Source organism: Glycomyces artemisiae (assembly GCF_003002955.1).
Lineage (GTDB): Bacteria > Actinomycetota > Actinomycetes > Mycobacteriales > Micromonosporaceae > Glycomyces > Glycomyces artemisiae.
In genome coordinates, this window is sequence record NZ_PVTJ01000015.1 from 1 (window position 1) to 101,527 (window position 101,527).

Here is a 101,527-nt window from a genome sequence, read left to right on the forward strand (position 1 = left end):
ACCAAGCAAGTGTCCCAAGGAAAAGACAGTCAAAAACAGTACCAACCAAGCACACCCCGAAACCCAGTTCCGAAGCGACTCAGCCAGCCCACACGCTGACCATCCAAACACCCTGTTGAGTTCTCAAACAACACGCCAACTGAAGTGATCCACTTTAGGGATTCGGCTTCAGCCGGAGCAACCTCTCAACTCTAACAGTCTCGGATCGCTCTGCAAACTTCAGGTCGATTAACCTGTGTCACACACGATCGAGCCTCTAGTGAGTCTCTGAGATGTCCCGCGATTCAGCTTCCGGACCGCGCCTGACTCTATGAGTCTGTCGCCGGTCTCCGGTGGCTTCCGGACCAGGCCTTCTCGGCTGTTCCGTTCCCCCGCGGGCAAAGACAACAATACACGGGCTTTTGAGCGCACGAAACAGGGGGGTCCCTTTCCGCTCGCGGCCTCGTTGACCTGCGGGGATATGGCTGCACCGCAATCGGAATCGCCGATCCGCGCTCGTGCGGGGGTTCCCGGTCCGAACCTATCGGAGCGGTCCGACATCTTGTTGTCGTCGGCGTTAACGGTTGGATGCGATCTGTGTTCGGCTTCTGCTCTGTATGGCGGGCACGGAAAAAGGGCCGGCCCCGTCTTTCGACGGGGCCGACCCTCTCTGTCTTCGAGCGTTGCCGCTCCGGTCTTAAGCCGCGACCTCGGTGGAGGTCGGGACGATGTTGACCAGCTTGCGTCCGCGCTTCTGCGAGAACAGCACCTCTCCCTCGGCGAGGGCGAAGAGGGTGTCGTCGCCGCCGCGGCCGACGAGCTCGCCCGGGTGGTACTTGGTGCCGCGCTGACGGATGAGGATCTCGCCGGCGCTGACGTGCTGACCGCCGAAGCGCTTGACGCCGAGTCGCTTGGAGTTGGAGTCACGCCCGTTGCGGGAGCTGGATGCGCCCTTCTTGTGTGCCATGGTTCAACCCCTACTTGGTGATGCCGGTGATGCGCACGCGGGTCAGCGGCTGGCGGTGACCCTGGCGCTTGTGGTAGCCGGTCTTGTTCTTGTACTTGTGGATCTTGATCTTCGGGCCCTTGGTGTGCTCGAGAAGTTCACCGCTCACCGTGACGCCGGAGGCGTCGGTGACCACAGTGCCTTCGTCGACGAGCAACACCGCGGGCAGCGTAAGCGTGTCGCCGGACTCGCCCTGAAGCTTCTCGACTTCGAGGACGTCGCCCTCGGCGACCTTGTACTGCTTTCCGCCAGTCTTGACGATTGCGTACATGTCGACGCTGGTCTCCTTGGGTCCTCCCCGATGCGGGGACATGATGTCAGTTCCCCGCAGGGGAACGGTGTCTGTCAATTTCGCGGTGTCACGCACCGTGCCAACTCCGGCTTCGCGAACGTCGCCTGGGCTGGCCCGCCGATCGAGCTCCGCGCTCGTCCCCGCGCGAACGGGGGCGAAAAGCTGAGGGCTCTATAGGCCGCTCACTAGGGTACGTCATGTACCCGCTGGTTCCGGCATCGGTACCAGGCGGACGCCGCGAACGTCACAGTCCGCGGCGCCGCCCGTACCTAAGCCGGTGCCGATTCGGTCCCGGGCTCGCCGCCGTTGTCCGGTTCGGCGTCCGCGGGGACCGCGTCCTCGGAGGAGGCGACGGCGTCGGTCGTCTCGGTCTCGACCACGAGCTCGTCGCCGGACCCGGTGGCCTCGGCGATCGGCTCGGAGGTCGTCTCGTCGACGATCTCGACCTCGACGTCCTCGTGACCGTGGTCGGAGGCGGCCGCGATCTTCGCGGTCGCGTCGGCGACGGACTTGGACTGCGGCTCGGACTTGTCCTGCTTCTTCGACTGCTGCTGTTGCTGCTGCTGGCCGGACTTGGACTTGTCCTTCTTCTTCTTGCCGCTCTGGCCCTGGCCCTGATTCGGCTGGGCCTGGTGCTGGCCGGAGCCGCCCCCGCCATTGCCCTTCTTGCGACCGTTGCCGAGGATCTCGTCGGTGTGGACGATGACCCCGCGGCCCTTGCAGTGGTCGCACGGCTCGGAGAACGCCTCGATGAGGCCCTGGCCGACGCGCTTGCGGGTCATCTGCACCAGGCCGAGCGAGGTCACCTCGGTGACCTGGTGCTTGGTCCGGTCGCGGCCCAGGCACTCGGTCAGGCGGCGCAGCACCAGGTCGCGGTTCGACTCCAGGACCATGTCGATGAAGTCGATCACGATGATGCCGCCGATGTCGCGCAGGCGCAGCTGGCGCACGATCTCCTCGGCCGCCTCCAGGTTGTTCCTGGTGACGGTCTCTTCGAGGTTGCCGCCCTCGCCGGTGAAGCGGCCGGTGTTGACGTCGATCACCGTCATCGCCTCGGTGCGGTCGATGACGAGCGAGCCGCCCGAAGGCAGGTAGACCTTGCGGTCCAGCGCCTTGAGCAGGCCTTCGTCGACGCGCTTCTCGGCGAAGACGTCCTTCGTGCCGGTGTGGCGCTTGAGCCGCGGCAGCAGCTCGGGCGACACCGATTCGAGGTACTTGTGGATCTCGTCGTACGCCTCGTCGCCCTCGACCAGGAGCTCCTTGAAGTCCTCGTTGAAGACGTCGCGGACCACGCGGATCAGCACGTCGGGCTCGGAGTGGAGCACCGCCGGGGCGTTGCTCTTCTTCGCCTTGGACTGGATCTCCTCCCACTCGATCTGGAGGCGGGAGATGTCGCGGGCGAGCTCCTCGGGCCCGGCGCCCTCGGCGGCGGTGCGCACGATGACGCCCGCGCTCTCGGGGACGAGCTTCTTGAGCGCCGCACGAAGGCGGGTGCGCTCGCGGTCGGGCAGCTTGCGGGAGATCCCCGAGGCGTTGCCGCCGGGGACGTAGACCAGGTGGCGGCCCGAGAGCGCGACGTGGCTGGTCAGGCGGGCGCCCTTGTGGCCGACCGGGTCCTTCGTGACCTGGACGAGCACCGAGTCGCCGGGCTTGAGGGCCTGCTCGATCGAGCGGGCCTTCCCGGCGAGGCCGGTCGCGTCCCAGTTCACCTCGCCGGCGTACAGCACGGCGTTGCGGCCGCGGCCGATGTCGACGAACGCGGCCTCCATGCTCGGCAGCACGTTCTGGACCTTGCCGAGGTAGACGTTCCCGACCAGGCCCTGGGCCCCGGACTTGGAGACGTAGTGCTCGGCGAGGATGCCGTCTTCGAGGACGGCGGCCTGGGCGCGGCCGTTGCGCACGCGCACGACCATCTGGCGCTCGACCGCCTCGCGGCGGGCCAGGAACTCGGCCTCGCTGACGACCTGGACGCGGCCGCGGCCGGACTTGCGGCCGTCGCGGCGGCGTTGGCGCTTCGCTTCGAGGCGCGTGGACCCGGAGACGCCGCGCACTTCCTCGTTGGAGGAGGTGCGGCGCTGCGGGGCGCGGACCTTGACGACGACTTCCGCGTCGTCGTCGGCGTCATCGGGACGCGAGGAGCGGTCGGAGTCCTCGGACCCGGCCCTGCGGCGGCGGCGACGCCGACGGCGGGTGACCTCGGGGCCGTCGGCGCCCGATTCCTCGTCGTCCTCGTCGGCCTGCTCGTCCTCGTCCTCGTCGTCGTCTTCGTCGTCGGAGCCCTCGGGCCCGTCGACGCCCTTGCCGCGGCCGCGGCCGCGGCGGCCCCGGCGGCCGCGCCTGCGGCGCCCGGCCTCGGAGTCGTCGTCATCGTCGTAGTCGTCGTCGAAGTCCTCGGCGACCGGCTCGTCGGCCTTCGGCTCGCGCTCTGCGGCCTTGTCCTCGGGGCCCTTGTCGGCGGGCTTGTCGCCGGAGCGCTGCTCGCCGCGGTTGCGCGTGCGCTTGCGCGAGGGCTGCTGCTCCTGCTGGTTCTGGGCGGCCTTCTTGGCCGGGGCCTTCTTCGCCTGGCGGCGGGGCTCGGCGTCCTGGCCGCGGCGCGGCTCGTCGTCCTGCTGGTCGCGGGAGTCGGAGCGGGAGCGCTCGGACCTGGGTTCGGCCGCTTTGGGGGCGGTCTTGGGCGGGGGTGCGAACATCGCGGCGGTCGAAGCGGCGGCGCGGGGCCGCTCGCTGCGCGGCGCCTCCGGCGCCGGGTCGTCGCTCTTGGGTTTTTGAGGAGCCATGAAGGTCACCGCGATCGCGGGCACCTGTTCGCGCGGCTCATTCTCGCGCATACGAATAAATCTCCATTCCAGCCGCCGCCCGGGCGCGTGACGCGGTTTGCGTCCGCTGCCGCACGGGCGCGGCATCAGCAGTGCGGTCCTCCCGACCGGGCGGGGGCCGGCTTCCGGCTCGCGTCGCCCAGCAGGCTCGCGAGCCTTGTTCCGGCGCTGTCCCCTGCCGTTCGGGCCGCTCTGAAAAGCTTCAACTCGCGCTGGGGAAACACCTCTGCCCCCAGCCGAGTCGTCAAGTCCGTCGCCGTCGTGAGGGACGCGGACAGGACATCTGCGGGTCGCACCGTCCGAAAAAATGTGCGGTACGACAAGGTCGAGTATCGCACACTCTGCGTCATTCGCCGAACAGGTGGACAAGCCGGTGCGGTGCCTCTCAGTGCGGCCGGTCACGATCGGGTGAGAAAACACGACTCCTCGTGGTTGGCACGGTTCGCCCGTGGCCCGTGTCCCATGTACTCGATAAGCTGACGGTTGGCGCGGCAGCATAGGCCCCCAGAGTAAGGAAAGAGCCATCGCACTCCAGGTGATCGACTCGGACAGGTCCGAGGAGCCCCGGGCGGACGGGAAACCCTCCACCTACCAGGGGCGCCATCGCGGTGCCGACCTCTTCCGGCAGCTCACCAGCGTCGGATGGGTCCTCGCGGTGGTCGCGGTCCTGCTGCTCGGCGGCGGCACCGTGCTGTTCTGGAGCTCCGGCATCGGCGACGAGGAGCCGCCGGTGGACGCCGACGCGATCGGCGACCTCTGCGAGCGCGCCGTGAACGCCGAGCTGCTGGGCCCGTGGGCCGACACCGAGCAGGCGCGCAACCCCGCGGAGGACGCGGACGAGAAGGTCCGCAAGTTCGACTGCACCTATTCGGCGGAGTACGCCGGGGGCGACGCGTACCGGCTCGTGACGCTGTTCGCGACCGTGCAGGTGTACGAGGACTCGGCGAAGGCGCGGGCCGCGTACGCGGGGGTGCTGGAGTTCGAGGCGTCCGAGGGCCACGCGACGGCGGACGTGCGCGACGTCGGCGAGCAGGCGGCGACCGCGGTGATCGCCGAGGGCGAGGAGACCGAGGTGCGCCTGCACGCGCAGGAGGCGAACACCACGCTGAGCCTGAACGTGTTCGTGACGGGCGCGCCGCCGGAGGGCGGCGATGTGGAGGTGTTGGCGGAGGACCTGTCGTCGGGTCTCCTCGACTCACTCCCCCGGGCGGGGAATTAGGCGGCTCCCTTTAAGCTGACCGTGACTACCGCGGCGTCAAGTCGACACGCCGCAACCATTCGCGGAGGATCATCGTGAGCGCCACACCACCCTTTGGCCCGGCATACGACGAGCAGCCCGACGACGGGCGGCGGTCGGGGTCCGGCCAGTGGCGGCCCCGGGCGGGCCGTCCGCAGGGGTCGGGCGAGCCGTACTCCGCGCAGCAAGGCGACCAGGGCCAGTACCAGGGCGGGCAGCCGTCCCCGGGGCGCGGCCGGCAGGGCGGCTACGGGCAGCAGCAGGGGTGGCCCCAGGCGGGGCGCCCTTCGCCGCAGGCCGGGCGGCCGTCGCCGCAGGCGGGCGCGCCGCGGGCGGGCGGTCCTTCGGCGGGCCGCGGGCCGCAGGCCGGGCAGTACCAGTCCCCGCAGCAGCAGTTCTCGCCGCAGCACGGCGGGTACGAGGCGCAGCCGGGCGGGTATGAGGCGCAACCCGGAGGGTATGAAGCACAGCCGGGCGGCTACGAGTCGCGCCGTTCGGGCGGGCCGGTGACGGGGTCGACGCCGCGCACGGACCCGCGGAGCACGGTGCAGGGCGGCCGGGAGTACCGGCCGCGGCCGGGGGCTCCGGAGGGTTCGCCGCGGCCGCGTCAGGACCAGCCGTTCGAGGAGGCCGCGTTCGGCGACGAGCGGGGCGGGGACGACTGGGGCGGCGGCGGGGAGACCACCGCGATCAAGGGCCTCGGTTCCAAGGAGCCGCGGCGGCGCTCGGACTTCCAGAAGGTCCGCAGTCGCGCGCGCAAGTCGAGCCCGTGGCCGAAGGTCATCGCCGCCGTGGTGGCGCTGGGCCTGGTCGGCGGCGGCGTGTGGTGGTTCATGAACCGCGACTCGGGCGAGGAGCAGGGCGGCGCGGCCGATGCGGGCCTGACCTACGCGGGCTCCGAGGAGCCGTGCTCGCTGGTCGACGCGGCGGCGCTGGAGCCGGCGACGGGCGGCGCCGAGCCGGCGGAGTCGGCGGTGGCCGAGCAGAAGACCGGCAGCTGGCACCAGAAGTGCGACCTGACGTACGGCGAGCCTGACCAGGCGGCGGCGATGCTGACGATCGAGGGGTCCGTGTACGAATCCGACGCCATGGCAAGCGTCAACTTCGATCTGGGCACCGGCGACATGAGCGAGATGCCCGAGCTGTGGACGATCGTGGACCCGGCCCCGTCGGTCGGCGACGAGGCCGCGGCGATCTCACGCGTGGTGACCGACGGGACGTCGAACTACCAGCTCCACGTCCAGGACGACAACGCCTACCTGGTGGTGCGGCTCGCGGTGTCGAAGGACGCCGGGGTCGACGAGGCGGCGCTGACTGACATGACGACGCAGCTCGCCGAGGCGTACTTGGCGAACTGGCGCGACGCCAGCTGACGTGAATCGCATTTCATAACAAAACGGACCCAAAAGGGACCCCTGGTTCGAAAGTACCGCAAGGGTCCGACAAGCCAAGAGGGCCGATCCCGCGGAACGGGATCGGCCCTCTCACTCGTTCGGGTGAAAGCGCTGCGGCGCTAGTAGGTCCGCATCGGGGCGCCGAACATCTGCGACTCTATGGAGGTCGGCGCGCACCACAGGTAACGCTCCTTCTGGCCCTTGCGGAGCATCGCGATCATGTCGTCGTGCAGCATCTGGAGCCACTGAAGCACCTCCTGGTTGACCCGGATCGCCGAGCGCGCGATCTGGGCCTCCTCGGCGGTGAGCCGCTGGAGGACCGTCATGTGGGCCTCGCCGGTGAGGGCGTCCGCGAAGTTCGTCAGGCGCGGGAGCACCGTGAGCTGCGTGCGCCACGGGCCGAGGACCGGCTTGGTCTGGGAGCCGCGCTCGCCGACGTCGTAGACGTACAGGGCCGGGGAGTGCTGGCTCGCCTCGACGGTGACCGGCTGGTCGCCGTGCAGGACCGCGAGGCGGTCGTTGCGGCCGGTCGCGGTCTCCCCCAGGCCGTTCCACTCCTGCGGGCGGGTCGTGCACACCGCGACGCGGGTGCCGATCGCCAAGGCGCGGAAGACGAGCAGGCGGGCGAGGTACACGCCGCCGATGAGGTTGATGCGGGTCTCCTCGGGCCGGAAGAACGGCGCGACGACCGGGACCTGCTCGGCGTCGCGGCCGATCACGAGCCCGGCGGGCGGGCTCGCCGACGTCATGAGCTCCAGGGCCCGGGCGGTCGGGATCTGCGGCGCGGACTTGACCGGTTCGATCGGCTTGCCCGCGTCGCGGGCGGTCTCGACCGCGCGGTCGGTGATCGGCAGGCCGTAGACGGTGCCCTCGGTGGGGCCCGCCGAGACCTGCGAGACGCCGAACAGGCCCGCGGAGGTCGGCATGGAGCTGACCGGGCCGCCGGTGATCGGGGCGCCCGCGCCCGAGTAGGGCACGCCGGAGTACGGCTGGGCGCTCGCGGGCTGCGCCGAGTACGGCTGGCCGGAAACCGGGCCGCCGGAGATCGGGCTGCCGGACACGGGCTGGCCGGAGACCGGCTGGGCCGAGACCGGGGCCGCGGACACCGGTGCGGCCGCGGGCGGCTGCGACGGGCGCTGCTGCTGGGACGTCGGCAGCTGGTACTGCGGCTGGGACGTCGGCGGTGCGGCCGGCTGGGCCGGGCGCTGCGGCTGCGAGGCCGGTGCTGGCGGCGGGCCGGCGGGACGCTGCGGCTGCTGGTACTGCGGCGGCGAGGACTGCTGCTGCGGCTGTCGGCCCTGCGGGGGCTGCGGCGGGCGCATCTCCGGGGGCCGCGGCGTCTGGTACTGCGGCTGCTGGGGCTGCTGCTGCGGCGACTGGGGCGGGCGCGCGGCAGCGGCGGGCGGCTGCGGGGGCTGGGCGCCGCCGCGGGCGCTCGGCGGCGCCTGCGGGGGCTGCTGTCCTTGGCGCGCACCGTAAACCGCGCCCTGCTGACCGGTCTGCCCGGGCTGGCCGTAGACGGCGCCGCCCTGGGGCGGGCGGGCCGCGGGCTGCTGGGGCGACTGCGGGGAGCCCGCCTGCTGCTGGCCGGGGCGGGGCACGTTGAGGGTGCCGCCCTGGTCGTCGTCGACGGGGCGCTGCTCGTCCTCGTCGCCGGAGTGGCGGCCGCCGGGGCGCTGGTTCCCGCTCTGGTACGAGCCCCCCTGGTAGGTGCCGCCGCCGTAGACGTTGCCGCGGTCGCTCATCGGGGTCCTCCTCCGGTCGGGGCGGATGCGTAGGCGGCGGGGCCGTGCTCGCCGTCGAGGCGCTGCAACCGCACGCCGAGCTGGTCGGCGACGTTGAGCAGCTGGTTCTGCGCGGACTCCCACGAGGCCTGGTCGAGCGCGAGGCGCACGATCCCGTCCACGGCGAGCTGGCGCCCGGTGATGCGGCCGTCCGGGTTGACCTTGCCGTTCGCGCCCGCGGTGACCACGGTCGACACGGTCACGAACGCGGCGGGGACGCCGGAGAGGGCGTCGGTCGTGCGGTGCAGCGACACGGCGTCGGTGGGCCACTTGACGACCCGGTAGGCGACGTGGCGCAGGCCGTCCGCGTACCAGTGGTTCCACTCCTCCGCGGTGCGCTCGCCCGGGACCGGCGCGAACGCGACGCCGAGCGACTGCTGGACCGCTTCGCGCACGCCCTCGGCGTCGAGGATCCGGTTGGGGACGCCGACGTTGCCGAGGAGCTTGCTGACGCGCTGCGCGGTCGAGGCCAGCGCCTTGTAGACGCCGTCGACCTCGCCGCCGCGCTCGGCGGTGGCCTCGCGGGCGTCGCGCGCGCCGAGGCGCACGGCGAGCCAGGCCTTGTGGTGGACGACGGCGGGGTAGTCGCCGAGGAGTTCGCGGTAGGAGCGGGAGGCGGGGCTGTTGTCGTAGGCGGCGAGGCCGACGGGGGTGGTGTGGCCGACGAGCTGCACGGCGGTGACGGGGACGGAGGTCTCGTCGAAGAGCCGTTCGAGGCGTTCGAGCGGGACGGCCTTGGTGCCCTCGTCGGTGGTGCCGATCTCGATGACGGTGAACCATCCGCCGTTGTCGTGGCCGATGCCGACGTTCTCGTCGCGGTCCTCGACGCCGGTGATGCCCAGGTCGGGGGCGATCCGGTGGAGGACCTCGGTGAGCTGCTGCGGGTCGAGGGCGCGGATGCGCCGGCGCATGCGGGACTTGAGCGGCCAGGTCTGGTACCACCAGTAGTCGCCCTTGCGCCAGAACACGACGACCAGCACGATGAGCGCGACGGCGCCTCCGGCGGCCAGCGCGATCATCCCCAGCGCCAGGCTCGCGAGCGCGATCGTGAGCGCGAGCTCGACCGCGATGAGCTGGGCGACGGTGAGCGGGCCGAGCCGTCCCGAGGAGCGGGTCGTGAACACGACCGACTCGCCGGCGACCGGGCCGCCTTGCTGCTGGGCCTGCACGGACGCGGTACCGCGTGCTTGCTGCTGCCCCTGAAGCATCGTCATTGGCGACGTCTCCATCATGAAGGTGAGTGGTCGTACCTATCGTAAGCGGACGAGACCACCTCTTGGTCCCCCGCCCTTGCGGTGTTTCGGCCCGGTATACGGCGGACCGGCCCTTTGGCGCTGCGGCGTTAGACTGTGCGGGTGCGAATCCTCCCGCGTATACCTCTCTATTCCGCGGCGGTCGCGATGGCGACGGCCGGGTCGATCCTGCTGACGGGCGCCCCTGCGCTCGCGGAGCCTCCTGTGGCGTCGGGGGACGACATCTCCCCGTGCGAGACGGGCGAGGGCAATTCACAGGCGCTGACGGCGCGGGACTGGGCGGGCGACTTCATCGGGCTCGATGAGGCGCACCGGTTCAACAAGGGCAAGACCGCCGAGGGCGACCCGGTGACGATCGCGGTGATCGACTCCGGTGTCTCGGCGGATCGCGAGGACTTGTTCGGGACCCGGATCAAGTCGGGTTGGGACGCTTGGGATCCCGACAGCGACGGGTCGTGCGATGCGTACTTCCACGGTACGGCGGTCGCGGGGATCGCCGCGGGGGCGCCCCAGGGCGAGCAGTTCGTGGGCGTGGCGCCGGATGCGGACATCCTGCCGCTGCGGGCGTTCAAGGGCGACGAGGGGGCGGACGAGAGTTCGTCGGACCTGGTCGCGGAGCTGATCGACTACGCGGTCGAGCAGGGCGCGGACGTCATCAACGTGTCGATCGCGCTGCCTGACACCGAGGCCCTGAAGACGGCGGTGGCGAACGCGGTCGCGGCCAACGTGGTGATCGTCGCCGCGACGGGGAACGAGAACCTGTACATGGACGACCCCGCGGTAGTGGAGGACCCGGAGAAGGCGAAGTTCTATCCGGCGAACTACCCCGAGGTGATCGCGGTGGGGGCGCACAACCAGGACGGGAACTTCTACCTCCAGACGAATTACGGCGAGAACCTCGACCTGATCGCGCCGGGCCAGAACGTGGTCGTGCCGCTGCCCGGCGGCGGCTGGCTCGTCCAGGAGGGCACCAGTTTCGCGACGCCGTACGTGGCGGGCGCGGCGGCGCTGCTGAAGGCGGAGTTCGGCGACGAGGCGTCGCCCGCGTGGATCGAGCACCGGTTGACGACGACCGCACTCCACCCGCCGAACGACTTCAACATCTACCAGGGCTACGGCGTGCTGAACGTGGGCAAGGCCGTGTCGACGCCGCTGGCCCAGGGCGAGGACGTGACGGCGACGTCGTTCGCGGACGACCCGGCTGACGATGGCTCGTCGGCGGAACCTGAGGCCGAGCCGTCCTCGATCGGGGCGATCGACGTGGACTACGACCCGCTGGCGTTCGAGAAGGCGGTGGCCTGGTCGAGTGTCGGCGGCGCGATCGTGCTCATCACGCTGGTGCTGGTCCTGCGGACGATCATCCCCAAGGGCCGCAAGCGCGGCTGGCGTCCGGGCTCGCGGAAGCCGGAGAAGACGGTGCCGTCGAAGGAGCTCGAAGGCGCCGCTTAGCGGGTCTTCTCATAGATCTTGGGAACGGGGTGCCGGCTCGGCCGGCGCCCCGTTCTTCTGTGCGCGGAGTGTTGCCCGGGGACACGCGAAGACCCAGGCGATCGAGGATCTGCCTGGGTCTTCGTTCAGCTTGATACCGCTGGAGAAGCGTGGTCCTACCGGAAGCGGGCCGCGTTCGCGGCCTCGGTGTCGGCGTAGCGCTGACGAGCGTTGTCGACAGCGTTGCCGACGGCCTCCAGGATCTCGTTCAGCTTGGCCATCGACTGCTCCCACTCCTCGCGCTGGGCCATGTAGGCCTCGCGGTCGGCACCGTCCCACTCAAGGGCGTCGAGCTTGGCGCCAAGGTCGGCGAGAGAGTCGTTGATGGACTGCGAGTCGTTGATGATCCTGGAGTAGGACTCCTCCATGGTCGCGTAATCAAGCGAAATCGCTCCGGCCATGTCAAGTCACCTCTTTCCTTAAGTCTGTTGGGGGGCTAACGGCCTGTTAGAGCAGGCCACCGAAGTCGCTGGCGCTCTCGCTGTCCTGGTCGTCCGTGGCGACGGCGCTGGCGTCCAGCATGTTCGCGATGTTCTCGAGCGCGTCGAGCAGATCCTGGGCTTCCTTGTCCCAGTCCGCCATCACGGCCTGGAACGCCGTGGCGCCGGAACCCGTCCACGCGGACGCGAGCATGTCGCACAGCGACTTGAGACCGGAAAGGGTCCCGTCGACATCCTGACGCGTGTTCAGCGTGTCGATCGCGGCCTGCTGAACTGTCTCAGTTGTCATTGCGACCATCGAAAACACCTCCTGATCGTTGAACCGGGGGCTGCGGCACGGAGGCCGTCAGGGGTATCCCAGTGAGTTTTTTCATCGATTCCGCAGTCACCATAACCCGTCCGTGCAAACTCACCGGGCTGGCGGTGCGCTTCCGAGTTTACTAGTAGTGACCGAGCCCGTGTATCCCCACTTAGTGCCACGTCGGGCGTACGGGGCAACCCGGGCGGACCCTCGGGTAGTCGGGTCGAAAGGGACGAGTCCTCGCCACTGATGCGGGAGTGGCTCCCGAGCGCGTCGGCATAGGATCGCGGCTTCCGTCCCAGGTCGGGCCAGCAGGGGCGCTCCCTTGTGTCCCGATCTCCCCCGTTCGTGCCATGTCGCGCCGCCGCGGCGTCCGGATTGCGCCGCATCGGTATGCTGGACCTAGCACAGATCGGAGCGGCCGCGTGCCCATCGCAGCGCGTCGAGGTTCGCGAGCGCCCGACCATACCCCCTGACGAATCTCATACCCGAGGTGATGACGTTGCTTCCTGAGGACATGGGCGGCGGTGCAGTCCAGAACCGCGACGGCTCCTACACCGTTACCGACTCCAGCGGCACCAGGTTCCAGATGACCGAGGAGTCCTTCGACGAGTTCATCTCGAAGATGGGCATCACCCTCGACGACCTTGAGCTGTACCGCAGCCAGGTCATGGGCGGATCGGTCGTCCGCCTCCGCGAGGGCGCCAACCCCGAGTACCTCAGCGCAGGCAGCTTCCAGCCGGTCGACACGGTGAACGTGCCGTTCGGCGGCTTCGACGACGCGCTCGAACTCGCCGAGTCGTACAAGACGGTCTTCTACCCCGGCCGCGCCGAGCAGATCGACCGCGTCTTCCACGGCCTGGACACGGGTCGCGCGATCAGCGAGGACATCAAGGTGAGCTATCTGGAGTCCGATGGCAACGTCACGGCGAGCGTCGTCAGCATCCAGAGCGAATTCGACTCCCGTGGCGGCGGCATCTCCGAAAATGATGTGAGCGACGTTCGCGGCGATAACGAGCGCGCCAATGACACCACCGGTTCCGATGGGACGCCGGAGACCGACGACGATCCCGAGATCCTGTAGCCCTGCGGCAGCAGACGACCTGAACCCCGAGGAAGGAGCCCGCCATGGTTGCCAAGGGCAAAGGCAAGGACTACTACAAGAGCACCTATACCCACGAGCAGCTTTGGGAAATGCTTCAAGTGGGTGACGACTGGAGGGTCGAGCAGGCCGGTTCGGTCTGGACCTCTGCTGCGAGCGGTATGAAGGCCGCCCGCGAGGAAATGGCGGTTCACGTCTCGACGCTTCGCACGCAGTGGACCGGCGCGGCCTCCGACGAGTTCGAGAGCCGCATGTCCGTCGTCGAGGAATACAGCATCGAGTCCGAGAACGGCATGAAGCGTGCCGGCGAGATCACGATGCCAGACCTGGCGGGTTACCTCCGGACCGCCCAGAGCGATGCCCAAGGCGCGGACCTGTACCCCAGCTCCACCGAGACCTACGACGAATGGCTCGAAAGCCAGGACATCGACAAGACCAAGCCCGAGTACGAGACCAAGAAGGTCCAGTACCAGCAGCAGTACGAGCAGTACCTCGATCAGCGTCATGAAGCCATGGCTCAGATCGTGGCAGACCTCGGCGACCGGTACGCCCGGGCGAAGGAAGAGGACTTCAGCGAGCCCCCGCCTCCGCCCCCGAGCGACATGCCTGGCAATTCGACGTACCAGGCGCCAACTGGCGGCGTCTTCGCCGACAGCGGGCTCTCCAACTCCAATGACGTTCCGGATGCCCCTGGCGGCAACGACTCCTTGGGCGCGGACACTTCTGGTGCCGATGGCATCGTGGGCACCGGTGACGACCTCGACCCTGTGGACAGCAACTGGACGCCCGGCTCGTATGACGACATCGACAACGGCGGCCTTGCCAACGGCGGTCTCATGACCGGCGGCGGTGGTGGCGGCGGGACCGGGTACATGGGCGGAGGTGGCGGCGGGACCGGCCTCGGTGCCAGCAGCCTCACCGGTGCGGGCGCAGGCCTGTTCGGTCCCGCACGCGGCACAACGCCTGTCGGCGGCGCCGGAAACGCTCCGGGGCGCGGCGCGGGCAGCACGAGCCCCGCCCGCGCGGGTGCCTCCTCTGGGAACCGCACAGGTTCGGGCACCGGCGGACGCGGTGCGGGAAGCGGCAGCGGCGGCCGGGGCACCGGCTCGGGCAGCCGTCCCGGCAGCAGCAGCGGACGCGGCGGCACGCGTTCGGGCTACTACGACGATGACGACGAAGAGACCTACACCAGGGAGACCTGGCTGCGGGAAGACGACGTCGACTGGGGCCGCAACCGGGTCAGCGACGACGAACTCGACGAGGACTAGCCTGTCCTGAGCTGTCGATGAGGGGCGAGCGGAACTGACCGCCGCCCCTCTTGCGTTTCCCGGAAACAGTAAGGGCCGCAACCGATGTGCATCGGTTGCGGCCCTTACTCGTCGATCAGCGCTGGTTGGGTTCGCTCGGCCGCCAGGGCGGGCTGGGCTCTCCGGGGTTGCCAGGCTGGCTGAACCCCTGCGGCGGGCTGCTGTAGACCTGGCCGGGAGGCGGACCGCCGTAGTTCTGCCCGCCGCCGGTCGGCGGGACGTACTGCTGCTGCGCCGCTTGCTGGTACGGCGCCTGGCCCGGTCCGTTCCCGGGGTTGAACTGGCCCTGCTGCTGCGCGGCGGCCTTGCGGCTGCGACCGCGGAGCACCAGCCAGACCGCGACTGCCGCGCCGATGAGGATCACGGCCGCGGCGACGACGATGATCGCGTTGAGGTTCGACTCCTTGTTCCCTTCGGCCGCAGCCGAAGGGCCGCCGGTGGCCGCGCCGGGCTCCTGCGCGGACTCGGACGGCGCGGGGTCGTCGGGGGTGGCCCCGCTCGCGCCTGGCTCGCCCATCGGGTATCCGAGCGGGTTCTCCTGGACCGGTTCGATGCCTTCGGCGTTGACGGCCTGGTCGGCGTTCACGAGACCGAATCCGACGTCGTCACTGCGCTCACCGCTTGCATCTCCAGCAGTCTGAATGAGGCGCTGGATGACGTTGCTCGCATCGAGGTCCGGGTGTGCTGCCCAGGTCAACGCCGCAACGCCTCCGGCGAAACCCGAGCCCATCGAGGTACCGCCGACGACCGTCCCGTACAGCTCATCATCTCCGAGTGATCCCACTTGCGGCTTGGGAACTGTCATCTCATCTGCTGGGGCCGAGACTACGACCTCAGGCCCGGTGGTGCTGGTCTCAGCGAGCAGGCTTCCGCTCGTGTCAGTGCCAGTGACCGCCACGACTCCCGGAGTGGATGCTGGGTACAGCACCGGATCACTGGGATTATTACCGGCAGAGGCGATCACAATAAGGCCCTTGTCGATGGCGTATTGCAGGACCTCGATCGGCTCGCCGGTCACGACACCGTCAATGTGCCAGGGCATCACGAGAACATCGGCGCCGTTGTCAATCGCCCACTTGACTGACTCGACATCCGTCTCCCCCATGGCTCCGCCGAGATCGTTCTCGGCGCCGGTGTCCATGCGTACGGGAAGGATTGTGGCCTCGGGTGCGGCGAGCAGCACCGCTGCCGCGACTGCGCTGCCGTGTCCGTCGGTGTCGTTCCAGGCGTCGGTCTCGTCCGCGAAGGCCGTATACCCCGGCAAGATGTCCTTGTCTTCGAAGAATGGATGCTCGGCAATGCCAGTGTCCAGCACTGCGACCGTGACCCCCTCACCCTTCGTCGTACTCCATGCAGCGGGAGCCTGAATCAGGTCGGTCACCCAAGCATTGTCGTCATTGAGAGTCGTGTCCTGAGCCAGCGCGACACCCGGTGCGGCCGTGACCGCAGCGGTCGCGGCCAGGGCCGTGAGGCCCGAGGCCAGGGCGGTGCGGAGGCCGCGGGGCCGGGTCCGGGCGGGGGGTGGGGGGAGAGGTGTGGACATAGGGTTGGACCCCTTCCGTGTGCCGGTCGTTACAGCGCTGTCCGCTCTGCCCCACAACATACCGGACCTGTTTCAGCCCCGCGAGCCACGGAGGATCGCCAAAGGAACATAACGATATGGTCACAGAGAGGACGTTCCAGGTGCCGCCACTATCGGCCGTTTGCCTGGGATTTGTACGCTGTGTGTTGATCGGCACACGAGAGATTGGACCCCCCGTGAGCGCCCCACCGGTCTCGACCCGCCCTGCACGCACCGCTTCCCTTGGGACCCAACATGGTTGATCTGTCGTTGGATCCGGAGGAGATCAAGCGGGGCGGCGTCTCGATGTTCGCGGCCTCGGACGGGCTGTACGAGGACTTCAAGCAGGTCGCCAGTGAAGGCGGCGCGCTGAAGGAGTCGGTGGACACCGGGGTGTTCACCGGCGTGAACGAGGTGGCGCAGGCGGTCGAGCGGTGGGAGGGCGCGATCGTGCCCGGGCTGCGGGGCCGGGTGGAGGAGCTGGGGGCGTTCCTGGCGGTGTACTCGGTGCAGCACGTGGAGCTGGACGGGATGACCGCGGAGCTGTTCGCGCAGTACGCGGACCCCGAGGTGTTCCCGGTCGATCCGGGCTCGCGCACGACGCCGGCGCCGGAGTAGGCCGTGGGGATCACGTACGGCGCGCTGCGGGACGCCGACTTCGGGCCGCTCGCGGCCGTCGGGGAGCAGTGGCGGGCGCAGGCCGGGCGCATGGAGGAGCGGGAGTCCGAGCTGGACGACCTGCGGCGCAGGCAGATCGGCGAGTCCCAGTGGACCGGGACGGTGGCCGAGGAGGTGCGGTCGCGGGTGAAGCTCATCGGCGACGACACCGTGGAGCGGGCGGGCGAGTGCCGCCGGATCGCGGCGGCGATCGAGGACGCGGTGGCGGTGTTCAATGACCGGCAGGAGGAGCTCCTGGAGCTGCTCGCGTCGGTGCCGGAGGGCCTGTCGGTGGACGCCGACGGGGTCGCGACCGGGAAGGCCGCCGACGTCGCGGCGTTCGAGCAGCGCATGGAGGCGATCCTCGACGCGGTCGCCGAGGCCGACGAGACCCTGCACGCGGCGGTGGCCGCAATCGCCGGGACCACCGATGCGGGCGAGCGCTCGGAGCTCGCGGCGGGGGTGGCGCTGGCCGACGACTTCCAGGACATGCTCGACCGGGACGCGAGCCCGGCCGAGGTGAACGCATGGTGGGACGGCCTGTCGCCGTTCGAGCAGCAGGGCCTGCTGGAGGCGCGGCCTGAACTCCTCGCGCAGGTCGACGGCATCCCTTCGGGGATCAGGGACGACGCCAACCGGACCCTCCTGGAGGGCGAGATCAACCGGCGCGAGAACGAGATCGAGGCGGTCGAGGACCGGCTCGCGGCCGACCCCGGGAACGAGGACCTCCAGAAGCGGCTCGCGGACCTGCAGGGGACGCAGGAGCGATTGACGGGCCTCCAGTCGAGGATCGAGGAGCCGTACCGGATCGGCGCGGGCGGGCCCGCGCTCGACCACTACCTGCTCGGGTACTCCTCGGCCGAGGACGGGCGCGCGATCGTCGCGATCGGGAACCCCGACGAGGCCGACAACGTGTCGGTGCTGGTGCCGGGCACCGGGGCCGACCTGGGGAACGTCGGCGGGAGCGTCGACCGGGCCGGGCTCATGGCCGCGGACGCGTACTGGGCGGACCCGGACGCGAAAACGGCGTCGGTGCTGTGGCTGGGCTACGACGCGCCCGACGAGGTCGTGCCGCACGCGATGGACAAGCGGTACGCGGAGGACGCCGCGAAGGACCTGTCGTCGTTCGCCGCGGGGATGCGCGCGGTCGACGAGGACGGGAGCTCGCACGTGACGATGACGGGCCACTCCTACGGGTCGACGACGGTGGGGATCGCCGCGCGCGACGCCGGGCTGGACGTGGACGACATGGTGTTCGTCGGCTCCCCCGGGGTGGGCGTGGACTCGGCCGCGGACCTGGGGATTCCTCCGGACCGGGTGTGGGCCACCAGGAACGAGGAGGACATCATCGGCTGGGCCCGCGAGGACACGATCGGCACCGTCCTCGGCGGGGGCGGCGGCGGGCTGCTCGGCGGGCCGGTCGGGGGGCTCATCGGCGGCGCGGTCGGGTACTTCACCTCGGATCACGACGATCTCATCCACGGCACCGATCCGGTCTCGGACGCGTTCGGCGGCAGGACGTTCCGCAGCGACGCGACCCGGGACGCCGACGGGATCGAGGAGCTGTGGAAGGACAACGTGGAGAACCACTCCTCCTACTGGGACGGCGACAACGGCCATCCCCGCAACGCCGCCCGCGACAACATGGCGTATATCGTCACCGGTCAGACCAGCGGCGTCAGGTGAGGTCCCTTGCCTTCGCACTCCTACTACCGCTCGCAGGATGCTCGATGACCGCACCCGAACCGCCCGAGGCCCGCTACACGCAGGCCGAGGCGTACGCCCCCATGGAGGCCGCCGTCGCCGATGCGGTCGCGGCGCTGCCCGACTTCCCCGGGTTCGCCTCCCGCACCTGGCACGAGCTGCCCTGCACGCATGAAGGCGCCGAGGACCCCTCGCATGTGGGCGTTGAGATCTCGTACATGTTCGCCCAGGAGCTGTGGTCGGATCCGCTGGTGCGCGAGACGTACGCGGACGCGCTGCGCGGGCGGTGGGCCGAGGACGGGCTGGACGTGCACCGGGACGATGCGGTGACGCTCGCGTCCGGCCGCACCGACCGGAACGTGGAGGCGCTCCGCGAGGACGGCGTCAACCTCTGGTACCGCGTCTCGGGCGTCGTGGGCCTGGTCGTGCAGTCCGGGTGCGTGCCGCGCAGCGACCGCGGGGAGATCGAGTACGTGCCCCCCGCGGGCGGGATCGCCCCGGGCGGCCCGGGCGACCTCGTCGGCGAGTACTTCCCGGAGGGGATTCCGAAGGGCGCCGCGGACGGCGAGGCGGACTACTCGTCGCTCTGAGTCAGTCCCGGCATGCGATGCCGCGGACCATGTCGGTGGTCGGGTCCCCTTGGGGCGGCACGCATGCGGGCTCGGGGTCGACGCGTTCGACGCAGCCGCTGGCGGCGGTCAGCACGGGCGCGTCGCCGCCGGTGTAGCCGAGGGCGATCTCGTCGGAGCGCTCGGCGGTGATGCGGCGGACCCCGTCGAGGGTCGCGCCGTCGTACGTGATCGCGTAGTCCCCTTCGGCCCAGAAGTCGCGCACGGCCGCCTCGTAGGCGGGGAAGTCCGCGGTGCGCAGCTCATAGGTGAGGCTGTACCGGAACGTCTCCAGGCCCGCGGGGGTGCGGTAGCCGCAGGAGGCGACCTCGACGGTGCGGGCCGCGAACCCGGAGAACGCGGGGAGCGCGTCCGTCGTCTCGCCGACCGCGTCTTCGAGCCGTTGCCAAGTGCCCGTTTCGGTGTGGACGCCGCGGGGGTCGCCGGGCTCGGCGGCCGCGAGCGCCCACTGGCGCACCTCGGCCCCGGCGGCGACGGCCAGGAGCAGCGCGAGGGACCACACGGCGGTCTCGATCCCGGCGATGCGCCCCCGCGGGCGGTCGGGTTCGGCGCCGAGCCAGCCGCGGGCCTTCGCGGTGACGGCGAGGACCGCGCCGAGGAACACGATCGGGGCCGTCGCGGCGAGGAACACGCCCGCGACCTCGGCGGCGCCGTCGCTCATGGCCTGCCGCACCGGCATCGCCGAGGGCGTCAGGAGCAGCACGACCTGAACGAGCGCGAGGGAGCCGGCGGCGGCGAGGTAGAGGCGGGCGCGGCGCCCGCCGCGGCCGAGCCAGATCGCGGCGAGGACGTTGACGGGCACCGAAGGGGCGAGGACGAGCAGGTACGCGAGGCCGCGCTCGGCGAGGCCGTTGTCGACGCCGGGCCACGCGTACGCCTGGACGCCGCGCCACGACCACAGCCACACCGCGATCACCGCGGCCGCCTCGGCGAGCAGGAGCGCCTGGATCGCGAGCACCCCGAGCGGCGGCCGGGCCGGGCGGCCGGGTCGCGCGAGCGGCGCAGGGTCGAGCTCGGGGGGCGTGAGCAGTGGGTTCATTCGGGCCCTCGGTGTGCGGGAGTGCGAAGGGGGCTCGCACCGGTACGAGCGTAGTACGCTGCGGGGCCGCCCCCCGGTTGCACCGGTGGGCGGCCCCGCTCCTCTGCGTCTAGGGCGGGCCCTAAGACGAGCCGTTCGGGGGGAGCAGCGTCGTCTGGATGAGCTGCTCGCCGTCCTTGCGGCGCACCAGGGTGCCGCGGCCCGAGGGCTGCGGGCTGGGCCTGAGCTTGCCGAAGATCGCGCCCTCCTCCTTGCGGCCGCTCATGAGCAGGCCCGGGGATTCGAGCGACTTGATCTGCCCGACGATCGGGTCCATCATCGCGCGCCCGGCGCCGGAGCAGCGGCGGGCGATGATGACGTGGAACCCGATGTCGCGCCCGACCGGGATCAGCTCCTGGATGGCGATGAGCGGGTTCACGCGCTGGGCGACCATCTCGTAGTCGTCGATGAGCAGGTACAGGTCCGGACCGGTCCACCAGGAGCGGTCGCGCAGCTGCGCGGGCGTGACGTTGTCGCCCGGCAGGCGCTTCTCGATCGGGCCCTTGAGGTTCTTCACCGAGCCCTCGAAGTGCTTGCCGGACATGGCGTAGTCGAGCAGCGTCGGCTTCTGGATCTCCTCCAGCATGCCGCGCCGGTAGTCGGCCATGATGATCTTCGCCTCGTCGGCGGTGTAGTTCGCCTGGATCTCGCGCGCGATGTGCCGCAGCAGGTTCGTCTTCCCCGACTCGGAGTCGCCGAAGATGAGCATGTGCGGCTCGTTCGCGAAGTCCAGGTACACCGGCTTGAGCCCGGCCTCGTTGAGGCCGATCGGGATGCCCGGCTTCGTGCGGTCGACGGCCTTGAGGAAGTCGGCCACGTGGAGCTGCTTCGGCAGGAGGCGCACCGGCGGGCACGGCTGCCCGCGCCACGCCTGCTTGACCTTCTTGACGAAGTCCTCGACGCCGGGGAGCAGGTCGTCGCCGTCGCGGATCCCGTCGATGCGGGGGACGGCGGCGAGGATGTGGAGCTTCGCGAGCGACAGCCCGCGCCCGGGGCGGTTCTTCGGCACGTTCGCCGCCGCCTTGCGGTCGATCTCGGACTCCATGTTGTCCGTGAGCTTCAGCTCCAGCTTCAGGCCGAACATGTCCCGCATGTTCATGCGGATGTCGCCCCAGCGGGTGCAGGTGACCATGACGTGGACGCCGTACGCCAGACCCCGGTTGCCGATCGCGCGGACCTGGTCCACGAACGGCTCGAAGTCCTCGCGCAGGGTCATCCAGTTGTCGACGACGAGGAAGATGTCCCCGTACGGGTCGTCCTGGAAGCGGCCCTGCTCCTTCATGCGCCGGTAGGAGCCCATGCCGTCGATCTTGTTCGCGGTGAAGAACGCCTCGCGCTCGTCCAGGATGCTCGTGACCTCCTGGATCGTGCGCCGCACGCCCTCCTCCTCCTGCCGGCCGAAGACGCCCGCGACGTGCGGGAGGTCTTCGAGGCCGCGCAGGGTGCCGCCGCCGAAGTCGAGGCAGTAGAACTGCACTTCGCGCGGGGTGTGGGTGAGGGCGAGCGAGCCGATCATGGACCGCAGCATCGTGGACTTGCCCGACTGGGCGCCGCCCGCGATGGCGACGGTGCCCTGGGCGCCGGAGAGGTCGACGATGAACGGGCTGCGCTTCTGCTCGAACGGGCGGTCCTCCTCGCCGAGGACGGCGTGGAGCTTCCCGTTGAGGGAGAAGCCCTTCGGCGTGAGGCCCCGGACCGGGTCGACCTCCAGGGGCGGGAGCACCTGGTCGAGGGTCGGCGGCTCGGCGAGCGGCGGCAGCCACACCTGGTGGGCCGGGCGGCCCATCCCGATGCAGTTGTTGACCATGACTTCGAGTTCGGAGAGCTTCTCGTTCTCCTCGTCGTCCGCCGCCTCCTCCGGGGTGGTGAGGTCCTCCTCCGGCTCCTCCTCGACCTCGGGTTCCGGCGGGAGCTCCACGAAGCCGGGCAGGAACCGCTGCACCTTGTGCTGGACGGCCGCGATGCGCTCGGCGCGCGAGGCGACCCGCTTCGGCGGCTTGTACGACCCGCCGACGTAGGCGGCGCGGAACCGCACCAGGTCCTGGGTGCCGACCTGGAGGTAGCCGTGGCCGGGGGCCTGCGGCAGCTCGTAGGCGGCGCCCGAGCCGATGACGGTGCGCGACTCCTGCGCGGAGAACGTGCGGAGCGCGACCCGGTACGACAGGAACGTGTCCAGGCCCTTCAGCTTGCCCTCTTCGAGCCGCTGCGAGGCGAGCAGCATGTGCACGCCGATCGAGCGGCCGATGCGGCCGATCTGGAGGAACAGGTTGATGAACTCGGGCTTCGCGACGAGCATCTCGGAGAACTCGTCGGCGATGATGAGCAGCGTCGGCATGGGGTCCAACGGCTGCCCGGCCTTGCGGGCCTTCTCGTACTCCCACCGGTTGGTGAAGTTGCCCGTCGCGCGCAGCACCTCCTGGCGCCGCACCAGCTCGCCTTCGAGCGCGTCGGCCATGCGGTCGACCAGCTCGATCTCGTCGGCGAGGTTGGTGATGACCGCGGAGACGTGCGGCAGCTCGTCGAGGGCCGCGAACGTCGCGCCGCCCTTGAAGTCGACGAGGATGAAGTTGAGCTCCTCCGAGGAGTGGGTGGCGATGAGCGACCCGACGATGGTGCGCAGCACCTCCGACTTGCCGGAGCCGGTGGCGCCGATGAGCAGGCCGTGCGGGCCCATGCCGCCGACCGCGGACTCCTTGAAGTCGATGTCGACGATGGCGCCGTCCGGGCCGGGCCCGATCGGAACCTTCAGGTAGTCCTTGATCGGCTTCTCGCGCCAGTGCACGGCCGGGTCGAGCGCCGCGGCGTCGTTGAAGCCGAGCATCTCCGGCAGGCTCGACGGCGCGGCCATCGGCGAGGCGTCCTCGTCGCCGGTCTCGGTGGTCCCGGAGGCGCCCTTGAGGGTGAGCCGCCAGGGGGCGAGCGAGCGGGCGATGCCCTCGGCCTGGTTGTACGACAGCGCGTCCGGCTTGCCGAGCACGCGGCGGCGGCCGGCCTGGTCCGTGTAGATCTCCTCCGCGGTGACGTCGTAGAGCTTGATCTGCGGCCCGGGCTTGCGCGGCAGGTAGCCGGAGAAGTCGAACACGGTGACGCCGGCCATGCCGTCGGCGGCGATGATCCCGGTCGGGTCCACCTCGCCGCCGTCGAGGACGACGACCAGGTGCGCCTGGCCCTCCCCCGCGGTCGCGCCGGGCGACCACGCGCCGCGGCTCGACAGCTGGTCGCGCAGCGAGTTCTCCAGCTGCGTGGTCGTGTTGAAGAACATGCGGACCGGTCCGGCCCCGTCCTCGGCGGACGGGTGCTGGAGGTGCGGCAGCCACTTCATCCAGTGCCACTCGGGCATCCGCTCGTTGTCCGCGACGACCGCGATGATGACGTCGTCGGGCGAGTGGAGCACCGCGAGCTGGGCGAGCTGGGCGCGCAGGTTGTCCATGACGACCTGCCGCTCGCCGCGCAGCACCAGCCGCGCGGCCTCGGTGTACTTCATCGACCGGGGGATGTCGATCACGTTCGAGTGCGCGGCGACGAACCGCCGCAGCGCCATCGACGTCATCGGCTCCAGGTCCTCGACCGGCTTGGTCTCCGGCGGCACCAGCTTCATCGTCATGCGCTGCTTGCCGATGCCGACGCGCACGTCCAGCGAGTCGTCGTCCTTGCTGCGGCGCTCCCACATGCGGCGGGACCCCACCAGCGACCACAGGGCCTTCGGGTCGGGGTGGCGCCACCGGGCCGCGCGCCACTGGCGCTCGGCGCCCTTGCGGGCGCGGCGCCGCACCTGGTTGAGGTAGCGCATGTAGTCGCGCCGGTCGGCGTTGAACTCGGCCTTCTTCTGGGCCCGGTTGCCGCCCAGGTTCGTGGCCATCATGCCGACCATCGAGACGCCCATCATGGCGCCCATGGCGATGCGCATGGTGTTGTTGCCCCCGGAGCCTCCGGTGGTCGTGCGGCTCATCATCATCATGGCCATCGCCGCAGCACCGGCGAGCATCGGCAGGATCATCAGATACTGCGCGATGTTCTTCGGCTGCGGGTCGGGCATGTCCGGCGGCGACTCCAGGAGGATGTCGCCGCGGGGGGCCTGGGGCCCGCGCTTGCGCGGCGGTCTGCGGAAGAGTTTGGTCGTCACAGAGGGTCCTTGTACTCACCGGGGGATGCGCCTGCCAACGGCCGGCCCAGACGACGCCTTGCGAGCGTCGGCGAGGATGCTTGCTAGCCGCCGCCTGGGCGCTGCCGTATAAAAGATATAAGTGCGCTCTGTCGAGTATCGCACTAACAGGGTAGAACCGCATCGCCACTCGGGCGGTACACCGGCCGTGGCATGCGGGATTTATCCTTTTACAGTCCCCCCGATTCCGACCCGACCCGGAGGTTCGCGCGGTGAGCACCAAGTCGGCCACCCTCTCCAGGGTGACGATCGTCAGTCCTCGCACCAGGATCGACCTCGCATTGCCCTCTGACATCCCCCTGTCCGACCTCCTGCCCACGATCCTGCACCAGGCCGGCGAGTACTACATCGACGAGGCCGGCGACAACGGCGGCTGGATCCTCTCGCGGCTCGGCGACGACGCCCTGGACACCGGGCACTCCTGCTCGCAGCTGTCGATCAGCGACGGCGAGATGCTGTACCTGAACCCGGCCGACGCGGCCAAGCCCGAGATCGTGTTCGACGACGTCATCGACGCCGTCGCCACCGCGACCGAGCAGCGCGGCAACCGCTGGGACCACCTCGCGACCAAGCGCTTCAGCGTCGGCGTCGGCACCGCCGCCCTCGGCGTCGGCGCGATCGCGCTCCTGCTGACCGGCCACCTCGCGAGCGCGATCGTGGGCCTGTCGATCGCGCTGATCCTGGTCGGCGCCTCGGCGCTGCTCTCGCGCGCCGTCGGCGACTCGCGGGCCGCCACCTACTTCGGCGTCACCGCCGTCCTGTACTCCGGCGTCGGCGGGCTGCTCATCGTCGCGGGCGACCGCGGCCTGTTCGACCTCGAAGGCCCGCACGTGCTCATCGCGGCCTCCGCGATCCTGCTGTTCAGCGTCCTCGCGATGGTGGCCGTCGGCGACATGGCCTCGGCCCCGGTGTTCATCGTGACGATCCTCGGCTCCGTGGTCCTCGGCGTCTCGACCGCGCTCATGATGATCATCCCCGACGGGACGGCCGCGACCGCCGCGGGCATCGCCGCGCCGCTGGCCCTGGCGATCCTCCCGGCCGCGCCGCGCCTGTCGCTGACCATGGCGATGGTGCCGACCCCGACGCTCCCCACGACCACCGAGGAGCTGAAGGAGGGCGACACCGAGGCCATCGACGGCAAGCGGATCCTCAAGCTCTCCGAGCACGCCGGGAACTACCTGGAGGCCCTGTACTCCTTCGCGGCGGTGACCGGACTGGTCTCGGCGATCGCGCTGGCGTTCTCCGGCACGATGCCGGGCCTGATCCTCGCGACGATCCTGTCGCTGGTGCTCCTCAGCCGCGCCCGCACGGTCGAGGACCGGCCCGCGCGCATCGTGATGCTCACCGGCGGCATGGGCGGCCTCGCGGCCACCCTCGCGGCGGTGTTCGTCGCCAGCGGCGACAGCATCCTGGTGCGGCTGACCGTGATCCTCGGCGTGCTGACGCTGCTGACGCTCATCGCGATGGTCTACGGCCTGGCCGTGGCCGGCAAGAAGATCGCCCCCACGTGGGGCCGCAGCCTCGACATCATCGAGGCGCTGCTGATCGTGTCGATCCTGCCGCTGGTCGGCTGGGTCTGCAACCTCTACGAGATCGCGCTGTCGCTGCGGGGCTAGCCCCGACACCCCCTTCGACCTGAGAGGCGAATTCCAATGCCACAGATGCGCTCCCGCCGCGAGCAGGTGGACGCACACAAGTTCATCACCTCGCGGATGAACCAGGCGCTGGTGCTGGCGAACCCCGACTCGGTGGAGCGGCCGCTGCGGCGCATCGGCGTCTCGATCTTCGCGTCGGTCATGGTGCTGGCGCTCGTCTTCGGCGGCTTCGCGATCGCGACGCTGTTCGGCAAGGGCAACGACCTGCCCGAGTTCAACCACATCATCCAGGTCAAGGGCACGTCCGCGATCTACGTCTACACGACCGCGGACGGCCAGGACCCGTCGGAGACCAACCCCGCGAAGCTCTGGCCGGTCACGAACTTCACGTCGGCGCTGCTGCTGCTCAAGCCCTACCAGGGCGACCCGCCGGTGCAGACGCTGAAGCCCACGTCGCTCAAGGACATCCCGCGCGGGTTCATGGTCGGGATCGACAACGTCCCGGCCCAGCCCCCGGCCGTGGAGGAGCTCCTCCAGGACCAGGACTGGAACGCGTGCTCGATGCCGCGCGAGATCGGCAGCACCGAGACGCACCAGCTCACGCAGCTGGTCATCCAGGACATGGAGGCGCCCACGTCGTGGCTCGGCGACGAGCAGTGGGTGCTGGCCAAGGTCGCCGAGGACGCCGAGGAAGGCGAGGAGCGGTACTACCTGCTGTGGAACGACCGCAGCTACCCGATCAACGACATCGGAGTGCTGAACTCGCTGGGCCTGAACGCGAACCAGGCCGTGCCGGTCAACGAGAACGTGATGAACACGATCCTTCCGGGCTCGGCCCTGGAAGTCCTGCCGGAGCCGTACTTCACGCAGCCCTCCGAGGAGGGCGTCCAGTCCGAGAGCGGCGCCACGATCGCCTACGGCCAGCCGCTGGAGATCGCGGGCGCGTTCTACACGCTGCTCAAGACCAGCGACCAGGGCGACGAGTTCGCGCCGATCACCGAGGTCCAGAAGGACCTGCTCCAGGCGAAGTACAACACCCCGGTGACGGTGAGCCCGACGGTGCGCGACTCGATCGGCGCGCAGGCGACCTTCGGCGACGCGCTCTTCCCGACCACGGTCCTCAGCGACGCGGTGTGGGCCCCCGAGGGCTCCCGCCCGGCGCTGTGCGCGACGTACGACCCGACCGACCAGGAAGAGGGCCAGACCGATATCCGGATCGGCCTGTACGACTCGGCGCCGAAGACGCTGACGGACGCGGCGGAGTCGGTCGAGTTCACCGAGGACGGCGACATCCACTCCAGCGTCGAGAACCTGGCCGCGCAGACGGTCCTGGCGCCGGGGCGCGCGGTGCTCGCGGACTCGCGCACGAACGGGGGCGCGACGGTGAAGAGCAACACGTACCTGATCGACAGCCTCGGGTTCCAGTTCGGGATCGTCGACGAGGGCCAGACCGACTCGACGCAGGCCCTCCTGGGGTACGGCGACGTGGCGTCCGTGTCGGTGCCAGACGAGATGATCAAGATGATCCCGCGGGGCGCCGACCTGAGCCCGTTCGAGGCCCGCAAGCAGCTGGTGATCGACGACAGCACCGTGTCGCGCTACGAGACCGAGGAGGAGTCCCCCGCCGAGGGCGAGGGGGGCTGACGCATCGTGCACGCCTGTGCCGCCGGGGGCCTTCGGGTTCCCGGCGGCTTTGGCGTTTTCTGGGGATTCAGGGAGGGTCCGCACGTGTTAGCCTGGCGCGACACACTCCCGACAAAACGAGGAACCGTCATGTCCTACCCGCCGCAGCCGGGGTTCGACCCGAATCAGCAACCTCCGTACGGCCAGCAGCCCGGGTACGGTCAGCAGCCGGGATACGGGCAGCAGCCCCAGCAGCCCGGGTACGGCTCCCAGCCGCAGCAGCCTGGTTACGGCCAGCAGCCCGGCTATGGGCAGCAGCCGGGGTACGGCCAGCAGCCGCAGCAGCCCGGATACGGCGCTCAGCCCGGGTACGGGCAGCAACCTCCGGGATACGGCCAGCAGCCCGGCTACGGCGCGCTGCCGCCCGCGCCGAAGTCGAAGACCCCGCTGATCCTCGGGATCGGCGGCGGCGCGGTCGTGCTGATCATCGCGATCGTCCTGCTCGTGCTGAAGCCGTGGGGTGGCGGCTCGGGCGATGCGCCCTCGGCCGGGGACTCCCCCGAGGTCGTGGCCGAGAACTTCCTCCAGACCATGGAGGCGCTGTTCACCGCCGCCGCGGCCTCCGACGCGGACGCCGCGGCCGGGGTGGTCGAGGACCTGCGCGCCTTCGTGTGCGCCGATGCCCAGCCCGCGATCGACGAGCTGTCGACCACGATCGAGTCGGGCTTCGACCCGAGCCAGTACGAGTCGATGGGCGTGGAGACGCCGCCGGAGGTCGACCCGAACTTCTCGTACGAGGTCACCGGTTCGAGCGAGGAGGGCGACACCGCCACGGTCGACTTCTCGATGAGCTACACGTACGCGTTCCCCGAGTACGACGACGACTTCAACTTCACCGGCTGGTCCGAGGAGACCTACGACGGCTCCGAGTCCGTCGAGATGGCGAAGGAAGAGGGCGTCTGGAAGATCTGCGACCAGTCCATGATGGACATGGGCGGCGAGTAGCCCGAAGACGCGCGAAGGCCCCGGCTCGGTTCGAGCCGGGGCCTTCGCGCGTCGGCGCCTCAGACGAGGGCGTCCAGCAGCGGGTAGTAGCCGTCGCGCTGGCCGGCGGCGTTGGGGTGGTAGGACTCGCCGATCGGGTAGGAGATCCCGTTGAGCCACTCGGTGTCGTCGCAGACGGCGTGGCCGTCGAAGGCGTCGCGCACGTCGATGTAGTCGAAGCCGTGGCTCGCGGCGACCTGGCCGGTGGTGGTGGCGAGGAGGTCGGCGGCGGCGTTGAGCTGGGACTGCTCGCCGGGGCTGATGCGGGTGATGGCGTTGCACTCCTCGCCGTTGAACAGGCGCGGGTAGCCGAGGACGACGACCTGCGCGTTCGGCGCGGCCGACTCGATGGCGTCGTAGACGGCGTGGAGCTTGGCGGGGAGCTGGTCGCGGATGAACGCCTCCGCGTCGTCGATCTCCTCGTCGCAGGTCCACGGGTACGGGTAGGCGCACTGCTGGACCACTCCGGCCCAGCCGGTGTCGTTGCCGCCCACGGTGATCGTCACCAGGTCGGTCGAAGCGGAGAGCGAGCCGAGCTGCTTGGAGAGGACGTCGCCGGTCTTCGCGCCCGAGCAGGCGGCGAACTCCAGGTCGGCGCCCGCGGCGTCGGCGAAGAGCGACGGGTAGGCGGACTCGGAGCGGGAGCACCCGCTCCCGTCGTCGATGTACGAGCGGGTGCCCACGCCGGAGGCGTAGGAGTCCCCGAGGGCGACGTACTCGATGGTCTGGGCCTGGGCGGCGCCGCTGGTCAGCGCCAGGAGCGACACGACGGCGACAGCGCACGCTGCCGCCATTGTGGAGATTCGCCGGGGGAGGGACATTATGGGCTCCGTCTCGAATTTTGTCCGAACTGGGAGCTTTAGTTATATCGGCTGCACCGACCGCAGTCCAGCAACGGAACATGCCAAGTCGGGAAATTTACTTCGTTCGATACCCCGTGGGCGGCAGGGGTTTTCAGAGCCCTTCGGGGAGGTCGAGGCGGTCCAGCGGCTGCGGCTCGTCGGGGGTCTCGGCGAGCAGGCGGTCCGCTTCGTCCTCTTTGGCGTCCTCGGGTTCGGCGAGGAGCCGCCGGACCTCGGCTTCGAGGTGGGCGCGCATGAGGATGCCGAAGCGCTCGCCGTCGTCGGCGGCGAGAGCCTCGACGAACGCGACGTGCTCGGGGACGAGGTCGCGGTGGACCTCGAAGTGCTCGAACATCGAGAAGGTGCACAGGCGCGTCTCGATGAGGAGCGTGCCGAGCATCCGCGCGAGGCGCAGCGACCCGCCCCACCCGGCGAGGACCCGGTGGAAGTCGAGGTAGGCGTCGCCGAGGGCGCGGGCGTCGTCCTTGCGCAGGGCCCGCTGCATGCGCTTGACCTCGGCGCCGAGCTCGGCGAGGACGGTGCGGCGGTCGGCGGCGGCGAGGGTGAGGATGCGCCGGCCCAGCTCGGGCTCGATGGTGGCGCGGAGCCAGTGGATGTCGCGCACGTCCTCGGGCGTCATGGTCTTGACGGCGAGGCCGCGGCGGCGCGGGATGACGAGGAGCCCTTCGGCGGTGAGGCGCTGCATGGCCTCGCGCAGGGGCCCGCGGCTGACGCCCAGCTGGTAGGCGAGCTCGGCCTCGCCGAGGACGGTGCCGGGCGGGAGCGAGCCGTCGACGACCGCTTCGCGGAGCCGCTCGGCGATGAGGTCCACCGTCGAGGTGCGGCGCACGGGGGCGAGCCGCCCTACCTTGCGGTTGCCTTCGAGGCCGCTCAATCCGCTGCTGCGAGTCGCCACGTGTGTCCGATTCCCCTCTGTCTCTTCTGGGCAGCATCTTACTGCCGACCCGTACACCACGTTCCGCGTCGTGCCCCGGTTGCGGGTCCGGCGGGGATGTCGCGCGGGCCGCTCCGGATTGCTTGCGCTTTCGTTATCGAACGTCGATAATCAGATTGTCGACAAACTTACAATAGAACGTTAGGGTCGGCAAGACACCCGAGTCCGACTCAGGAGGCGACCAACGTGTCGAACGAATTGCATCTGAACCGCCGTCATCTGCTCCTCGGCAGCTCAGCGGGGGCGGCCGCCCTCGCGCTGGGCGCCTGCTCGCGGACGGACGGCGGCGGTGACGGAGGACTGCTCGGCGAGGCGCAGGACGGCGGCACCATCCGCGTGGCCTACGCCGACGAGGCCCCCTACGCGTACACCGGCGACGACGGCGCCGTCACCGGCCAGTCGGTGGACACCCAGGTCTACCTGCTGGACCAGCTGGGCATCAAGGCCGACCAGATCGAGTGGAAGCTCACCGAGTGGGACTCGCTCATCACCGGCCTGGGCACCAACCACGACATGGTCATCGCCGGCATGTACATCACCCCCGAGCGGTGCGAGGCCGTGGCGTTCGCGAACCCCGACTACGTGATGCCCGACGCGCTCATGACCATGGCCGGGAACCCCGGCGGGTACACCGACTTCAACACGATGGCCGAGGGCGACGGCGTCATCGGCGTCATGAACGGCACCAGCGAGCACGAGATCGCCGACAAGACCTTCGGCGAAGACCGCATCAACGTGCAGGCCAACCTCGACTCGCTCATCCTCGAACTCAAGGCCGGCCGCTGCGACGCCATCGCGCTCACCAGCGCGAACCTGCGCCTCGCCGCCGAGTCCGACCCCGAGGTCGAGGTCTCCGAGGGCTTCTGGCTCATCGACCCCGACACCGGCGAGGACATCATCGGCGCCGGCGCGGCCGTGTTCCAGCCCTCCGACTCCGACTTCCGCGACGCGGTCAACGAGGAGCTCGACAAGCTCCTCGCGGACGACGCGAAGTGGGAGGAGCTGACCAGCCCGTACGGCTTCACGCTCGACGAGAACCACCCCGAGGGCCTCACGGCCGAGGACCTCTGCCCGGACACCTACCAGTAGGAGGCGGGTCCAATGGACTTCCAAGCGGTCATCGAATCACTCCCCCGATACGGAGAACCGCTCCTGGTCACCGTCGGCGTCACCGTGGCGTCGGCGGCGCTGGCCCTCGTGCTCGCGTTCGGCCTCGGGCTCATGACGGGCTCCAGGCACCTCGCGGTGCGCACCCCGGCGCGCGTGTTCGTGGAGTTCTTCCGCGGCTCGTCAGTGGTGGTGCAGCTGTTCTGGTTCGCGTTCGCGATGCCGGTGGTGCTGGGCATCCAGTTCGACTACCTGATCGTCGCCGGGATCATCGCGCTCGGGTTCAACTACGGCGCCTACTCGTCGGAGGTGGTGCGCGGCGCCATCGCGGCGGTCCCCAAGGGCCAGCTCGAAGCTGCCACGGCCCTGAACCTCACCCCGCTCCAGAAGCTGCGGCTCGTGGTGCTCCCCCAGGCGTGGCCGGAGATGATCCCCTCGCTGTGCGCGTTCGCGATCATGCTGCTCAAGGCCTCGGCGCTGGTGTCGGTCATCGGCGTCCTCGACATCACCTGGCTGGCGGGGCTCCTCGGCAAGCAGCCGGGGCAGGACCGGCTGCTGCATTACGCGGTCGTCCTGGTCATCTACTTCGTGCTCGCCTGGCTCATCTGGACCGGGATGCGGGCGCTGGAGCGCCGCGCCAAGCGCGGGCTCGGCATCGAGGCGAAGGTGCAGAAGGGCCGCCTGGCCCCGGCCGTCGCGGCTGGAGGCGTCGACTGATGCAGACCGGTTGGAGCAACGAGACCCTCCGGGAGATCTTCCCGGCCATCTGGGACGGCTTCATCGTGGTCCTCCAGGTCACGCTCGTGGCCGGGATCATCGCGATCGTCGTGGGCCTGCTCGTCGCCATCGGCGAGCGGAACGGGCCGGCGTGGCTGCGCAGGCCGCTGTCGCTGGTCTTCCAGTTCATCCGCAACACCCCCCTGCTGGTGCAGGTGCTCATCGTCTGGACGGCGACGAGCCTCTACATCAACCCCGACTGGAGCGCCTTCGCCGTCGGCTCGACGGTGCTGGGCCTCCACTACGCGTCCTACACCTCGGAGTCCTACCGGGCGGGGATCGACGCGATCCCCAAGGGCCAGTGGGAGGCGGCGACGGCGCTGAACCTCCCGTCCCACCGGGTGTGGGGCGCGATCGTCCTCCCGCAGATGGCGCGCCGCTCGGCGGCGGCCGTCGGCAACTGGATCATCGCCATGTTCAAAGAGGTGCCGACCCTGTTCATCATCGGCGTCATGGAGATGATCGCGGAGGCACGGGCCTTCCAGGGCCAGCACTACACCGGCGCCGTCGAGGGCTACACCCTCGCCGGGCTGCTGTTCCTCGCCGCCTCGTACCCGGTCGCGGTCGCGATGCGCAGATTGGAGAACCGTCTTGCCAAGTCCAACTTCTGAACCCATCATCGAGTTCGATCGCGTGGACAAGTCGTTCGGGGACTTGAAGGTCCTCGACGAGCTGAGCTTCCGGGTCGACCCGGGCGAGCGCGTGACGCTCATCGGGCCCTCCGGGTCCGGGAAGACCACGATCCTGCGGCTGCTGATGACGCTGGAGACGGTGACGCCGAAAGCGGATCCGGAAGCCGACGGCGGCGTCGTGTGGGTCGAGGGCCGGCCCTACTCCCACATGGAGAAGAAGGGGAGGCTCGTCCCCGCGAACGAGAAGTGGCTGCGCCAGCGCCGCTCGCGCGTCGGGATGGTCTTCCAGCAGTTCAACCTGTTCCCGAACATGAAGGTGCTGCGCAACGTCACCGAGGCGCAGGTCCACGTCGCGGGCCGCTCCAAGGAGGAGGCCGAGGCCAAGGCCCTGTCCCTGCTCGACCTGGTGGGCCTGGCCGACAAGACCGGCGAGTACCCCTCGCGCCTGTCGGGCGGCCAGCAGCAGCGCGTGGCGATCGCCCGCGCGCTCGCGATGGACCCCGACATCCTGCTGCTCGACGAGGTGACGAGCGCGCTCGACCCGGAGCTCGTCGCCGACGTGCTCGCGGTCCTGCGCGACGTCGCCGCGACCACGAGCATCACGATGCTGTGCGTGACCCACGAGATGGGCTTCGCGCGGGACGTCTCGGACCGCGTGATGATGTTCGACAGCGGCCGGATCGTCGAGCAGGGCCCGCCCGAGGCGATGTTCTCCGAGCCGCAAGAAGCGCGCACTCAGGACTTCCTCAGAGCCGTTCTCGCGGAGTAGGCTTGGGATCTCCTCCATCCTTGGAGAGTGTTAGGGGTGTTCGAGGGGGGCGGTCATGAGGGGTTATCGACCGCCCTCCTCATTCCTTTGCCCGGACCGGGCGCCCTCTCGGCGGCGCGGCGCCCGCGGGGTGCGGGCGGGTGGCAGAATCAGTCTTCGTGTCAGCACCTGATCCAGTCCGGGGGATGCGCGGATGAACCTGTTCGGCCGGGGCGAGAACAACCTCCCCGAGGAGTCCATCGCGGTGATCGGCCTGGGCCGCTTCGGGTCCGCGGTCGCCGAGTCGCTCACCCGCCTGGGCCACGAGGTCCTCGCGATCGACGAGCGGCCCGAGATCGTCCAGCGCGCCTCCGAGACCCTCACGCACGTCGTGCAGGCCGACTCCACCGAGTCGGCGGTCCTCGTGCAGCTGGGGATCGGCGAGTTCGACCATGTCGTGGTGGCGATCGGCACGGACATCGAGGCGAGCGTCCTCACCGTCCTGGCGTGCGAGGAGGCCGGGGTCCGCGAGATCTGGGCGAAGGCCATCAACGCCAAGCACGGCCAGATCCTGCACCGCACCGGCGCCCACCACGTCGTCTACCCCGAGTGGGCGATGGGCGAGCGGGTCGCGCACCTGGTGAGCGGGCGGATGCTCGACTTCATCGAGTTCGACGACGGCTTCGCGATCGTGAAGACCAAGGCGCCCACCGAGGCGGTGGGGAAGACCCTCGCCGAGTCGCGGCTGCGCTCGAAGTACGGGGTCACCGTCGTCGGCGTGAAGCAGCCCGACCGGGACTTCACGTACGCCACGCCCGAGACCGTGGTCTCCGAAGGGGACACCCTCATCGTCTCCGGCGCGACCACCAAGGTCGAGGCGTTCGCCTCCACCACATGATCCCGAAGGTCAAGGCGTTCTTCCGCCACCCGGGCCGCCTCATCCCGCTGCTGTTCATGGGCGTGATCCTGGCCGGGACGCTGCTGCTCCTGCTGCCGGTCGCGCACCTGGGCGACAACCGCACCTCGTTCGCCGACGCGCTGTTCACGTCCACGTCGGCGGTGTCGGTGACCGGCCTGGCCGTGGTGGACACGCCCGTCCACTGGTCGTGGTTCGGGCAGTTCGTCATCATGCTGCTGTTCCAGATCGGCGGCTTCGGGATCATGACGAGCGCGGTCCTCATGGCCCTGCTCGTCACCCACAAGCTGGGGCTGCGCACGAAGCTCGCGACGCGCATGGAGGTCAGCCAGGCCCTGAACCTCGGCGACTTCAAGGCGATCCTGCTGCGCACCATCGTGTTCTCGCTGATCTGCGAGGCGATCATGGCGCTGGCGCTGGCGATCCGGTTCTCCACGCTGGACTTCGGGCTCGGCGACGCGGTCTGGTACGGCGTGTTCCACTCGGTGAGCTCGTTCAACAACGCGGGCTTCGCGCTGTTCTCGGACTCGCTGATGAGCTACGCGACCGACCCGTGGATCTGCGTGCCGGTCGCGCTCGGGTCGATCCTCGGGGCGCTCGGCATGCCCGTGATCTACGAGGTGACGCGCCGCCACTGGGGGCGGCGCCAGTGGTCGGTGCACACGAAGCTCACGCTCATCGGGTCGGCGATCCTCATCGTCGGCGGCTGGGCCGCGTACCTGGTGATCGAGTGGTCGAACCCGGCGACGTTCGGGCAGTGGCCCTGGTACGACCGGATCCTGCCCGCGTTCTTCCAGTCGGCGATGGTGCGCGCCTCGGGCTTCAACTCGATCGACGTCGGCGCGATGCGCGAGGACTCGCTGCTCGCCTCGATCATCCTGGCGTTCATCGGCGGCGGCTCGGCCTCGACGGCGGGCGGTATCAAGGTCACCACGTTCTTCCTGCTGCTGCTGGTGATCTGGGCGGAGGTGCGCGGGGAGCCGGACGTGACGGTGTTCCGCCGCCGCATCGACCCGCCGGTGATCCGCGAGGCGCTGACGGTGGCGCTGGTGTACGTGGCGTGCAACGCGTTCGGCGTGTTCCTGATGCAGCGGTTCGAGCCGCACATCGACCTGACGTCGATCATGTTCGAGGTCACCAGCGCGTTCGCGACGATGGGCCAGTCGACCGGCATCACGTACGACCTGTCGGAGCCTTCGGTGTGGCTGTTGACGATCGCGATGTACACGGGCCGCGTCGGACCCGTGCTTTTCGCCGCGTCGCTGGCCCTTCGTACACGAAAACGGCTATACCGGTACCCTTCGGCGCGCCCGCTCGTGGGGTGAGCCCCGCCTCAACTGCCCCTGCGACGACAAGCGAAGATGGTGTCCAGCACGCCGCCACGCGGATCGTCGCCCCCAGAAAGGACGCCCCCCGATGTCCCGTAAAGCCCGGCAGCGCACCAGTCGTCTCCCCATCCGGATGCAGTTGATGCTCCCGATCGCCGCGGCGCTCATGGGGATGCTGGTGCTCGGGCTGTTCCAGACCGTCAGCGTGTGGGACGAGTACCAGAACGCGACGGACGCCGAGGTGCTCGCGGGGCTGTCCGCGGATCTGAACGACGCCCTGGAGGCGCACCGCATGGAGGCGGGGCCGCTGGTGGAGTCGGTGATCAACGGGGGCGGCGGCCAGTTCGACTCGGCGGTGGCCCGCCGCGAGACCGACTGGGCGTTCGACCGGCTGGAGGAGGCGGCGCCGGGGGTGACCTCGCGCTTCCCCGATCTCGAGGACGACCTGGAGTCGCTGTTCACGAAGGCCGAGGGCCTGGAGACGGCGCGCGCGGCCTTCGACCGGCTGGCCTCGGGGGAGGCCGACTTCACGGACGACGACGTCGCCGACGCGTACCTGGTGTACCGGGACGTGGCGAACAAGATCGTGTCGATCGCGGCGATCCTGCCGCGCATGGTGGACGACGCGGGCGTCGCCGCGCACCTCGACTCGCTGGCGGCGCTCATGCAGGCCAGCCGGATCGCCGCGGAGATCCAGTTCACCGTCTCCACGGACCTGGTGAGCCTCGGCGAGGCGCAGGCGGTCGTGGTGGGGCGCGCGGAGCTGTCGAACGTGGCGTACCTGTCGGGGAACTTCGACCGGCAGATCACCGAGTTCCAGGCGAACGCGTCGTCGGAGACGAGCGCGGTCTACAAGGCGGCCATGGACTCCGAGGACATCGAGACCGCGCAGGAGGCCCTCGGGGTGTACGTGCGCGGGAACGTGCCGACGATCAGCCCGCAGGACTTCTCGAACGCGCAGGGGTCGATCATCGCGGCGCTGGACACGAGCCAGGAGTCGGTGCTCGACGCGATGCAGGTCGACGTGGACGAGATCCGCGACGCCTCCTCGCGGACCCTGCTGACGACGTTCGCGCTGGTGATCGTGCTGGCCTTGACGTCGATCATCTCGGCGGCGATGCTGGCCCGCCGCATCAGCCTCCGCGTCGACGGCGTCCGCGAGGCGACGCTGACCGCGGCGTACGACACGCTGCCGAAGACGGTGGCGGCGGTGTCGCAGGCGGCCAACGCCGACGAGGTGGACCGGCTGCTCCAGACGGCGAAGCGGCAGACGGTGATGAGCACGGACTCGCGGTACGCCGACGAGCTCGACTCGCTCGCGGAGGCGTTCAGCGCCGCGCACCACCAGGCGCTGCGCCAGACCGCGAACCAGGCGCTGCTGCGCATCGACGTCGAGGCGATGATGAAGACGCTCGCGCGCCGCGGGCAGAGCCTCATCCGCCGCCAGCAGCAGGTCATGGAGTCCCTGGTGGAGCAGTCGCCGGACCACGCGGTCCCGGACGAGTGGCGCTCGGTCTACCACCTGCTGGCGCGCATGCGCCGCAACGAGGAGAACCTGCTGCTCCTGGCGGGCGGGGACCCGCAGCGCCGCTACAACCACCCGGCGAACCTGGACACGATCATCCGCGACGCGGTCGCCGAGATCGAGGACGCGGGCCGCGTCATGGTCGAGAACCAGGTGTCGGCGCGGCTGGAGACCAAGCCGGCCGGGGACCTGGTGCGCATCCTCGCGGAGCTGCTCGACAACGCGGCCGCGTACTCGCCGCCGACGCAGTCGGTGCGGGTGACGTCGCGCCGTTCGGGTTCGGAGATCGTCATCTCGATCGCCGACGACGGCATCGGCCTGGCGCCGGAGCCGATGGCGGCGATCAACCGCCGCCTGGCCGAGCCGACGCAGCTGAACTCGGAGCTGACGGCGACGATGGGCCTCCTGGTGGTGGGGCGGCTGGCCGCGGAGCACTCGGTGAGCGTGCAGCTGCACTCGACGATGGGCAAGGGCACGCTGGCGCTGGTGCGGATTCCGGCGAGCGCGCACGCGGAGGACCCGGTGGGCCTGTCGCCCGACCAGGGTTCGGCGGCGCGGCTGGCGCTGTCGGCGCGGGCGGCGAACCTGCCGGTGACCGGGACGGGCGCCGAGGCGGCCGGATCGGGCGCCGTGGAGCCGATCGTGCCGCGCCCGCGCAAGGCCGGCCCGGCCCCCGAGCCACGCCCCGTAGCTGGGGGAACACTCAACGGAAGCAAGCCGGTGGCGGCCCCTGCGGGCCCCGCTCCCGAGACGCTGGATGTTACCTTCAGGAAGGTGAACCGAGCACTCGAAAACTCCGGCAGGACCAACGGCGCCGAACTGCCCCGTCGCGCGCCGGGCTCCCGACTGCTCCCCGGCTCCGTCCCCAGTGCCCGGCAGGGCGGCGGCGCCGATCTCGACCCGGCGGAGATCCGGGACCGGCTCGCCGGTTTCGCCTCCGGCATCGCGGCGGCCGCCGCGCACGAACAACGCCAATAGAAAGCAGCGAGATGGATAGCAAGGACAAGAACGTCGGTGAACTCGACTGGCTCCTGACCTCCTTCGTGGAGAAGGTGCCGGACGTCTCCGAGGCGCTCACGGTGTCCGTCGACGGCCTCGCCATCGCCGCGTCCCGCGGCCTGTCGACGGACCGGGCCGACCAGCTCGCCGCGATCACCTCGGGCCTGGCGAGCCTGACGACGGGGGCCGCGAAGGTCCTCGACGCGGGCCGCATCCGCCAGTCGGTGATCGACATGGACGAGGGCGTGCTGCTGCTCATGGCCGTCGGCGACCGGGCCCAGCTCGCGGTCCTCGCCAACGCCGGCTGCGACCTCGGCCAGGTCGGCTACGAGACCGCGCTGCTGGTGAAGCGGGTCTACGCCGCGCTCGAACCCGATGCGCGCGGCGGGGTCTGAACCACCGCGTAGGAGATTGCTCACCCGCGCCGGGCCGCGCCCATCGACGGCCCGCGCGGGGCGTCCCACCGCTATGACGTGTCGTGTATTCGACCTGCGACAACCACTGAGCGCCCATCACATGCTCACGCTGCGCCACGCCGCTGAGGCTGCGCCCCTCCGCGTAGGCGGCGTTTCACGGGGCTATGCTGCGTTCGCTACCTGGAAATGAATCATGGAGGCCCACAGGTGACCACGGTTGAGCCGAAGCTTGAGCCAACGCCTATCGTCGCGCGTCCCTGGCCGGTGCGCCGCGAGCCCAAGGGCTCCTGGCTCGCCCGCACGCTCCGCACGACCGACGCGAAGCAGATCGGCCTGCTCTACTTCGTGACGTCGTTCGCGTTCTTCGCGATCGGCGGCGTCCTGGCCCTGCTGATCCGCGCGGAGCTGTTCCAGCCCGGACTCCAGATCGTGTCCTCTGAGCAGTTCAACCAGCTGTTCACGATGCACGGCACCATCATGCTGCTGATGTTCGCGACCCCGATCGTGTTCGCGTTCGGCAACTACCTGGTGCCGCTCCAGATCGGCGCCCCCGACGTCGCGTTCCCGCGCCTCAACGCGTTCGCGTACTGGCTGTACCTGCTCGGCTCGACCCTCGCGGTCGCCGGCTTCGTCACCCCCGGCGGCGCGGCCTCGTTCGGCTGGTTCGCGTACCAGCCGCTGTCGAACGCCGTGAACTCCCCCGGGATCGGCGCGGACATGTGGTTCGTGGGCCTGTCGATCTCCGGTGCGGGCACGATCCTCGGCGCCGTCAACATGATCACCACGATCGTGACGATGCGCGCGCCGGGCATGCTCATGTTCCGGATGCCGATCTTCACGTGGAACATCCTCATCACCAGTCTGCTGATGATCCTGGTCTTCCCGATCCTGTTCGCCGCGCTGCTCGCCGTCATGGCCGACCGCACGCTCGGCGCGCACGTGTTCGACGCCGACACCGGCGGCGCGATCCTGTGGCAGCACCTGTTCTGGTTCTTCGGCCACCCCGAGGTGTACATCGTGGCGCTGCCGTTCTTCGGCATCGTCTCGGAGATCTTCCCGGTGTTCAGCCGCAAGCCGATCTTCGGCTACAAGACGCTCGTCGCCGCGACGCTCGCCATCGCGGGCCTGTCGATGGCGGTGTGGGCGCACCACATGTACGCGACCGGCGCGGTCATGCTGCCGTTCTTCTCGCTCATGACGTTCCTCATCGCGGTCCCGACCGGTGTGAAGTTCTTCAACTGGATCGGCACGATGTGGAAGGGCCAGTTGACGTTCGAGGCCCCGATGCTGTTCAGCATCGGCTTCCTGGTGACGTTCCTCCTCGGCGGCCTCTCGGGCGTCCTGCTCGCCAGCCCGCCGGTGGACTTCCACGTCTCCGACTCGTACTTCGTGGTCGCGCACTTCCACTACGTGCTGTTCGGCACGATCGTGTTCGCGGTCTACGCCGGCGTGTACTTCTGGTTCCCGAAGGTCGCCGGGCGCATGTACGACGAGCGCCTCGCGAAGGTCCACTTCTGGCTGACGTTCATCGGCTTCCACACGACGTTCCTGGTGCAGCACTGGCTGGGCGCCGAGGGCATGCCCCGCCGGTACGCCGACTACCTGGAGTCCGACGGGTTCACGACGCTGAACATGGTCTCGACGATCGGCGCGTTCATCCTCGGCCTGTCGACGCTGCCGTTCATCTGGAACCTGTTCAAGTCCTGGAAGGCCGGGCGCGTCGTGGAGACGAACGACCCGTGGGGCTACGGCGGCTCGCTCGAATGGGCGACCAGCTGCCCGCCGCCGCTGCGCAACTTCGACCGCCTCCCGCGCATCCGCTCGGAGCGCCCCGTCTTCGACGAGAAGTGGGGCCACCTGGTCAAGGAGGTCAAGGGCCACTAGCCCGCGATCTCGCATGAAGGCCCGGGAGCTGCGGCTCCCGGGCCTTTCGCCTGCACGGATCGTATTTCCTATAGGAAATAGGATCTACGATCCGCCGCCCTCGCACTGCCCTTGAGGTGCCCCGCCGTTGGCAATAGGATCGAGGCATGAGCCGGGCACTGATCGTGGTAGACGTCCAGAACGACTTCTGTGAGGGAGGGTCGCTGCCGGTCGCGGGCGGCGCGGCCGTCGCGGCGGCCGTCACCGACCTCATCAAGGCCGCCCCGGGCCGGTGGGACCACGTGGTCGCCACCCGGGACTGGCACATCGACCCGGGCCTGCACTTCTCCGCCGAGCCGGACTTCCGCGACTCGTGGCCGCCGCACTGCGTGGTCGGCACGGCCGGGTCGGGCTTCCACCCGGATTTCGACCACACGCTCGCCGAGGCCGTGTTCGACAAGGGCGCCTACGAGGCCGCCTACTCGGGGTTCGAGGGCTCCTCGGGCGAGACCGGCCTCGCCGAGTGGCTGCGGACCCGCGACGTGGACGCGGTCGACGTCGTCGGCATCGCCACCGACCACTGCGTGCGCGCCACGGCCCTCGACGCGAAGGCCGAGGGCTTCGCGGTCACGGTGCTCCTGGAGTACACGGCCGCGGTCGCCGAGGAGACGCGGGCGAAGGCGCTCGCGGACTTCGAGCAGGCGGGCGTGGCCGTCGAGTAGACCTGCGCGGACGGGCCGGGGCTGGTGCCCCGGCCCGTCCGGCGTCCCGCCCGTCAGGACGTGGGCATGTCGTCGACGATGATCGACGTGTCGTCGTAGTCGTTCTCGCCGTCGGGGTCGAACACGAACCCGTCGACGCTGTACGCGACCGGCCGCATCCACACCGAGAAGTACAGGCCGCCGGCCTGCTCGTCGCCGTTCCAGTCGTCGAACGGCTCCGGGGTCAGCGTCCACTCCATGGTGGTCGAGTCGCCGGGGACGAGCGGTTCGAGGACCGCGACGCCCTGGATCTCGCCGTTGCACTCGGGCACCGTCTCGGGGCCGTCGGTCCCGAGGCTCTCGCTCGCGCACATCGCCAACTGGATCGCCTGCGACTCGTGGCCGCCGTCGTTGGCGACCGTGACGGCCGCGGTCCAGGTCCCGTCCCCGTTCGCTGTCTTCTCGACCGAGACCGCCAGGTCGGTGACGCCCCACAGATACGCGTCGGCGGTCACGTCGGCGAGCTCCTCCCTCGTGCGGTAACGGAAGACCTCATAGTCGAGCTCGATCTCCAGGTACCTGCCCGTGGGCTCCTGCTCGGGCACCAGGAGCAGCACGCCCGCGGTGGCCGCGGGCGCGATGTCCCACAGCGCGAAACCGGAGTCGCCGACGGCGATCTCTTCGGTGACCTCCCAGCCGCCGTCGCCGTCCCCGGCGACGACCACGGCCTGGCGGATCGTCTGCTCGCTCGGGGTGCACCCGAACAGCGCGACGGCCCGCACCGGGCCGCCGTCCTCCAGGGTCGTGTGGACGACCTTGAGGAGCCGGACCGGACCGGCGTCCACGTCAGGGAACCACTGGCCGCTCTCGGGGTCGGGCGTGCCGTCCGAGGGGCGGGCCGGGGCCGTCGGGCACGACGAGTCGTAGACGGACCCGAAGGAGGGCAGGTCGATCTCGGCGCCGACGAGGTCGCCGAAGGTCGGCAGGGCCGGGTCCTCGACGTCGGACTCCTGGCCCTGCGGGACCGCCCCGGTGCCGGTGCCGCCCTCGGCGGGCGAGGTCTCCGCGGTGGAGGTCTCGTCGGTGGTCTCCTCCGCGGGCCGCGGGTCGACCTCCTGGCCGTTGGACTCCTGGAGCCACCAGACCGCGGGCACGGCCACGATGAGCGCGGCCAGGGCGGCGGCCAAGGCGCCCTTGGTGGTCCGGCGGCGCCGCACCCGGCCGTGGATGACGGCGGAGTCGACGGGGTCGACCATGAGTTCCGCGGCGTGGGCGAACTCGGCGAACGCCTCTTCGAAGAGGGACTCGTCTGGCGTGCTCATCGCTGCTCCATCTCGTCTTGGACGGTGAGTCGGCCCGCGAGCGCGGCCTTCCCCCGAGTGAGCCAGGAGCGGACGGTGGCTTCGGCGACGCCTTCCTGCTCTGCGATCTCGGCGACGGTCAGGCCCGCCATGTACCGGAGGATCACGGCTTTGCGGTGGTGCTCGCCGATCCCGGCGAGCGCGCGCATCAGGTCGACGCGGTCGCCGTCCGGCGCCTTCTCGTGGGTCTCGCGCTGCCGGTTGAGGAACCGCTGCACGACGCCGCGGCGGCGCAGGTGGCTGGTGGCGAGGTTCCAGGCCACGCGGCGCACCCACGCGGTCGGGTTCTCGTACTCGCGCACTTTCCTCCAGCGGGCGAGCGCGCGGCAGAACGCTTCGGCGACCAGGTCCTCGGCTTCGGCCCGGTCGCCGGTGTACGCGAAGATCTGGCCGGTGATGACGCGGACGTTGGCGGCGTAGAAGTCGTCGAATTCGAGGCTGGCGCGCATCGGCAGCAGCTGCGCGGCGGCGCCTCCTCCTTCCCCTGGTGGAGCAGGGCTGTCGCGGGTGGGCGTCATAGGGGCTCCTCGGCTACGGTGCTGCGGCTTGGGGTCCGCATGAGATACACGAGCGCCGGGAGGGCGTTGACGCACTCCTGTGTGGAGTTCTAGTTCACAGTTTGGGGATTCACTTGCCGTAGCGGCGGTCGCGGGTGGCGAAGGAGCGGACGGCGCGGAGGAAGTCGACGCGGCGGAAGTCGGGCCAGTTGGAGTCGCAGAAGTAGAACTCGGAGTATGCGGACTGCCAGAGGAGGAACCCGGAGATGCGCTGCTCGCCGGAGGTGCGGATGACGAGGTCGGGGTCGGGCTGGCCGGTCATGTAGAGGTGGCGGGCGATGGAGTCGGCGTCGATCGCTTCGGCGGCCTGTTCGAGGCTGGCGCCGGCGGCGGCCTGTTCGAGCATGAAGGAGCGGACGGCGTCGGCGATCTCGCGCTGGCCGCCGTAGCAGACGGCGAGGTTGACCTGCATGCCGCGCTTGTCGGCGGTGCGCTGCTGGGCGTGCTTGAGGGCGTTCTGGTGGTCTTCGGGGAGGAGGTCGAGGGCGCCGACCATGCGCAGCTGCCAGGGCTGGTCGCCGTCGGAGAGTTCGCCGGCGAGTTCGTCGATGATGTCGAGGAGGGGGTCGAGCTGGGCTTTGGGCCGGGAGAGGTTCTCGGTGGAGAGGAGCCAGATGGTCACGTGCTCGACGCCGAGTTCGTCGCACCAGCCGAGGAAGCGCTCGATGTGCTTGGCGCCGGCGCGGTGGCCGTCGTTGGGGTCGGTGAGGCCCATGTCGCGGGCCCAGCGCCGGTTGCCGTCGACCATGACGCCGATGTGCCTGGGCAGCGGCTGTCCGGTCAGCTCGCGTGCGAGCCGACGCTCGTATATCCGGTAAAGCAGGTTCGAGATCGCCACAACCGGCAATTGTAGGCTCCTCGAATTTCACGGCTCGCGAGCTTCGCCGTGGCCGGGGCCTTCGCGGCCCCGGCCGTGCCCGTTCCGGGGGTGTGCGGCTATCCGTCGAGTCGCTGCTTGAGGGCGTCGAGTTCGGCCCACAGGACGGCGGGGAGGCGGTCGCCGAAGCGGGCGAACCAGCTTTCGACGAGCGGGACCTCCTCGGCCCATTCGGCGGGGTCGACCTTCAGGGCCGCGGCGAGGTCGTCGCGGTCGAGGTCGAGGCCGTCGGTGTCGATCGCGCCCGGGGTCGGGCAGTGCCCGATGGGGGTCTCGACGGCTTCGGCGCGGCCTTCGAGGCGTTCGACGACCCATTTGAGGACGCGGGAGTTCTCGCCGAAGCCGGGCCACAGGAAGCGCCCGTCGTCGCCGCGGCGGAACCAGTTGACGTAGAACACCTGCGGCAGGAGGGCCTCGTCGGCGGCGGCCTTGCCCATCTCGATCCAGTGCCCGAAGTAGTCGGCGGCGTTGTAGCCGATGAACGGGAGCATCGCCATGGGGTCGCGGCGGACGACCCCGACCTTGCCGGTGGCGGCGGCGGTGGTCTCGGAGGAGAGGGTCGCGCCCATGTACACGCCGTGGACCCAGTCGCGGGCCTGGGCGACGAGCGGGACGGTGGTGGCGCGGCGGCCGCCGAACAGGATCGCGTCGATGGGGACGCCGCGCGGGTCGTCGTACTGGTCGGCGAGGACCGGGCACTGCTTGATGGGCGTGCAGAACCGGCTGTTGGGGTGGCTGGACGGCTCCTCGGAGTCGGGGGTCCAGTCGCGGCCCTTCCAGTCGATGGCGTGGGCCGGGGGCTCGCCCATGCCCTCCCACCAGATGTCGCCGTCGTCGGTGAGGGCGACGTTGGTGAACAGGGTGTGGCCCTGCTCGATGGTGCGCATGGCGTTGGGGTTGGTGCGGTAGTCGGTGCCCGGGGCGACGCCGAAGAACCCGTACTCGGGGTTGGAGGCCCACAGGCGCCCGTCCTCGCCGAAGCGGAGCCAGGCGATGTCGTCGCCGAGGGTCTCCACTTTCCAGCCGGGGATGGTCGGTTCGAGCATGGCGAGGTTGGTCTTGCCGCAGGCCGAGGGGAACGCGCCGGTCACGTGGTAGACCTTGCCCTGCGGGCTGGTGAGGCGCAGGATGAGCATGTGCTCGGCGAGCCAGCCCTCGTCCCTGCCCATGGCGGAGGCGATGCGCAGCGCGTAGCACTTCTTCCCGAGGAGGGAGTTGCCGCCGTACCCGGACCCGTAGGACCAGATCTCGCGGTCGCCGGGGAAGTGGGAGATGTACTTCGTCTCGTTGCACGGCCACGGGACGTCGGCCTGGCCGGGGGCGAGCGGGGCGCCCACGGAGTGGAGGCACTTGACGAAGTCGGCGTCGGGGCCCATCTTCGCGAGGACCTCGGTGCCCATGCGGGTCATGATGTGCATCGACGCGGCGACGTACGCGGAGTCGGTGAGCTCGACGCCGAACATCGGCTTGTCGGCGTCGAGGGAGCCCATGCAGAACGGGATCACGTACATGGTGCGCCCGCGCATGGAGCCGCGGTAGAGGCCGGTCATGGTCTCGCGCATGTAGTCGGGCGCGGTCCAGTTGTTGGTGGGGCCGGCGTCCTCGGGGTCCTCGGAGCAGATGAAGGTGCGCTCTTCGACGCGGGCGACGTCCCCGGGGTCGGTGCGGGCGAGGAACGAGTCGGGTTTGGCGGGGACCGGGACGAGGGTCCCGAAGGCGACGAGCTCGCCGGTCAGGCGCTCCCATTCGGCCCGGGAGCCGTCGCACCACACGATCCGGTCGGGGTCGGTGAGCTCGGCGACCTCCCCGACCCAGGCGAGCAGCCGGTGGTGGCGGGTGGGCGGGTCGCTGAGGCCCGTGTTGGGGTCGGCGGCGGACGCCGTCGGTTCGGCGGCTGCGGTGGCGACTTCGATGCTCACGGTGGCTCCTTCGGTCGGCTTCTGGGCACGGACGCGGGCGCTCCGGCCGGGGCCGGTCCTTCGGACGCTACGGGAACGGGCGCGAACGCGCAGGAACTCGTGCGTGATTGCACGGGCGTTGAACAGGCGCTCCGCCTGCCGGAAATGATCTTGTGCGCATTCGGGCTCGCAGCAATCACAAATACCTGTTGATCCTGCGTCACCGAGCAGAACCGATCATGGAAGGCAGAATTTGACCGCTGCTCTCAACTAACGCGATCGGTTTCGATCATGGAACGAGCGCGTTAGATCGCCGCCGCGAAACGGTTACAGGCCCGCGACGGGCGGCATTTGCCGTGAACGGCCACACCGGGGGGCGTCTTGGGTGAAGATGCACAGCAGCACCGATCTACCGCAGGCACGCAGGGTCGAACCATTTGGAGACGTCGATGGCGCACCGTGAACCGGAACCGCAGCAGGGCCGCAATAAGGCCGGGGTCGTGGCGTTCGCGGTCGCGCTCGCCGCGGTCCTGGCGATCGTGCTGGTGTACTTCCTCATGCGCTGAACACGAAGAACGGGCGGGGACGCGTCGCGTCCCCGCCCGTTCCGTGCTCGAAGTCAGACCGACGGGCCCCGGCGGCGCAGGTCGTCGACGGACAGCATCGCCTCGCGCAGCTCCTTCAGCCAGTCCTCGGCGTGCTGCTCGACCAGCCGCACGCACCACGCCAGCGCGTCCTGCCGCGACGCGGCGACCCCGGAGCCCACGAGCGTGTCGAGGACGAGCCGCTCGGGCTGGCGCAGCCGCGTGGTCACCGGCAGGGACTGGTGCGTGAAGACCATCGTGGTGGACCCGCAGCGCGCCCCCCAGGACGCCTGCCGGTGGTACCGGTACTGGAGCTGCTGCGCGATCTGCACCCGCATGTCGCGGGTGGCCTCCCGGAACCGGGAGATCCGGCCCTCCTCGGTGGCGGCCCGGTCGGACTCGGTGGCGTCCGCGGGGTGGTCCGGGGTCGGCAGCGGGCAGATGATGATCATCTCGTCGCGGTCCACGGTGACCTCGGGCATCCCGGCGATCCAGCCGTCGGGGACGATCCCGTAGATCCAGGCCGGGGCGTCGTCAGTGGACGGCAGCGGGCCGTAGTGCCACGAGCCGGTGTCGTCGATGGCGGCCATTGACGGGTCTCCTCACGTTTCAGGAACGCTCCAGGTGTACCCCATCGAGTCAAGCAGAGCCGATCGAGGGCTCGCAAGCGTCGCACACCCCGCTGTCACAGGCCCCGCATGAAGAACCCCGCGAGCGCGCACACCGCGAACACGGCCGCGCCCACGCACGCGAGCGTCTGCCCCGGCCGCGGGCGCACCCGGTACTGCCACGACAGCCACACCCCGAGCACGACCGGCCCGGCCGCGATCCCCAGGAACAGCGTCAGCGCCGCGAACGCCTGCCGCACCGCCGACCCGTCCGCGCGCAGCACCCCGAGCGCCACCGCGACCGCGAGCGCCCCGGTCGCGGCCCCGATGAGCGCCGCCGTCACCTCGGTGTGGCGGGGCGCCTCGATGGGAAGTTCACCCTGCCGGGCGAGCGACAGCAGCCGCCCCGAGCGCTCCAGCCGCATCCGGACCCGCTCCGCACTGGGCTCCGGATCGGGCTCCCCGGCCGAGGGGGTCGGGCCGGTGCGGCGGTGGCCCACGAAGTCCCCGAGGGACCGCCACAGGATCGCGACGGCCTTGTCGGTCTCGGCCACGAGCGTCGCGGCCGCCACGGAGTCCCGGTTCGCCTCGTCCCGCGAGGCCCGGGCCTGGTCGACGGCGGCGGCCAGCCGCGCGGACTCGTCCCGGTAGGCGGCGTCGGCGGCGCGGATCTCGGCGTCGGCGTCGGCGCGGTCCTTGAGGTAGGCGGCGACGGCGTCCGCATAACTCGTGCCGGCGGTGTCGGTCGTCATGGAGTGCTCCTTCTCGGCACGATCCGTGCCGGCGCTAGGGAAGGTCGAGGACGGCCGACGGGTTCGGCAGGAGCGCGGTCGTCCGGTACGGGATGACGACCTGCGGGCCCCGGTGCCGGGCGCGGTCGAAGTAGAGGCCGCGGCGCACCCGCGGGTACCAGGCGGGGCCGCCGGAGGCGGGCGAGAGCGGCGCGAGCTCGGGGCCCTGCACGTCGAGCGCGAGCCACGCGTCGACGGCGTCGAACCTCGCCGAGAACCCGCCGAGGTCCTCGCGCAGCCGCGGCACCGACCGCCACCACCCGAGCGTGTGGAGGTGCCGTTCGGGGCCGTCGATGAGCATGGCGCGCAGGCGGGCCGACCCGGGCGCGTCGAGGCGCGCGGACCCGGCGTCGACGGCGTGGACCAGGTTGAGCCGCAGCGTCCCGTCGCAGCGCGACTCCCAGTCCTTGCACGCCGAGTCGAGGTCGTCGTGCCAGTCGACTTCGGCCCCTTCGGTTTCGAGCGCGGCGGCGAGCGCGAGCGCGGAGGCGGCGGCGTCGGGTTCGAGGCAGCAGATGTCGACGCCGATGCGCTGGCCGCGCTCGTGCGCGCCGCGGGCGGCGGTGAGCGCGGCGGCGGCGAGGATGTCGGCGGCCTCGCCGGTGCGGGTGCCGACGACGGCGAGGTTGCGGCCGGGCGCGCGGTGGAGGGCGAGTTCGGCGCCGCGGGCGGCGACGTCGATGGTCTGGCCCAGGAGCGCGGTCTCGGCGGCGGGGACGGCGGTGGTGAGGTCGGGGACGTGGTCGCCGTCGAAGAGCGCGGGCGGCTCGTTCCCGGGCGGGCGGGCCTCCCAGAGGCGCTGCTGGAGGGGCTCCCAGGCTTCGGCGTGCCCGGCGTTGGGGATGGCGACGATGCGGTTGGCGCCGGTGTGGCCGGACTCGTCGTTGACGACGGCGTGGAAGCGGGCGACGGTGTCGGCGGCGTGGTTGGACTCGGCGAGGACCCTGCGGGCCTTGGGGAGCGCGATGCGCAGCGTGAACTGTGCGACGAGGCTGGGCCGGCCCCAGAGCGCCTCGATCCCGGCGACGTCCTGCGAGGCGAGGACGAGGTGGATGCCCTGGCTGCGGCCGCGGCGGGCGAGGTCTTCGAGGAGCTGCACGGCCTCTTCGGTGACGGCGTCGCGGGCTTCGAGCAGCACCTGGAACTCGTCGACGACGGCGACGATGCGGGGCCAGTGCCCGCCGGGGTCGGCGGCGCGGAGCTCTTCGAGCTTGGTGGCCTCGTGGGCTTTCGCGGCTTCGGCGCGGCGGCGCAGCTCGTCCTTGAGGTGGCGCAGGAGCGCGAGGCCGAACTCGCGGTCGTCGTTGATGTTGACGCCGACGAGGCGCACGTGCGGGAGCCAGGTGGGGTCGCGGCGCCCGGAGGCGAAGCGCGCGAAGGAGACGCCTTCCTTGAAGTCGAGGAGGTAGAGCGCGAGCTCGTCGGGGCTGTACTCGGAGGCGAGTCCGGCGATCCACGCGTACAGGAGGTTGGTCTTCCCGGACCCGGAGGGGCCGCCGACGAGCGCGTGCGGCGGGTTGTCGCCGAGGCTGAGCTTCGCGACGTCCCCGGCGGCGGTCTCCCCGATGGCGGACTGGAGTCCGGCGGCCGACGAAGCGCTCCAGAGCCGCTGCGGCAGCAGGTCCACCAGCCGGGCGGGCTCCTTCCCGGCAAGGTGCTTCTCCGCCACGGCCTTCGCGGCCTCGGTGACGGTGGTGGAAGGCGGCGGCGGGTCGAGTTCGATGGGGGCGCCGGGAAGCGCGGTGGCGGCGGACGCGGTGAGGCGAGGCAGGTCGGCGGGCCCGGCGGTGTCGTCGCCGACGATGACGAGGTGCACCCCGGCGGCGACGCCGGTGCGGCGCAGCCGCGCCAGCTGCGCCTGGTCGTGTGCGGGCCACGCGGCGAGGTCGGCGTTGAGCAGCACGAGCACCCGCCACGGCTCGGGCCGCCGCCCGGTCGCGGCGGCCAGCGCGGCGAGCGAGTCGTGCTCCCCCGCGAGCACTTCGGCGTTGACGCGCCGCACGGTCTCCACAAGCGAGTCCAGCTCTTCCCGCAGCCCCGAGGGACCCACGAACGACAGCAGTCCGGCCTTCCCGAGCGCCGCGAACGCCGACAGCGACCGCCCCAGACGCTCGGGGTCGTACACGTGCAGCCGCACCAGCCCCGCCGGCACACCCCCCACCGCCCGTAGCAGCAGCCCCGGAAGCGCATGCGCCGCATCGGAATCGATCCGCAGATGCGACCGGTCGAGCAGCGGGATCAGCGCAGGCAGTGAGGTCTCGGTCACCGAGGGTCCTGGATTGTCATACCCCCCTGCCACAATGGACGAGCCGGCTGATGCAGTCGAGGCCCCCGGAGGGATCCCTCCGGCGGCAGCGAGGTCATCGCCACTCTCGACCGGAGCGCGCCCGGTCGAGGCGGTCCCCGGCAAGGTGGTGGCGGTGGTGGGTGGGGCGGGGGGAGGGGGGAGGGAGGGCCCCCCGGAAGCCCCAGCAGCAGAGGTAGAAGCAGTCGATTCGCTGTCCGCGATACGGCCCACGCGAAGCAGCGGCGCGGCTCCGCGGGCCAGCCCGGATTCGAGCCGCCATTCAGACCACCGCGCCCCGGCGGCCGCCGGGGCCGCCGCGGCCGCGGCGTCGAGTGCGGCGCGGTGGCCGCCTTCGACGGCGGCGGCCTTGCGCGCTTCAAGAGTCGCGGTCATCTTCTCGTGGATGTGCCGCAGCTGGGTCTGCTTGCGCGTGGCGTCGCCGATGACCTGCTCGGCGCGGCCTCGCTCCGACTCGGCCCGCTCGGCGGTGCGCTCGGCGAGGAGCCGGGCCTCGCCGCGGGCGCGGCCGAGCTCGTCGCCCATGGCCGCCACCAGTCGTCTGCGCCAGCTGCTCATGGTCAGGTCCTCCGGTCGGTCGTGCTGCGCTCATCGCTGGGGGCCTGCCTCGGCAGGCGGTGCATCGCCGCGACGAGCACCGGCCCGATCGCGGCGGTCCGCGCCGCGTCGTCGCCCGTGCCGACCCCGAGCGTGCACGCCGACGCGAGCGCCTCGGCCACATGCACCGGCTCGGCGTTCGGCACCAGCGCGCGGACCTTCGCGACGCACTTGTCGCGCAGGCCCGGAACGTCGCTCGCGTTCGGGTTGCGGCCCAAGTGCTCCGCGGCGAGGCTGCGCACCAGCGGCCACGCCAGGCCCGGGAGCTTCACGCCGGTCTCGGGGCCCGCGTCGCGCAGGCGCTTGCAGTACGCGTCGGCGTTCCCCTCCCCCGCGGCCTTGAGCAGGTCGTTGAACAGGCGCGTCGGCGGGACCTTCTCCGGGACGGCCTCGCCGTCGCGGTCGCACAGCTCGTTGACGCGGTCGGTCCACCACTGCCGCGGGTCCACAGGGGCCGGTGCCGCGGTCGGCCCGGGACGGGCCGGCCCGGCGGCCTGGGTGGGGACGGCGCCGCCCGCGCCGATCGCCGCGAGGTAGTCGTCGAGGGCCTCGGACGCCTCGCCGAGGCGCGTGCGGGCCGCGTCGAGGCGCTCGCGTGCGGCGCCCAGCTTGTGGAGGCCCACTTCGGCGTTCGACTCGCGCGACGCCTCGGTGAGCTCGGTCTGCGCGGCCTCGAAGCAGTGGTCGGCGGTGTCGAGCGCGGGCAGCGGGAGGTCGGCGGCGAGGGCTCTGAGGCTCCCGGCGAGGGCGGCGACGTCCACAGGGGTCTCCGTTCTAGAGGGTCGCGGCGTACGCCTCGGCCTGCTCGGCGGCGGCGAAGGTCGCGGCCAGGGACTGCTCCAGCTCCGCCGCGGCCTGCGCGAGCGCGGCCTGGGCGGTGGCGACGGAGTCGTGGCCCGACCCGGCGGTGACCGCGGTCAGGCCGCCCTGGGCCGCCTCGATGTTCTGGCTGGCGGCGGTGATGGCGGCCTGGCCGTCGCGGACCTGCTGGAGGGCGGCGGCGATGGCGGACTTGAGTTCGGCGACGCTCACGGTGGACACGACGCTTATTCTCGCGGAGATTCCGCCGACTTTCCGTGATGATGTCACAACCCGGCGTGTCTGGTTTGTCGGATTCCCGACTGTCCAGTGACAACCAGTGTTGCTTTCGATGCATTTTTGGGTGGCGCAGTGACGTACCTCCCAACTACAGTGTGAGTACCAACGGGGCCAGGTCCCCCACACATCGACACCCGGGAGGCGACCGTGCCAGTGCAACGCACTTACGTCCTCGACACTTCGGTTCTGCTGTCAGACCCAGGAGCGTTCTCACGGTTCGACGAACACCACGTGGTCATCCCGCTCGTCGTAGTCAGCGAGCTGGAAGCCAAACGCCACCATCCGGAGCTGGGCTGGTTCGCCCGGGAGTGCCTGCGGCGCCTCGACGAACTGCGCGTCAAGCACGGCCGGCTCGACGAGCCGATCGACATCGGGGACCACGGCGGTTCCATCCGGGTCGAGCTCAACCACGTCGACACCTCGGGTCTTCCCGCGGGGTTCGCCTTGGACACCAACGATTCCCGCATCATCGCCGTCACGCGGGCCCTCGGGCTCGAAGGCGCCGACGCGGTCCTGGTCACCAAGGACATGCCGCTGCGCGTGAAGGCCTCCGCGGTCGGGATCCCCACCGAGGAGTACCGGCACGGCCAGGCCGTCGACCCGACCTGGTCGGGCATGGCCGAGCTCGCGGTGTCGGACGAGGTCATCGACGCCCTGTTCGACGGCGCCGACGTGGACCTCCCGCACGACGTGGACCTGCCCTGCCACACCGGCCTGGTGCTCACCGGCGCCAGCTCGAAGGCGCTGGGCCGCGTCACCGTCGACAAGCAGATCCGCCTGGTGCGCGGCCGCGAGGCCTTCGGCGTCCACGGCCGCTCCGCGGAGCAGCGCGTCGCCATCGACCTGCTGCTGGACCCGGACATCGGGATCGTCTCGCTCGGCGGCAAGGCCGGCACGGGCAAGTCGGCGATGGCCCTGGCCGCGGGCCTGGAGCAGGTCCTGGAGCGCGAGGTCTTCAAGAAGGTCATCGTGTTCCGCCCGCTCTACGCCGTGGGCGGCCAGCAGCTCGGCTACCTGCCGGGGTCCGAGAACGAGAAGATGAGCCCGTGGGGCCAGGCGGTGTTCGACACGCTCGGGGCGGTCACGAACGACAACGTGATCTCCGAGGTCGTCGAGCGCGGTCTGCTCGAAGTGCTGCCGCTGACGCACATCCGCGGCCGCAGCCTCCACGACGCGTTCGTCATCGTCGACGAGGCGCAGTCGCTCGAACGCGGCGTGCTGCTGACGGTGCTCTCGCGCATCGGCCAGGGCTCCAAAGTGGTCCTCACCCACGACGTGGCGCAGCGCGACAACCTGCGGGTGGGCCGCTTCGACGGCGTCGCGAGCGTCATCGACGTGCTCAAGGGCCACCCACTGTTCGCGCATGTGACGCTTACGCGCAGTGAGCGTTCTGAGATCGCGGAGATGGTCACCAACCTGCTGGAAGGCTGACGGGAAAGCTCTGGCATGCTGTGTCCCGGGCGTCTGTGGACAGACGCCCGGGACACAGGAGTAGAGCGAATGATCCCACTGCTGACCCGCTACGGCGCCCGTCTGGCCGCCGTGCTCGTCCTCGCACTCGGGGCCGTCATAGCCGTCAACGCCGTGACCGACGACCCGTCCGAGCAGGACGCCCAGCACCCCAGCCAGGCCGCCGCCGAGCAGCAGGCCGAGGCCGAGGCCGCGTACGAGGAAGTCCGCTACCTGCACGTCAACTACATCGACGAGACCGCGGGCGCCGACGTCGCGGTGAAGGCCGACGCGCTCGCCGACTTCGCCGCCGACCGGGCCGAGAGCCTGAACAGCGCCCAGGAGGACGCCGACCAGGCCGAAGCGGAGGCCGAGGCCGAAGCCGAGGCGAACTCGAACCCGACGTCCGTCGACATCCCGTCGAGCTGCTCGGACTACTCCGGGAACAAGGCCACCGGCTGCGCGATGGCGCTGGACAACGGCCACGACCTGGAGCAGGTCGGCTGCCTCGTGGCCCTGTGGGACCGCGAGTCCGGCTGGAACGAGTACGCCGCCAACGGCATCGGCGCGTACGGCATCCCGCAGGCGCTGCCCGGCTCGAAGATGGAGAGCGCCGGCTCGGACTGGGAGACCAACCCCGTCACCCAGATCAAGTGGGGCCTCGGCTACATCGAAGGCCGCTACGGCGACCCGTGCGGCGCGTGGGCCCACTCCGAAGACGTCGGCTGGTACTAGCTGCACAGACGGGGCGGGCGCTCATGCGCCCGCCCCGTTCCGCACTCCCCCTTCCTTTCCTCCTCCCCCAGGAGCCCCTTGTGATCCCGAAGCTGACCCGCCACGCCGCTCGGATCGCCGCGGTCCTCGTGCTGGCCCTCGGGGCCGTCATCGCGGTCATGGCCGCGACCGACCGGCCCGCCGACGAGGACGCGAACCACCCGAGCAACGCCGCCGCCGAGAACCAGGCCGAGGCCGAGGCCGCGTTCGACGAGGCCCGCTCGCACCACATGAACTACATCGCCGCGACCGCCGGGGCCGACGTCACCGTCAAGGCCGCGGCGGTCGCGGAGTACGCGGTCGACAAGGCCGAAGGCCTGGACGACGCCCAGGAGGGCGCCGACCAGGCCGCGGAAGAGGCCGCCCGGAACACGAACCCGACGTCAGTCGAGGTCCCGTCGAGCTGCGGCGAGTACTCCGGGAACCGGGCCACCGGCTGCGCGATCACGCTCGAGCGCGGGTACGACCTGGAGCAGTTCGCGTGCCTGGAGCTCCTCTGGAGCAAGGAGTCCGGCTGGAACGAGCTCGCCGAGAACTCGATCGGCGCCTACGGCATCCCCCAGGCCTACCCCGGTTCCAAGATGGTCAGCGAGGGCGACGACTGGGCGACCAACCCCGTCACCCAGATCAAGTGGGGCCTGGGCTACGTCGAGGGGAAGTACGGGACCCCGTGCGACGCCTGGGCGTACTCCGAGGCCGAGGGCTTCTACTGACCCGGCGCAGGCCTTCAGGTAGCCGCCGATGACGACGAGCGCGACGATCCCCGAGGCGATCGTGAGCCGCTGGAGCAGGCCCGCCATCTCCAGCCAGTGCGGCCGCGGCATCGAGAACCACTCAAGGACGTACGGCAGCGACGTGAACGACAGGGCCGCCACCGAGAACCACGCGCACCCGACCACGAGGTTCGCGCGCTTGGCGCGCTCGGGCTCGGTGCGGCGCAGCCAGCGCCCGAAGGCGATGCCGAGGACGGCCATGATGCAGAAGGCGGCGAACGCCGAGTAGCGGTGCACCAGGTGGTGGGTGCTGAACTCGGTGACGCCGTCGCGGTCGGAGGGGACGACGGCGACGATGGCGATGGCGGCGGCCCACGCGAACAGGGACCAGGAGAGCCATTTCGGGGCGCCGGTGTGGCGTGCTTGAAGCGCGAATGCGGAGGCGCCGAGGGAGAACAGGCCGAGCGCGACGGGCAGGAGCCAGCCGAGCGGCGTGTACAGGTGGATGCTGATGACCTTGTAGAGCGGGTTGAGTCCCGAGGTGGCGTGGAGGACGACCATGGCGACCAGGCCGGCCGCGAGGGACGCGTTCCCGACGCCGATGAATCCACTGGGGACCGTCGCTGTCGCGGTCCGGTTCGCTGCGGGGGCAAAAGAAACCATGTGTAATAGCCTCTTTGTTTTCGGGCCCGGAATCAGTGACGCGGACACCCGAATCGCTCCCCCCGCCAGCACCCGGCCGGTGGTAGCGCCTGCCCTACCCCGGGGCCTCCTCCCCGGACCCGTGCCGCGCGGGCGGCGGTGTGCGAGGCTTGCGGGATGAACGAGTTGGCCGGAGCGCTGTCCCCGTACCTTCGCCAGCACGCCGGGAACCCGGTGGCGTGGCGCCAGTGGGGGCCCGGGGCCCTCGCGGACGCGGCGGCGCGGGACGTGCCGCTGCTGATCTCGATCGGCTATTCGACGTGCCACTGGTGCCATGTGATGGCGCACGAGTCGTTCGAGGACCGGACGGTGGCGGCGGCGATCAACGACCGGTTCGTTCCCGTGAAGGTGGACCGGGAGGAGCGGCCGGACCTGGACGCGGTGTACATGCAGGCGACGATGGCGATCACGGGGCAGGGCGGGTGGCCGATGACGGTGTTCGCGTTCCCGGACGGGACGCCGTTCTTCGCGGGCACGTACTTCCCGAAGGCGCATTTCCTGCGGCTGCTCGACGCGGTGCACGACGCGTGGTCGTCGCAGCGGGAGGAGCTGCGGCACCAGGGCGCGGCGGTGGTGGAGGCCGCGGCGGCGGGCGGTCCGGCGTTCGCCGACGTGACGGTGGCGTGCCCGCTGGACGGGCCGTGCCCGCCGGCGCCGCCGGTGCGGTCGGCGATGCTCGACGGCGCGGCGGCGGCGGTGCTGGCGTCGGCTGACGGGGTGAACGGCGGGTTCGGGTCGGCGCCGAAGTTCCCGAGCGTGCCGACGCTGCGGTTCCTGCTCGACGCGTACGTGCGCACGGGCGACGCGCGGCTGCTGGATCACGTGAAGTTGACGGCGGAGCGGATGGCCCGCGGCGGGATCTACGACCAGCTGGAGGGCGGGTTCGCGCGTTACAGCGTGGACTCGTCGTGGACGGTGCCGCATTTCGAGAAGATGCTGTACGACAACGCGGAGCTGCTGTGGCTGTACGCGCGCCTCGGCGGGGAGGGCGAGCTGTTCGCGCGGGTCGCGGACGAGACGGCGGCGTTCCTGCTGGAGCGGTTCTCGACGCCGGAGGGGGCGTTCGCGGCGGCGTTCGACGCGGACACGGACGGGGTCGAGGGCCTGACGTACGTGTGGACGGCGGCGGAGCTGGAGGCGGTCCTCGGCCGCGACGACGCGGTGTTCGCCATGGGCGCGTTCGGGGTCGATGCGGCGGTGCCGAATTTCGAGCACGGCGCGAACGTGCTGGAGCTGCCGGAGGACCCGGCGGACGGGGCGCGGTTCGCGGCGGTGCGGCACCGGCTGCTGGCGGCGCGGCGGGAGCGGCCGCAGCCGGGGCGCGACGACAAGGTCGTGGCGGCGTGGAACGGGATGGCGATCGCGGCGCTCGCGGAGTACTCGGCGCGCACGGGGCACCGGGATTCACTGGTGGCGGCCGAGCGGGCGGCGGCGTTCCTCGCGGAGCGGCACATCGGCGCGGACGGGCGCCTGGCGCGGGCGTCGCTGTCCGGGGAAGTGTCGGCGGCGCCGGGCATCCTGGAGGACTACGCGGCCGTGGCGCTGGGGTTCCTGCGTCTGGGGGGTGAGTGGACGGCGCGGGCGACGGCGCTGCTGGAGCAGGTGCGCGCGCACTTCGGCGACGGCCTCGGCGGGTTCTTCGACACCGCGTCCGACGCGGAGGCGCTGGTGACGCGGCCCGCGGACGTGCACGACGGGCCGACGGCCTCGGGCTGGGCGCTCGCGGCGTCCGCGCTGCTGGAGGCGTACGCGGCCACGGGCGACGAGTCGTACAAGGACGACGCGTGGCGGGCGGTCGCGCGGGCCGAGCCGGTGATGTCGGGCAACCCCCGGTTCACCGCGGGCCTGCACGCGGCCGCGGAGGCCCTGGTGAGGGTGCAGGGCGCTGCCGGCGAGTCCTGAATCACCGGGCGGCCCGGGGAAATCGGCTTGCCGCCCGGCAAGCGCGGCGCTTACGTTTGAATGTTGTGAAGCCGAGCCCGCTGCGTCCGCCGCCGCCGTCCGACATCCCCGCCGACCCGTGGCGGTACCTGCTGTTCGTCGCCCGGTCCCACACTGGCCTGGTCGCGCTCGGCTTCATCGGCCTGAGCGTCTCGGGCACGGCGTGGGTGCTGCTGCCGTGGGCCATCGCGAAAGTCGTCGACGAGGTCATCGCGGCGCAGAGCGCCGAGCCGCTGCTGCGGTGGAGCATCGTGCTCGTCCTCGTCGCCATCGCCTCGTCGTGGGTGTTCATCGCCGGGTACCGGGCGCTCTTCCTGGCCGAGTCGCACGCGCGCGTGCGCACCGTGCGCAACCTCACCGACCACCTGAACCTCGCCGGAACGGGCGTGCGCGGCGCGGTCTCCCCCGGCGAGATGGTCAACCTGTCCACTGAGGACGCCCACAAGACGGGGTCGTTCATCTTCCAGCTCGGGTTCGGGTGGATGGGCGTCGTCATGCTCGGCGTCGGCACCGGCATGCTGTGGAACATCGCGCCCGCGCTCGGCGGCGTCATCCTCGGCGGCGTCCTGTTCATCGGGTTCGTCGTCGGCCCCGTCCTCAGCCGCCTCCAGCACCACCAGATCGCCTACCGCGCCTCGGTCGCCACCCTCACCGGGCAGGCCTCCGACGTCGTCGGCGGCCTGCGGGTCCTGCGCGGCGTCGGCGGCGAGGACCAGTTCTCGCGCCGCTACCGCACCGCCTCCGCGGACCTGCGCGACGCCGGGTACGGCGTCGCCCGCGCCGACTCGTGGGTGCAGGGCCTGCGCACCAGCCTCCCCCTCGCCCTCATGGCCGCCATCACCTGGGTCGCCGCCCGCCTCGCCATCGCCGGGGAGATCAGCGTCGGCGAGCTGTCGGCCGCGTTCGGCATGACCGCGCTCGTCGCCCAGCACTCCGGCGCGATGATCGGCATGGCGCAGGCCGTCATCGCCGCCCAGGTCGCCTCCCGCCGCCTCACCGCGTTCTTCGGCACCCGCAGCGACATCGCCGACACCGGCACCGGCCGCGGCGCCGAAGGGGCCCTCCGCGACCCCGAGTCCGCGCTCGAACTCGAACCCGGACGCCTCACCGTGATCGTCAGCGCCGAGGCCAAGCCCGCCGAGGCCGCCGTCGAGCGCCTCGCCCGCTACCGCGAGTCCGGCGCCGAATGGGGCGGCACCAGGCTCGACGCGCTCGCCCTCGACGAGGTCCGCGAACGCGTCCTCCTCCTGCGCGACGACTACCTGTTCGCCCAGTCCCTCGGCGAGACCCTCCGCGTCGACGAAGCCAAGGCCCTCGCCGCCATCGAGGCCGCCTGCGCCGCGGACGTCCACTCCAGCCTCGGCGGGAACCTCGACGGCGAGGTCACGAATGGCGGCCGGAACCTCTCCGGCGGCCAGCGCCAGCGCCTGCGCCTCGCCCGGGCCCTCGCCGCGGACGCCGAGGTCCTCCTGGCCGTGGAGCCCACGAGCGCCGTCGACGCGCACACCGAGAACCTCATCGCCTCCCGCATCGGCGCGGCCCGCAAGGGCCGCACCACGGCCGTGGTGACGGCGTCGCCGCTGTGGCTCGCCCGCGCCGACGCGGTCGCGTGGATGGTCGACGGGAAGGTGCGGGCCGCCGGTTCGCACGCGGAGCTGTCGAAGCACGCCGAGTACCGTTCCCTCACCTCCCGGCAGGAGTCCCGATGAGCGACCAGACCGCGGGCCGCCTGCCCGTCGCCGACCGCGCCGCCATGTTCCAGGCGATCAAGCGGCTCGTCCTGGACGACAAGGCCGCGTTCGCGGGCGTCGTCGCGCTCTATGCGGCCGCGGCCGGTGCCGGCGCGGCCCTGCCGGTGATGCTCGGGAAGGTCATCGACGGCATCGGCGGGGGCTGGACGGCCTCCCGCGTGGACCTCGTGTGCGGCGTGATCGTCGCGCTGGTCCTGGTGCAGCTCGTCCTCATGCGCACGGGCCGCAGGCTCGGGTACCGGCTCGGCGAGCGGGCCGCGGCGCGGCTGCGCGAGTCGTTCATCGACCGGGTCCTGCGCCTGCCGCTGGGGACGGTGGAGCGGGCCGGGACCGGCGACCTCGCGACCCGCACGTCGGGCGATGTGGGCGCGGTCGCGGAGCTGCTGCGCAAGACCGGCCCGGAGGTCGCGGTGTCGTCGATCGAGGCGGTCGTGCTCGTCGCGGCCGCGTTCGTCGTCTCGCCGCTGCTGGGCGTGCTGTTCCTGGTGGGCGTGCCGACGCTGATCCTCACGTCCCGCCGGTACCTGCGCCTGGCGAGCCCGGTGTTCCTGTCGGAGCGGGCCGCGATGAGCGAGATCGCCGAGACTCTCACCGCGTCCGCCGCGGGCGCGCAAACTGTTGCGGCGTACCGGATGCAGACCGAGCGCGGGGACGCCGGGTACGCGCGGGCGTCGACCCACATGGAGCGGCTGCGCGGGATCGTGCGCCTCCAGACCTGGTTCTTCCCGTCGGTGGACCTGACGTTCCTGCTCCCGGCCGTGTTCGTCACCGTCGTCGGGAGCCTGTGGTACCTCGAAGGGTGGGTCACCGTCGGGCAGGTCGTCGCGGTGGCGATGCTGACGCTGCGCCTCGACGGGCCGGTGTTCCGGACCACCATGGCGCTCAGCGAGTTCCAGATGGGCGGGGCGGCGATGGCCCGCGTCGAGGGCGTGCACCTCATGCCCGACGAGGTCCGCGACGCGGTGCCCGACGGCGCGGAGGTGCGCCTCGACGACGTCACGTTCGGGTACGGCGACGGGCCCGACGTGCTGCACCGGCTCTCCCTGCACCCCAAGAAGGGCGAGCGGCTCGTCGTGGTGGGTCCTTCGGGGGCCGGGAAGTCCACGATCGCGCGCCTGGTCGCCGGGATCGACAGGCCCCGTTCGGGTTCGGTGACCCTCGGCGGCGTGCCCGTCGCCGACGTGCCGCTGGAGACGGTGCGCCGCAAGGTCATCCTGGTGACCCAGGAGCACTACGTCTTCACCGCCACCCTGCGCGAGAACCTGAACCTCGCGGCCCCCGAGGCCGGCGACGCGGCGCTGCTCGACGCGCTCGCCACCGTCGACGCCCGCTGGGTCGCGGACCTCCCGGCGGGCCTGGACACGATGCTCGGCGAGGAGCACCACGGCCTGAACCTCGCCGAAGCGCAGCAGCTCGCGCTGGCGCGCGTCATCCTCGCCGACCCGGACGTGGTGATCCTCGACGAGGCGACCGCGGGGATCGACCCGGGCAGCGCGGGGAACGTGGAGGCGTCGCTGGCGGCGGCCCTGCACGGGCGCACGGTGATCGCGATCGCGCACCAGCTCCAGGCCGCCGAGTCCGCGGACCGGATCGCGGTCGTGCAGGAGGGGCGGATCGCCGAGGAGGGCACGCATGCGGAGCTGCTCGCGGCGGGCGGGGTGTACGCGGCGCTGTGGACGGCGTGGAAGGGCGTCGCTGCGTGAACCGTGGTGCAGCGGCGCCTGATTCCCCTGATCGAAGGACATACGCGTAGCCACGCCACAAAATACCAGTAATTCGCATTTGCGACACTAAGGTGGTCTCCCGTACCCGCGGCGCTGCGGCGCCGCGCACCTCGATCCGGGAGATCCCATGCCGCGCACCACTTTGCCCCCGCACGTCCGCAAGCACCGCTGGGCCGGGTACACGTACTGGTCGCGGATGGCGTGCGCGGAGGCGCCGGTCCTCGACCCGGTGGTGCTCATCGGCGGCGCGCTGCACCGCAAGGAGGACTGGGGCCGCGTCGAGCAGGGGATGCTCGCCGCCGCGGACGTGCTGTGCCCGGACCTGCCCGGCTGGGGCGAGGCCGACCTGCTGCCGCCGTACCTCGGCCCGGACGTCCCGGTCGAGGCCCTGGTCCGGCTCCTCGACGACCTGGGGATCGAGCGCGCCAACGTCTTCGCGGGCTCCTACGGGTCCTCGGTGGGGTACCGGATGGCGCAGACCCACCCGGACCGGATCGGCCGGATGGTCCTGGCCGGGACGATGGGCGGCATCCCCGCGGAGTCGCGGCCGATGATGCGCGCCGCCGTGGCCCTCGCCGAGTCCGGGCCGCGCGAGCGGTTCGGCCCGGCCGCGATCGAGGCGCTCATGAGCCCCGAGCCGGACATCGTCGGCAAGGCCGTGGTCCGCCGGATCATGTCGATGCGCTTCGGCTCCGCCGACGACGGGGACCTCGCGAAGTTCATCGCGAACACGCACCGGCTGCTCTCGCGCGAGCTCATCGACCCGTCCGTGCCGCCCGCCGCGCCGATCCTGTTCACCACCGGCGAGCACGACAACCTGACGCCGCCCGCGCTGTGCCGCGAGCTCGCGTTCACCTGCCCTGAAAGCTGGTACGTGGAGATCGCCCGCGCCGACCACCTCATCCACCTGGAGCGGCCCGCGCAGCTCGTGGACCTCATGACCCGGTTCTTCTCCGGCGAGGAGCTCGCGGAGCTGCCGTACGCCACCGTGGTCGAGGACCTGCGCCGGGTCCCGGTGCACGCCTAGCGCACCGGGACCCGCACTCACCGGGCGAGCTTGACGCGCCGCAGCAGCTGCGCGTTCAGCGCGACCACGATCGTCGAGGCCGACATGAGCACCGCGCCGACCGCGGGGCTCAGCGTGACCCCCACGCCCGCGAGCACGCCGGCCGCGAGCGGGATCGCCACGATGTTGTAGCCCGCCGCCCACGCGAGGTTCTCGATCATCTTGCGGTAGCTGGCCTTCGAGAGGCGCCGCACGCCGCCGACCCCGCGCGGGTCCGACGACGCCAGCACCACCCCGGCCGACTCGATCGCCACATCGGTCCCCGCCCCGATCGCGATCCCCACGTCGGCCCTCGCCAGCGCGGGCGCGTCGTTCACGCCGTCGCCGACCATCGCGACGCGCAGGCCCCGCTCCTGGAGCTGCGCCACGGCCTGGTCCTTGTCCGCGGGCAGCACTTCGGCGAACACCTCGTCGGCGTCGGTGAACCCGAGGTCGGCCGCGACGGCCTCGGCGACCGCACGAGCGTCCCCGGTGATCATCGCGATCTTCTGCACCCCTTGGGAACGCAGGTCGGCGATGGCCTGCTTCGCCTCGGGCCGCACCTCGTCTTCGAGGGCGATGGCGCCCAGGACTTCGGGGTCGCCGTCGTGGTGAGCACTGCCGAGGGCGATCAGGTAGAGGACGGTGGCGCCGCGGCCCGACCAAGCGTCGACGTCCCCGGAGAGCGCCTGGGGCGCTTCGATTTCCAGCTCGCGCAGGAGCGCGGGCCCGCCGACGGCGTACCGCTTCCCGTCGACGGTGGCTTCGACGCCCCGTCCTGTGCGGGAGCGGAAGTCGGAGGCGCGGGCGCCTTCGCCGTGCTCGTGGCCGTGGTGGGCGACGATGGCGCGGGCGAGCGGGTGCTCCGAGTCGGACTCGACGGCGGCGGCGAGGTGCAGGACCGAATCCTGGTCGGCGCCTTCGGTTCCCGCGACGCCGGCGACGGTGTGCTCCCCCTTGGTGAGCGTCCCGGTCTTGTCGAACAGGACGGCGTCGACGGTGCGCATGCGCTCGATCGCGAGGCGGTCCTTCACGAGGATGCCGGCCTTCGCGGAGACGGCCGTGGTGATCGCGATGACCAGCGGGATCGCCAGGCCGAGGGCGTGGGGGCAGGCGATGACGAGGACCGTGACGGTGCGGACGACCGCGGAGTCGAGGTCGCCCAGGAGCGACCAGACCGCGAACGTCGCTATGCCGGCGACCATGGCGATGTAGAAGAGGACGGCGGCGAACCGGTCGGCGAGGACCTGCCCGCGGCCGCGGGACTCCTGGGCCTGCGAGACGAGCCGCTGGATGCCCGCGAGCGCGGTGTCGTCGCCGACGGCGTCGATGCGCACCCGGATCGCCGAGTCGGTGGCGACGGTCCCGGCGACGACCCGCGCCCCCTGGCCTCTCGCCACGGGCCTGGACTCGCCGGTGATCATCGACTCGTCCATCTCGGCCTCGCCGTCCACGACCTCCCCGTCCGCGGGGACGCGGGCGCCGGACCGCACGAGCACGACGTCGCCAACTGCAAGCTCCGAGGCGGCCACGGTCTCGACGGACCCGTCCTCCTTGACCCGTTCGGCCTCATCGGGAAGCAGCGCCGCCAGCGCGGCGAGCGCCCCCTGCGCCTGCCCGATCGCCTTCATCTCCTGCCAGTGCCCCAGCAGCATGATCGTCACCAGCGCCCCGAGCTCCCACCAGAACTCCAGGTCGAAGAAGCCGAGACTGGTTGCGAGCGAAGCGATGTACGCGACCGAGATGGCGGTGGCGATGAGCAGCATCATCCCCGGCACCCGGTCCCGGACCTCCCGCACCCCGCCCACGAGGAACGGCCACCCGCCGTACACGAACACGGCCGTACCCAGCACGGGCCCGACCAGCTCCATCCCCGGGAACTCCAGCGTGTACCCGAACCAGTCCATGATCATGTGGCTGGTCGCCACCAGCGGCACGGTCAACGCCAGGCTCAACCAGAACTTCCGCCGGAACGCCTCAGGGTCGTGCCCGGCGTGCTTGTCGTGCCCGCCGTGCCCGGCGTGCCCCTGATGCGCGTCATGGTGCTCGTGCCGGTCATGGTGCTCGTGGTCGGCGTGCGCCGCCATGTGATGCCCGTGCTGCTCATGCCCGTGCTCGTGATGGTCACTCACCGGAGGCTCCTCCCGTATCGACAGCCGATCAGCCGTGACTCTATACCCCCTGGGGGTATAAGTGCAACCCGGCTCCGGCTCCCGCGGAGAAGACCTCCGGGCCGGACCCATCCCCGACCGCCGCGGCTCCGAATACGGGTCATGGCAGCGGGTACCCGCCCGTCCCCCGCCCAACGGAAAAGGAGTCCGAAAATGACCGTTCAACAGACGCGCGGCCGCACGCCGGTGCAGGTCGTCACGATGGTCGTCGCAGTCGTATTCCTCCTGGTGGGGGTGCTCGGCTTCGTTCCGGGCATCACCACCGGCTTCGACACGATGACGTTCGCCGGGCACCACTCCGACGCCCTTCTGCTGGGCGTGTTCGAGGTGTCGGCGCTCCACAACATCGTGCACCTGCTCTTCGGCGTCGTGGGCCTCCTGATGGCCCGCACCGCCTCCGGCGCCGTCACCTATCTCGTCATCGGCGGCGCGATCTACTTCGTCCTGTGGATCTACGGCCTGCTCATCGACCTCGACTCCGCGGCGAACTTCGTCCCGCTCAACGACGCCGACAACTGGCTCCACCTGATCCTCGCCGTCGGCATGATCGGCCTCGGCGCGATCTTCGCCCGCAGCGCCAGATCCGCCCGCTGACCGCGCCCGAGTCCCGGGGAGACGGCACCCGCCGCCAGGCGGGTGCCGTTCTTCCTATGGCAGGACGGCCTCCAACACGATCTGCGCCTGGAGTTGATATCCCAGGTCGCTCGGGTGGAATCGATCGGCGGCGAACTTGCCGCTCCAGGGAGGAGTGAAGTTGCGGGACAGGTAGGCGACGGGCAATCCTCGCGCCATGGCCGCGGCGTCGATCGCTCGGTTCACCCGTGCGACACGGGGAGTGAACACTCCGCCTACCACCCAGAACTTGTTCGGCAGCGGCAGGTCGAGAACGACGGCACGGTCGGGCAGACGGGCGATCAGCGTCCGCAGCGTGTCGCACAGCCGCCTCGGCGGGTGACCAGGATGTCGTTGCTGCCGACGCCGAGGGTCACCAATGCGGCGGCGGGCAGCTCATCGAGCTGGGGCAGCTGTCGGGCGAGCACGCTCGAAGCGAGGGCGCCGGCGCGCGAGAGGTTGACCACCCGCCATGGTCGGCCCGTCTGCCGAACGAGTTCCACGTGCACCCGGCCGACATAGCCGTGCAGGGGAGCAGAGGCGCCGAGCCCCAGCGCAGTGGAGTCGCCGAGCACGACCCACAGCGGACCGGCCGCGGCTTGTGCTCTCGCCAGAAGTCGGCGAAGCTCCGCGCCTGATCCCAGACTGCGTCGACTCCGTTGCACCACCGCTGGACCGGATGGCCGGCGAGGTCCGGGACGCTGAAATCGGGACGGGCGAATCCGGCGGCGACGGCGTGCACGATGTCGATCGGGGAGCGCGGCCGACGCGGGGGGCCGAGGAGTGAACGCGCAGCTGCCGACATTTGAGCTCCGTAACTTCGGAGAACCCGGGGCTGGGCCGGGCTCCGCTTGGTCGATGGCCGAGGTGGCATCCAGACCTGAAGGACGAGGGACCCAGCACCACGGGCGTTTACATTTCTATAAGTAATGTGAACGCTCGATGCGATCCTCGCAAGGGCGCCATCGTCCGGCCACGCGAGGAAGGAACGCTCGACGCCCGGCGCGGCACCGGCCCGGATACGCTCCGGGCTATGAGCGGGGCAGTGAGAGGACGGAAGGCCACCACATGAGCGACCGGGAGCTTCGCGAGCGCATCCTCGACGCCGCTGAGGCATGCATCCTTGAAGGAGGGCCGCAGGCCCGCATCCACGGCCTGGTCGCCGCACGAGCCGGCGTCTCGCGGCCCACGGTCTACAAGTACGTCGGCGATCAGCAGGCGGTGACCGAAGCGTTGCTCAACCGCGAGGTCGACCGGTACCTCGATGCCGTCCGGCCCGTGATCGTCGATCGGCGCGCACGACGCGAGCGGTTCGTCGAGACCGTGGTGTTCACAGTCGTCTACGCCCGCCAGCACGCACTGCTCCAGGCGCTCCTGCGTGAGCAACCGGACGCGGTGCTGCCATGGCTCACCACCCGGGCCGAACCGATGCTGCGGCGGGGGATCGCCTCCATGTCCGGCTACGTGCACCAGGACCGGCAAGAGGTCGTGGCACCGGACCGGCTCGACGTCGAGATCGAGTGGGGCATCCGCCTAGTGGTCTCGCTGATCACGACACCCAGCGTCACCCAGCAGCTGGTCACTCCGGCGAACCTCCGCCGGTACCTCGCCTCACTCCTGGACATCGGAGCCGATGCCTGATTCGCAGCCTGCTGCGCTGATGCCCGCGAAGCGGTCGCGCTCCTCGAATGCCTTGAAGACCTCGCGGGTCGGCGACGCCTCGATCGCAGGTCGTCTGCGTCGGGTCCGGGGCGTGCTTGCCCACCGGCGGCATCAACGGGATGATCGAGTCCGCACCGTCATCGACGCCATCGATGGCGGTACCGCATCGATCAGAAAGGGTGACGACTTGAGACTGCTCGTCCTCGGAGGTTCGCAGTTCGTCGGACGCGCGGTGGCCGCTGAAGCACTCGCGCGGGGCTGGGACGTGACCGCCTTCAACCGGGGCCGGTCGGGTCTCGACCTGCCCGGTGTCACGGCGATCCGGGGCGACCGGTGGGACCGGTCCGACCTGGAGCGCCTGGCCGCGGCGGGGCCTTGGGACGCGGTCGTCGACTCCTCCGGGTACGTGCCGCGGAACGTCCTCGAAGTCGCGGAGATCCTCGAACCGTCGGTGCGGCGGTTCCTGTTCATCTCGACGCTGTCGGTCTACGAAGGCTGGCCGGTGCAGCCGCTGACCGAGGATTCGCCCACCCTGCCGTGCCCGCCGGATGCCGACGAGACGTTCGGGACCGACACCGAGAACGGACCCAGCCAGTACGGCTACCAGAAGTCCGGCTGCGAGGCCGCGGTCCTCCAGGTGTACGGGACGGAGCGAAGCGCGCTACTGCGGGCGGGTGTCGTGCTCGGCCCGCACGAGTACGTCGGTCGGCTCCCGTGGTGGCTCGGCCGGATCGCCCGCGGCGGACGCGTCCTCGCCCCGGGGGATCCAGCTCGGAGCATTCAGCCGATCGACGTCAGAGACATCGCGGACTTCGCAGTCGATGCGGCCGCGAGCGGCGTCGAGGGGGCGTTCAACCTGACCGGGTCGGGCGAGGCGACGTTCGGGGACTTCCTCGACGCCTGCGCCGAGGTCACCGGCGCCGCTTCCGAACTGGTCTGGACCCCCGACGAGGTGCTGCTGGAGCACGGCGTCGGGCAGTGGTCGGAGCTGCCGCTCTGGCGGACCTCCCCGGGGACCTGGGACGTCGACTCCACGAAAGCGAGGGCCGCCGGGCTCGTCAACCGGCCGATCGCCGACACCGTCCGGGACGCCTGGAAGTGGATGCGCGATGCGGCATTCGAAGTGAACGACAGGTCGGCCGAGATCGGCATCGCACCGGAAAAGGAGCAGCGCATCCTCGACCGGTGAACGCTTCACCTCCGACGCGGCTCCGGTTCGGGAAGTCCCGGGTCAGGGAGGTCGACAAGGTCGACGGCTGCAAGTCTCGCGGGGAAGGCGCCGGGCGCTGCCGGGGCCGACTCGCACAGCAGCACGATCGCCCTCGTCGCAAGCCCCGTTGCTCAGTCGGGAGGCGGCGCTGCTGCTTGTCAGACCGGGCTGTCGATGCCCAAGGCGATGCTGGACCCGTCGGGGAATTCCAGAAGATGGAAAACGCCTTCGACGGAGCCCTTGGGTTTGCGCCGGTCCCGGCTGCGGTCCCAGTACCGGTCGGCGGACAACTCGAATACCGGGACGGTCGTCACCGGGCCGAGCTGCTGGTCCTCCTGGCCGGGTGACCATCTGCCGGGCAGGTCGAGGTTCCACTTCAGCAGTTCGAGACGGTCCTCGGTCGTTTCGGGGGCCGTCGCTCGCTGGTCGTGGTCGCGCACCTCGGCGAAGGCGAACCGCCGGTCGGTGAGGATCCAGACGCCGGTCCTGCTGCGCGCGGCGTCGGCGAGCGCCGCTGCCCGGCAGTCGGATCGCGGGCCGGAGACGGTCACCGGCACGACGCGTCTGCCGCTCAGCTCGGGAAAGAAGTTCGGGCTCAGGTAGATCGCAATGAGCTTCGCGATCACCCTGATCGTGGTGACCAGCGTCGTCTTCAAGGCGGACAGGACGAACCGCTTCGGGCTGCCGTTCCGCTCCCGTCCCCGCACGTCGTAGGCGGTGTTCGCGGGCAAGACCCCGACCGCGAAGAGGACTTCCTCGCCGCGGTGCAAGAACTGCGAGTGCATCACCGGCCGTGCGTCGAGAACGGGATCGAAGCCGCGGTACTGCGTCTGCTCCATGAGGGTTCGTCCTTCAGTTCGGGCCGCGGGGCGTTGGGGAGCGGCATCCAGAACGGTAGTGACCGGCCGCGTGCCACGGGGTCCCCCCGCCTCGCGCCGACAGCGGCCCGAACGGGGCTGACCTGCGATGCCGCCGCCAGCGGCATCATCTCCTGCCGGAATCCCGCCGGTGTCCCACCTTGTATGCCGCTCATCCCGCTAGAAGGATTGCCTAATCGTCGGATCAAATCGGCATCGTCTACGGCCGCGGCAGGCCGAGGCGAGGCACCGCCGCAAGCAGAACGCTCGCCGGTCTCGCCGTTCCTCCGGGAGGCGTCGAGCACGCCAGGAGAATGCAATCCTCACCCAGCGAATGAAAGGCCCCGTTGTGCCCAGCCGAAAACTAGCGGCCCTGCCCTTTGCCCTCACCCTCCTCGGACTCGCGGCGTGCACTGCCGAAGCCGGGCCCGCGGTTTCCGGCGGGGAACTCGCCGAACTGGCCGCGGACGCCCTGGAGAAGCAGACCGGATCGCGTCCCGACCTCGACTGCGGCGACGACTCGATCATCGTCAGTGAAGGCAAGGAGGTCGACTGCGTGGCGACCTCCACCGAGACCGGCGCCGAGTACGATGCCACCATCACCTTCACCAGCGTTGAAGGCGCGGACTACGAGATCAGCGTGGACGTGGCCTCCGAGCCCGGCGACGCCCCCAGCGAGGCCCCGACCTCCGATCCCGCCGAGGCCGACACCTCGGCACCGGCCGCCGACGCGAACAGCATCGTGGTTCCCGCCCCGGACTTCGCCGCGGCGGTCGCGGACGCGGTGGCGGCCGAATGGGGGGCGGGCAACGACATCGACTGCGGCGACGCCGCCACGAGGACCCTGTATGAGGGTGCGATCCACTCCTGCGTGCTGAACGACGTCTCAACCGACGCGGACTACGCCATCACCATCACGATCACCAGCATCGACGTCGAGGCCGGCACCTTCAACTTCGAAGCCGTCGTGGATGAGACCCCGTTGAACCGCTAGGACCGTGCGCTGCCGGGCCGCCCCGCGACCCGGCAGCGCAACGGGACCTGACGCTCATCGGCCGGACCGCGGTCAGCCCTCCTCATCGGGTCCGCGGTCACGCCCGCCTGTGCGCGTTCAGATCTCGATGCGGGAGCCGACAATCACGGCGCGGTCGCGGAGCGCCCGAAGCGCTCGGCCGCGTCGGCGGTGATGCGGGAGGCGGCGATGAACAGCTGCCGATCCAATTTGATCGAGGATCCCCCAGGCCGTGTGCGACACAACGGATCAGCCGGTAGCCCGGCGCTTTGGGGTCGGCAACCACCGCAAAGTCTTCTCGCCGACCATCGCCCTTGAGGTAGCAAAAAGCGGTCATCAACTCGATGACCGCTCATGTACTCAATATCCGATTCTGTGGAGCTTAGGGGATTCGAACCCCTGACCTTCTCATTGCGAACGAGACGCGCTACCAACTGCGCCAAAGCCCCTTGCGGCGACAAGATTAGCACGGCCGCGGAAGGGGGCTGCGGGGGTGTTGTGTGGGCCCGGTCTCTCGGGGGCCTCCGGGGGTCCGGAGGCCCGTCAGATCCAGGAGTCGAGCCACATGCGGGCCTGCCATTCGTCGCGGGGCAGGGCCTCGCCGGTGTAGATGGGCCAGAAGTAGGCGAAGCAGAGGACGACGACGGCGACGAAGGCCCCTGCGATGAGGGCGCCGGTCAGGCGGCGCTCCGGAGAGGCCAGGGAGAGCTCGCCGCGGCGGTGGCGGCCGATGATGAGGCCGAGGCACCAGGTGACGGCGCCGATGAAGAAGGGGACGGCCGGGGCGGTGTAGAAGAAGAACATCGTCCGGTCGGGGTAGAGGAACCACGGGAGGATGCCCGCGCCGACGCCGGTGAGCAGGAACCAGGCCCGCCAGTCGCGGCGCGCGATCGCCCACACGAGGAGGACGAGGGTCGCGGGCACGAACGTCCACCACAGCAGCGGCGTGCCGAGGAGGAGGACCTCCGAGGCGCAGTCGGCGGCGCCGCAGTTGACGTCGGAGCTCCAGTAGAAGACCACGGGCCGCAGGTCGAACAGCCACTGCCACGGCCAGGACTGGTAGGCGTGCTCCGAGGAGAGGCCTTCGTGGAACTTGAGCACGCTCATGTGGTACTCCCACCAGTTCACGAGCGCGCCGAACACGGGCGGCTCGGAGCGCCCCTGGTCGAGGAGCCAGTGGCGGTAGGAGCCGGTGTCGTTGAGGAACCAGCCGGTCCAGGAGAGGACGTACACGCCGATCGCGAGGAGCCCGAACCACAGGTTCTGCCCGAACTCGTAGATGACGGTGTCGCGGAAGGGCTTGCGGGCGCCGACGTCGGCGCGCAGGCGCCAGTCCCAGACGATGTAGAGGACGATCGCGGCGATGATGTACCACAGCGCGGACCACTTGGTGGCCATGGAGAGCCCGAGGAGGACCGCGGAGGCGACGCGCCACCACGGGACGCCGAGGCGCGGCCGGCGGCGGCGCGGGTCGAGGCCGTCCTCGATCGCGGCGAGCCAGCGCGCGCGGCGCCAGTCGCGGTCGCGCACGACGCAGTACATGGCGGCGAGGATGAGCGTCGCGAGGAAGATGTCGAGGAGCGAGGTCCGCGAGAGCACGAAGTGCGAGCCCTCGACGGCGAGGAGGAGCCCGGCGGTGCCGCCGAGGAGCGTCGAGCCGGTGAGGCGGCGCATGAGGCGGATGAGGATCGCGACGCCGATGATCCCGGCGGCGGCCGCGGCGATGCGCCAGCCGACCTCGTCGTAGCCGAAGGCGATCTCGCCGAGGCTGATGAGCCACTTGCCGAACGGCGGGTGCGCGACGTACGCCGACCCGGTCGCGCCCGGGTCCCATTCGACGCCGTGGGAGAGCATCGTGTGCGCGTCCTGCGCGTAGTAGACCTCGTCGAAGATCAGGCCCTTGGGGTGGTTCAGGCCGATCAGGCGCAGGACCGCGGCGATCCCGGTGACCGCGAGGGTCACCCAGAGGGCGCGGCGACGGTCTGGCGGGACGGTGCCCGCGAGGCGCGCCCGGACGGCGGGGAGGGGGCCGGGGAGCGGGGTCGGCCGCCAGGCGGCTGGCGGCTGCTCGGGCCGGACTGCGGTGGCGCTCACCGGCCCGAGTTTAGGGTGTCCCCTTCACGGTCAGTGCACCAGCTCGCTCGGAGGCGTGAAGTCCCCTTCGCCGTTGATCTCCCATTGGGCCGCCAGGATGTCGGCGACGGCGTTGGCGGGTTTGCCGAGGTTCGACTTGCCCACGTAGTTCTGGGGGCTGTCGGGGTCGGCGACGAACGCGGCCGCGGCGGCGTTCGGCGTGAAGCCCACGAACCAGTTGGTGGAGTTGGAGTCGGTGGTGCCGGTCTTGCCCGCGACGGGCCCGTCGACGGCGGCGCTCACCTGCTCGGCGGTGCCCCAGGTGCAGTTGCCCTCGGCGGCGCCGTACCCGGTCGGGCAGCGGGCCGCGTCGACGGCGGCGCGCGCGACCTCGACGCTGACGGCCTGGTCGCATTCGCTCGCGAACGCGATCGTCCCGCCGGAGTTGGTGAGCGCGGACGTCACGGGCGTGGGCTTGCAGTAGACGCCGTCGGCGGGCAGCGCCGCGTAGGCGGCGGCCATGTCGAGCGGCGTGGTCTGGGTGACGCCGAGGACGAACGGCCCGAACGACTCCGGGTTGTTCTCGACGTGCCCGAGGTCCTGCTGGTTGCGGAACTTGATGCCGAGGCGCTCGGCCACGTCGATGGCCTTGTCGACGCCGACGCGCTCGGCGAGCTGCACGAAGTAGGTGTTCACCGACTCCCCGAACCCGGTCCACATGTTGTAGTTCCCGACCTCCGACTGGGACGCGTTCTTCGGGCACCAGTGGTTCCCGCACGCGGCCTCGCCGTCGCCGACGATGTACTTCGACGTGTACTGGTACGGGGAGTAGATCGTGGTGTCCAGCGGCATGCCCGCTTCGAGCGCCGCGAGCATCGTGAACATCTTGAACGAGGACCCCGCCTGGTACCCGTTGACGTCGGCGTTGCCGCTGAGCAGCGGGTTCGTGGTGTTCGGGTAGGAGCCCTTGTAGTCGCTGTTCGCGGTGTTGGGGCCGTTGTCCGACACGTCGTTCGAGTAGTTGCGGTTGACGGCCATGACCTCGATCGCGCCGGTCCCCGGCTCGACGACGACGGACCCGAGCGCGTACTCCGACCCCGTCTCCAGCTGGTTCTCGATGGCCTCCTGGGACGCGTCCTGGAGCTCCACGTTCAGCGTCGAGGTGATCTCGTAGCCGCCGCGGTACAGGCGCGCCTTGCGGACCTCCTCGGAGTCGCCGAAGTCCTCCTGCTGCTCCCACCACTTCTCGAAGTAGTCGACGAAGAACCCGTAGTCGGAGTCGATCGCGCCGCCGGAGGTGTTGTTCGCCTCCTGCGGGTTGAGGTTGAGGTCCTCGGCCTTCGCGGTCTCGCCCTCGTCGGAGGTGAGGTAGCCGACGTCGACCATGCGGTTGACGACGTGGTTCCGGCGGGCCAGCGCGGCCTCGGAGGAGCCGTTGATCGGGTCGTAGACGCTCGGGGACTGGATGAGCCCCACCAGCATCGCGGACTCGGCGACGGTGAGGTCGGCGGGGACCTTCCCGTAGTAGACCTGGGCGGCCGCGCCGATGCCGTACGCGCCGTTGCCGAAGTACACGGTGTTCAGGTAGTTCGTGAGGATGTCCTCTTTCGACATCTCCTCTTCGAGGGCGAGCGCGTACCCCATCTCCTTGACCTTGCGGTCGATGGTGACCTCGCTGGCCGCCGCGACCTCCTCGGGGGTGGTCGCGGTGTAGGAGAGCACCTGGCGCACGTACTGCATGGTGATCGTCGAGGCGCCCTCGGAGGTGCCGCCGTCGGCGATGTTCGTGACCAGGGCGCGCATGACGCCTTCGGGGTCGACCCCGTTGTGCTCGAAGAAGTTCGAGTCCTCGGTGGCGACGAGCGCCTGGATCACCGAGTCGGGGATCTGGTCGTACTCCAGCTGCACCCGGTACTGGTCGCCGAACGTCGCGATGACCGTCTTCCCGTCCGAGGCGTACAGCGTCGAGGCCTCCGGCGCCGGAGGCAGGACGAGCTCGTCGGGGAGGTCGAGGACGGCCTCGGAGCCGACCTTGGCCAGTCCGCCGATGCCGCTGGTCACCGGCAGGAACGCCAGTCCGACGACGAGGCCGAACGCCACGGCCACCGGCACGAGCGCGAACATGGCGCGGCGCTGCACGGCGGTGATGGGTCCGAACCAGGTCTGCGCCACCGGTTTCGAAGAATCACTCACGCTGTCTCCCAAAGCCCCGCTGCGGGGAAGGAACGGTCATTTCAGTTGGGCGCGGCCAAGCGCCGTTCAGGCGGAGTTCCGGGGGCGCCCCAACTCTACGACGCGCCAGGGAGGCGGTTCTGACGCAGTCCGGCACTGGTGGGGGCGATTACAGCGCGGCGCGGCCGCGGGCGCGCCGCCCGCGGCGATCATGCACCGGCTGCTACGGGACGGGGACGGACCGGCGGTGCGGCGCCTCACCAGGCGAACGCGAGCGCGGCCGCGAGCACGGCCCCGGCGAACACCCAGCACAGGCCGATCGCGCCCGAGCGGCCCTCGTACAGGCGCGTCGCACCCGAGACCGACACCATCGACATCGCCACGACCATGAACAGCACCAGCGCGGGCGCCCAGCGCAGCAGCAGCCCGCCGGTGCCGCCGACGTACGCGCTGTGCGCGTCGGGCCCCGTGGAGCGCGCGGAGAGCTCGGTCCCGACGTCCGCCGCCGACACCTCGCCGGTCAGCGCGAGGTCCTTCGACCAGCCGTCGGTCACGAAGCGGCCGTTGCACGACGGCGCGAACCCGTCCTTGCACGAAGTAACGGTCACCGTCCCGTGGTCGGCGTGGCCGATGCTGATCCACAGCGCGGGCGCGGCGGCCCACGCGAAGAACATGAGCAGGCACGCGCACACCAGGACGCCCAGGAGCGCGGGCCCGAGGCGCTTGGGCTCGCGGCGGCGCTGGGGCCGGCCGGGCTTGGCGGGGCGGCGCTTCTCGGTCTCGGCGGCCCGTTCCCACACGGCGCGGATCGCGGCCATGCCGTCGGCCTGGGACCCGAGCGGGCTGCGCTGCGCGACCGGGCGGGGCGCGTCCTCGGCGGGGTCCCAGTCGACGGGCCCGATCGGCTCGGCGTGCTCGACCGCACCGTATTCGGCAGCGCCCCGTTCGACCGTGCCCCGTTCAACCGTGTCGTGCTCGACCGCGCCGTAGGCGGCCGGGACCTCGGGCACGCCGTGGTCGGCGCCGCCGTAGCCGGCGGACTGGGGCTGGTCGGCCGCGCGGTGTGTTCCAGACATACGGGCTATTGCATCACCGAATCGGCGAAGCCGGGCGCAATCGCGCAGGGATAGTGTGTCGTCACCGCCCGAACGGGTGGCGACCCGGCCGTGACCTGGCCGCCGACGCGGTCGGAGGGCGGCATGTCCAGATGTCAGGACGGATACCATGGGGCGCATGACTCACGTACTGACCGCGCTGGCCTGGCCTTACGCCAACGGCCCCCGGCACATCGGACATGTAGCGGGATTCGGGGTCCCCGCCGACGTCTTCGCCCGCTACATGCGCATGCGCGGTCACGACGTCCTCATGGTCTCGGGGACCGACGAGCACGGCACGCCGATCCTGGTGCAGGCCGACTCCGAGGGCCTCAAGCCCGCCGAGGCCGCCGCGAAGTACAACCGGATCATCGTCGAGGACCTGGACGCCCTGGGCCTCTCCTACGACCTGTTCACGCGCACCACGACCGGCAACCACTACAAGACCGTGCAGGAGCTGTTCACCAGCCTCTACGGCAACGGCTACATCCTCCAGAAGAAGACGCTCGGCGCGATCAGCCCGTCCACGGGCCGCACGCTCCCCGACCGCTACATCGAGGGCACCTGCCCGCACTGCGGGTTCGACTCGGCGCGCGGCGACCAGTGCGACAACTGCGGGCGCCAGCTCGACCCGACCGACCTGATCGACCCGAAGTCGCGCATCAACGGCGAGACCCCGAAGTTCGTGGAGGAGGACCACTTCTTCCTCGACCTCCCGGCGTTCGCCGACGCGCTCAACGTGTGGCTCGACACGCGCACGGGCTGGCGCACGAACGTCGTGCGGTTCACCAAGAACCTCCTCGACGACCTCCAGCCGCGCCCGATCTCCCGCGACCTCGACTGGGGCGTGCCGATCCCGCTCGACGGGTGGGTGGAGCGCAAGGACAAGCGCCTGTACGTGTGGTTCGACGCGGTCATCGGGTACCTGTCCGCCACGATCGAGTGGGCCCGCCGCTCCGGCGACCCCGACGCGTGGAAGCAGTGGTGGCAGGACCCGGAGGCGGTCTCGTACTACTTCATGGGCAAGGACAACATCGTCTTCCACTCCGAGATCTGGCCCGCGATGCTCCTGGGCGCCAACGGCGAAGGGAGCAAGGGCGGCGAGCCGGGCGCGCTCGGGAAGCTGAACCTGCCGACCGAGGTCGTCTCCTCGGAGTTCCTGACGATGGAGGGCAAGCAGTTCTCGTCGTCGCGGCGCGTCGTCATCTACGTGCGCGACTTCCTGGAGCGGTACTCCCCCGACGCGCTGCGGTACTACATCTGCGCCGCCGGCCCGGAGAACCAGGACTCGGACTTCACGTGGGCGGAGTTCCTGCGCCGCAACAACGACGAGCTCGTCGCCGGATGGGGCAACCTCGTGAACCGCTCGGTCGCCATGGCCGCCAAGAACTTCGGGGCCGTCCCCGAGCCCGGCGAGCTCGAACCGATCGACCGCGAGCTCCTCGACGCCACGAAGGCGTCCTTCGACGCCGTCGGGGACCTCATCGGGCAGAACAAGGTCCGGGCGGCGATCGGCGAGGCCATGAAGACCGTCGCCGCGGCGAACAAGTACCTCGCCGACACCGCGCCGTGGAAGATGAAGGAGGACCCGAAGCGCCAGGGCACGGTCCTCTACACGGTCCTCCAGGCCGTCTCCGACCTGAAGACCGTGATGAGCCCGTTCCTGCCGCACTCCTCGCAGAAGGTCCACGAGCTCCTCGGCGGCACGGGCGTGTTCGCGCCGATGCCGCGCATCGAGGAGGTCGCCGACCTCGACGAGGGCGGCGCGACCGACGGCCCGTACCCGATCCTCACCGGCGACTACTCGGACGTCCCGAAGTGGGAGTCCGTGCCGCTGGCGCCCGGGACGCCCCTGGACAAGCCCGTCCCGGTGTTCGCGAAGCTCGACCCGTCGATCGTCGACGAGGAGATCGAGCGGCTGAACTCGTAAGCAGGACAGACGCAGCGGCTCCCGGCGGATTCGCCGGGGGCCGCTGCGCGTTCGAGCTTCAAACCGCGGGTGCGAGTTCGGCGCGGCTGACCCACTTCTCGTAGATCCCGCGGCGCACCGCTTCCGCACCCGTGCGCGAGAGCATGTCGGGGCTGGGCCGCGAGAGCCGGAAGCGGCCCCACTCGTCGTCGGCGTCGACGAGCGTCCCGGCGATGCCGTTCCAGACGACGCGCGTGGCCTCGCGCAGGACCCGCCGCACCTGGTAGGCGCGGCCGATCTCGACGCCGGGGATGTCGACGCGGCGTTCGAGGGTCAGCGGCGTCCACTGCTGCCCCGCGTAGGAGAACAGCGCGGTCTCGACGCCGCTCGCGGTGTACGCGACGAGCTTCGCGCCCTCGGGGAGCGGCAGGTCGGCGAGGTCGGCGGTGACGTGCTCGGGCAGCACGTGCGCGGTGGAGATCGCGAAGCCGGTGCCGAGCACGGGCGTGCCGCGGCGGTCGGAGGACGGCATCGCGGTGAGGCCCTCGTAGTCGGGGGCGACCGGCGCCTGGTAGTCCGCGGGGTCGGCGGCGGCCCAGCGCAGCGCGAGCGTCCACGGCTCCGAGGACTCGGTCTCGCCGCCGAGCGAGGCCCGGGACGCGGGCGTGCACAGGTGCGCGATGTCCCAGCGGCGGTAGCAGAACCCGCCCGGGACCGCGGCGGTCTCCAGGAGCCGCGCGGCCTGCGCGGCGGTGACGGGCCGCTCCATGATCTCGCCGACCCCGGGCGCCGCGGACTCGCGCACCCGGTCGAGGAGGGCCCGCGCGGCGGGTTCGAGGTGCGGGGTCTGGGTCAGGCGGCGCACGTATTCGAGGTCGACGCCGGGCGCGAGCGGCACGGTGAGGAAGCGCTCGTCGGCGACGGCCGCGGGCACGCCGTCGCGCAGGACCTCCCCGGCGTGGACGACGTGCCGGTACGGGTACTCGCTGCCGTGCCGGTGGTTCGGCAGGAAGTCGGGGCGCGGGAGCGCCGAGAACAGCTCCCAGGCGGCGCCGTCGGCGTAGGGTGCGCCGGGGAACTTCTCGCCCTGCCATTCGACGGTGGTGATCTGGAGCGGCTGGTCCTGGTCGGCCGGGACGGCGGGGCGGCGTTGCTGGAGCGCTGCGGCGCGGTTGCGGCGGGACGCGAGGTCGCGGGTCATGTGCGGCTCGATTCGTCTGCGCGGTGCGACGGCGATGTCGCCTGGTATTCAGAGGCTTATATACGTGTCGGTTCCTCACTGCCGGTGAACCGGCTGTCCGCCAACGTAGGCCGGTCCTGTCAGGCCGGGATGTCCATGAAATGAAGAAGATGTTACGGGCGGCACACGCGAGTGCCCGCGCGCTCGGCGTGGCATGGTTGTCACGTGTACCGATCCGAGCCCGCGCCGCTCCCCGAGCCGCTCCCGTTCCCCATCGCCGACAGCCACACCCACTTCGACCTGGTCGACGTGTTCGGGTCCGAGGAGGAGCTCCCGACGCCCGCGCCGGACGCGCCCGAGGTGCTCGCGCGCCTCGCCGAGGCCGAAGCCGCGGGGGTCGCCCGGGTCGTGCAGGTCGGCACCGACGTCGCGTCCTCGGGATGGGCCGCGGCCCTCGCGGACGCCGACGCGCGCGTGCTCGCCGCCGCCGCGCTGCACCCGAACGAGGCGCCGCGCCTCGCCGACCTCGACGCGGCTCTGAGCGCGATCGACGAGCTGGCGGCGCTGCCGCGCGTCGCGGCCCTCGGCGAGACCGGGCTCGACTACTTCCGGACCGACGAGGCCGGGCGGGCCGCGCAGCAGCGGTCGTTCCGCGCGCACATCGAGATCGCGAAGCGCCGCGGCAAGACCCTCGTCATCCACGACCGGGACGCCCACGAGGACGTCCTGTCGATCCTCGACGCCGAGGGCGCGCCCGACCGCGTGGTCCTGCACTGCTTCTCCGGGGACTTCGCGTTCGCGAAGGAGTGCGCGCGGCGCGGGTTCTTCATGAGCTTCGCCGGGAACGTGACGTTCAAGAACGCCCAGAACCTCCGCGACGCCGCGTCCGCGGCCCCCGCGGAGCTGGTGCTCGTGGAGACCGACGCGCCGTTCATGGCCCCGATCCCGGTGCGCGGGTACCGGAACCACCCGGCGCTGGTGAACTACACGGCCCGGTTCCTCGCCGAGTACCTGGAGCGTGACCTCGAAGCGTGGTGCGAGCGGCTGTGGCGGAACACCGAGGCCGCGTTCGGCGACTGGTGAGCCGCTAGGACACGTCGATCTCGGCGTCGGCGGTGGCCGTGTTGCCTGCGGCGTCGGTGAGCGTGAACGTGAAGACCCACCGGCCCGCCTCGCCGAGGTTCGCCTCGCCCGCGAGGATGCCGGTGCGCAGCTCAATGAGCCGGAGCTCTTGGGGCGCTTCGCCTTCGAGCCCGTAGACGGCCTCCCATTCGACGGCCTCGAACGCGGCGCCTTCGAGGTCGTCGGCGAGGATGCGGACGCTGTTCGCGCCGGGCCTGCCCGGTTCGAGGACGACCTGCGCGGTGAACGCCTCGGTCGTCACGAGCGTCGCCGTCTCCGTCGAGGCCGACTCGGTGGTCTCGGCCTCCAGGAGCGCGGTCTTCGCGGGGACTGCCTGCACGAGCACCGCGACGGCGCCGAGGACCACCGCGAGGAACACGGTCTCGACGCCGGCCATGAGCCGCAGCCGCGCGCGGCCTTCCCTGCCGCGCAGCATGGCCCGCCTGGTGAGCAGGCCGATGGCGACGGTGACGATGAGGATCCCGGACTTGAGGAGCACGAGCTTCCCGTACTGGGTCTGCGTGAGCGCGTCGATCGAGTCGATGTGCAGGAGCGACGACGCGATCCCGGCGACGATGAGGTTCGCGATGAGCCACGGCACGAGCGCGAGCCAGGTCGCGGCGGTCCGGTCGGGGATCTCGGTGTCCCCCCGCAGCGCCAGGATCAGCAGCGCGAACACGCCGCCGCCCCACGCCAGCGCGGTCGTCAGGTGGACCCAGTCGGCGATGAACGCCACGACCACGGGGTCGGAGGCCATGGGGTGCCCGGCGAGCGGCCAGGTGGCGCCGAGGGCGAGGCCGACGGCGGCGAGGCCCGCGACGACGGGCTTTCCCGGCTGCTCCTCGGCGGTGACGAACACGCGCATGAGCGGCAGGGCGAGCAGCACCAGGAGGAGTCTGAGCAGGGCCGAGAGCCCGATGTTGGACTGCATGACGGACTGGAGCCCGACCGCGTCGAGGTCGGACACGCCGGTGCCGTTCTCGTACGCGGCCTGGAGCGGCAGGCCGAGGACGGCGGTCATGGCGACGACGGCGAGGCCGAGGGCGACGAGCTTCGCGGCGGCCTCGCGGGGGCGGGCGCCGGCGGCGAGGAGGATCCCGGCGCCGAGCGCGAGCGCGAGTGCGGCGTAGCCGAACCAGCGGTTGCCGTACAGGAGCGCCTGGACGAGCGGGTCGGTTCCGGCGGCGGTGAGCGCTTCGGCGCTCGGGGCCTCGGTCTCGGCGCCGACGGAGTACGTGAACGTGCCGGAGACGGGGTGGCCGTCGTCGGAGACGACGCGGTATCCGACCAGGTAGGTGCCCTCCTGGTCGGCGTCGACGGTGATCGTGACCTGGGTGCCGTCCTCGCTGCGGACCACTTCGGTGTCTGCTCGGTCACCATCGGGAGCCACGACGCCGGTGCCCGCGTCTACGGGGGTGACTGGCTCGTTGAACTCGACGACGACTTCGCTCGGGGCCTCGTCCAGGACCGCCCCGGACACCGGGGTGGTCTTCGTGGCTGCGGCGTGCGCCGAGGCCGCGGAGGCCCACAGGACCCCGATGAGGACCGCCGCGAGCGACGACCAGGCGAGGCGGACGGCGTGCCGCCGCGCGGCGGCCGCACCGTGCCAGGGGGTGCGGCGTTTCCGGGCGGGGGGACGTTGTCGGGTGGTCAGACGGCTGTGCATCGCCGCTGAGCGTACTCGAAACCGCTTCGTGAATCGAGTGTTGGACCTGAGAAAGGCTGAGCGAGGCACATGGGCAGTTCGGAGCGGAAGAACGAGCGCAGGAAGGCCGCGGAGGCCCTGCGGAAGCAGCAGGCCGCGGAGGCGCGGCGGCGCAAGATCCTCCTGTGGGTCTCGGTGGGCGCCGCGGTGGTGCTCATCGGCGGGCTCCTGGGCGTGGGGATCTGGTACAACAGCCGCGGCGACGACTACGAGGTGAACGAGCCGACCGCGGCGGTCAGCGACTCGTACGGGGTGACGCTCGGCTCCGGGCCGGTCGAGATCGACCTGTTCATCGACTACATGTGCCCGGCGTGCAACCAGTTCGAGTCCGCGTACTCGGAGAACCTCCAGGCGTGGCTCGACGACGGCTCGGTCACGATCAACTACCACCCGATCACCATCCTCGACCGGCTCTCGTCGGGCACCGAGTACTCGACGCGCGCGGCCGCGGCCGCGGTGTGCGCCGCCGACGTCGGCGAGCAGCAGTTCCTCGACTACACGCTGGCGCTGTACCAGAACCAGCCCGCCGAGAACTCGACCGGCTTGTCGGACAACGAGCTGATCGCGATCGGCACCGACGACGTGGGCCTCGACGCCTCCTGGCAGACCTGCGTCGAGAACGGCACCTACAAGGGCTGGGTCCAGGACGGCACCGCGTGGGCCACCGGCGACGGCGGCGTCACCGGCACCCCGACCGCCAAGGTCAACGGCGAGGTCGTCGAGAACGCCTCCTTCGCCGACGAAGTCCGGGCCGCGATCGACGCCGCCTGACTCGACTGGAACCCGGTGGGGCGCAGCCGTTCGGCTGCGCCCCACCGGCGTTGATGCGGAAGTTTCCGGGCAGGGGCAGAGCCGGGCGCGGCCGTGCTGAGACGCCCCCGGTTCGATGGTGCCCGGCGGGTACGACATCGATCCGCAGGTGAGTCAGCCTCGCAGGGCGGCGAGGGCGGTCTCCAGGGAGAAGCCGAACGGGAGCTCCAGGCGGTGGCGTTCCAGGAGTTCGGCGTCGGCGAGGAGTTCGGCGATCGGGGCGTCCGCCGCGACCCGGCCCGCGTCGAGGATGACGGCGCGGTCGCAGAGTTGGAGCGCGTACGGCAGGTCGTGGGTGACGAGCAGCAGTGTCGGGGCGGTGCGGTGGAGGATCGCCGCGAGGTCGCGGCGGCTGGCCGGGTCGAGGTTCGCGGAGGGCTCGTCGCACACCACGATGTCCGGGCGCATGGCGAGCACCCCCGCGAGGGCCGCGCGGCGCTGCTGGCCCACCGACAGGTGGTGCGGCGGGCGGTCGGCGAGGTCCGCGAGCTCCACGGCGGCGAGCGCGGCGGCGACGCGCTCGGCGAGTTCCGCGCCCCGCAGCCCGAGGTTCGCGGGGCCGAACCCGACGTCGTCGGCGACCGTGGGCATGAACAGCTGGTCGTCGGGACTCTGGAAGACGATGCCGACGCGGCGGCGGATGTCGGCGAGCGTCTTCTTCTCCACTCTGACACCGCCCACCGACACTTCCCCCTCGGTCGCGGTCAGCAGCCCCGCGAGGTGCAGCATCAGAGTGGTCTTCCCGGCGCCGTTCGGGCCGAGGATCGCGACGCGCTCGCCTTCCTCCACCACGAGGTCGACGCCGTCGAGGGCCCGGTGCCCGTCCGGGTAGGCGTGGCCGAGTCCGCGGAAGTCCAAGGCGCTCATGCGTTCACCGCCGTCCAGGCCGCGACCGCGGCGGCGACCGCGGGCGCGGTCATCGCGGCCGTCCACTGCAATGCGCTCGCGGGCGCGGGCCCGACTTCGAGCGGGAGGCGGCCGGTGTAGCCGCGGGCGGCCATGGACTGCCAGACGCGTTCGCCGCGTTCGAAGGACCGGATGAAGACCGTGCCGAGGCTGCGCGCGAGCGCCCCGGCCTGCCACAGGAACCGGGGGTCGTCGCAGCGGGCGAGCCGCGCCAGCCGCATCTGCGTCACCTCGGCCACGGTCAAGTGCGCGTAGCGGATCGCGAACGCGGTGATCTGGAGCAGGATCTCGGGGCAGCGCAGCCGCGACAGCCCGGCGAGGACCCCGGCGACCGGCGTGGTCGCGGCGAGCAGCAGCGCGGCCCACACGCCGAGCGTGGCCTTCGCGAGGAGGTTCCACCCGGCCCACAGGCCCGGTTCGGAGACCTGGAGGAACCACACGTGGACGGCGGGACCCTCGACCATGAACGGGAACGCCAGCGCGAGCACCAGGAACGGCGACTCGACCAGGCTCCTGGTGAAGACCCAGCCCGCGGGGATGCGCGCGAGCGCGAACAGCCCGGCCAGGATCAGCGCGTGGACGCCGAAGGCCCACACGGCTTCCCGCGGGGTCGCGGCGATGGCGCAGGTGAAGGCGACGAGCGCGACGATCTTCACCTGCGGCCGGAGCCGGTGGAGCGGGGAGTCGCCGGGCCGGTGGAGGCCGTCGACGGCGCTCACCGGCGGCCCTCCGCGCGGGCGGTCACGCGCGGTCCTCGGCGGGCTTCTTCCCGCGGGCGAGGAGCCAGAACAGGCCGGTGGCGACGCCCAGGGTGAGGAGCACGCCGAGGATGCCGGCGAGCGACGCGCCGAGGATCTCGTTGTCCAGGAACGACATCCCGTAGTCGGCGAAAGCCCCGCCGATCTCGTGCTCGCCCGCGGACTGGAGCACGCACGTGCCGCCCGTGATCTCGCCCTCCGACGTGTCGCAGCCGGTGAGGAGCACCGATTCGAGGCCGTCGGGCGAGGCGGAGGCGAACAGGGACACGAACCCGGCGAGGACGAGCGTGACGATCGTGCCGGCGATGAGGAGCTTCTTCATCAGGAGGCCTCCTTGACCGCGGGGGCGGGCTGGGCGAGCGGGGTGCCGCGGAGGGCGTGGACGAGGTCGGGGCGGGCGACCGCGACGGCGGTGACGGCTCCGGCGGTGATGACGCCTTCGCCGATGCCGACGAGCACGTGGGTGCCGAGGATCGCCCCGGCGATGGCGCCGAACGACTGCCCGACGGGCTCGCCGCCGACCCAGAACTGGAGCACGAACCCGGCCGAGGCGGCGACGACGCTGACGATCGACGCGGCGAAGACCGCGGCGCCGAGGCCCCAGCGGGTGCGCGGGAGGACCTTGAGCGCCAAGGCGATCACGCCGTAGGCGGTGAACGTGGCGATGAGGGCCATGTTGGCGACGTTCAATCCGAGGGCCGTGACGGCGCCGTCGGCGAACAGGAGCGCCTGGATGACGATGACGACGGTGACGCACAGCGCCCCGAGCCAGGGCCCGAGGAGCGCGGCGGCGAGCGCGCCGCCGAGGAGGTGCCCGGAGACGCCCGCGGCGATCGGGAAGTTGAGCATCTGCGCGGCGAAGATGAACGCGGTGGCGAGCCCGGCGAGCGGCACGAGGCGCTCGTCGAGTCCCCTGCGGGCGGCCACGGTGCACCAGGCGACCGCGATGGCGGCTATGAGGGCGGTGACGAGCGACGTGGGCCCGTCGATGACGTCGGTCGGGATGTGCAGCGCGAGGTCTTCCACGGGCGGCGCGCCTTTCGGTATGTGTCCGGGGGGACTTTGCGGCGGCCGCCCTGCCGGCTGCAAGGCGCCCACGCTGGAATCAACAACCCACGTGAGGCTATTGCAATTATTTTGCAATAGCGGAGCCGGGCGCGTCAACCCGGTCGCACATATCGGGACGCGTCGCGGGGCGCTTCGATCGGACAGCGAGCGTCAAGCGTGCTCCCAGGCGATTGTCAGGGACGGAAGGTAGGGTTGCGACCTGTGAACGTACGACTTCAGCCCGGTGAGACGGCACCGGATTTCACGCTCGCCACGGACACCGGCGACACGATGACCCTGTCGAGCCTTCAGGGCCGCAAGGTGATCCTCTACGCGTACCCGCGGGCGATGACCCCGGGCTGCACGAAGGAGGCCTGCGACTTCCGCGACAGCCTCGCGAGCCTCCAGGCCGCGGGTTTCGCGGTCGTCGGGATCTCCCCCGACGAACCCGAGGAGCTCGCGAAGTTCGTCGAGCGCGACGGCCTGACCTTCCCGCTGCTGTCCGACCCCGAGCACAAGGTGCTCGAAGCGTACGGCGCCTGGGGCGAGAAGAAGAACTACGGCCGCACGATCACGGGCGTCATCCGCTCCACCTTCGTCATCGACGAGGCGGGCGAGATCGAGTCGGCCCAGTACAACGTGAAGGCCACCGGCCACGTCGCGCGCCTGAAGAAGCAGCTGGGCCTCGACGACTAGGGCCCAGGCGACCAGGGCCCCGACGACCAGGGGTCCGGGAGTTCATGGCCCGGGCGGCTAGGCGCGCGCGCCGTCGGCGGGGAGCAGCACGCGGAACGTGGCGCCCCCGCCGGGCGTCTCGGAGAGCCGCACGCACCCGCCGTGGCCCGTGACGATGGCCGCGACGATCGACAGTCCGAGCCCTGAGCCGCCCTCGCCGCCGCGCACCCGTCCCGGGTCGGCGCGGTAGAGCCGCTCGAACACGGCTTCGGCGTGCTCGGGGGCGACCCCGGGCCCGGTGTCGGCGACTTCGACGACCGCCGCGGGCAGCGCGGGCAGCTCGCCGATCTGCGCGAGGCAGCGCGGCCCGGGGCTGCGGCTCCAGCCGATGCGCACGGCGATGCGCGCGTCCCCGGGCGTGTACCGCAGCGCGTTGGCGACGAGGTTGGTGAGGACCTGCCGCAGGCGCGGCTCGTCGCCCTTGATGTCCACGGCGTCGAGGAACTCCTCCGAGCCGCCCGTCAACGCCTCCAAGGCGATGAAGCGTCCGGGCGCGCGGATGTGGGCGTCCCCGACGACGTCGGCGGCGACGCCGAGGAGGTCCACGGGGCCGCGCTGGAGGGGCCGCTGCCGGTCGAGCGCGGCGAGGAGCATGAGGTCGTCCAAGAGGAGCCCCATGCGCTGGGACTCGGCCTCGATGCGGCCGATCGTGTCGTCCATGACGGGCCCGGGCGGGACGCCGCCGCGACGGTACAGCTGCGCGAACCCCTTGATGGAGGTCAGGGGCGTGCGCAGCTCGTGGGACGCGTCGGCGAGGAACTGGCGCAGGCGCGCCTCGGAGGCGGCGCTGTCGTCGAGGGCCGTCTGGAGGCGCCCGAGCATCGTGTTCAGGGCCTGGCCGAGGCGGCCGGTCTCGGTGTGCGGGTCGGTGTCGGTGACGCGCTCGTCCATGCGGCCGTTCGCGATCGCGGCCGCGGTGGCCTCCATCCGGTCGAGCGGACGCAGGCCGATCCGCGCGACCCAGAAGGCGCTGACGGCGAGCACGAGGAGGATCGCGAGGACCGTGCCGCCGCCGATGAGCAGCAGCGATTCCGTTGCGGCGCCGATGTACTCGGAGGACAGCGCGAACACGACGTACCCGTCGGCGTCCTCGGCCTCCTCCACGAGGATCCGCCAGGAGTTCCCGTCGGCGTCCTCGACCGTGGCGGTCTCGCCGACCCGCCCGGCCAGGTCGCCGAGGCCGGTGAGTTCGGGGGCGTCGTCGCCGAGCGTGTGCTCCAGCGTCCCGTCGGCGCCGTAGAGGTAGATGCGCGGGCTGTCGGGGAGCCCGGCCTGCGGCGACGGCGGCTCGAAGCCGCCGTCCTCGGCGAACGCCTGGTCGCCGCGGTGGTCGTTGCCGCGGGCCATGTCCGCGGCGGTGGTCAGCTGCGAGTCGATGCGCTCGGTGAGCACGTTCTGGAGGAGCGCGGTCGCGATGAGGATCGCGGCGGCCAGCGCGAGCGCGCACAGCGTCACGATCGTGAACGCCATGCGGGAGCGGACGGTCCAGTGCCGCCAGCGCCGCGGGCGGATCATCTGCGGGGCTGCCTGAGGGCGTAGCCGAAGCCGCGAACGGTCTGGATGAGCGGGGGCTCGACGACGTCGATCTTCTTGCGCAGGTAGTAGACGTAGGACTCGACGATGCGGCCGTTGCCGCCGAAGTCGTAGTTCCAGACGCGGTCGAGGATCTGCGATTTGGAGACCACCTTGCCCGCGTTGACCATGAGGTAGCGCAGGAGCTTGAACTCGGTGGGCGACAGCTCGATCGGGTTCCCGGCGCGGCGGACCTCGTGCACGGTCTCGTCGAGTTCGAGGTCGGCGTAGCGCAGCACGCGGTCCTCGGCGGGCGCGGGCGCCTTGGCCCGGCGCAGGATCGCGTGGATGCGGAGGACGACCTCTTCGAGGTCGAAGGGCTTGGTGACGTAGTCGTCGCCGCCGACGGTGAGGCCGGTGACGCGGTCGCGGACGGCGTCGCGGGCGGTGAGGAACAGGACGGGGAGGTCGCGCCCGGCGCGCAGGCGCTTCGCGACCTCGAAGCCGTCCATGTCGGGGAGCATGACGTCGAGGATCACGAGATCAGGTTCGAATGCCGCGGCGGCGCGGAGCGCCCCGGCGGCGTCGCGGGCGACTTCGACCTCGAATCCGGTGAGCCGGAGGGTCGCCGACAGGAGCGCGGCGATGTTCTCCTCGTCGTCCACGACGAGGACGCGGTCCTTGCGTTCAGGCGCTTCGCTCACTCCAGGCTCCTTCATTCCAGTGCCCTGAATGCCTATCGCCGCAGGCCGCGCCCTTCCTGTGAGCAACCTCAAAGAACTGTAAGAATCGCCTCGCCGAACGCGGGAGCGCCGCCTCGGCGCACCCCCACCGGCCCTCAGAGACGGCTCAGCATCCGCCTGGGCCCCATGGCCTCGTCGATCTCCCGCAGCCGCCGCACGTCATCGCCGCTCCCCTGCCGCAGCACCCGCTCGCGGGCGCGCCGGTACGTGTCGAGCAGCGCGGCCTGCTCCTCCAACGGCAGCAGTCCGGACCGCTCCACGGCCAGCGCCAGAGCCGCCACCCGGTCCACCTCATCGACAGCACTCATGCCTCGAATCTCCGCGATGGAGTCGTCCGCTCGGTGGCGGCAAGGTGAACGGCGGCGCACCTTGCGGCCTCAATCGCTGCCGAGGGCGCGGCCGATGATGCGGGCGGCGTCGGGGAAGGCGGCGGGGTTGGGGCCGGAGTAGTTGAGACGCAGGTAGGCGCCGGTGGGTTCGGCGGGGAACCATTCGTCGCCGGGGACGACGAGGACGCCGGCGGCCTCGCAGGCGCGGGCGAGCGCGGGGAGGTCGGTGCCGTCGGGGAGGCGGGCCCAGAGGTTCAGGCCCCCTTGGGGAATCGCTTCGAGGTGGACTTGCGGCGCGTGGTCGGCGAGGCTCGCGACCATGAGGTCGCGGCGGGCGGCGAGCTGGTGCCTGAGCCCTTTGAGGTGGGTGCGCCAGCCGGGCTGGGTGACGACATCGGCGGCGACGGCCTGGAGGAGGCCGCTGACGTACATGGACTCGGCCTGCGCGTCGGCGAGGATGCGGTCGCGGGCGGGCCCGCGGGCGATGATGGCGGCGACGCGGACGGCGGTGGAGGTGCTCTTGGTGAGGGAGCGGACGTAGACGACGTGGCCGGTGTCGTCGCGGGCGGCGACGGGCCGCGGGTCGGCGGTGATGCCGAACTCGTGGGCCCAGTCGTCCTCGATGAGGAACGCGCCGCGGCCGCGCACGACGTCGAGGACGCGTTCGGTGAGCCGGTCGGTCCAGCGGGCGCCGGTGGGGTTGGCGAAGTTCGGCTGGGCGTAGAACGCGCGGGCGCCGGTGCGGTCGAAGGCCTCGTCGAGGAGGTCGGGGTCGGGCCCGTCGGGCCCTGTCGGTATCGGGACGAGGTCGACGTGCTCCCTTGCGGCGGCGACGATCGCGCCCCAGAACGTGGGCGATTCGACCAGCAGCGGGCGGCCGGGGCCGACGAGCACGCGGAACAGGGAGCTGAGGCCGGTCTGGCTGCCGGGGATGACGATGACGTCGCCGGGCGTGGGCGGCGCTACTCCGGCGGGGGCGGTCTCGCCGAGTTCGGCGGCGAACCAGTGCTGGAGTTCGGGCAGTCCCGCGGCGGGCGGTCGGCTCATCGCGGCGTCGCCGCGGGCGGCGCGGGTGAACGCGGCGCGGACGAGCCGTTCGGGGAGCAGGTCGCGGTCGGGGTAGCCGGAGTGGAGGGCGATCACGTCGTTCCCGGCGGTCTTGAGCGCGGTCGGCAGGCGCGGGACGCGCGCGGGCGGTGCGCCGAGTGCCGCTGTCTGCCAGCGGTAGTCGCTGGGCCTGGCGGTGCGGACGGCGCGCACGAACGTGCCGACGCCGGGCCTGCGCTCCAGGAGCCCTTCGGCGTCGAGGGCCCGGAGGGCCTGCTGGACGGTGACGGGGCTGGCCGCGAATTCGGCGACGAGGTCGCGGGTGGAGGGCAGGCGGGCGCCGGGGGCGGCGCCGGCGATGCGTTCGCGCAGTGCCGCGGCGATCCTCGCGCTGCTATCGTTGACCATGAGAGACAACAGTAGCGCTACTGTCCTGGCGGCGCCACCGCTATCGCGGGCCCGGGCGGGCCTGTGGTGGGGCCTGCTCGGCGTCGTGGCGTTCTCGTTCACCCTGCCGCTCACGCGGATCGCCGTCGACGGCATGTCCGCCCTGTTCATCGGCGCGGGCCGCGCGGCCATCGCCGCAGTGCTCGCGGCGGTCGCGCTGGCCGCGACCCGCCAGCGGCTCCCGACCCGCAGCCAGCGGCGGCGCCTGGTGCTCGTCGCCGCGGGCGTGGTCGCCGGGTTCGGGCTGCTCACTTCGTTCGCGCTGGAGCACACGTCGGCGAGCCACGGCGCGGTCGTCGTCGCGCTCCTCCCCGCCGCCACCGCGGCGATGACCGTGCTGCGCACGAGGGAGCACCCGCCGCGGCGCTTCTGGATCGCGGCCGGTGCGGGCGCGGTCGCGGCGGTCGCGTTCGCCGCCTTGGGGAACGGCGGCCTCGGCTCCCTCGGCTGGCCCGACCTGCTCCTGTTCGCGGCGGTCGCCGCCGCGGCGGTGGGCTACACCGAAGGCGGCCTGCTCGCGCGGGAACTCGGTGCGTGGCAGACGATCTCGTGGGCGCTCGTCCTCGGCTCCCCCGTGATGGCGGCCGCAACTGCCTATGCGCTCGTCGACCAGCCGCTCTCGGCCACCCCCGTCCAATGGGGAGCGTTCGCGTACCTCTCGGCGGTGAGCATGTTCCTCGGCTTCTTCGCCTGGTACCGCGGCCTCGCCCTGGGCCCCATGGCGCAGGTGAGCCAGGTCCAGCTCGTGCAGCCCGTCATGACCATCGCCTGGTCCGCGCTCCTCCTCGGCGAACCGCTCGGCCTCCCCACGCTCCTCGGCGGCCTCGCCGTCGTCGCCTGCGCGGCCCTCGCCGTCAGATCCCGCCTGCCGCAATGAAAACGGCCCCCGCCGGGGAGGCGGCGGGGGCCGTGGTCCGCGGTGCTTTCCTAGTCGTTTTCGAGCGCGTGCCAGACCGGCTCGGTGTCGAGGTCGAGCACGAACGCGACGAGCTGGTCGGGGGTCACGTCGGTCTCACCTTCGAAGGCGCCGAACCAGGCCCAGCTCACCGAGCCGTCCTCGTGGAACACGGCGGCTTCGACGTAGGTGCCGTCGGTCGTGTAGGCGACCACGTCGCCGTCCTCGGTCTCACTGGTCTCGCATGCGGTGTCCGCCGCGGTGCAGCGGAGGAGGTAGTGCGCGTCGTACTCCTCGCCGCCGGTCGAGTCCTGGATGCCCGGAGTGATCCCACCGGGCAGGTAGATCCCGGCCTCAAGCCCGTCGTTCCCCGAGTCGCCCCAGAAGTCGACCTTGAACTTGCGCTGCACCGGGGTCTCGTTCACCCCGTCGATGTAGTAGTTCTGGAGCCGCGTGGCCTCCAGGCCCGCTTCACTGCCCCAGTCTGCGAAGTGCTCCGCGAGCGCCTCGTCGACGTCGGCCTGGAATTCGGCGGTGTACTCGTCCTGGACGAAGTCCCATTGCTCGGAGTACTCCCATCCCTCCTCGGGGATCTCGGTGTCCTGCGCGGAAGCGGCGGTCGCCGGAACGAGCACTGCGGCGGCCGCGAGCGCGGCGAAGGCGGTGCGCTTGGCGGTCTTGGCAACGTACATGAAGATCACCTTTCGGTCGAATCACACGTCACCGTCCATACGCCGCAACGGGTCCGGCGGGTTGCCCCGCCGGACCCGCTTTCGTCTACTTCAGCCCGAAGGACCGGATCGTGGTCTGCTCGACCTCGGTCCCGGCGTCGTCGGTCGCGAAGAACCGGGTGGAGACGGCCTCGGCGCCCTCGGGGAATTCGAGGGTCGCGGTCGCGGTGCCGCAGTCGAGGTCGATCGGGACGTCGATCCAGGTCCCGCCCTCGTCGTAGGAGACCTGGAACGTCATCGACTCGGCGGTGACCGGCTCAGCGCTCTGCTCGACGGCCAGGTCAAGGGTCACGTCAAGCGGTTCGTCGGCGTCGACGTAGCCGCTGTCGACGCCGTCGGCGCTCATCGCCACCACCGGCAGCGACGCCGAAAGGAATTCGTCCTCAGGGATCGCGGCCGGGTCGAGGTCGAACTCCCACGCGAGGGTGTTGTTGGTGCCGAAGGGGACCACGTCGGTGCCTCGGCTCGACTTGGACGTCAGCGTGTAGCGGCCGGCCTTCGGAAGTTCGGCGCTGAACCCCAGCGCCAAGTCGGTGTCGTCGACGCTGCCCAGGACCTCGCCGTCGAGGCTCAGCTCCGCTGTCCCCGTGTAGCCGATGAGGTCGACGGTCTCGCCGTTGTGGCCTCCGGCGGGCCAGAGGACCACCGATCCCCAAGTCGTGTCGCCGTCGTCGGAGAGCACCATCTGGGCGGTCCCTCCGCCGATCGGACCGAAGTTCTCGGCGGCGGCCGTCCTGCCCGCTTCGAGCACCCGGTCCTGGTAGTACCTGCTGAAGCCGTCCAGCATGTAGAAGTCGATCTCGTCGAAGGCACCGAAGTCGCTGTAGCCGCCCCAGGGGGTCTCGGGCCCGGCGGTCCGGTAGTTGGTGCGGGTGGAAGGGGCCGGTGTCGGGATCACGCGGCACCAGCCCCCGAAGGCCGACCCCGGGTTGCCGCTGTCGCAGGTCCTGCCCCTCGTCGCGATGCCGAGGTCGTTGTAGGTGGTCTCCTCGACGGACAGCTCCTCGTCGGCCACGGAGAGCGACAGATCGGCGGGGTAGCTGCCGGTCCCGCCGAACGCGAGGTTGTACAGATACGGCTCCGCCGCACCGTCAGGACTCGCGAACCGCGACTTGTAGACGAAGTCGGTCACATACCCCTCGGGCAGCTCCGGCTCGGGCAGGACGTAGGCGTCGGTGTCCGGACCGAGGAAATAGAGCACTCCCGTCCCGTCCCCCGGTTCATGGAACGGGCCCTGGAACCCGACAGTGATCTGGGAGCCGTCGAACACCGCGTCCGGCTGCTCGACTTCGCTGGTCACCGGAGAGACGTCCGAACCGCCGAAGCGGGTGTCGACCGGATCGTCCTCGACGGTCACGGGGAGGACGCCGGTGACCACCTCGGTCTCCGCTCCGGCCTCGTCCTCGTTCCAGACACCGCCGAAGAGCAGGTACTCGCCCGCGGGGAGCTCGACGGTCCCGGAGCCGGTCTCGTCGAACACGAAACGGCCCCTGTCCCCGGTGGCCGCGTCGTACCACTGGATGAAGTCACCGTCGGGGACGGCGTCCGCGGCGTCTGCGATGGCGACGGTGACCGGCTGGGTCTCAGCCGCCGACTCGGCATGCTCGCCTGCCGGGACGAGGCCGTCGTAGTCGCGGGGGTCGAGTTCGGCCTCCGGAACCGCGGCCGCATCGGTATAGCCGGCCGCCAGCAGCTGCGGCACGTTGTACCGTCGCGGGTCCTCCGCGCCGGATTTCAGCGCCTCGACCCGGTCGGTCGGGACCACGATGCCGTCGTCGAGCACGAGGTACCCGATGTCCTCGCGGCCCGCGGCGGGCTCGAACCCTTTGACGCCGTTCGGCGCCACGGTCACCCGGTCGCCGGTCGGAAGGACGACGGTCCCGGTGACCGCCGTAGCCGATGAAACCGCCTCGGCCGCCGCCGGCGGCCCGGGCTCGTTCGCGTTCGCGAACGGAGTCACGGCCAGCCCGGCCACCGCGAATCCGCCGACGGCCGCCACCGCCGCAATGCTCTTTCGTCTCCGCATGGAGAGTCTCCTCTGAATTGACAGGACGAGAAAGCGCGCACCGCTGACAAGACGCGGCCGATGCCGCGGACGGTTGCTCGGCTTTGCGGGAAATGTCTACATCGAGGACACGGCCGAGAGGGATTGCGGTGCGCGAGGGGGGACTCGAACCCCCACGTCCTAGGACACAGGAACCTAAATCCTGCGCGTCTGCCAGTTCCGCCACTCGCGCGAAGCGCGACGCGGCGGACCGGAAGTGCGGTCGCCGTTCGCGCGCCGGGCACGGGAGCGACCGGGGATGGGGGCCGGTCGGGTCGCGTGCCGGTGCTCTCATTTGAGCAGCAACTAGTGTGTCACACGCCTGTACGCTGCCGTAGGCTGGTCAGGATGACTCGACCTGACAAGCGCGCCGCCGATGAGCTGCGCCCCGTGAAGTTCACCCGCTCCTGGACCGATCACCCGGAAGGGTCGGTTCTGGTCGAATTCGGCCGTACCCGCGTGCTGTGCACGGCGTCGGTGACGCCGGGCGTGCCGCGGTGGCGGCGCGGTTCGGGCGAGGGGTGGGTGACCGCCGAGTACTCGATGCTGCCGCGCTCCACGCACTCGCGCTCCGACCGCGAGTCGATCCGCGGCAAGATCGGCGGACGCACCCATGAGATCTCCCGCCTGATCGGCCGGTCCCTGCGGGCCTGCGTCGATTTCAAGGCCCTCGGCGAGAACACCATCACCCTCGACTGCGACGTGCTCCAGGCCGACGGCGGCACCCGCACCGCCTCGATCACCGGCGCCTACGTCGCGCTGCACGACGCGGTCGACTGGCTCAAGGACCAGAAGCTCGCCCGCAAGCCCGACAAGATCCTCACCACCTCGGTGTCGGCGATCAGCGTCGGCGTCGTCAATGGCGTGCCCGTGCTCGACCTCCCCTACGAGGAGGACGTCGCCGCGTCGGTCGACATGAACGTCGTCTGCACCGGCGAAGGCGACTTCGTCGAGGTCCAGGGCACCGGCGAGGAGGCGGTCTTCAACCGCACCGAGCTGGACCAGCTCCTGGACCTGGCCCTCAAGGGCTGCAAGGAACTCGCCGGCCTCCAGGCCCGGACCCTCCTCAGCTCGTGAAGGTGCTCCTCGCGACCCGCAACGCGGGCAAGGTGGACGAGCTGCGCCAGATCCTCGCCGAAGCGGCCCCGCACGTCGAACTCGTCGGCCTCGACGCCGTGGACGAGTACCCCGAGACCCCCGAGACCGAGCTGACCTTCGCGGGCAACGCCCTGCTCAAAGCCCGCGACGGCGTCAAGCACACCGGCCTCCCCACGATCGCCGACGACTCCGGCATCGCCGTGGACGCCCTCAACGGCATGCCCGGCGTGCTCTCCGCCCGCTGGGCCGGGAGCAGGAAGGACGACGCGGCGAACAACGCGCTGCTGCTCGACCAGCTCTCCGACGTCCCCGACGAGCTTCGCACCGCCAAGTTCGTCTGCGCCGCAGTGATCGCCTACCCGGACGGCCGCGAGACCGTCGTCCACGGCGAGATGCCCGGACGCGTCATCCGGGAGCCCCGGGGCGCCAACGGGTTCGGATACGACCCGCTGTTCGTGCCCGACGGGTTCACGCTCACGAGCGCTGAGATCAGTGCAGCCGAGAAGAACGCGATCTCCCACCGAGGCAAGGCATTCCGCGAACTCGCGACAAAGATCTAGTGCAGAGGCGGCCTTCGGGCCGCCTCTTTCTACTTGCGGGCCTTCAGCAGCTCCAGGGCCTTGTCCGCGTGCGCGCGCATGTTCATCTCGCTCTTCACGACGCCGATGACCTCGCGGCCCGCGCCGATGATGAACGTCTTGCGCTTGGTCGGGACGATGGTGATCTTGCGGCGCACCCCGAACGCCTCGGCGATCTCACCGCCCGTGTCCGACAGGAGCGGGTAGCCCAGGGAGTGCTTGCGCGAGAACTCGGCCTGGCGCTCGACGGCGTCCGTGGAGATGCCCACCGGGGTCGCACCGAGTTCGCCGAACTCGGCGGCGAGGTCGCGGAAGTGGCACGCCTCGGCGGTGCAGCCGGCCGACATGGCCAGCGGGTAGAAGAAGAGCACGACCGGACCGTCGGCGACGAGGTCGTCGAGGCTGCGCGGCGCTCCCGTCTCGTCGGCGAGCGTGAATGCCGGGGCGGTGTCTCCGATGTCCATGGAGCCCAGTCTATCCACGTGGGGGACGCGGGGGACCGGTCCGATCCGCACCGACAGGGGGGGTGATTGCGCTCCGCGCCACAATATAGATACACTCGAATATAGGAATTCGCGTCAGCAGCAGTCCACAAGATCGCGCGCGGGCTCGCAGGGCCTGGTTGGGAGCGCTCCAGACCGGCAGAGGAGTAACTCCATGTCCACCACCGCCACGGCGGTGCTCGGCGGCAGACGCCGCCGCATCGCCGTCGTCATGTCGATGGTGCTGGCCGCAGTAGCGGCCATGACCATTTCGACGCTGTTCACCAAGAGCGACGCGGAGGCCCACGGCGCCACCGTGTTCCCCGGCTCGCGTCAGTACCTGTGCTACTTCGACGCGCTCGGCGGCAACGGAGCGCTCGACCCGTACAACGAGGCCTGCCAGTCCGCGCTGGACCAGGTCGGGCCCACCCCGTTCTACAACTGGTTCGGCAACCTCGACTCCAACGGCGCGGGAAAGACCGTCGGGTACATCCCCGACGGGCAGATCTGCGACGGCGGGGGCCGCGGCCCGTACGACTTCTCGGCGTTCAACGACCCCGGGAACTGGCCGAAGACCCACGTGACCGCGGGCGACACCGTCCAGTGGCGCTACAACAACTGGGCGCACCACCCGGGCCGCTTCGACCTGTACATCACCAAGGACGGCTGGGACCCGTCGCAGCCGCTGGCCTGGGACGACCTGGAGAAGTTCCAGACCTTCACCAACCCGGCCTCCAACGGCGGGCCCGGCAGCGACGACCACTACTACTACGCGAACCTGACGCTGCCGCAGAAGTCCGGTTACCACATGGTCTTCACGCACTGGGTGCGCTCGGACTCCAACGAGAACTTCTACGCCTGCTCCGACGTCGTGTTCGACGGCGGCAACGGCGAGATCTCGGGCGTGCGCCCCGGCACGGACTTCCCGGGCAACGACGGCGGCGTCGTCGACCCGCCGACCTCCGACGACCCCACCTCGGACGACCCGACCGACCCCGGCACGGGCAACCCGGCCGCGATCTGCGCGGCGACCGCGTCCGTCTCCTCCTGGAACGGCGGCGCGACGGTGAACGTCACCGTGAAGAACACGGGGTCCTCGGCGATCAGCAACTGGATGGTCCACTGGATGTGGCCGCCGGGCTCGGGGATCACGATCAGGGACCACTGGAGTTCGACGATCACCACCATGGGCGACATGCAGATGGCCGGTCCGGCCGCCTGGAACGGCACCATCAACGCGAACGGGACGGCGACCTTCGGCTTCAACGTCACCGGCACGTTGACGACGATGCCGGCGATGGACTGCATGCAGGGATGACACCGCGGTGATCGCTCCGGGTGACGTCCGCAGGGCCGAAACCTGAACGATCGTCGAAAAATCCTCGCTTCGGCTCCTCCCCCGGGTACCCCGCTGGAATACTCCATTTCAGCAGGTCTTCCGGGGGAGGAACCATGTCAGCAGCCACTGCGGCCGTCGAACCGGCCGCGCCATCGGGTTCCATGTCGGCGAACACGCGCGCCGGCGCCGTCATCCAGTACTACATCTCCAGCCAGGTCGACGCGCTCAACCGCGCGATCGCCGCCACCGAGCGGCACGCGCCGGGCTCCGCCGCGAGCGTGCGCGCCGTGATCCACCGCCTGCGCACGGCGATCCGCGGCTACCAGCACCTGTTCACCGCCACCCCGCACGGGGGCGTGCAGCTCGACCAGCTCCTGTCCGCGCTCAAGCACACCGAGGACCTGGAGCGCCTCCGCACCCACTTCGCCGACCGCTTCGACCAGCTCGGCCTCACGGTCGCCGAGTACCCGAAATGGTATGGCGCCCTTGACGAAGAGGTCCAGGAGTCCTACCGGCAGATCGAGCGCGTCCACTCGCAGACGTGGGTCGCGGCGCTCCTGGGCCAGGTGCGGATGTTCGCCGAGCACGCGAAGTTCACGCGCGACGGCGACAAGCCCGCGTCCTCGCTCATGGGGGTCGTCTCGAAGGCGAAGATCCACCTGCTCGACACGTACGTGAAGATGAGCCACGCGACCGACCTCGTCGCGGCCCGCGACCAGATGCGCACCGCGGCCCGCGACGCGCACTTCCTCGCCGAGGCCGCCGCGCCCGCGCTGGGCCGCAGCGCCGACGACGTCATCGTCCCGGTGTCCGATCTGGGGCATCTGCTGGTCCAGTACCGGCAGGCCGTCATCGCCCGCAACTGGCTCCTGCGCCTGCCCGGCGCCGACCGCGCCGACCGGCTCACCGCGAGCCTCGCGGACCTGGAGAAGGAGCACCTGCACCAGCTCGGCGAGCAGATCGACCAGGCCGTGGCGGACATGATCGACCGCTGGCAGTAAGAGGACGCGCGAACGGCGGGCGCTCGACAGAGCGCCCGCCGTCTGTCATGGCTACTTCCCGCGCAGCACCGACGCGAGGTTGTCGAGGCCGATCGGGCCCAGGTTCAGGGCCGCGGTGTGCCAGGCCTTGAGGTCGAAGTCCGCGCCGGCGGCGGCCTTCGCCTCGTCCCGAGCGGCGACCCACGCCCGCTCGCCCAGCTTGTAGCAGATCGCCTGGGCCGGCCAGCCCGCGTACCGGACGATCTCCGGGTGGGCCCGGTGCTCGGCGATGCGGCCGCGGGTGGTGAGCACGTCGAGCGCGACGTCGAAGTTCCAGCGGTCGCCGTGGCGCTTCGCCTCGGCGGCGGGCAGCGGCAGGTCCAGGTGCCAGCCGACGTCGATGACGACGCGGGCGGCGCGCAGCGCCGAGCCCTTGAGCATCCCCAGGCGCGTGCCCGGCTCGGTGAACCAGCCGAGGTCGTCGGAGAGCCGCTCGGCGTACAGGGCCCAGCCCTCGGCGTGGCCCGAGACCGAGCCGAAGACCTTCGCGAACCGCGAGATGCCGTCCCCGGCGACCTTGGACTGCCCGATCTGGAGGTGGTGGCCGGGCACGCCCTCGTGGAAGACCGTGGTCAGCTCGGCCCAGGTGCGGAACCGCTCGCGGTCGGCCACGGGCCACCAGGTGCGGCCCGGGCGCGACAGGTCCTCCGAAGGGCCCGTGTAGTACGCGGACCCGGCCGACGAGCCGTGCACGAGCTGCACGTCGAGGTTCATCAGCTGCGGGTCGATGTCGAAGTGGACGCCGTCGAGCGCTTCGAGCGCCCCGCGGTGCTTCGCCTGGAGCCACGCGAGGTACTCCTCGGACGTCTCCACGGCCTCGGTCGCGTCGAGGTGCGCGATGACGTCGGTGAGCCCGGCGCCCGGGAGGATCCGCTCGGCCTCGGCCTCCATCTCCTCCTCGATGCGGTGCAGCTCCTCCCACGCCCACGCGTACGCGTCGTGCGGGTCCAGGACCGCGCCGAGCGTCGAGCGGGCCGCGAGCAGGTACCGCTCCTCGCCCACGCCGTCGTTCGGGGCCGCGTGCGGCGCATAGGTCTGCTCAAGGTACTCGGCGGCCGACGCGAACGCGGCGTACGCGGCCTCGGCGGCCCCGCGCAGGTCCGCGGCCTGCGAGCCGTCGCCGTAGGCCTTCAGGTGCTTGTCGAACACGCGGGACTCGGCGTTGCGGCGGGCCTGCTTGGCGCCTTCGAGCGCCTGGCGCAGCGCCACCGTCTCGCCCGCGTCGATGCCGGCGTTCATCGTCTGGCGCCAGGTCGCGAGCATCTCGGGGATCGCGCGCATGCGCGCGGCGTTGAGCCGCCAGTCGTTCTCGGTCTCGCGCGGCGCGAGGTCGATGTAGCTGACCATGTTCTGGAGCATCCCGTACGGGACCTTCAAAGCGCGGCGCCACTCGCCCGCGTCGTGGCGGTCGACGAAGACCTGGAGGCGCTCGGCCATGTGCAGCCGGGCCAGGTCGTCGGCCGGGCCGGTCGATTCGAGGGCGTTGAGGCGGGTCAGGGTCTCGCGGTAGAGCCGCGCGCGCTCGGCCTCGGCGTCGGGTCCGTAGTCGGTGGCGACGCCGAAGTCGCCCTTGATGCCGGCGGAGCCGGCGAAGGCGGGGTCGAGCCGCGCGTACGAGGTGATGTACTCGTCGGCGAGAGCGAAGATCGGTGAGGTCATGCGCGCTAGCTTACCGCGCGGCTAGGAAGCGTTTGTTTCAAGATCGGCGTTCACCGTGACCTCGTCGAGACCGCCACCGCGCCCACGAGCGCCGCCAGCAGGAGCAGCGACAGGACCTCGAACGGCAGCACCCACTCCGAGAACACCGCCTCCCCCATCGCGGCCGCGTCCCCAGCACCGTTCGCGTCCAGGTCGGCCTTCGACCACCCGAACGCACCCGTGACGGCCGCCGCCAGCGCCAGCCCCACCCCGCCCGCGACCGCGGCCCCGGGCCAGCGCGCCCGATCGAGGTCCTCGGACGGGTCGGTCGGGGCCTTCGTCAGCATCGTCGCGAACAGCAGCAGCACCACGATCGCGCCGACGTACACGAGGACGAGCACCCACGCGAGGAACTCCGCGGCGAGCACGAGCGCGGCCCCGGCGATCCCGGCGAACGCGACGGCGAGCCACAGCCCGGCCCGCACGATCCGGTCGGTGGCGACCACGGCGAGCCCGGCGCCGAGCGCGAGGGCCCCGAACGCGGCGAGCAGCACGTCGGCGAGCGTCACGCGCCCTCCTCCCCGCGCGGCGCGAGGGGCGCGTTCGCGAGCCACTCCCCCAGGTGCTCCTTGTCGTGGAGCAGGTCGCGGATGTCGCCTTCGGCGTACGCGAAGTCGGGGGCCCAGAAGAGGGCGTCGAAGGGGCACACGTCGACGCAGATCCCGCAGTACATGCACAGCGAGAAGTCGATGTCGAAGCGGTCGAGGACGTTCACCTGGCGCGGCCGGGCCGCGCCTTCGACCTCGACGGTCTCCTTGTGGGAGTCGATGTAGATGCACCAGTCGGGGCATTCGCGGGCGCACAGCATGCAGGAGGTGCAGTTGCCTTCGTGGAGGGCGATGACGCCGCGGGTGCGTTCGGGCAGTTCGGGTTCGCGCTCGGGGTACTGGCGGGTGACGGCGCGGCGCGTCGCTGTGCGCGCGGTCGCGGCGAGACCGCCGACCAGACCGCTCCCGGGAAGCCTCATGTCCTCATCGTGGCAGACGGCACCGATGTTTTCCAGACCCGCGGGCCCGGCGTTGTCCGATTCCCGACTCTCCGCACGCGTTCCCGTTTTCCACAGAACCGCCTTGGACCGCGCATTCGAGCCATTACCGTGAGCACTTGACACGTCACATGGAGCCGGGGCGACCCGGCACCGTCCGAGGAGGAACCGTGCCATGCGAATGACGAAGCCCGTCCGCGGGACGCTCGCCGCGCTGGCGCTCAGCGCCGCGATCCTGCTGACCACCGCCGCCCCCGCGAACGCGGCCATCATGGTCACGCTCACGCAGACCACGGGCGTGCAGGGGACCCAGGTCGGGGTCCTGGCCTCCAACTGCAACGACAACGCGACCGGCGACATCGAGGGCGTCGACGTGAGCTTCGCGCTGGTGAAGAACAACAACAACGCGACCGGCACGTTCACCGTCACGGAGGCGATGAAGCCGAAGACGTACACGGTGAAGGTGACCTGCGGCGGGGACACGGCATCGGCGAACTTCACGGTGACGTCGGGCGCGGCGCCCGCGACGGGCGGCGGCGGCGCCGCCTCGGACACGGCCACGATCGTCCTGTGGTCGGGCGCGGCGCTGGTGCTCGCGGCGGCCGCGGGCATGTGGCTGCTGAAGCGCCGCAGCGGCGTCACGGCCGCCTAAATGGACACGGCGCCCCCAGAGGCCGACGAACGACCTGCACACCGGCCGGAACCCGCGTTCCGGCCGGTGGCCGCTGTCGTGCTCTCGATCGTCCTCGCCGGGGGCCTGGGCCTGATGCTCGGGAGCGTCGTGCCGGTGCCGTCGCTGCGCTGGCCGGAGTTCCACTCCCCCTTCAATGACGACCCGTTCGCGGTGGCCGACCCGGCGGGCGGCGACTGGCTGGACCGCTCGGAGCCCACGCGCGTGGACATCGACCGCCTCGACGTGCACGCCCCCTTGACGGCCCTGGGCCTGGACTACCGCGGGAACTTCGAGGTCCCGGCGATGTGGCGCCCGCAGGACGCGGGCTGGTTCGAGCCGGGCCCGACGCCAGGCGAGTTCGGGCCGACGGTGCTCATGGGCCACGTGGACACGAAGAAGGGCCCGGCGGTGTTCTTCGCGGTGAAGCGCCTCAAGGAGGGCGACGAGATCGAGGTGACCCGCGCCGACGGGATCATCGTGGTCTACGAGGTCGCCGATGTGGAGTCGTACTCCAAGCAGCGCCTCCCCTACGAGGACGTCTTCGGCGTCGCCCCGAAGCCCGTGCTCCGCCTCATCACCTGCGGCGGCGAGTTCGACCGCGAGGCGGGCGACTACACGGAGAACATCGTGGTCTTCGCCGACTACGCGGGCCGCCGCGAGGCCACGGAGAAGGACCTCGCCCGCCCCCTGAACGGCAGGGACGACTTCAAGGACCGGGACTAGGTCGTGTTTACGAAGTCGGTTTCCAGTCGAGGATGATCGCGACTTGGATGGTGGCCTGGTATCGGACGGCGAGTTTGTCGAACCTTGTCGAG

The 101,527-nt window shown here is 70.9% G+C and carries 85 protein-coding genes, 2 tRNA genes and 2 pseudogenes; 43 read left to right on the forward strand and 46 right to left on the reverse strand.

The window, feature by feature from the left end:
* Positions 1 to 676: 676 nt before the first annotated feature.
* From rpmA to B0I28_RS25630, 3 genes are all read right to left on the reverse strand, one after another.
* Positions 677 to 946: a 50S ribosomal protein L27 gene (gene rpmA / locus B0I28_RS25620; RefSeq protein ID WP_106366716.1), complete on the reverse strand. Its 270-nt coding sequence runs from the start codon at positions 944 to 946 to the stop codon at positions 677 to 679.
* Positions 947 to 956: 10 nt separating this feature from the next.
* Positions 957 to 1,256 (reverse strand): 50S ribosomal protein L21, encoded by a 300-nt coding sequence (rplU, locus tag B0I28_RS25625; RefSeq protein ID WP_091052684.1) that lies wholly within the window; start codon positions 1,254 to 1,256, stop codon positions 957 to 959.
* A 290-nt stretch (positions 1,257 to 1,546) separates the two neighbouring features.
* Positions 1,547 to 4,105, reverse strand: a complete 2,559-nt coding sequence (locus tag B0I28_RS25630; RefSeq protein ID WP_245889109.1) for an Rne/Rng family ribonuclease — start codon at positions 4,103 to 4,105, stop codon at positions 1,547 to 1,549.
* Between the two features lie 523 nt (positions 4,106 to 4,628).
* Here B0I28_RS25630 and B0I28_RS25635 point away from each other — a divergent pair.
* Both B0I28_RS25635 and B0I28_RS25640 read left to right on the forward strand, forming a co-directional pair.
* Positions 4,629 to 5,312: a hypothetical protein gene (locus tag B0I28_RS25635; RefSeq protein WP_106366717.1), complete on the forward strand. Its 684-nt coding sequence runs from the start codon at positions 4,629 to 4,631 to the stop codon at positions 5,310 to 5,312.
* A gap of 74 nt (positions 5,313 to 5,386) precedes the next feature.
* The gene (locus tag B0I28_RS25640; RefSeq protein ID WP_146148242.1) at positions 5,387 to 6,703 is read left to right on the forward strand and encodes a hypothetical protein; all 1,317 of its coding nucleotides are present in this window, start codon (positions 5,387 to 5,389) and stop codon (positions 6,701 to 6,703) included.
* Between the two features lie 140 nt (positions 6,704 to 6,843).
* Here the strand turns inward: B0I28_RS25640 and B0I28_RS25645 are convergent, their stop codons facing one another.
* Both B0I28_RS25645 and eccE read right to left on the reverse strand, forming a co-directional pair.
* On the reverse strand, positions 6,844 to 8,469 hold the full coding sequence (locus B0I28_RS25645) for a hypothetical protein (protein ID WP_106366719.1): 1,626 nt from the start codon (positions 8,467 to 8,469) through the stop codon (positions 6,844 to 6,846).
* Complete coding sequence (gene eccE / locus B0I28_RS25650) at positions 8,466 to 9,722, reverse strand: type VII secretion protein EccE (RefSeq protein WP_181245969.1); 1,257 nt, start codon at positions 9,720 to 9,722, stop codon at positions 8,466 to 8,468. Before eccE ends, B0I28_RS25645 begins: the two co-directional genes overlap by 4 nt.
* 141 nt (positions 9,723 to 9,863) lie before the next feature.
* On the opposite strand from eccE, the gene B0I28_RS25655 reads away from it, so the two are divergent.
* Positions 9,864 to 11,210 carry a S8 family peptidase gene (locus tag B0I28_RS25655; RefSeq protein WP_146148243.1) on the forward strand — a complete coding sequence of 449 codons (1,347 nt, stop codon included), beginning with the start codon at positions 9,864 to 9,866 and terminating at the stop codon, positions 11,208 to 11,210.
* Positions 11,211 to 11,365: 155 nt separating this feature from the next.
* Here the strand turns inward: B0I28_RS25655 and B0I28_RS25660 are convergent, their stop codons facing one another.
* Positions 11,366 to 11,650 (reverse strand): WXG100 family type VII secretion target, encoded by a 285-nt coding sequence (locus tag B0I28_RS25660; protein ID WP_106366722.1) that lies wholly within the window; start codon positions 11,648 to 11,650, stop codon positions 11,366 to 11,368.
* A gap of 46 nt (positions 11,651 to 11,696) precedes the next feature.
* Positions 11,697 to 11,978 carry a WXG100 family type VII secretion target gene (locus B0I28_RS25665; RefSeq protein ID WP_181245970.1) on the reverse strand — a complete coding sequence of 94 codons (282 nt, stop codon included), beginning with the start codon at positions 11,976 to 11,978 and terminating at the stop codon, positions 11,697 to 11,699.
* Between the two features lie 508 nt (positions 11,979 to 12,486).
* On the opposite strand from B0I28_RS25665, the gene B0I28_RS25670 reads away from it, so the two are divergent.
* On the forward strand, positions 12,487 to 13,074 hold the full coding sequence (locus B0I28_RS25670) for a hypothetical protein (RefSeq protein ID WP_146148245.1): 588 nt from the start codon (positions 12,487 to 12,489) through the stop codon (positions 13,072 to 13,074).
* Between the two features lie 44 nt (positions 13,075 to 13,118).
* Entirely contained in the window at positions 13,119 to 14,360 is a 1,242-nt protein-coding gene (locus B0I28_RS25675) for a hypothetical protein (protein WP_106366725.1), read from the forward strand.
* Positions 14,361 to 14,475: 115 nt separating this feature from the next.
* Here B0I28_RS25675 and B0I28_RS25680 read toward each other — a convergent pair whose 3' ends face one another.
* Positions 14,476 to 15,780, reverse strand: coding sequence for a S8 family serine peptidase (locus B0I28_RS25680; protein WP_181245971.1), 1,305 nt, complete (start codon positions 15,778 to 15,780; stop codon positions 14,476 to 14,478).
* A 435-nt stretch (positions 15,781 to 16,215) separates the two neighbouring features.
* On the opposite strand from B0I28_RS25680, the gene B0I28_RS25685 reads away from it, so the two are divergent.
* The 3 genes from B0I28_RS25685 to B0I28_RS25695 are packed head-to-tail and all read left to right on the forward strand — an operon-like array spanning position 16,216 to position 18,911.
* Positions 16,216 to 16,578, forward strand: a complete 363-nt coding sequence (locus B0I28_RS25685; RefSeq protein ID WP_146148246.1) for a hypothetical protein — start codon at positions 16,216 to 16,218, stop codon at positions 16,576 to 16,578.
* Positions 16,579 to 16,581: 3 nt separating this feature from the next.
* Positions 16,582 to 18,303, forward strand: a complete 1,722-nt coding sequence (locus tag B0I28_RS25690; protein ID WP_106366728.1) for an alpha/beta hydrolase — start codon at positions 16,582 to 16,584, stop codon at positions 18,301 to 18,303.
* A gap of 44 nt (positions 18,304 to 18,347) precedes the next feature.
* Positions 18,348 to 18,911 (forward strand): hypothetical protein, encoded by a 564-nt coding sequence (locus tag B0I28_RS25695; RefSeq protein ID WP_106366729.1) that lies wholly within the window; start codon positions 18,348 to 18,350, stop codon positions 18,909 to 18,911.
* Between the two features lies 1 nt (position 18,912).
* Here the strand turns inward: B0I28_RS25695 and B0I28_RS25700 are convergent, their stop codons facing one another.
* Positions 18,913 to 19,989: a hypothetical protein gene (locus tag B0I28_RS25700; RefSeq protein WP_106366730.1), complete on the reverse strand. Its 1,077-nt coding sequence runs from the start codon at positions 19,987 to 19,989 to the stop codon at positions 18,913 to 18,915.
* 121 nt (positions 19,990 to 20,110) lie between these two features.
* On the reverse strand, positions 20,111 to 24,151 hold the full coding sequence (eccCa, locus tag B0I28_RS25705; protein WP_106366731.1) for a type VII secretion protein EccCa: 4,041 nt from the start codon (positions 24,149 to 24,151) through the stop codon (positions 20,111 to 20,113).
* A 251-nt stretch (positions 24,152 to 24,402) separates the two neighbouring features.
* On the opposite strand from eccCa, the gene eccD reads away from it, so the two are divergent.
* The 3 genes from eccD (at position 24,403) to B0I28_RS27725 (ending at position 28,413) form a co-directional block, all read left to right on the forward strand.
* Positions 24,403 to 25,806, forward strand: coding sequence for a type VII secretion integral membrane protein EccD (gene eccD, locus B0I28_RS25710; protein WP_181245972.1), 1,404 nt, complete (start codon positions 24,403 to 24,405; stop codon positions 25,804 to 25,806).
* A 36-nt stretch (positions 25,807 to 25,842) separates the two neighbouring features.
* Complete coding sequence (gene eccB, locus B0I28_RS25715; protein ID WP_106366733.1) at positions 25,843 to 27,429, forward strand: type VII secretion protein EccB; 1,587 nt, start codon at positions 25,843 to 25,845, stop codon at positions 27,427 to 27,429.
* Between the two features lie 129 nt (positions 27,430 to 27,558).
* The gene (locus B0I28_RS27725) at positions 27,559 to 28,413 is read left to right on the forward strand and encodes a hypothetical protein (protein WP_219926992.1); all 855 of its coding nucleotides are present in this window, start codon (positions 27,559 to 27,561) and stop codon (positions 28,411 to 28,413) included.
* A gap of 59 nt (positions 28,414 to 28,472) precedes the next feature.
* Here the strand turns inward: B0I28_RS27725 and B0I28_RS25725 are convergent, their stop codons facing one another.
* Together B0I28_RS25725 and B0I28_RS25730 are read right to left on the reverse strand one after the other, a co-directional pair.
* Positions 28,473 to 29,246 (reverse strand): SGNH/GDSL hydrolase family protein, encoded by a 774-nt coding sequence (locus tag B0I28_RS25725; protein WP_106366734.1) that lies wholly within the window; start codon positions 29,244 to 29,246, stop codon positions 28,473 to 28,475.
* Between the two features lie 160 nt (positions 29,247 to 29,406).
* Positions 29,407 to 30,210, reverse strand: a complete 804-nt coding sequence (locus B0I28_RS25730) for a GntR family transcriptional regulator (RefSeq protein WP_181245973.1) — start codon at positions 30,208 to 30,210, stop codon at positions 29,407 to 29,409.
* 225 nt (positions 30,211 to 30,435) lie between these two features.
* Between B0I28_RS25730 and B0I28_RS25735 the strand changes: the two genes are divergently transcribed.
* The 10 genes from B0I28_RS25735 to B0I28_RS25780 all read left to right on the forward strand — a co-directional run bounded on the left by B0I28_RS25735 (position 30,436) and on the right by B0I28_RS25780 (position 41,282).
* Positions 30,436 to 31,338, forward strand: coding sequence for a transporter substrate-binding domain-containing protein (locus tag B0I28_RS25735; RefSeq protein ID WP_106366736.1), 903 nt, complete (start codon positions 30,436 to 30,438; stop codon positions 31,336 to 31,338).
* A 12-nt stretch (positions 31,339 to 31,350) separates the two neighbouring features.
* Positions 31,351 to 32,073: an ectoine/hydroxyectoine ABC transporter permease subunit EhuC gene (ehuC, locus tag B0I28_RS25740; RefSeq protein WP_106366737.1), complete on the forward strand. Its 723-nt coding sequence runs from the start codon at positions 31,351 to 31,353 to the stop codon at positions 32,071 to 32,073.
* Positions 32,073 to 32,744 (forward strand): amino acid ABC transporter permease, encoded by a 672-nt coding sequence (locus B0I28_RS25745; protein WP_106366738.1) that lies wholly within the window; start codon positions 32,073 to 32,075, stop codon positions 32,742 to 32,744. Before ehuC ends, B0I28_RS25745 begins: the two co-directional genes overlap by 1 nt.
* A 4-nt stretch (positions 32,745 to 32,748) precedes the next feature.
* A complete protein-coding gene (gene ehuA, locus B0I28_RS25750; protein ID WP_106366792.1) occupies positions 32,749 to 33,534 on the forward strand; it encodes an ectoine/hydroxyectoine ABC transporter ATP-binding protein EhuA in 786 nt (261 codons plus the stop codon).
* Between the two features lie 193 nt (positions 33,535 to 33,727).
* Complete coding sequence (locus tag B0I28_RS25755) at positions 33,728 to 34,411, forward strand: potassium channel family protein (protein ID WP_106366739.1); 684 nt, start codon at positions 33,728 to 33,730, stop codon at positions 34,409 to 34,411.
* A complete protein-coding gene (locus B0I28_RS25760; protein WP_106366740.1) occupies positions 34,408 to 35,754 on the forward strand; it encodes a TrkH family potassium uptake protein in 1,347 nt (448 codons plus the stop codon). Before B0I28_RS25755 ends, B0I28_RS25760 begins: the two co-directional genes overlap by 4 nt.
* Positions 35,755 to 35,845: 91 nt before the next feature.
* Complete coding sequence (locus B0I28_RS25765) at positions 35,846 to 38,260, forward strand: sensor histidine kinase (RefSeq protein ID WP_106366741.1); 2,415 nt, start codon at positions 35,846 to 35,848, stop codon at positions 38,258 to 38,260.
* Positions 38,261 to 38,271: 11 nt separating this feature from the next.
* Positions 38,272 to 38,676, forward strand: a complete 405-nt coding sequence (locus B0I28_RS25770; protein WP_106366742.1) for a roadblock/LC7 domain-containing protein — start codon at positions 38,272 to 38,274, stop codon at positions 38,674 to 38,676.
* Positions 38,677 to 38,904: 228 nt separating this feature from the next.
* Positions 38,905 to 40,581: an aa3-type cytochrome oxidase subunit I gene (ctaD, locus tag B0I28_RS25775; protein WP_106366743.1), complete on the forward strand. Its 1,677-nt coding sequence runs from the start codon at positions 38,905 to 38,907 to the stop codon at positions 40,579 to 40,581.
* A gap of 146 nt (positions 40,582 to 40,727) precedes the next feature.
* Positions 40,728 to 41,282 carry an isochorismatase family protein gene (locus B0I28_RS25780; protein ID WP_106366744.1) on the forward strand — a complete coding sequence of 185 codons (555 nt, stop codon included), beginning with the start codon at positions 40,728 to 40,730 and terminating at the stop codon, positions 41,280 to 41,282.
* A gap of 53 nt (positions 41,283 to 41,335) precedes the next feature.
* Here the strand turns inward: B0I28_RS25780 and B0I28_RS25785 are convergent, their stop codons facing one another.
* The 9 genes from B0I28_RS25785 to B0I28_RS25825 all read right to left on the reverse strand — a co-directional run bounded on the left by B0I28_RS25785 (position 41,336) and on the right by B0I28_RS25825 (position 51,880).
* A complete protein-coding gene (locus B0I28_RS25785; RefSeq protein WP_106366745.1) occupies positions 41,336 to 42,583 on the reverse strand; it encodes a hypothetical protein in 1,248 nt (415 codons plus the stop codon).
* Positions 42,580 to 43,140, reverse strand: a complete 561-nt coding sequence (locus tag B0I28_RS25790; protein ID WP_219926994.1) for an RNA polymerase sigma factor — start codon at positions 43,138 to 43,140, stop codon at positions 42,580 to 42,582. The genes B0I28_RS25785 and B0I28_RS25790 overlap by 4 nt, the downstream gene beginning before the upstream one ends.
* A gap of 109 nt (positions 43,141 to 43,249) precedes the next feature.
* On the reverse strand, positions 43,250 to 44,017 hold the full coding sequence (locus tag B0I28_RS25795) for an isoprenyl transferase (protein WP_106366747.1): 768 nt from the start codon (positions 44,015 to 44,017) through the stop codon (positions 43,250 to 43,252).
* Positions 44,018 to 44,115: 98 nt separating this feature from the next.
* A complete protein-coding gene (locus tag B0I28_RS25800; RefSeq protein ID WP_106366793.1) occupies positions 44,116 to 45,969 on the reverse strand; it encodes a phosphoenolpyruvate carboxykinase (GTP) in 1,854 nt (617 codons plus the stop codon).
* A gap of 604 nt (positions 45,970 to 46,573) precedes the next feature.
* Positions 46,574 to 47,128: a hypothetical protein gene (locus tag B0I28_RS25805; RefSeq protein WP_106366748.1), complete on the reverse strand. Its 555-nt coding sequence runs from the start codon at positions 47,126 to 47,128 to the stop codon at positions 46,574 to 46,576.
* A gap of 95 nt (positions 47,129 to 47,223) precedes the next feature.
* Complete coding sequence (locus B0I28_RS25810; RefSeq protein ID WP_106366749.1) at positions 47,224 to 47,898, reverse strand: ABC-2 transporter permease; 675 nt, start codon at positions 47,896 to 47,898, stop codon at positions 47,224 to 47,226.
* 34 nt (positions 47,899 to 47,932) lie between these two features.
* The gene (locus B0I28_RS25815) at positions 47,933 to 50,617 is read right to left on the reverse strand and encodes an FtsK/SpoIIIE domain-containing protein (protein ID WP_181245979.1); all 2,685 of its coding nucleotides are present in this window, start codon (positions 50,615 to 50,617) and stop codon (positions 47,933 to 47,935) included.
* Positions 50,618 to 50,802: 185 nt separating this feature from the next.
* Entirely contained in the window at positions 50,803 to 51,600 is a 798-nt protein-coding gene (locus tag B0I28_RS25820) for a hypothetical protein (protein WP_106366750.1), read from the reverse strand.
* 13 nt (positions 51,601 to 51,613) lie between these two features.
* Positions 51,614 to 51,880, reverse strand: coding sequence for a hypothetical protein (locus B0I28_RS25825; RefSeq protein ID WP_219926995.1), 267 nt, complete (start codon positions 51,878 to 51,880; stop codon positions 51,614 to 51,616).
* Positions 51,881 to 52,063: 183 nt separating this feature from the next.
* Here B0I28_RS25825 and phoH2 point away from each other — a divergent pair, with 183 nt between their 5' ends.
* The 3 genes from phoH2 to B0I28_RS28165 all read left to right on the forward strand — a co-directional run bounded on the left by phoH2 (position 52,064) and on the right by B0I28_RS28165 (position 54,873).
* The gene (gene phoH2, locus B0I28_RS25830; protein ID WP_425433457.1) at positions 52,064 to 53,368 is read left to right on the forward strand and encodes an RNA 5'-3' helicase PhoH2; all 1,305 of its coding nucleotides are present in this window, start codon (positions 52,064 to 52,066) and stop codon (positions 53,366 to 53,368) included.
* Positions 53,369 to 53,437: 69 nt separating this feature from the next.
* Complete coding sequence (locus B0I28_RS25835; protein WP_106366752.1) at positions 53,438 to 54,121, forward strand: aggregation-promoting factor C-terminal-like domain-containing protein; 684 nt, start codon at positions 53,438 to 53,440, stop codon at positions 54,119 to 54,121.
* Between the two features lie 80 nt (positions 54,122 to 54,201).
* Positions 54,202 to 54,873 carry an aggregation-promoting factor C-terminal-like domain-containing protein gene (locus B0I28_RS28165; RefSeq protein ID WP_245889112.1) on the forward strand — a complete coding sequence of 224 codons (672 nt, stop codon included), beginning with the start codon at positions 54,202 to 54,204 and terminating at the stop codon, positions 54,871 to 54,873.
* An 84-nt stretch (positions 54,874 to 54,957) separates the two neighbouring features.
* Here B0I28_RS28165 and B0I28_RS28705 read toward each other — a convergent pair.
* Positions 54,958 to 55,536 (reverse strand): annotated as a pseudogene (locus tag B0I28_RS28705) (DUF998 domain-containing protein); the annotation flags it as partial.
* A gap of 156 nt (positions 55,537 to 55,692) precedes the next feature.
* Between B0I28_RS28705 and B0I28_RS25845 the strand changes: the two are divergent.
* From B0I28_RS25845 to B0I28_RS25860, 4 genes are all read left to right on the forward strand, one after another.
* Positions 55,693 to 57,477 (forward strand): thioredoxin domain-containing protein, encoded by a 1,785-nt coding sequence (locus B0I28_RS25845; protein ID WP_106366754.1) that lies wholly within the window; start codon positions 55,693 to 55,695, stop codon positions 57,475 to 57,477.
* A 65-nt stretch (positions 57,478 to 57,542) separates the two neighbouring features.
* Positions 57,543 to 59,225: an ABC transporter transmembrane domain-containing protein gene (locus B0I28_RS25850; RefSeq protein WP_181245974.1), complete on the forward strand. Its 1,683-nt coding sequence runs from the start codon at positions 57,543 to 57,545 to the stop codon at positions 59,223 to 59,225.
* Positions 59,222 to 60,970, forward strand: coding sequence for an ABC transporter ATP-binding protein (locus B0I28_RS25855; protein WP_106366756.1), 1,749 nt, complete (start codon positions 59,222 to 59,224; stop codon positions 60,968 to 60,970). Before B0I28_RS25850 ends, B0I28_RS25855 begins: the two co-directional genes overlap by 4 nt.
* Positions 60,971 to 61,118: 148 nt before the next feature.
* Positions 61,119 to 62,018, forward strand: coding sequence for an alpha/beta fold hydrolase (locus B0I28_RS25860; RefSeq protein ID WP_106366757.1), 900 nt, complete (start codon positions 61,119 to 61,121; stop codon positions 62,016 to 62,018).
* A 17-nt stretch (positions 62,019 to 62,035) separates the two neighbouring features.
* On the opposite strand, the gene B0I28_RS25865 is transcribed toward B0I28_RS25860, so the two are convergent.
* Positions 62,036 to 64,123 carry a heavy metal translocating P-type ATPase gene (locus B0I28_RS25865; protein ID WP_106366758.1) on the reverse strand — a complete coding sequence of 696 codons (2,088 nt, stop codon included), beginning with the start codon at positions 64,121 to 64,123 and terminating at the stop codon, positions 62,036 to 62,038.
* 237 nt (positions 64,124 to 64,360) lie between these two features.
* Between B0I28_RS25865 and B0I28_RS25870 the strand changes: the two genes are divergently transcribed.
* On the forward strand, positions 64,361 to 64,801 hold the full coding sequence (locus tag B0I28_RS25870; protein WP_106366759.1) for a DUF4383 domain-containing protein: 441 nt from the start codon (positions 64,361 to 64,363) through the stop codon (positions 64,799 to 64,801).
* A 320-nt stretch (positions 64,802 to 65,121) separates the two neighbouring features.
* Here the strand turns inward: B0I28_RS25870 and B0I28_RS27010 are convergent, their stop codons facing one another.
* The gene (locus B0I28_RS27010) at positions 65,122 to 65,394 is read right to left on the reverse strand and encodes an SGNH/GDSL hydrolase family protein (protein ID WP_146148247.1); all 273 of its coding nucleotides are present in this window, start codon (positions 65,392 to 65,394) and stop codon (positions 65,122 to 65,124) included.
* 493 nt (positions 65,395 to 65,887) lie between these two features.
* Here B0I28_RS27010 and B0I28_RS25875 point away from each other — a divergent pair, with 493 nt between their 5' ends.
* A complete protein-coding gene (locus tag B0I28_RS25875; protein WP_181245975.1) occupies positions 65,888 to 66,460 on the forward strand; it encodes a TetR/AcrR family transcriptional regulator in 573 nt (190 codons plus the stop codon).
* Positions 66,461 to 66,668: 208 nt separating this feature from the next.
* Positions 66,669 to 67,670: an NAD-dependent epimerase/dehydratase family protein gene (locus B0I28_RS25880; protein ID WP_106366761.1), complete on the forward strand. Its 1,002-nt coding sequence runs from the start codon at positions 66,669 to 66,671 to the stop codon at positions 67,668 to 67,670.
* Positions 67,671 to 67,849: 179 nt separating this feature from the next.
* Here B0I28_RS25880 and B0I28_RS25885 read toward each other — a convergent pair whose 3' ends face one another.
* Complete coding sequence (locus B0I28_RS25885; RefSeq protein ID WP_106366762.1) at positions 67,850 to 68,530, reverse strand: hypothetical protein; 681 nt, start codon at positions 68,528 to 68,530, stop codon at positions 67,850 to 67,852.
* A gap of 352 nt (positions 68,531 to 68,882) precedes the next feature.
* Here B0I28_RS25885 and B0I28_RS25890 point away from each other — a divergent pair, with 352 nt between their 5' ends.
* A complete protein-coding gene (locus B0I28_RS25890; protein WP_106366763.1) occupies positions 68,883 to 69,542 on the forward strand; it encodes a DUF4333 domain-containing protein in 660 nt (219 codons plus the stop codon).
* 394 nt (positions 69,543 to 69,936) lie between these two features.
* Here B0I28_RS25890 and B0I28_RS25895 read toward each other — a convergent pair.
* The 4 genes from B0I28_RS25895 to B0I28_RS25910 form a co-directional block, all read right to left on the reverse strand.
* Positions 69,937 to 70,009, reverse strand: a tRNA-Ala gene (locus B0I28_RS25895).
* Positions 70,010 to 70,103: 94 nt separating this feature from the next.
* On the reverse strand, positions 70,104 to 71,654 hold the full coding sequence (locus tag B0I28_RS25900) for a dolichyl-phosphate-mannose--protein mannosyltransferase (RefSeq protein ID WP_106366764.1): 1,551 nt from the start codon (positions 71,652 to 71,654) through the stop codon (positions 70,104 to 70,106).
* 30 nt (positions 71,655 to 71,684) lie between these two features.
* A complete protein-coding gene (locus B0I28_RS25905; protein ID WP_146148248.1) occupies positions 71,685 to 73,826 on the reverse strand; it encodes a transglycosylase domain-containing protein in 2,142 nt (713 codons plus the stop codon).
* 236 nt (positions 73,827 to 74,062) lie between these two features.
* Positions 74,063 to 74,881 carry a hypothetical protein gene (locus B0I28_RS25910; RefSeq protein ID WP_106366766.1) on the reverse strand — a complete coding sequence of 273 codons (819 nt, stop codon included), beginning with the start codon at positions 74,879 to 74,881 and terminating at the stop codon, positions 74,063 to 74,065.
* 157 nt (positions 74,882 to 75,038) lie between these two features.
* Here B0I28_RS25910 and metG point away from each other — a divergent pair, with 157 nt between their 5' ends.
* Positions 75,039 to 76,829 carry a methionine--tRNA ligase gene (gene metG / locus B0I28_RS25915; protein WP_219926997.1) on the forward strand — a complete coding sequence of 597 codons (1,791 nt, stop codon included), beginning with the start codon at positions 75,039 to 75,041 and terminating at the stop codon, positions 76,827 to 76,829.
* A gap of 58 nt (positions 76,830 to 76,887) precedes the next feature.
* On the opposite strand, the gene B0I28_RS25920 is transcribed toward metG, so the two are convergent.
* Positions 76,888 to 78,009, reverse strand: coding sequence for a hypothetical protein (locus B0I28_RS25920; protein WP_106366768.1), 1,122 nt, complete (start codon positions 78,007 to 78,009; stop codon positions 76,888 to 76,890).
* Between the two features lie 204 nt (positions 78,010 to 78,213).
* Here B0I28_RS25920 and B0I28_RS25925 point away from each other — a divergent pair, with 204 nt between their 5' ends.
* The gene (locus B0I28_RS25925) at positions 78,214 to 79,071 is read left to right on the forward strand and encodes a TatD family hydrolase (protein ID WP_106366769.1); all 858 of its coding nucleotides are present in this window, start codon (positions 78,214 to 78,216) and stop codon (positions 79,069 to 79,071) included.
* A gap of 4 nt (positions 79,072 to 79,075) precedes the next feature.
* On the opposite strand, the gene B0I28_RS25930 is transcribed toward B0I28_RS25925, so the two are convergent.
* Entirely contained in the window at positions 79,076 to 80,776 is a 1,701-nt protein-coding gene (locus tag B0I28_RS25930; protein ID WP_106366770.1) for a copper resistance CopC/CopD family protein, read from the reverse strand.
* A gap of 69 nt (positions 80,777 to 80,845) precedes the next feature.
* Between B0I28_RS25930 and B0I28_RS25935 the strand changes: the two genes are divergently transcribed.
* Positions 80,846 to 81,586 (forward strand): DsbA family protein, encoded by a 741-nt coding sequence (locus B0I28_RS25935; protein WP_106366771.1) that lies wholly within the window; start codon positions 80,846 to 80,848, stop codon positions 81,584 to 81,586.
* A 153-nt stretch (positions 81,587 to 81,739) separates the two neighbouring features.
* Here the strand turns inward: B0I28_RS25935 and B0I28_RS25940 are convergent, their stop codons facing one another.
* From B0I28_RS25940 to B0I28_RS25955, 4 genes are read right to left on the reverse strand one after another with little or no spacing between them, the layout of a single operon-like run.
* Positions 81,740 to 82,492: an energy-coupling factor ABC transporter ATP-binding protein gene (locus tag B0I28_RS25940; protein ID WP_106366796.1), complete on the reverse strand. Its 753-nt coding sequence runs from the start codon at positions 82,490 to 82,492 to the stop codon at positions 81,740 to 81,742.
* Positions 82,489 to 83,250, reverse strand: a complete 762-nt coding sequence (gene cbiQ, locus B0I28_RS25945) for a cobalt ECF transporter T component CbiQ (RefSeq protein WP_106366772.1) — start codon at positions 83,248 to 83,250, stop codon at positions 82,489 to 82,491. The genes B0I28_RS25940 and cbiQ overlap by 4 nt, the downstream gene beginning before the upstream one ends.
* Positions 83,251 to 83,272: 22 nt before the next feature.
* Positions 83,273 to 83,611 (reverse strand): PDGLE domain-containing protein, encoded by a 339-nt coding sequence (locus tag B0I28_RS25950; protein ID WP_106366773.1) that lies wholly within the window; start codon positions 83,609 to 83,611, stop codon positions 83,273 to 83,275.
* Positions 83,611 to 84,315, reverse strand: a complete 705-nt coding sequence (locus B0I28_RS25955; protein WP_106366774.1) for an energy-coupling factor ABC transporter permease — start codon at positions 84,313 to 84,315, stop codon at positions 83,611 to 83,613. The genes B0I28_RS25950 and B0I28_RS25955 overlap by 1 nt, the downstream gene beginning before the upstream one ends.
* 243 nt (positions 84,316 to 84,558) lie before the next feature.
* Here B0I28_RS25955 and bcp point away from each other — a divergent pair, with 243 nt between their 5' ends.
* A complete protein-coding gene (gene bcp, locus B0I28_RS25960) occupies positions 84,559 to 85,032 on the forward strand; it encodes a thioredoxin-dependent thiol peroxidase (protein WP_106366775.1) in 474 nt (157 codons plus the stop codon).
* A 57-nt stretch (positions 85,033 to 85,089) separates the two neighbouring features.
* On the opposite strand, the gene B0I28_RS25965 is transcribed toward bcp, so the two are convergent.
* From B0I28_RS25965 to B0I28_RS25980, 4 genes are all read right to left on the reverse strand, one after another.
* Positions 85,090 to 86,586 carry a sensor histidine kinase gene (locus B0I28_RS25965; protein ID WP_106366776.1) on the reverse strand — a complete coding sequence of 499 codons (1,497 nt, stop codon included), beginning with the start codon at positions 86,584 to 86,586 and terminating at the stop codon, positions 85,090 to 85,092.
* Entirely contained in the window at positions 86,583 to 87,302 is a 720-nt protein-coding gene (locus tag B0I28_RS25970; protein WP_106366777.1) for a response regulator, read from the reverse strand. Before B0I28_RS25970 ends, B0I28_RS25965 begins: the two co-directional genes overlap by 4 nt.
* A gap of 119 nt (positions 87,303 to 87,421) precedes the next feature.
* Positions 87,422 to 87,634, reverse strand: coding sequence for a hypothetical protein (locus B0I28_RS25975; RefSeq protein WP_106366778.1), 213 nt, complete (start codon positions 87,632 to 87,634; stop codon positions 87,422 to 87,424).
* 69 nt (positions 87,635 to 87,703) lie between these two features.
* Entirely contained in the window at positions 87,704 to 89,110 is a 1,407-nt protein-coding gene (locus tag B0I28_RS25980) for an aminotransferase-like domain-containing protein (RefSeq protein WP_106366779.1), read from the reverse strand.
* On the opposite strand from B0I28_RS25980, the gene B0I28_RS25985 reads away from it, so the two are divergent.
* Positions 89,109 to 90,026: a DMT family transporter gene (locus B0I28_RS25985; protein ID WP_106366780.1), complete on the forward strand. Its 918-nt coding sequence runs from the start codon at positions 89,109 to 89,111 to the stop codon at positions 90,024 to 90,026. The genes B0I28_RS25980 and B0I28_RS25985 overlap by 2 nt on opposite strands.
* A gap of 50 nt (positions 90,027 to 90,076) precedes the next feature.
* On the opposite strand, the gene B0I28_RS25990 is transcribed toward B0I28_RS25985, so the two are convergent.
* From B0I28_RS25990 to B0I28_RS26000, 3 genes are all read right to left on the reverse strand, one after another.
* Positions 90,077 to 90,736, reverse strand: a complete 660-nt coding sequence (locus tag B0I28_RS25990; RefSeq protein ID WP_146148249.1) for a hypothetical protein — start codon at positions 90,734 to 90,736, stop codon at positions 90,077 to 90,079.
* An 85-nt stretch (positions 90,737 to 90,821) separates the two neighbouring features.
* Positions 90,822 to 92,801, reverse strand: coding sequence for a hypothetical protein (locus tag B0I28_RS27535; protein ID WP_181245976.1), 1,980 nt, complete (start codon positions 92,799 to 92,801; stop codon positions 90,822 to 90,824).
* Positions 92,802 to 92,930: 129 nt separating this feature from the next.
* Positions 92,931 to 93,012, reverse strand: a tRNA-Leu gene (locus B0I28_RS26000).
* 155 nt (positions 93,013 to 93,167) lie between these two features.
* Here B0I28_RS26000 and rph point away from each other — a divergent pair.
* Together rph and rdgB are read left to right on the forward strand one after the other, a co-directional pair.
* Positions 93,168 to 93,896: a ribonuclease PH gene (gene rph, locus B0I28_RS26005; RefSeq protein WP_106366782.1), complete on the forward strand. Its 729-nt coding sequence runs from the start codon at positions 93,168 to 93,170 to the stop codon at positions 93,894 to 93,896.
* Entirely contained in the window at positions 93,893 to 94,477 is a 585-nt protein-coding gene (gene rdgB / locus B0I28_RS26010) for an RdgB/HAM1 family non-canonical purine NTP pyrophosphatase (RefSeq protein ID WP_106366783.1), read from the forward strand. The genes rph and rdgB overlap by 4 nt, the downstream gene beginning before the upstream one ends.
* A gap of 29 nt (positions 94,478 to 94,506) precedes the next feature.
* Here rdgB and B0I28_RS26015 read toward each other — a convergent pair whose 3' ends face one another.
* A complete protein-coding gene (locus tag B0I28_RS26015; protein WP_106366784.1) occupies positions 94,507 to 94,959 on the reverse strand; it encodes a peroxiredoxin in 453 nt (150 codons plus the stop codon).
* 193 nt (positions 94,960 to 95,152) lie between these two features.
* On the opposite strand from B0I28_RS26015, the gene B0I28_RS26020 reads away from it, so the two are divergent.
* Both B0I28_RS26020 and B0I28_RS26030 read left to right on the forward strand, forming a co-directional pair.
* Complete coding sequence (locus tag B0I28_RS26020) at positions 95,153 to 96,295, forward strand: lytic polysaccharide monooxygenase (RefSeq protein WP_181245977.1); 1,143 nt, start codon at positions 95,153 to 95,155, stop codon at positions 96,293 to 96,295.
* Positions 96,296 to 96,429: 134 nt separating this feature from the next.
* Positions 96,430 to 97,317, forward strand: coding sequence for a CHAD domain-containing protein (locus B0I28_RS26030; protein WP_146148251.1), 888 nt, complete (start codon positions 96,430 to 96,432; stop codon positions 97,315 to 97,317).
* A gap of 51 nt (positions 97,318 to 97,368) precedes the next feature.
* Here the strand turns inward: B0I28_RS26030 and B0I28_RS26035 are convergent, their stop codons facing one another.
* The 3 genes and pseudogenes from B0I28_RS26035 to B0I28_RS26045 all read right to left on the reverse strand — a co-directional run.
* Positions 97,369 to 99,015, reverse strand: coding sequence for a DUF885 domain-containing protein (locus tag B0I28_RS26035; RefSeq protein ID WP_106366786.1), 1,647 nt, complete (start codon positions 99,013 to 99,015; stop codon positions 97,369 to 97,371).
* A 50-nt stretch (positions 99,016 to 99,065) separates the two neighbouring features.
* Entirely contained in the window at positions 99,066 to 99,548 is a 483-nt protein-coding gene (locus B0I28_RS26040; RefSeq protein ID WP_425433456.1) for an NADH-quinone oxidoreductase subunit J family protein, read from the reverse strand.
* A pseudogene (locus B0I28_RS26045) lies at positions 99,455 to 100,021 on the reverse strand (4Fe-4S binding protein); the annotation flags it as partial. The gene B0I28_RS26040 and the pseudogene B0I28_RS26045, both read right to left, overlap by 94 nt.
* 193 nt (positions 100,022 to 100,214) lie before the next feature.
* On the opposite strand from B0I28_RS26045, the gene B0I28_RS26050 reads away from it, so the two are divergent.
* Complete coding sequence (locus tag B0I28_RS26050) at positions 100,215 to 100,691, forward strand: hypothetical protein (RefSeq protein WP_146148252.1); 477 nt, start codon at positions 100,215 to 100,217, stop codon at positions 100,689 to 100,691.
* 66 nt (positions 100,692 to 100,757) lie between these two features.
* On the forward strand, positions 100,758 to 101,435 hold the full coding sequence (locus tag B0I28_RS26055; RefSeq protein WP_181245978.1) for a class F sortase: 678 nt from the start codon (positions 100,758 to 100,760) through the stop codon (positions 101,433 to 101,435).
* Positions 101,436 to 101,527: the final 92 nt, after the last annotated feature.

Bases quoted from the DNA above. Each gene is read 5' to 3' on its own strand.
- rpmA (WP_106366716.1), bottom strand. From the start codon at position 946: ATGGCACACAAGAAGGGCGCATCCAGCTCCCGCAACGGGCGTGACTCC.
- rplU (WP_091052684.1), bottom strand. From the start codon at position 1,256: ATGTACGCAATCGTCAAGACTGGCGGAAAGCAGTACAAGGTCGCCGAG.
- B0I28_RS25630 (WP_245889109.1), bottom strand. From the start codon at position 4,105: ATGCGCGAGAATGAGCCGCGCGAACAGGTGCCCGCGATCGCGGTGACC.
- B0I28_RS25645 (WP_106366719.1), bottom strand. From the start codon at position 8,469: ATGAGCGACCGCGGCAACGTCTACGGCGGCGGCACCTACCAGGGGGGC.
- eccE (WP_181245969.1), bottom strand. From the start codon at position 9,722: ATGACGATGCTTCAGGGGCAGCAGCAAGCACGCGGTACCGCGTCCGTG.
- B0I28_RS25660 (WP_106366722.1), bottom strand. From the start codon at position 11,650: ATGGCCGGAGCGATTTCGCTTGATTACGCGACCATGGAGGAGTCCTAC.
- B0I28_RS25665 (WP_181245970.1), bottom strand. From the start codon at position 11,978: ATGACAACTGAGACAGTTCAGCAGGCCGCGATCGACACGCTGAACACG.
- B0I28_RS25670 (WP_146148245.1), top strand. From the start codon at position 12,487: ATGACGTTGCTTCCTGAGGACATGGGCGGCGGTGCAGTCCAGAACCGC.
- B0I28_RS25675 (WP_106366725.1), top strand. From the start codon at position 13,119: ATGGTTGCCAAGGGCAAAGGCAAGGACTACTACAAGAGCACCTATACC.
- B0I28_RS25685 (WP_146148246.1), top strand. From the start codon at position 16,216: ATGGTTGATCTGTCGTTGGATCCGGAGGAGATCAAGCGGGGCGGCGTC.
- B0I28_RS25695 (WP_106366729.1), top strand. From the start codon at position 18,348: ATGACCGCACCCGAACCGCCCGAGGCCCGCTACACGCAGGCCGAGGCG.
- B0I28_RS25700 (WP_106366730.1), bottom strand. From the start codon at position 19,989: ATGAACCCACTGCTCACGCCCCCCGAGCTCGACCCTGCGCCGCTCGCG.
- eccB (WP_106366733.1), top strand. From the start codon at position 25,843: ATGCCACAGATGCGCTCCCGCCGCGAGCAGGTGGACGCACACAAGTTC.
- B0I28_RS27725 (WP_219926992.1), top strand. From the start codon at position 27,559: ATGTCCTACCCGCCGCAGCCGGGGTTCGACCCGAATCAGCAACCTCCG.
- B0I28_RS25725 (WP_106366734.1), bottom strand. From the start codon at position 29,246: ATGGCGGCAGCGTGCGCTGTCGCCGTCGTGTCGCTCCTGGCGCTGACC.
- ehuC (WP_106366737.1), top strand. From the start codon at position 31,351: ATGGACTTCCAAGCGGTCATCGAATCACTCCCCCGATACGGAGAACCG.
- B0I28_RS25745 (WP_106366738.1), top strand. From the start codon at position 32,073: ATGCAGACCGGTTGGAGCAACGAGACCCTCCGGGAGATCTTCCCGGCC.
- B0I28_RS25755 (WP_106366739.1), top strand. From the start codon at position 33,728: ATGAACCTGTTCGGCCGGGGCGAGAACAACCTCCCCGAGGAGTCCATC.
- B0I28_RS25760 (WP_106366740.1), top strand. From the start codon at position 34,408: ATGATCCCGAAGGTCAAGGCGTTCTTCCGCCACCCGGGCCGCCTCATC.
- B0I28_RS25765 (WP_106366741.1), top strand. From the start codon at position 35,846: ATGTCCCGTAAAGCCCGGCAGCGCACCAGTCGTCTCCCCATCCGGATG.
- B0I28_RS25770 (WP_106366742.1), top strand. From the start codon at position 38,272: ATGGATAGCAAGGACAAGAACGTCGGTGAACTCGACTGGCTCCTGACC.
- B0I28_RS25780 (WP_106366744.1), top strand. From the start codon at position 40,728: ATGAGCCGGGCACTGATCGTGGTAGACGTCCAGAACGACTTCTGTGAG.
- B0I28_RS25785 (WP_106366745.1), bottom strand. From the start codon at position 42,583: ATGAGCACGCCAGACGAGTCCCTCTTCGAAGAGGCGTTCGCCGAGTTC.
- B0I28_RS25790 (WP_219926994.1), bottom strand. From the start codon at position 43,140: ATGACGCCCACCCGCGACAGCCCTGCTCCACCAGGGGAAGGAGGAGGC.
- B0I28_RS25805 (WP_106366748.1), bottom strand. From the start codon at position 47,128: ATGGCCGCCATCGACGACACCGGCTCGTGGCACTACGGCCCGCTGCCG.
- B0I28_RS25810 (WP_106366749.1), bottom strand. From the start codon at position 47,898: ATGACGACCGACACCGCCGGCACGAGTTATGCGGACGCCGTCGCCGCC.
- B0I28_RS25815 (WP_181245979.1), bottom strand. From the start codon at position 50,617: ATGACCGCGACTCTTGAAGCGCGCAAGGCCGCCGCCGTCGAAGGCGGC.
- B0I28_RS25835 (WP_106366752.1), top strand. From the start codon at position 53,438: ATGATCCCACTGCTGACCCGCTACGGCGCCCGTCTGGCCGCCGTGCTC.
- B0I28_RS25845 (WP_106366754.1), top strand. From the start codon at position 55,693: ATGAACGAGTTGGCCGGAGCGCTGTCCCCGTACCTTCGCCAGCACGCC.
- B0I28_RS25855 (WP_106366756.1), top strand. From the start codon at position 59,222: ATGAGCGACCAGACCGCGGGCCGCCTGCCCGTCGCCGACCGCGCCGCC.
- B0I28_RS25860 (WP_106366757.1), top strand. From the start codon at position 61,119: ATGCCGCGCACCACTTTGCCCCCGCACGTCCGCAAGCACCGCTGGGCC.
- B0I28_RS25865 (WP_106366758.1), bottom strand. From the start codon at position 64,123: ATGGCGGCGCACGCCGACCACGAGCACCATGACCGGCACGAGCACCAT.
- B0I28_RS25870 (WP_106366759.1), top strand. From the start codon at position 64,361: ATGACCGTTCAACAGACGCGCGGCCGCACGCCGGTGCAGGTCGTCACG.
- B0I28_RS25875 (WP_181245975.1), top strand. From the start codon at position 65,888: ATGAGCGACCGGGAGCTTCGCGAGCGCATCCTCGACGCCGCTGAGGCA.
- B0I28_RS25885 (WP_106366762.1), bottom strand. From the start codon at position 68,530: ATGGAGCAGACGCAGTACCGCGGCTTCGATCCCGTTCTCGACGCACGG.
- B0I28_RS25890 (WP_106366763.1), top strand. From the start codon at position 68,883: ATGAAAGGCCCCGTTGTGCCCAGCCGAAAACTAGCGGCCCTGCCCTTT.
- B0I28_RS25910 (WP_106366766.1), bottom strand. From the start codon at position 74,881: ATGTCTGGAACACACCGCGCGGCCGACCAGCCCCAGTCCGCCGGCTAC.
- metG (WP_219926997.1), top strand. From the start codon at position 75,039: ATGACTCACGTACTGACCGCGCTGGCCTGGCCTTACGCCAACGGCCCC.
- B0I28_RS25920 (WP_106366768.1), bottom strand. From the start codon at position 78,009: ATGACCCGCGACCTCGCGTCCCGCCGCAACCGCGCCGCAGCGCTCCAG.
- B0I28_RS25930 (WP_106366770.1), bottom strand. From the start codon at position 80,776: ATGCACAGCCGTCTGACCACCCGACAACGTCCCCCCGCCCGGAAACGC.
- B0I28_RS25935 (WP_106366771.1), top strand. From the start codon at position 80,846: ATGGGCAGTTCGGAGCGGAAGAACGAGCGCAGGAAGGCCGCGGAGGCC.
- B0I28_RS25940 (WP_106366796.1), bottom strand. From the start codon at position 82,492: ATGAGCGCCTTGGACTTCCGCGGACTCGGCCACGCCTACCCGGACGGG.
- B0I28_RS25950 (WP_106366773.1), bottom strand. From the start codon at position 83,611: ATGAAGAAGCTCCTCATCGCCGGCACGATCGTCACGCTCGTCCTCGCC.
- B0I28_RS25965 (WP_106366776.1), bottom strand. From the start codon at position 86,586: ATGATCCGCCCGCGGCGCTGGCGGCACTGGACCGTCCGCTCCCGCATG.
- B0I28_RS25970 (WP_106366777.1), bottom strand. From the start codon at position 87,302: ATGAAGGAGCCTGGAGTGAGCGAAGCGCCTGAACGCAAGGACCGCGTC.
- B0I28_RS25975 (WP_106366778.1), bottom strand. From the start codon at position 87,634: ATGAGTGCTGTCGATGAGGTGGACCGGGTGGCGGCTCTGGCGCTGGCC.
- B0I28_RS25985 (WP_106366780.1), top strand. From the start codon at position 89,109: ATGAGAGACAACAGTAGCGCTACTGTCCTGGCGGCGCCACCGCTATCG.
- B0I28_RS25980 (WP_106366779.1), bottom strand. From the start codon at position 89,110: ATGGTCAACGATAGCAGCGCGAGGATCGCCGCGGCACTGCGCGAACGC.
- B0I28_RS25990 (WP_146148249.1), bottom strand. From the start codon at position 90,736: ATGTACGTTGCCAAGACCGCCAAGCGCACCGCCTTCGCCGCGCTCGCG.
- B0I28_RS27535 (WP_181245976.1), bottom strand. From the start codon at position 92,801: ATGCGGAGACGAAAGAGCATTGCGGCGGTGGCGGCCGTCGGCGGATTC.
- rph (WP_106366782.1), top strand. From the start codon at position 93,168: ATGACTCGACCTGACAAGCGCGCCGCCGATGAGCTGCGCCCCGTGAAG.
- B0I28_RS26015 (WP_106366784.1), bottom strand. From the start codon at position 94,959: ATGGACATCGGAGACACCGCCCCGGCATTCACGCTCGCCGACGAGACG.
- B0I28_RS26020 (WP_181245977.1), top strand. From the start codon at position 95,153: ATGTCCACCACCGCCACGGCGGTGCTCGGCGGCAGACGCCGCCGCATC.
- B0I28_RS26030 (WP_146148251.1), top strand. From the start codon at position 96,430: ATGTCAGCAGCCACTGCGGCCGTCGAACCGGCCGCGCCATCGGGTTCC.
- B0I28_RS26035 (WP_106366786.1), bottom strand. From the start codon at position 99,015: ATGACCTCACCGATCTTCGCTCTCGCCGACGAGTACATCACCTCGTAC.
- B0I28_RS26050 (WP_146148252.1), top strand. From the start codon at position 100,215: ATGCGAATGACGAAGCCCGTCCGCGGGACGCTCGCCGCGCTGGCGCTC.